Genomic DNA, 111,180 nt, shown 5'->3' on the forward strand with positions numbered 1-111,180 from the left:
GACCACCGCCCGGAGATCGACCGCCTGCTGATCGCTCGCCCCGAGCAGGGTCGAGAGGCGTACCAGCGTGTCGAGCCGGCCCAGAAACGCCGTCTCGAACGCCTCCGGCGTCGCGCTGTGGCGCAAGGACTGGATCGCCAGCGAGCGGACCAGCGCGAAGCTGTTCTTGATGCGGTGCACGAGCTCCCGCATCAGGAGCTCGCGCTCCTCCTCGGCCCGCTTGCGGTCGTCGATGTCGGTGGTAGCGCCGAACCAGGCGACGATGCGCCCTTCGGGCCCGCGGACCGGAACGGCGCGGGTCAGGAACCAGCGATAGACGCCATCGAAGCGCCGGTTGCGCACCTCGACCTCGTAAGGCGTGCCTTCCGCGAGCGCCCGGCTCCACGCCGCGAGGCAGCGCTCACGGTCGTCGGGATGCAGCACCAGCTCGGGCCAGCGCGTGGCGTTCTCCTCGGGCGTGATGCCGACGTAATCGAACCAGCGGCTGTTGGCATAGGTGATGGTGCCGTCGGGGGCGGCGGTCCAGATCATGTCGGGCACCGTGTCGGCGAGGAGGCGGAATTGCTCCTCGCTCGCGCGCAGCGCCGCCTCGCGGTCCTCGAGCTTGGCCGCCATGGCGTCGAAGGCCCGGCCCAAACGGCCGAACTCCGAGCCCTGGTCCCGGAGCCCGACGCGGGCGGCATAGTCGCCCTTGCCCCATGCTGCCGCGACCTTCAGAAGGCGGTCGACCGGTCGGCTGACGAACCAGCGCCCGCCGACATGGGCGGCGAGCAGCGCCAGAGCCAGACCCGCGACGATGAGGGCGAGGTCCTGGCGCAGGGCTTCATCGAGATCGGCCAGCGCCGCCTCCTTCGACAGGCCGACGGTGACGAGGAGATTGTTGCCGCCCGTGGGCGGCACGAAGCCGGCGATCCGCCATACCCCGTCGTGGCCGGCACCCTCGGTGGTGCCGGACTGGGTGGCGGCCAGCATCCAGCGGAATCCGTCCGTGATCGGGCTGCCCACGAGTTCCGGATTCGGCCAGCGGACGAGGATCGTCCCGCCCTGGTCGGCGATCGTCACCGAGCCGCCCGGCGGCCACTGCTTGATCTTGAAATAGTCGGCGAGCCAGTCGACCCCGATCCCGAGCGCCACCGCACCGGCGCGCTTGCCGCCCGCATCGGCAAAAGCCATCGCTACCGGCAACTGCCAGGCACCGCTGCCGCGGGTGGCGACGAGCCGGCCCACCGTGAGCCGGCCCGATGTCAACGTATCCCTGACGTAGGTGCGCTCACCGTCGTCCGTTTCCGGCGGCCGGTCGCCCTGCGTGCAGAACGGGCGGCCGGCGAGATCGACCGCCATCAGGTCGCGAAAGGGGAAGCCCGGCGTCCCGGTGAAGCTCGCGAGGTAAGCCGAACAAGCCGGGCCGTTCAACTCCTGCACCGCCGGCTGATGGGCGAGGGCCAGCAGGAAGATCCGGGCGCCGTCGATGATCCGGTCCATCTCGCCGGCAGTGAGCCGTGCCAGGCGCAGGGCCTCGGCGTGAGCGCGCGCCTCGCCCTGGCGCCGCAGCTCCAGCTCGTGATGGAGCTGGATCCCGAGCGCCGGCAGCATGGCCGCGAGGACCAAGAGATAGAGACGCGCAACGAGGCTCATGCTCGGCGTTTCCCTGCTCCTCCCACTGCGGCTCCGCTGCCGCTGCCGTCCGGACATCGCGCCATCGTGCCGGGACAGCATAGCACGGCCGGGGTGGTCGGGCTCTCACGTACGCTTATTGATATATATCAAATCATGCAGCCAAGAATCATAAGTATATTCCCGATAAAAATTGTGGCTTTCCGCCGCGCCGCGTTCTCGGAGATCCGGCCGGTCCGCTTGACTTGAATCAACGGGCCTCGCGGCGATCTCGTCTAGGTTCCGCTCCGACTTATCGTGGATCCGGGCGCGGAGCTGAACATGAGCCACTTTCTCGACCGCCTGACCTTCTTCAAGAAGAACGTCGACAGCTTCTCGAACGGTCACGGCGTGGTCACCAACGAGGACCGGCGCTGGGAGGACGGCTATCGTCGCCGCTGGCAGCACGACAAGATCGTCCGCTCGACCCACGGCGCCAACTGCACGGGCTCCTGTAGCTGGAAGATCTACGTCAAGGACGGGATCGTCACCTGGGAGACCCAGCAGACCGACTATCCCCGCACCCGGCCCGATCTGCCGAACCACGAGCCGCGCGGCTGCTCCAGGGGCGCTTCCTATAGCTGGTATCTCTACTCGGCGAACCGACTGAAGTACCCGATGATCCGCTCGCGTCTCTTGCGGATCTGGCGCGAGATGCGCGCGAAGCACCCGGACCCCGTCCGCGCCTGGGCCGAGATCGTCGAGAACCCGCACTGGTCGAAGCGCTACAAGGAGGTGAGGGGGCTCGGCGGCTTCGTCCGCGCCGACTGGGACGAGGTGCAGGAGCTCATCGCCGCTGCCAACGTCTATACGGCGAAGACCTACGGGCCGGACCGGATCGTCGGCTTTTCGCCGATCCCGGCCATGTCGATGGTCTCCTACGCCGCCGGCGCCCGCTATCTGTCGCTGATCGGCGGCACCTGCATGAGCTTCTACGACTGGTACTGCGATCTGCCCTGCTCGTCCCCGCAGACCTGGGGCGAGCAGACCGACGTGCCGGAGTCGGCCGACTGGTACAACTCGACCTTCCTCGTGCTCTGGGGCTCCAACGTGCCCCAGACCCGCACCCCCGACGCGCACTTCTACACCGAGGTCCGCTACAAGGGGGCGAAGTCGGTCGTGGTCAGCCCCGACTACTCCGAGGCCGCGAAATTCGCCGATCTCTGGATGAGCCCGAAGCAGGGCACCGACGCGGCGCTCGCCATGGCCATGGGCCACGTCATCCTGCGCGAGTTCCACCTCGAGCGGCAGGTGCCCTACTTCCGGGACTATGTCCGGAAATACACGGACATGCCGATGCTGGTGCGGCTCGTGCCGCAGGACGGCCGCTACGTGCCCGAGCGGTTCCTGCGCGCCGCCGATCTCGAGGGGGCCCTGGGCGAGACCAACAATCCCGAGTGGAAGACGGTCGCCATCGACGAGATCACGGGCGAGCTGGTCTGCCCATCAGGCTCGGCCGGCTATCGCTGGGGCGAGCAGGGCAAGTGGAACCTCGAGGAGAAGGAGGGTAGGGAAGGCCGGGACGTCCGGCTCCAGCTCTCGCTCCTGGGCACGGGCGAAGTCGCGCCGGTGGGCTTTCCCTATTTCGGCAGCGGTCCGCAGAGCCCCTACTTCACCGGCACGAAGCACGATGCGGTTCTCGTCCGCAACGTACCGGTGAAGAAGCTCGATACGGCCGAGGGCCCGGTGCTGGTGGCGACGGTCCACGACCTGATCCTCGCCCATTACGGCCTCGACCGGGGCCTGGGCGGCGGCAACGTCGCCAGGTCCTACGACGAGGACGTGCCCTGCACGCCGGCCTGGCAGGAGAAGATCACGGGCGTGCCGGCCGAGCAGGTGATCGCGACCGCGCGCGAGTTCGCCGCCAACGCCGAGAAGACGAACGGCAAGTCGATGGTGATCCTGGGGGCCGGTGTGAACCACTGGTACCACATGGACATGATCTATCGCGGGATCATCAACCTTCTGGTGTTCTGCGGCTGTGTCGGCCAGTCGGGCGGCGGCTGGTCGCACTACGTGGGGCAGGAAAAGCTGCGGCCGCAGTCGGGCTGGACGCCTCTGGCCTTCGCCCTCGACTGGCACCGCCCGCCGCGGCACATGAACTCGACCAGCTTCTGGTACGCGCACACCGACCAGTGGCGCTACGAGACGCTCGGCGTGAACGAGATCCTCTCGCCGACGGCGGACAGGAAGCTCACCGGCAGCATGATCGACTTCAACATCCGCGCGGAGCGGATGGGCTGGCTGCCGAGCTCGCCGCAGCTCGAGGTGAACCCCCTGGCCTACAGCCGGAACGTCGGCGGCACGGCCGAGGAGATCAAGGCGCGGCTCGTCCAGGACCTGAAGTCGGGTGCGGTCCGCATGGCGTGCGAGGACCCGGACAACCCGAGGAACTTTCCGCGCAACCTCTTCGTCTGGCGCTCGAACCTCCTGGGCTCTTCGGGCAAGGGTCACGAATATTTCCTGAAGCACCTGCTCGGCACGCAGCACGGCGTTCAGGGCAAGGATCTCGGCGAGGAAGGCAGGCAGAAGCCGGAAGAGGCCGTGTGGCGCGACGAAGCGCCCAAGGGCAAGCTCGATCTCCTGGTCACGATCGACTTCAGGATGAGCACGACCTGCATGTACTCGGACATCGTGCTCCCGACCGCCACCTGGTACGAGAAGAACGACCTCAACACCTCCGACATGCACCCCTTCATCCACCCGCTCTCGAAGGCGGTGGACCCGGCTTGGGGCTGCCGGAGCGACTGGGAGATCTTCAAGGGGCTGGCCAAGGCGTTCAGCAAGGTGGCCCATGGTCATCTCGGGACCGAGCGCGACGTGGTGCTGGTACCCTTGCTCCACGACACGCCGAACGAGCTCGGCCAGCCGTTCGAGGTCAAGGACTGGAAGAAGGGCGAGTGCGAGCCCGTGCCCGGCAAGACGATGCCGGGCATCGTCGTGGTCGAGCGCGATTACGTGAATACCTACAAGAAGTTCACGTCCTTGGGTCCGCTCCTCGACAGGCTCGGCAACGGCGGCAAAGGCATGAACTGGGAGACCGGCCACGAGGTCGAGTTCCTGAAGAGGCTCAACGGTGTGGTGACCGAGGAGGGCGTCTCCAAGGGGCGGCCCAGGATCGAGACCGACATCGACGCCTGCGAGGTGCTCCTGACCCTCGCACCCGAGACCAACGGCGAGGTCGCGGTCAAGGCGTGGGAGGCCCTGGGCAAGGCCACGGGCCGGGATCACACGCACCTCGCCCGGCCGCGCGAGGACGACAAGATCCGCTACCGCGACGTCCAGGCCCAGCCCAGGAAGATCATCAGCTCGCCGATCTGGTCCGGCCTCGAGAGCGAGAAGGTCAGCTACAACGCCTGCTACACCAACGTCCACGAGCTGATCCCCTGGCGGACGCTGACCGGACGGCAGCAGCTCTACCAGGATCATCCCTGGATGCGGGCGTTCGGCGAGGGCTTCGCCGGCTACAAGCCGCCGATCGACACCAAGGCGGTGGCACCCCTGCTGGAGAAGCGCAGCAACGGCAACCCCGAGGTGGTGCTGAACTTCATCACGCCGCACCAGAAGTGGGGCATCCACAGCACCTACACCGACAACCTCCTCATGCTGACCCTGAGCCGCGGCGGCCCGATCGTCTGGATGAGCGAGGAGGACGCCCGCCGCGCCGGCATTCGGGACAACGACTGGATCGAGGTCTTCAACGCCAACGGCGCCTTGACCGCGCGCGCGGTGGTCAGCCAGCGGGTCAAACCCGGCATGGTGATGATGTACCACGCGCAGGAGAAGATCGTGAACGTGCCGGGCTCGGAGATCACGGGTGCCCGCGGCGGCATCCACAACTCGGTGACGCGCGCGGTGACGAAGCCGACCCACATGATCGGCGGCTACGTGCAGCAGGCCTACGGCTTCAACTACTACGGCACGGTGGGCTCGAACCGCGACGAGTTCGTGATCGTGCGCAAGATGGCGAAGGTGGATTGGCTCGACAAGCCCGCGGACGACGGCAAGGCCGTCCGGGCGGTAGCGGCGGCCGAGTGAGGAGGCCCGGAAGATGAAGGTTCGTGCCCAGATCGCGATGGTCCTCAACCTCGACAAGTGCATCGGCTGCCACACCTGCTCGGTGACCTGCAAGAACGTCTGGACCAGCCGCGAAGGTGTCGAATACGCCTGGTTCAACAACGTCGAGACCAAGCCCGGCATCGGCTATCCCAAGGAGTGGGAGAACCAGGAGAAGTGGAAGGGCGGCTGGGTTCGCAAGCCCAACGGCCGAATCGAGCCCAGGCAGGGGCCGAAGTGGCGCATCCTCGCCAACATCTTCGCGAACCCCAATCTCCCCGAGATCGACGACTACTACGAGCCCTTCACCTTCGACTACGAGCACCTGCACACCGCACCCGAATCGAAAGCGATGCCGACGGCACGCCCCCGCTCGCTCGTCACGGGCGAGCGGATGGAGAAGGTCGAGTGGGGCCCGAACTGGGAGGAGATTTTGGGCGGCGAGTTCGAGAAGCGCTCGGCGGACGCCAACTTCAAGGACATCGAGAAGAAGGTCTACGGCGACTTCGAGAAGACCTTCATGTTCTATCTGCCGCGCTTGTGCGAGCACTGCCTGAACCCGACCTGCGTGGCAAGCTGCCCCTCGGGGTCGATCTACAAGCGCGAGGAAGACGGCATCGTCCTGATCGATCAGGAGAAGTGCCGCGGCTGGCGCATGTGTGTCTCGGGCTGCCCCTACAAGAAGATCTACTACAACTGGAAGTCGGGCAAGGCCGAGAAGTGCATCTTCTGCTATCCGAGGATCGAATCGGGCGAGCCCACGGTCTGCTCCGAGACCTGCGTGGGGCGCATCCGTTATCTCGGTGTCGTCCTTTACGATGCGGATCGGATCGAGGCCGCGGCTTCGGTTCCGGACGAGAAGGATCTCTACCGGGCGCAGCTCGACGTCTTCCTCGACCCGAACGATCCTCTCGTCCAGGCCGAGGCCAGGGCCGCCGGCATCGCCGAGGCCTGGCTCGAGGCGGCCAAGATCTCGCCGATCTGGAAGATGGCGATGGAGTGGAAGATCGCCTTTCCGCTCCATCCCGAGTACCGCACGCTGCCGATGGTCTGGTACGTGCCGCCGCTCTCGCCGATCCAGCACGCGGCGGAAGCCGGCCATATCGGCTTCGACGGCGCCATCCCCGACGTCTCGTCCCTGCGCATCCCGGTGAAGTATCTCGCGAACCTGCTCACCGCCGGCGACGAGCAGCCGGTCGTGGAGGCGATCCGCAAGATGTTCGCCATGCGCATCTTCATGCGCGGCCGCCACGTCGAGGGCCGGGACGACGCCTCGGTGCTCGAGCAGGTCGGGCTCACCCCGGCCCAAGTCGAGGACATGTACCAGACCATGGCGATCGCCGACTACGAGGACCGGTTCGTCATTCCGACCGTGCATCGCGAGATCACCGAGAGCGCCTACGAGCTCCGCGGCGGCTGCGGCTTCAGCTTCGGCAACGGCTGCGGCGGCTCGAGCGAGGTGGGCCTGTTCGGCTCGCTCAAGCGGCCGAAGGTCAAGGACCCGGCGGAGGTGATGTGACCATGCGCACCTTCAAGGCCTTGGGTGCCATCCTCGACTATCCGACGGCGGAGCTGCAGGCGGCGATCCGCGAGATCGAGGCCTGCCTCGTCGAGGAAGGCGTCCTCTCGAGCCGGCAGCTCCGCGCCCTCGCCCCGCTTCTCGACCGGCTCGGCGACGGCGATCTCCTCGAGCTGCAGGAGGAGTGGATCGCACTCTTCGACCGCTCGCGGCGGCTCGGGCTCCATCTCCACGAGCACACCTACGGCGAGAGCCGCGACCGCGGTATGGCGATGGTGCGGCTGATGCAGCTCTACCGCCTGCACGGGCTCGAGCTCGTCAAGGGCGAGATCCCGGACTACCTGCCGGCGTTCTTGGAGTTCCTGTCGCTGGTGCCGCTAGCGTCCGCGCGGCGGATGCTGGCGGATGCGGTGGCGATCCTCCTGATCCTGGCCGAGCGGCTCGAAGCCAAGGGCTCGCCTTACGCGGCCCTGTTCACGGTGCTCGCGGCCTTGAGCGACCGCAAGGCCGCGAGCGAGGAGCTCGAGGCCTTGCGGAGCGCCGCCCCGCCCGAGGTCGACAGCCTGGAAGCGCTCGATCGCGAGTACGAGGAGGCCCCGGTCGAGTTCACGAGCTCTTCCGTCCTCCAGTCCTGCCCCTACAGCGCCGATGCCGCGAAGGCGTCGCGCGCCACGATCCAGCCCAGCGGAGCCTGAGCCATGAACCCCGTGCTCAACCATGCTCTGTTCAGCGTCTATCCCTACATCGCGGCGGCCTCGCTGTTCCTGGGCTCGCTGCTCCGCTTCGACACCGACCAGTACAGTTGGCGCTCGAAGTCGAGCCAGCTCCTGCGCACGCGCCAGTTCGCGCTGGGCTCGAACCTGTTCCACTGGGGCATTCTCGTGATCTTCGTCGGCCACTTCGTGGGCCTCCTCACCCCGGTCGAGCTGTTCCATGCCTTCGGGATCAGCAACGGCTTCAAGCAGGTGATGGCGGCCGGGGTCGGCGGCGTCGCCGGGCTCATGGCCTGGGTCGGGCTCTCGATCCTGCTGCACCGCCGCTTTTCGGACGTCCGCATCCGCAAGACCTCGAGCTTCAGCGACAATCTCGTGATCGTGCTGCTCTGGGTGCAGCTCACGCTGGGTCTGATCACGGTGCCCTACTCGCTCGCCCATCCCTCGGGCGAAGAGATGGTGAAGTTCATGGCGTGGGCGCAGAGCATCGTCTACCTCAAGCTGGGTGCCGCCGAGCACGTCATGGATGCGCCTTTGATCTTCAAGCTGCACCTCGTGCTGGGCATGACGATCCTGCTGCTCGCTCCTTTCACCCGGCTCGTCCACATCTGGTCGGCGCCGGTCTGGTATCTGATGCGGAGCTGGCAGATCGTCCGCACGAGGAAGCGCTTCCAGTCCAAGCCCGTGGCGAGCCCGGCGAAGGCGTCGACCCCGGTCGCTCCCCGGCCGGTCGCACCCGAAGCCGTCCCGGCGGAGTGAGCGATCATGGCCAAGACCACCATCTTCGCCGCCCGGCACGAGCACCGGCCGCAGCGCAAGGCGGCACCCAAGCCGAAGCCGGCTCCCATGCCGCCCGTCCTGGTCAACGGCACGGCGATCCCCGAGGCCGAGATCGGCCGCGAGCTGCAGTACCATCCGGGCGGCTCGCTCGCGCAAGCCTGGCAGCGGGCGGCCACGGCCCTCGTCGTGCGCGAGCTTTTGCGCCAGCGCTGCGAAGAACTGGGTATTCGGGGCGGAAGCGAGGACGAGCGTATCGACGCCCTGCTGCGCGCCGAGGTGACCACGCCGGAGCCCGACGAGATCACCTGCCGGCGCTGGTACGACCAGAACCGCCACAAATTCGCCGGCAGGGAATTTCCCGAAGCAAAGGCTCTTGTCACCGCGTACTTACGTGACATGTCGTGGAGCACCGCTTGCAGCCAGTATGTCCGGCTGCTGGTGGGGCGCGCCCGGATCGAAGGCCTCGACCTCGAAGGTGCCGAAAGCCCGCTCCTCCAGTAGGCCGGCGAAGAGGGACGAATCATCGCCATGCCGAAGCCGATCACGCGTCTGATCAAGGGTTTCGAGGCCTTCCGGAGCCAGCACTTCGAGCAGGATCCGGAGCTGATGCAGAGCCTCGCCACCGAGGGGCAGCGCCCCGAGGTAATGGTGGTAGCCTGCTCGGACAGCCGGACCGATCCCGCGATCCTGACCTGTGCCAGGCCGGGCGATCTCTTCATCGTGCGCAACGTGGCGGCGATCGTCCCGCCTTACGATCCGAAGCGGAGCCCGCAGGGCACCAGCTCGGCGATCGAGTTCGGGGTGCGCGGGCTCGAGGTCCAGCACATCGTCGTGATCGGCCATGCGCAGTGTGGCGGCATGCGCTTCCTGGCCCAGCAGGCGAGCGCGCCGCAGCGCGACGGCGGCGGCTTCGAGTTCCTGGGCGGCTGGGTGCGCATCGCCGAGCCCGGCCTCAAGAGCGTGCTCGGGAGCGCCATCCCGGAAGCGGCGCGAGGCCCGGCGATCGAGCAGGCCGGCATCCTGAACAGCCTGCACAATCTCATGAGCTTTCCCTGGATCCGCGAGCGGGTCGAGGCCGGGCGGCTGGCGCTGCACGGCTGGTACTACGATCTCGCCTCCGGCCGGATGCTGGCGCTGGATGCCGCCGCCGCCCGCTTCCTGCCGACGCAGGGCGATGCCCGGCCGATCGTCGGCCACACACCGCTGCCCGACTTCGCCCGTTTCGCCAGGTGCTATGGACCCGACACGTCATGCTGCTCGGCCGCCTGATCAAGGAAGCGCTGCAAGGCCAGGCCCGGTTCGTGGCCGAGCTCGCGGCGGAGGATGCGCCGCTCGCCCGCCTTCTCGCCGAAGGTGCCGCGTGCCGGGGCACCTCGCCCGAGGCCTATCTCGCGCAAGCCGTGCAGGACTTCCTGGCCGAGGACGACGACGAGGCCTGGACCACGGTGACGAGCGCGCTCCAGGGCGATCGGGCGCCGGGTGCGGCTTTCCTTGCCGCCGTCGTCCGGCGCCGGCTGCGCCTGGATGGGGTGAGCGAGGCCGCTGACGACTGAGGGAACTGCATGGTACGGTTCTTCCTCGACCACGCGGCGGGCGAGATCCCGGCCCGGTCAGCAAGGGAGCCCATCATGCAGCAGTCCATCGGCAGCCGCGACGCGGCCCCGGACACCTTCAAGGCCTTCACCGACAAGTACGGCGAGATCGCGGGCTTGTGGGAGGGGCTGGCGCAGGCCGTCGACAAGGCCGGCCCGCTCGACACCAAGATGCGCGAGCTCGTCAAGCTCGGCATCGCCGTGGGCCAGTTCCACGAGACGGCGGCCAGGAGCCACATCCGCCGTGCTGTGGCCGCCGGAGCGGATCGTGCCGAGCTCGAGCAGGTGGTCCTCCTTTCCGCCACCATGTGCGGCCTGCCGCGCGCCGTCGCCGGCTGGCAATGGATCGACGAGGAGCTGCGGCGCGCGGCCCAGACAGGTTGATTCGAAACGAGAGAGACATCCGACGATGCGACCCGAGGTCGAGCGCCTCCCGCCCGTGCTGCAGCACGGCTTTCGTCCCTTCTTCCTTTTGGGCGCCGTCTGGGCGGTGCTCGCCTTGGCACTGTGGCTCTCGGCCCTCGCCGGGGTCACGCTGCCGACGGCCATGGAGCCGCTCGCCTGGCACCGGCACGAGATGCTGTTCGGCTACATCTCGGCCGTGATCGCGGCCTTCCTGCTGACGGCCGTGCCGAACTGGACCGGCGGCTTGCCATTGCGCGGCAAGCCGCTCCTGTGGCTCGTGGCGCTCTGGCTCGCGGCCCGGCTCGCGGTGCTTGCCGGCGCCCGGCTCGGCCCCTGGCCCGGCCTCGTGCTCGACGTGGGCTTTCTTGCGGTGCTGGCGGGCGTTGTCGCCCGCGAGATCGTGGCCGGCAAGAACTGGCGCAACCTGCCGGTCGTGACGCTCGTGAGCCTCTTGGCGCTGGCCGATCTGCTCTCGCATCTCGAGCAGGTCCTGACCCTGCCCTGGGACATGCTGGGCGACCGGCTCGCGATCGGCGCCGTCGCCGGTCTCGTGGCGCTGATCGGCGGGCGGATCACGCCGAGCTTCACGACGAACTGGCTGAAGGCGCGCAAGGCCCAGGCTCTGCCGGCGCCGGTGAGCCGGCTCGACAATGGGGTTTTGATCCTGACCGCCCTGGCACTCCTCGCCTGGTTCTTCCTGCCGGAGAGCGCCATTGCCGGGCTGCTCCTGCTCGCGGCCGCCGTGGGTACCGCCGCCCGTCTCGCCCGCTGGCAGGGTGCGGCCACGACGAGCGAGCCGCTTCTTCTCATCCTTCACGTCGGCTACGCTTGGCTGGCCCTGGCCTTCGCCCTCTTCGGCCTCGCCGCCTTCGGCATCGTGCCGCGCTCGGCGGCGCTGCACGCCATGACCGCGGGTGCTTTCGGCACCATGACGCTCGCCGTGATGACCCGCGCCACGCTGGGCCACACCGGCCGCGCGCTCACCGCCGACCGCTGGACGAGCGTGATCTTCGTGCTCGTCAATGTCGGTGCGCTCGCGCGCGTCCTGGCCTCGCTCGTGCCCGCGGCCTACACACCGGCCCTCCACCTCGCCGGCCTCGCCTGGGGTGGCGCCTTCCTGCTCTACATCCTGCACTACGGCCCGATGCTGCTGGGCCCGCGCCACGTGGCCAAGACGGGGGGAGCGCCGGCACCGGCGCGGTGAGGGGCAGGCGCATGGCCGCAACCTGTTCTGGTCGGACGAGGACGCCTGCTGAATCGCGGACGTGCCGGATCTGAAGTTCTGCTCGGCCCATGGGGGCAAGCCGGAAGAAGCGCTGGCCGAGGTCAAGGTCGCCAGGCAGGCATGGCTCGAAAGTGCCCGCGAGCATGGCGACCCGATCCCGGAACCACGCTATCGCCCGGCCATCTACGCTGCCCGGAGAGTCGCATAAAAACGACCACTCCCGCCTGGGGCGGCGCCTTCCTGCCCTACATCCCGCACTGCGGCCCGATGCTGCTGGGGGCGCGCCACGTCGCCAGAACGGGCACGCCGACGGCCGAGCGCATGGCTGCCATCGCAAGACACACGTGACGTTCCGCTAGGGCAGGAACAGGCATCCGGTCTATGGTCTGCCCTTTCCTCGCAGGCAGGCGTGGAGAGGACCGGATGCTCACCCTCAAGATCAACGGCAAGGCCGTCGAGGTCGACGCCGAGCCCGACACACCCTTGCTCTGGGTGCTGCGCGACCATCTCGGGATGACCGGCACCAAGTATGGCTGCGGCATCGCCCAGTGCGGGGCCTGCACCGTCCACGTCGACGGGGTCGCCACCCGCTCGTGCCAGCTTCCCGTCGAAGGGGCCACCGGTGTCGAGATCACCACGATCGAAGGCCTCGGCGGCAAGGTCGGCGAGGCGGTGCGGACCGCCTGGCAGAAGCTCCAGGTCGTGCAGTGCGGCTACTGCCAGTCCGGGCAGATCATGGCGGCGGCGGCACTCCTCGCCGAGAACCGGAAGCCCGGCGACGCCGACATCGATGCGGCCATGACCAATATCTGCCGCTGCGCCACCTACCAGCGCATCCGCGCTGCCGTGCACCACGCGGCCGAGCTTCTGGAGGCCTGAGCCATGCTGCCTCTCGCCAATCTCCTCCCGGAGTCCATGGCGTCGGCGACGAGCCGCCGCCGCTTTCTCGTGGGCGCCGCCGTGGCGGGTGCCGGGCTCACGATCGGCTTCGGCGTGCCCGGTGTGGTGCGCGCGGCCGGGCCGCAGGGCACGCCCGATACGGCGGTCCAGCCGTTCGAGGCCTACCTGCGCATCGCTCCCGACAACACGGTGACGGTGCTCGCAGCGCATCTCGAGATGGGTCAGGGCCCCTATACCGGCATCGCCACCCTCGTCGCCGAGGAACTGGATGCCGACTGGAGCCAGATGCGCGCCGAGGGGGCCTGGGGCAATCCCAAGCTCTACGGCAACCTCGCCTGGGGCGGCAACGTGCAGGGCACGGGCGGCTCGACGGCGATGGCGAGCTCATTCATGCGCTACCGCAAGGCCGGGGCGCTGGCACGCTCGATGCTGGTCGCGGCGGCGGCCAAGGAATGGAGGGTGCCGGCCGAGGAGATCAAGGTCGAGCGCGGCGTGCTCTCGCATCCTTCCGGCAAGCGCGCCACCATGGGCGAACTCGCGGACGCAGCCGCACGGATCGGCGAGGAGATGCTGGCGGCGATGCAGCCCGCGACCGAGGTGCCGCTCAAGGATCCCGGCAGCTTCAGGCTCATCGGCGACCCGAGCCTGCCGCGGCTCGACAACGTCGCGAAGACGACGGGAGCGCCCGTCTTCACGATCGACGTCCGGCTGCCCGGCATGCTCACGGCCGTGGTGGCGCACCCGCCGCGCTTCGGCGGCAAGGTCAAGAGCTTCGACGCCAGCGAGGCGCGGAAGGTCAAGGGCGTCGTCGACGTGGTCGAGATCCCGCGCGGGGTCGCGGTCGTGGCCGAGACCACCTGGGCGGCGATCAAGGGACGGAACGCGCTGAAGGTGGAATGGGACGAGAGCGGGGCCGAGCGGCGCGGCTCGGACCGGCTCCTCGCCGAATACAAGGCGCTGCTCGATCGAGCCGATGGTGTGGCCGTGGCCAGGAACGACGGTGATGTCGAGGCGGCGCTCGGCAGCGGCAAGCGGCTCGAGGCGGTGTTCGAGTTTCCCTACCTCGCCCACGCCGCGCTCGAGCCGATGAACGCGGTCGCCTGGAAGCACGACGGGATCGTCGAGGTCTGGGGCGGGCACCAGATGCCGGACCTCTACCAGGCCGTGGCGGCGAAGATCGCCGAGCTGCCACCGGACAAGGTGCGGCTGCACGTGATGATGGCGGGCGGCAGCTTCGGCCGGCGCGCGACACCCGATGCCGACGTGATCGCGGAAGCCTGCAGCATCGCCAAGGCGATCGGCTGGAAGGCGCCGGTCAAGCTGCAATGGACCCGCGAGGACGACATGACCGCCGGGCGCTACCGCCCGATCTACGTCCACAAGCTCGAGGCGGCGCTCGACGACGAGGGCCGGCTCGCCGCCTGGCGCCAGCGCATCGTCGGCCAGTCGATCATGAAGGGCTCGCCGTTCTCGGCCTTCGTCAAGAACGGGGTCGATCCGACTTCGGTCGAAGGGGCCAGCAACCTGCCCTATGCGATCCCGAACTTCCGGGTCGAGCTGGTGACGACCGACGTCGGCGTGCCGGTACTGTGGTGGCGCTCGGTCGGCAGCACGCATACGGCCTATGCCGCGGAAGTGTTCGTGGACGAGCTGGCGCACGCTGCGGGGCAGGACCCGATCGTGTTCCGCCTCGCGATGCTGGGCGACGACAAACCGCGGCACCGGGCGGTGCTGGAGGCGGTGCGCGACGCCTCGGGCTGGGGCTCGCCGCTGCCGGAGGGCCGGGCGCGCGGCGTAGCACTCGCCGAGAGCTTCGACAGCTACGTGGCGCAGGTGGCCGAGGTCTCGCTCGAGGGCGACAGGCTGCGCGTCCACAAGGTGACGTGCGCGGTCGATTGCGGCATCGCGATCAACCCCGACGTCATCAAGGCACAGATGCAGGGCGGCATCGGCTTCGGGCTGGGGGCGATCCTGAAGGGCGAGATCACGCTCGATGGTGGCAGGGTGGTCCAGACCAACTTCGACGGCTACGACGTGTTGCGGATGAGCGAGATGCCGGAGGTCGAGGTCCACATCGTGCGGTCGGGCGAGCCGCCGACGGGCGTGGGCGAGCCCGGCGTGCCGCCGATCGGTCCTGCGGTCGCGAACGCCGTCATGGCGCTCAGCGGCAAGCGGATGCACGTCCTGCCGTTCAGCCGGAGCGATCTCAGGAGCGCCTGAGCCGCCGCTACCCGGCGTGGCCCAGCGCCAGGAGCCATGCCGAGACGACGAGGCCGCACGCGATGGCGCCATAGATGGCTTGCGCGCGCGGCCCGCGCGGGATGCGGCTTCCGTGGTGGGCGAGCAGCAGGCCCAGCGTCACGCCGGTTCCGAAGCCCGCGACGTGGGCACCGACGGCGGTGCGCTCGCCGCTGGTGCCGAGCTGGACCAGAAGGAGGACACCGGCCGCGAGCGGCGCCCAGCGGCGGACTCCGCCGCGCCACGGCACGACCCCGGCCCGGCGCCAGTAGCCGGCGAGGATGCCCAAGGCCGCGAACAGCGCGGTGGAAGCCCCCACGGCGGTGTGCTCGGGCGTGCTGAGGAACGCATCCAGCGCGTTGCCGAGCGCACCGCCGACGAGGATCGCAAGCCACGCGAGCCCTGCGCCCAGGAGCTGGGTTGCGAGCAGGCCGAAGGCGATGCCGGCGGCGAGGTTACCCAAGAGATGGACGGCATCGGCATGGAGGGTGAGCGCCGTCACGGTCCGCCACCAGGCTCCTGCACGGATCAGGCCGGCCTGCGCGGCGCCGGCCGCGGACCAGTCGATTCCGAGGAGCCGGCGCTCGTCGGCGCCGTGAAAGAACAGGAGGATCATGCAGCAGAAGAGGGCGGCGCCAAGCCCGTGGAAGGCCGCGGATGGCTCTGCCCGTGGCTTCGGTGCGGGCACATTCTCGTGCGCGTAGAGCTCGAGCTCGCGCCGCGCCCGCTCGACGTCCGGTGCCGCCACGAGGAGCGACACGCCCCAGCCGTCGCCGACGAGGCGGTAATCGACCCCCACCGCGGCCAGCACGAGCGCCAACGGCTCGGCATCGGCGCGTCGCCTGAACCGGCCGATCTCGACGAGATCCGTCATGCGGCTGCTGCCCGCTCCTTCGATGCCGCGGCACAATGACAGCGGCTGCGAGCCAGATGTGGTCTCGCAGCCGCGGGCGGCGAACCCCGAGCGGAGATGTCGGCCGGCCGCTCGGCGTCGCAGGGCTGGGCCTCGGGTCTAACCGCGCCGTGGGCGTCGGGTCGGGCCCGGGAACGACACCCGGACCAGCGGCGGCAGGTCGACGATCCGGCCGGTCGCGTCCTGGACCGTGCCGTAGATCAGCAGGCCATCGTCGCGAGGATCCTCCAAGATCCCCGTGAGGGCCCGCGACGCAGCCAGCCGGCGGGCGAGAAGGCGGCCGGCGGCCAGGGCTGCGGTCTTGGTGCCGTAGGTGGTCGTGGTACCCGTGGCATGATCGAGGACCTGGGGCATGGTCGTCCCTCAGGCCGGCTGCAAGATGCCGTGCCCCGGTGCCGGCTGACCGGCGGTGGCTCGCTTGCGCTGCCGCCCGGCCGCGACCTCGAGCGGCTCGGCCGCGATGTCGCACGCCTCCTGCTCCCAGCAATCGATCGCCTCCTGCAGGCTCGTGCACGCCTCCTCGAGCCTACGCCGCCGCACGATCCAGATCACCTTCATCGCACCCTCCAGAGCATGGTTCCGGGCCAGCGCCGAACTCCTTCAGCCTGCCGCAGGAGGCCGCGCCGAGCTGTGCGTCGAGTCACTGGAAGGAGGATGATCACGAGCGAGAAGCACGAACGGTCCGTGATGGCAGCGGGGCAGCCATCACGGGCGAGCGCGCGCCCGAGTGGAGGATCGTCGTGCTGCCAGCCCAGCCGGAACAGGCCGGAAAGCACGGCGTGGCTCCACCGGCGCTCCCTGGCCGGCCAGAGCGCAGACCTCGACCCACCGCCAAGGACGAGGGCGCTGGGCAGGTCGAGACCAAGAAGTTGCGCGAAGAGAATGAATGATGGTGGAGCCGATCGGACTCGAACCGACGATATCCTGCTTGCAAAGCAGGCGCGATGCGGAAGTCCAACTGGTCCATCGCCCCGGTTCGGCCCGGAGTTTCCTTTGAGAGACAAGGGGTTGCCGCTCTGGGCAGGACACGCGCCATGAGCCTCTGACCCCCACTGTCTGGCTCCTCGTTGCTCCACCAGTGCTCCACGGCTGCTCCACGAGGGACGGCCTGGAGCCCACGCAACGGGACCGGACATGCCTCGCAGTGCAACTGCTAAGGTCGCAAAGCGACGTATCACCACCTCGAAGATCGCCAGCCTCCAGCCCGGCGAGGAGTTGCGGGACGATGCTCTCCCTGGGTTCGGCATCAGGGCTCACGCCTCGGGTGCCACATGGTTCCTCTCGTACAGCCTGCCCACGGGGCAACGCCGCAGTGGAACTGCTAAGGTCGCAACGCGACGCAGGCTGAAGCTCGGGACCTACCCGGCGACCACGCTCGCTGAAGCCAGGGGCAGAGCCCTGGAGGCCAAGCGGCAGATCGACCGTGGGGAAGACCCTGGGGCCAAGCCCGAGGTCGTCACCCTTCAGGAAGCCTTCGGCCACTACGCCAAGACGTACCTCGCCAGGATGAAGACGGGGGAGGCCATCGAGGCCGACCTGAAGCGTGACCTGATCGCCAGCCTGGGTTCTCGACCTCTGGCCTCCATCACCAGGGCCGATGTCGCCAAGGTGCTCGACCGAGTGGAGGCCCGTGGGCCGGTGATGGCGAACCGGGTGCTCCAATACGCCAAGGCCATGTTCGGCCGCTTCGTAGAGCGAGGGCTCATCGAGAAGTCGCCCGTGGCCACCCTGCGGAAGCGCGTGAAGGAGACCGCCAGGGATCGGGTGCTGTCCGAGGAGGAGTTGAAGGCGCTTTGGCAGGCTTGCGACATCGAAGGCTCTTGGTTCGGATCGTTCGTGGAGGTGCTGATCCTGACCGGGATGAGGCGGGGTGAGCCTCTGGCGGCGAAGGTCGAGGGATCGCCAGTGCCCCGTGTGCTCGTCTTGGATGACCCGAAGCAAGGCGTGGCCCACAGGGTCACTCTGCCCCGGCAGGCTGTCCCTTCGGCAACCCGGCTGTACCGCTTCTGTGGGCACGCGCGGGAGGCCAAGAGGCTCGGCTGGGGAACGCGGTGGATCAAGCTCCTGAAGCTCGCAGGGCTCCATGGAAGTGGGATCACGATCCACGATTTACGCAGGACGTGGGCGACTACGGCAGCCAGGATCGGGGTGGACCCGCTCATCATCGAGCTGTGCCTCGGGCACGCCCCCAGTGGCGTCCTGGGGAGGATCGGAGCGGTCTACAACCGCCACTCGTACACGGATCGGTGCGCCGAGGCATGGCAGCGGGTGGCCGACCATATCGCGAGCGTGGTGGGTGATGATGACGAGGTGCTACCCAAGGTAGCCGAGTGCCGCGCTAGGCACGGCTGAAGCAGCACGAGGGGGGCTGTCTTGGTGCCATGACAGCCTACCCCGGCCAGCGCCCCGCAGCTTCCACAGCCCGAAGCGCAGCAGTCCTCACATGCGGGGGCGAGGACCCTTCGTGCGCTTCGCTGTGCTGTAGGTGCTCGCTTCGCTGTGCCGAGCTTAGCTCTGCGCGAGCGATTACATCCTGTGGATAAGCAATGAGTTTCCTTTTGATGCCAATTGGTTAGTCACCATTTTTGCGGAAAATTTGCACTTATAGAGAGAGGGCGATCATGGATCAGCGCTTCCTTGAGGATGCGCCCAGATACCCTGTGGCTTACCCTTACCGACGACGGTCTCGGTCAAGGGGTGGGATTTTCCCACCGCTTCCCGAAGCGCCGCTATGTACTCGACCGTGGAAGGCAGGCGCATGAACTCAGGCACCCGCTTCCCGAAGTGCTGCGCCGCCTTGGTCATGTTGAACCAGCCATCAGGGCGCTTATTCCTCCTTAATAGACAAGAGCGGCAAAGCCGCAAGATCGGCGAAGCCGAGACGCTGCTTTCTGAACGAGAGCTTGCTCGCTTCGCTGTGCGGGAGCGACGCTCTCCCCTTTTTTGTCAGACCAGAGATCAACGCACAACGAGACGAAGGAGACGGAAGATGAACGCATACAAGTTGCCAGACCGTGTGACCATCCGATTGACGATGGAGGACCGGGATATACTGGCCAAGCTCGCCAAGGACATGCTCGACCGTGGACGCATCTTCGTGAACGCCACGGATGTCCTGAAGCAGGCCCTTAAGGTCGCCCACGGGCAGCTTGAGGCAGGCACGAAGGGCAATCTCGGATGAGGACATGGCGAGGCTGAAAGCCGCAAAAGCGCCGCTCTGGCAGAGCCAGACACGAGCAGCATAGCTGCGTAAAGACACCGGGGCCTGCTCAAAAACGAGCGATCTTGTCCTAGAGAGAAGAGATCGCGTTTTCTGAAGCCGCCTACCGGCATTCCAATACCATTGCTTACGATGAGGGCCTGGGGCCGTCCCCGGGCCGACTTCGCACGTCCATAGCTCAGACGAGCCTCAACTGAAAGGGATCACCCTGTGTTCGACTTCAATACTATCCGCTCGACCTTCCACACCCTTCGGGTCGCCCAAGTGACGGGCCACAAGGGCAGCCATACCACCTTCGATGCGAAGATCGATGGCCTGATCTGGCGCGTCTCGGAGCTTGCCCTGAAGGACCGCCTTGAAGGCAAACCCCGCATCCGCGTGGGGAGTGCGCCTACCGGCTCGGGCAAGACCATGGCATCGCTGGCCCTCGTGGCTGCGGGGATCATGACCGATCCGACCTTCACGGCGGGTCTGGTCGTGGAGCAGATGCGGCAGGCAGACGACCTCTACCGTCACCTCCTCAAGCTCCTGCCCAAGGAGCTTCACGGGGCGGTGGCCGTGTTCACGTCGGCCCATGACGCAGAGGGCGACTACCTCGACGATGAGGACGCCAAGATCGACCTCGGGTTCATCCCTGCCGCAAGGTTCACCCGTGAAGACCTCAGGAAAGCCCGAATTGCCATCGGGTGCCATCAGAGCTTGCTCGGGTCGAGCCACAAGAACGGCATCGGTGGGCTGACCTTCTGCGGAGACGAACGGCGCTCCATCGTGTTCGTTGACGAGACGCCTACCTTGGTCTCGATCTTGGCGGTTGACCCTACGGCCCTCACAGACGCCTGGAAGCTCGTTGACGACTACGACAAGGCGCATCCTTGGCTACCCCTCTTGGCAGCCGTCAAGGATCGCGCTCAGGCCATCTTCCAGGCCGCAGCGAATGGCCCGGCCTTGGATGCGCCCCAGCTTGTGACGGAGGACGACGACGTGTCCGTGATCGGCAAGCCCGAGATCGGCTCCCTGTTGCGGTTCGTGCCAGCCCACGTGAAGGACCGTCATGCAGCGGCAGAGGGCCTTGCGGTCGTCCTTGAATTCATCAAGACGGCCCAACAGGGCTACACGTTCTTCTACCGGCAGCCGCCCAAGGAGTTCGTCGCCTACCGCCTCAACTTCCGACCCTTCCCCGGTCTCGTGATCCTCGATGCGACAGCAGACCTCGCCAACATCGAGATCATGGCACCTGGGCTGGAGCGAGTGGCGGCACCTAGGGTCGATTACCGGAACCTCAGGGTCTACCACCTGACACCCCCGGAAGGTCTCCGTGGCAACCTGACCACCCTTTTCGAGAAGGAAAGCAACTGTCGGAAGTACGCCGCTTGGGTACGCCAGATGGTCGCCACTCACACCACACCGGGTGAGACCGTCTTGGTCATCGTCAAGAAGAAGCTGGTCGAAGGGAAGCACATCCCGGCTGCCCACAGCCTTGAAGACGCCTGGGAGGTGGATGGCAGGCGTGTCCTGGTGATGACCTGGGGGGCTTACATCGGGGCCAATTGGGCGAAGGAGGCGACCACCGTGTTCCAGTTCGGGGAGTTCTGGCCGAGGAAGTCGGTTGTGGTCGGCACTGTCCTTGGTCTCCGTGGGCAGCGGTTCAAGGACGCCACCGATATCGGGTCTGCCTTGGGCTCGACCATGACCGGAGACTACGCCACCGTTCGAGACAACCATCTCTGCCGATGGGCGGCACAGCTTGCGGCCAGAGGCTCCATGCGAGTGATCGACCAAGATGGGGTGGCGTCCCCTATGCGCCTCTTCGTCACCATGCCTATCGAGAGGGCCGTTAGGCTCGTCACCGAGGTATGGCACGGGGCGAGGCCCCCGGTGATCCTCGGGGGCGAGCAGGAGGGGGTGACCAAGATCGACCGCTTGGCCCGGCTCCTGGCGACCACCGAAGATGGTGTCCTTTGGTACCCGGAGTTGGCGAAGGTGATGGAGGTCGAGGTGAAGCATCTGGTCGGGATGCTCAAGAACCCGAAGGTTGCCACCGTGCTGAAGGCCTATGGTTGGCAGGAGGCCCGGCGGAAGGACTTCGGCTTGGCTGGTAAAGGCAAGGGTCTGTGTCGGCTACCGTCGCTACTCGCGGCTTAAGCCGAAACCTATCACTTACCCAGAAGCTCCCCGTGGGAGAATGATAGGTTTCTCCGACCTTGGTCGTCTCAGCATGAAGAACATTTTTGCTTGAGAAACTAGGCATTTACGCAAGAAGACCCTGGGTTCTTTCTGCGTGACTGCCTACTTTCTTCAGGGATTGCTCGGTCTCGTTTGCTGAGATGTGGGGTTACGCAGGAAGACCCAGTGTGCCTTGCGTAATCCCACAACTCTCGACCCAGAGGTGGCCCGAAATTCCAGGCTGTGGGCCACTGCGAGGAGTACTGCGCAATGACCTCGGTCCTTACCCACTGGCGTTGCACTCACAAGAAGAAACGAGTGGTGTCAACCATCTTCGACATCACAGCTCTCTGCGAAAGCGTTCAGGAACTCAGGTTTGAGGAACTGGAGGAAGTTCTTCGCCACAGACACCTGGGAACGAAGCTCCTCGAAAGAGATGAATTGACACATCTCTGACATGGGTGGTGTTAATCTGGCGAATGTTGGCCTGTTGACTTCTGTCATCACTTTGGCCCGCCTCTCGCCTGGAGCAACAATGTACAGTGGTATGTTCAGATTGGGTTGCATCGTGATCAGGTCGGACATCCGAAGCAAGCCAGAGAAGACTGAGGTGGTACTCTCGATCTCAAAGGCTGCTTGAATGGAATTGCCTTTCAGCCATAGAACATCAATCAGCTCAATCGTCCTGGTGGTCGCCTCATCGAACTGAAGGGGTAGGGTTGGCTTTAACCTAGGCAGAGAAGTGAACAGATTACCTTGAAATGACTTGCCTCGATCATTCTTGGCCACCCAGACATCAAGGCCCATGTCGTTGCCGAGCTTGAGAAGCAGCCATTGTATCTCGGTATGGGCCGTCGCTTCCTTGACTTCAGCCTCGGCAGAGGCAATCGGCAGATGGCCGTTCAGTGGTGGCGGCGGCACCTCCTCGGGTTCATCTTCCGGGATCGTCACGAGCCCACCCTTGGCCGCCTTCAGGATGGGGGGCGTCTTGTAGAGCTTTGTCGCATCAAAGGGACGCTCCACAGGGTTCTTCACTGCCTCAAGAACGGCAGCGACGACAGCAGCTCCATCCTGTGGTTTCCATTTGTATGGCGATCCCCGAAAGTGCCCGGTCCATGCGTGGGGGCTCTTGAGGTTCTGGAAGACGGAGAGCTTGTCCTTCAGCTCGATCACCGGAACGGCCGTAGTTGGCTCCAGCTTCGCAACCAGCTTCACCGGGATGCGGGCGGGGAAGTCGCCTGCCGTCCAGATTGGTTTGGCGTCCTTGAAGGCCGAGCCGACGACCTCCAAGAGGCCGATCCAGCGAGACACCCCTGTCAGGTAGCAGAGAAGGATGTCCCCCTTGTTCATCTTCTGAACGTTGTTCCAGCGTTTCTCGCGGAAGCCCGAAACGTTGGCTCCAGCGGCGAGAAACTCCGTCCACGTCTCATAGGTGAAAAGGTCGAGCCAATAGGTGGGCTGCACGGTGCATCTACCTCCTGGGCGGAAGTAAGCGGAACCGTAGCTCGCCGTCGAGCCGTTCATAGGTTAAGGCGACCAAAAGGCACGCTTCAGCTCCTTCAGTGTCTTATCCGGCACTCTGTTCAGTCGAATGACACCCCGCCTCGGTAACCAGGAGCAAGGGCTGCCGCTCAGACCCAAGGGTTCCAGCCAGGGGAGGTATGGAGCCTCCTGCAGGAAAAGATACTCCCCCCCTTTCTGTGAGGACCGGGGGTGGGGCCTACCGGGCTGCCCTCGTGGCTGCCATGATTTCCGAGAGCGTTCGCTTCAGCCCAGCCTCTAACACCAACACCACCAACGAGCAGCGAAAGCGTCTCTTTTTGAAGACGGGGGTGGGGCCGGGGGCCAGCCCGCAGGGGTGTCACTGGAGCCTCCTTAGATGGGATCGCTCAGGCTGGCACTTGATCCTCACCGATCCGGCTCTGGCGCTTGCCCTCGTGCTCGCCTTCGTGGTGCAGACCATGGTTGTGGCGGTAGAATGTGAGGCCATCCTTGTGACCGATAGAGGACTGGCCACCGACATTGGCTTTGGGCCAACGAGACAAGACGAGACGAGCAGCCCCAGGCCACCCTTGTGTCTCACATGGGCTTGCCCCAGCGGCACACGAGAGTGCCGCCTCGAATGTGTCTCACACGAATGGGTGTTGACCTTGTGATACGTCTCATCCAAGAAGGAAGCCCCAATGAGACGAACGCGGGCGAGAGAGACACCCATGCTGATCGGCTACGCGCGGACCTCCACCACCGACCAAGAGGCCAGCTTCGAGGCCCAACAGGAGGAGCTTCGCAAGGCAGGCTGCGAGAAGGTCTACCGTGAGCAGGTCTCGGCGGTAGCCAAGGAGCGCCCCCAACTGGACAAGGCCCTCGGCCACCTGCGGCCGGGTGACGTGCTGGTCGTGACCAAGCTCGACCGCCTCGCCCGCTCGGTAGAGCACCTGATCGCCTTGGTGCGCCAGATCGAGGCAAGCGGAGCATCCCTTCGTATCCTTGGCCTGGGGCTCGACACGGCGACGCCTACGGGTCGCCTCATGCTGACCATGCTCGGGGCCGTGGCCGAATTCGAGCGCTCCTTGATGCTGGAGCGGCAGAGGGTCGGGATCGAGAAGGCGAAGGGCGAGGGGAAGTACAAGGGCCGGAAGCCCACGGCTCGGGCCAAGAGCGCCCAGGTGATGGACCTGAAGGCGCAGGGGGTCGGTCCTGCGGAGATCGCCAGGAGGCTCGGCATTGGGAGGGCCAGCGTGTACCGCATCCTTGGCCGTCGGCTCGCGAGTGGTGACACTCGGGCTGCCCAGGAGTGAGCACAAGATGTAGTAGGGAAACCCTAGTAAATTACTAGGAATAGTGTAACTCAGTCTCAGGGTGGGACAATGTTGACGAGGGAAAATCCAGACCCTCGGGGCTCCCCACGGGTGCCCCTCTGGCCTGACACGGAGCGCACTCTGCTCCGCTTCGCGGACACACCGCAGCTCTGCTCCACCAGTGCTCCACGACCGTCTGGACCCCGTGTCTCCCCTCGTGCTACCCCTACGGGCGAGGACGCCAGACAGCCAAGGAATCAAAGGCTTAGGTGCAAGGCTTGATGGTGGAGCCGATCGGACTCGAACCGACGACATCCTGCTTGCAAAGCAGGCGCTCTCCCAACTGAGCTACGGCCCCGGTGCGGGCGGTATATGGCGCGAAACGGCGGGCGGTGCAAGGCTGCCCGTGTGCGACGGGTCAGTCCTGCTCGATGGCTGCCACGAAAGCGTCGAGCGCCAGGCGGCGATGGCTGATGGCGTGCTTCTCCTCGGCCGTCATCTCGGCAAAGGTCTTCTCGAAGCCGTCGGGCACGAAGATCGGGTCGTAGCCGAAGCCCCTGGCCCCCCGCGGGGTATCGACCAGGGTGCCCTCGACCCGGCCCTCGAAGAAGCGGTGGCGGCCGTCCGGATGACATAAGCACAAGACCGCGACGAAGGCGGCGCGCTTGTCGGCCGCCGCGAAGCTGCCGAAGCGCCGGCGCAGGCCGTCCAGAACCTTGCGGATCGCAAGCTCGAAATCGCGCGCAGGTCCGGCCCAGCGGGCCGAGTGGATGCCGGGCTCGCCACCCAGGCCGTAGACGACGAGGCCGCTGTCGTCGGCGAGCGCCGGCAGGCCGGTCGCCTCGGCGGCCGCCCGCGCCTTCAAGAGCGCGTTCTCGGCGAAGGTCGCACCGGTCTCCGCGGGCTCGGGCAGGCCCAGGGCGGCCGCACCTTCGACCCCGATCCCGTGCGGTGCCAGCAGGAACTCGAACTCCCTGAGCTTGCCGGGATTGTGGGTCGCGATCAGGAGCCTCTTGCCGTCGATCAGCATTCTCGTGCCTTCCGTTCCTCAGGCGAGCCCCAGAACCTGCCGCTGCAGCGCCACGAGCTCGGCGATGCCCGCCCTCGCCAGCGCGCGCATGGCCTCGAACTGCTCGACCCCGATCGGCGTCTGTTCGGCCGTGACCTGGATCTCGACGATGCCGCCCGAGGCCGCGAGCACGAAGTTGGCATCCGCCTCGGCCGTGCTGTCCTCGGCATAGTCGAGGTCGAGGACGGGCGTGCCCTGGATCAGGCCGCAGGAGACCGCCGCCACCGGCTCGCGCAAGGGCAGCCGCGGCAGCTCGCCCGCGGCCACGAGCTTCTGAAGCGCCCGGTGCAGGGCGACGTAGGCGCCGGTGATCGAGGCCGTGCGCGTGCCGCCGTCGGCCTGGAGCACGTCGCAGTCGACGATCACCTGGCGCTCGCCCATGGCATCCGTCTCGGTGACGGCGCGCAAGCTGCGGCCGATCAGGCGCTGGATCTCGAGGGTGCGGCCGGACTGCTTGCCGCGCGCCGCCTCGCGCGGGGTGCGGGTGTTGGTCGAGCGCGGCAGCATGCCGTACTCGGCCGTGACCCAGCCTTTGCCGGTGTTGCGCAAGAAGGGTGGCACCCGCTCCTCGACCGTGGCCGTGCACAAGACGTGGGTGTCGCCGAAGCGGACGAGGCAGGAGCCTTCGGCGTGGCGGGCGACGTCGAGCTCGAGGCTCACGGGGCGCATCTGGTCGATGGCGCGGCCGGAGGGGCGCATCATGGGCTTCCTTCACCGATCACGAGACGGGCGGGTGTAGCGCAAGCGCGGCGCCCGTTCAAACCGGACCGTGCGCCGGCGGTGAGCAGGCCGGGTCGCGCGCGGCATTTCGGGGATGGCGGAAGGGCCGCTCTCGGGGTCATGCTCCGGCAGCGCGCCGCCCCCCGACGGCGGATGCTCGGGTCGGGGGGCCCGATCCACCGGCGGATCGAGGAGGGCATCGTGGCGAGCACCGCGACGATCGCGGCAAGGGTGGGCAGCGGCCCGCTCCGCCGGGCGACGTGCCCGACGGATGCCGGCCGATGAGCCTGCTCCTGCCGCCGGGTGCTGGGCGGGAAGCGAGGCTCCTGCTGCTGGCACGGGGCCTGCGCGCCGCCGCCGACGGCTGGATCAGCATCGTCCTGCCCTCCTATCTTCTGGCGCTGGGCCTCGGCGCGCTCGAGATCGGCATCCTCGCCACCACGACCATGTTGGGCTCGTCGGTGCTGACGCTGGCCGTGGGCTTCATGGCGGGCCGGCTCGATCCGCGCCGCACACTGCTCGCGGCCTCGCTACTGATGGCGGCGACGGGCCTCGCCTTCGCGCTCGCGGGCGGCTTCTGGCCGCTCCTCGTCGTGGCCTTCGTGGGTACGCTCAACCCGTCCTCGGGCGATGTCAGCCTGTTCTTGCCACTCGAGCAGTCGCTGCTCGCCCACAGCACCGCCGAACGCGACCGCACGGCGCTCTTCGCCCGCTACAGCCTCGTGGGCTCGCTGTGCGGCGCCAGCGGCACGCTCGTGGCCGTCCTGCCCGAGACCGGGGAGCGGCTCGGCATCCCGCTCCTCGCCGGTCTGCGGGCGATGTTCGTCCTCTACGGCTTCGTCGGCGTCGCGGCCTGGCTGGCCTATCGCGGGCTGCCGCGCGGGAGCGACGGCACGGACGGACGGCCAGCGGCGCCGCTCGGGCCTTCGCGGCGGATCGTCCATCGGCTCGCCGCCCTCTTCAGCCTCGACAGCTTCGCCGGCGGGCTCGTGGTGCAGTCGCTGCTCGCCTTGTGGCTGTTCGACGCTTTCGGCCTGTCGCTCGCTGCAGCGGCGAAGCTGTTCTTCTGGACCGGCGTGCTCAGCGCCGCCTCCTATCTCGCCGCCCCGCCGCTGGCACGGCGGATCGGCCTGATCCGGACCATGGTGTTCACCCATCTGCCGGCGAATGTCTGCCTCGCTCTGGTGCCGTTCACGAGCGCCCTCTGGCAGGCGGTGGCCCTCCTTCTCGTCCGCAGCCTGCTCTCGCAGATGGACGTGCCGGCGCGCACCTCCTACGTCATGGCGGTGGTGACCCCGCCCGAACGGCCGGCGGCAGCGAGCCTCACCAACGTGCCGCGCAGCCTGGCCGCGGCCCTGAGCCCGACGCTCGCGGGCTGGCTCCTCGGGCTCTCGGGCTTCGGCTGGCCGCTGCTCCTGGCCGGCCTGCTCAAGATCACCTACGACCTCGCCCTGCTCGCCCGGTTCCGCCACGTGCGTCCGCCCGAGGAGCGGGCCGGGTGAGCCTCAGATCTCGGCCGCCGCAGCGGCGCGAGGCTGCCAGATCTCGGTCATGCCCTCGTTGCGCTCCTCGGCCGCGTCGTGCAGCACCGCGCCGGGGCAGGCGAAGAGGAGCGGGCTCGGCTGCGGCGGCAGGCTGCGGACGGGCACCCCGCTCAGAGCGTCCGGCTCGATGGCGAAGCCCAGCCGGGCATCGAGCGTCACGAGATCGGGCCCGCTCACGTCGAGCCGCGGCTGGCGGAACGCATCCTCGAGGCTCATCTCGAAATCGGCCAGGAACGAGGCGATCTGCAGCACCGCCGGCAGGATGCGCCGCCCGCCCGAAGCACCCAGCGCGAAGCGCCGCTCGCCCGAAAAGCCGAGTACCGGGCACATGTTCGACAAAGGCCTTTTCGCGGGGCCGATCGCGTTGGGTCCGCCCGGCCGCGGATCGAACCACATGATGCCGTTGTTGAGGAGAAGGCCGGTGCCGGGTGCGAGCAGCTTGCTGCCGAACGTCGACAGGAGGGTCTGCGTGAGCGCTACCAGATTGCCGTGACGGTCGACCACCGAAAGATGCGAGGTGCAGGCGGGAGCGCGCCGATCGTCGCCCTGGTCTGTCAGCCGCTCGCGATAGGCACCGAGCAGAGCACGCGCATAAGCCGTGAAGGCGGCGGGGCCGGGGTGACGGTCGCGGCCGGGCTCCAGCTCGCGCAGGAGCTCGAGGCAGCGCACGAAGCTCGTCCCGGCGTAAAGACCCGGCATGGCGAGGAAGCGGTTGCCCCGATGCTCGGCCGCGAGCGGTGCCGTGATCCGGGCGCGGTAGGCCGCGAGGTCCGCCGCATCGATCGGCACGCCGAGCCGCGTGCAGTCGGCCAGGAGCCGCATCGCGAGCCCGCCCTCGTAGAACCCGCGCGGCCCTTCCTCGGCGAGCTCGCGCAGGCTGTCGGCGAGCCCCGGCAGCGCGAGCCGCAGCGGGTCGCCGGTCCAGGGCGGCACCGGCGGCAAGCCTTCGGGCAGCCAGACGGCGGCGGCTTCGGGATGGAGCCGCAGCTCGCGCGCCGCGTTCGCGATCGTCTGGCTCACGTACCAGTCGACCGCGAGCCCCGCCTCGGCAAGCGCGATCGCGGGTGCGGCGAGCTCGGCGAAGGGCAGGCGGCCGAACCGCTCGTGCGCGAGCCGGTAGCCGTCGGCCTGCCCCGGCACCGCGACCGAGAACGGGCCGTGCAGGTTGCGGTCCCCGACGACGGCGGGCCACCCGAACAGGTCGCCGGCCTTGCCGCCGGCGAGCGGATACAGGGCGGGATCGAGCTTACGGGGCGAGACCATACCGAAGTCGATGGCCTCCGCCCGACCTTCCTCGGCCAGCCAGACCAGCATGCAGCCGCCCCCGCCGAGGCCGCTCATCCAGGGCTCGACCACGCCGAGAGCGAGGGAGGCGGCGATCGCCGCGTCGACCGCGTTGCCGCCGGCGCGCAGGATCTCGGCTCCGACCTCGGCCGCGGCGCGGCTCTGTGCCGCGACGACTCCCCGCGCCGAGCGGACGACCTCCTTGTCGACCTGCCAGGTCGTGCCCGCGATCATGGCACCTCTCCTCGTGCTGCCGTCCCGAGGGGTAGAGCGGGCGCCGGAAACCGGCAAGGCTCGGGCCGGCATGGCGCGCGCCTTCCCTTGCGCATGAGCGGAACATGGACCATCTATCATGATCGGCGGCGCATCGGCCGCCTCTGAGGTGCTGCCATGCTGCGCGTTCTCGGCCCGCTCGTGGCCCTGGGGCTTCTCACCGGATGCGTGACCGACGGCAACGGAGGCGGGTACGGCGATGCCAGCTCCGGCATACGCTGGAGCGGTCCCTACGGCGATCCTTACGCCCGGCCGCTTCCCGGCTATCCGTTCTACGGCCCTTACGGCTATGGCCCTTATGGCGGCCCGTTCCGGCGCTACGACGACGATGCCGGCCGTTTCGTGCGGCGGGGCAACGTCGTCTGCGATCGGGCGACCGAGACCTGCTATCGCGGCCGCGAGCTCGACGTGAGCGAAACGCGCGACTTCTTCGGCAGGAAGGCCGCGCGCGAGGCCGACCGGGTGCGCGACGCGTTCGGCACCAACCACGTCTTCCGGGCCGACGACGACGTGGTCTGCAACCGGCGCGAGCGGGTCTGCTACAAGGACGGCCACCCGGACCGCAGCGAGACGCGCGACCTCTTCGGCAAGAAGGCCGCGCGCCGGCTGGGCGACTGACCGCCCGGTTCCGGGCTGCATCTCTTCGCGAACGCTGATCAAGCAAACCGAAATAATCGCCAGCCACCCGGCAGAACGGCGGCAGTCCCATCCCTGCTGTCCGATGCTGCCGGGAACAATCCTTCAGCTCTCCGGTTAGTCCGGCGTCTCTCGACGCACCAAGAACGGCGTCTTCTGCTTCTTCCGCCTCGGAAAGGAGGTCGAGAAGTTTCGGCGGAACGTGGGCAGAGCGCACAACCGGAGATGCTGGACATGCGCCGACTGACGGCATTCATCCTGACGTCCTTCGCTCTCGTCCTGGCGGCCGGCCAGGCCCATGCCGGGCGGGGCCGGGCCGCCTTCGCCCAGGTCGGCGTGGCGTCCTGGTACGGCCCCGGCTTTCACGGCCGGCGCACCGCGAGCGGCGAGCCGTTCGACCAGGACGATCTCACCGCCGCGCATCGCGACCTGCCGCTCGGCAGCGAGGTGACGGTGACCAATCTCGAGAACGGCCGCTCGATCGTCGTCCAGATCAACGACCGCGGGCCCTACGTGAAAGGCCGGGTCATCGACCTCTCCAAAGCCGCCGCCCGCCGCCTCGGCATCATCGAAGAGGGCGTGGCCAAGGTCCGGATCGAGGCCACGCCGCAGCAGCTCGCCCTCGCCGAGCGCTGAGGCGACGCTGTCGGCGGCCGCTCAGGGCTTCTCGGCGAGCCGCCATCCCGGCCGGAAGTAGCGCTTGAGCTGTTCTTGCCGTCGCGCCAGCTCGCCGGTGCGGCTCCAGGCGCGAAGAACCGCCGGCGGCACCGGCCGGGTCGGGATCTTGGGTCCGCGCGGGTCGAACAGGCCATAGGCCGCAGCCGCGGTCACCTGTTTCTCCTTGCCGTAGCCCTTGCCGGCCATTCTGCAGTCGAGCGCCGGCGCCCCGCGCGGCTCGCCCGCGGCGTAGTGCGTCATGAACACGTGCTGCCCGATGACTGCGGTTCGCTTCAGCCCGGCGAACCAGGGGCATTTGGCGGGGTCCATGAGGGTCGGGTTGACGAAGTAGAGCGCACCGCCGGTCGGATCGCGGGGTGCGAGCCAGTCGAGCGCCACGGCGAGCCGCCAGGCCTGAACCAGCACGAGGCGCGCCTCGCGCGAGGTGGCGCCCAGCACCTCCGAGAGATTCTTGCCCTCGGGTGCTGCCAGCGCGCTGCGCAGGGCGGGCCGCTCGCTCACCGGCTGGAACTGGCCGTCCTGCAGCGCCACGGCGCAGATGTCCTTGGGAAAGCTCGGATGGGCGAGACGGTTGCGCACCACCCGCATCACCGCCGCCATTCCGGCCGCACCCTCGCCCGCCGCCTCGGCATAGGCGATCATGGTGAGGCAGCGCCGCTGGCGATCGTCGAGGATCGCCGCCGCGGCGGCACGGGTCGTGGGCAGCGCGCCGTGCAGCACGAGCAGAAGAAGGCCCAGGCGGTGCAGCAGGCGGACGATCGGCAAGAGCGCTCCTCTTCTCGAGATCACGGGTTGCCTTCCCGTAGCGCAAGGTCGATCCCCGAGGCCAGCCGGAACGATCGCGGCCGCGAGCGCCCTTGCATCGCGCCGATCGTCTGCTATCTCCCGCGCACGACCCTCCGCCCCTCGCGGCGGCAACGGACGGAGGTGGTGGCGATGCGGCAGGCGCTGGCCCCGGTGTCCCGGCCACTTCAGGTGGCAGAGATGATCCCGCTGTCGGCGGCCGGCCGGCAGCCCTTGTTCTTCTTCGGCACGCTCACCGATCTCGACGTGCTGGCCTACGTGCTGGCCCGGCCGATCGATCTCGACGATCTGGCGCCCGCCACGATCGCGGGCTTTCGCCGCGTGCAGGCTCGCGGCGCCAGCTACCCGGTCCTGATCCCGGCATCCGGCAGCCGGGTCGAAGGGCTCCTGCTGCGGCACGCCACCCGGCGCGACATCGCCCGCATCAACCACTACGAGAGCGAGGAGTACCGGGCCGAGCTGCACCGGGTCGCGACGGCCGATGGCGCCCGTCACGCGGCCTGGCTCTATCTCGGCCTCGACCATCTCGAGGCCAGCGACGAGCCATGGGAGCTCGAGGCGTGGCAGCGCATCCACAAGGCCGGATTTTTCGCCGCCTGCGACGGCTGGATGGCCGATTTCCGCGAGCTCGAGGGCACATGAACCTACGCACGAGCGAAATCGATCGTTGACAGCCCGCCCGGGATCTGCGCGAACTCCGGGCAGGTGGCAACCAGCAGAAAGGAGGTGATCCGATGTCTAGCGCTATGGTGCGTGGGCTCGAGCTTGCGGCGCGGATGTCGATCACGTCCGCTCGCGGACTTCAGACCAGGCGATAACGTCAACAGACGACCGCCGAAGCACCTACGCTTCGCTGAACGGGGCCGCCTTGCGCAAGGCGGCCCCTCTTCATTTCCAGGCGCGCCCCGGAGCCCGGCGGCCACCCGGGCAAGCGATGCCCCCGACGGACTCGATTCGGCTGGCGCGGGTCGGGGGGCGGCGCTCACCGTGACCGGCGCCGCGCGACAGCTCCCGACCTCGCCCGCCGATGGCCCTTCCCGGCTTCTCGTGCCTCCCTCACACCATGCTCGGCAGCACGCGATCCGGCGGACGGTGACCGTCGGCGAAGGTCTTGATGTTGATGATGACCTTCTCGCCCATGTCGATGCGGCCCTCGATCGTGGCCGAGCCCATGTGGGGCAGGAGCACGACGTTCTCGAGCTGGCGCAGCTTCGGGTTGATGGCAGGCTCGTGCTCGAACACGTCGAGGCCGGCGCCGGCGATCCGCTTCTCGCGCAGGAGACGGGTGAGCGCCGCCTCGTCGATCACCTCGCCGCGGCTCGTGTTGACGATGATGGCGTGCGGCTGGAGAAGGGCGAGCCGCCGGGCGGAGAGGAGATGGAAGGTCCCCGGCGTGTGCGGGCAATTGATGCTGACGATGTCGACCCGGGCGAGCATCTGGTCGAGGCTCTCCCAGTAGGTGGCCTCGAGCTCGGCCTCCAGGCTCTCGTGGACGCGGCGGCGGTTGTGGTAGTGGACGGAGAGGCCGAAGCCCTTGGCACGACGGGCGACGGCGCTGCCGATCCGTCCCATGCCGACGATGCCGAGCCGCTTGCCCCAGATGCGGTGGCCCAGCATCGAGGTCGGGCTCCAACCGGACCACTCGCCTGAGCGGGCGAGGCGCTCGCCCTCGGCGAGGCGGCGCGCGACCGCGAGGATGAGCGCCATGGTCATGTCGGCCGTGTCCTCGGTGAGCACGCCGGGCGTGTTGGTGACGGTGATGCCGCGCTTGTAGGCCGCCTCGACGTCGATGTTGTCGACACCGGTACCGTAGTTGGCGATCAGGCGCAGGCGCTCGCCGGCGTGGGCCAGGACCGAGCTGTCGATCCGGTCGGTGACGGTGGGCACCAGCACGTCGCAGCTCTTCACCGCCTCGATCAGCTCGGCCTTGGAGAGCGGCTGGTCGGTCGTGTTGAGGCGGGTCTGGAACAGCTCCATCATCCGGGTCTCGATCACGTCCGGCAGCTTGCGGGTGACGATGACGACCGGTCGGTTGCGCGGCATCGGGAACCTCCAGTGGAGCGCGGCGGCTTGGAGCTAGGCAGTAGCAGAAACGGCAGCGTCGCTCAAACGCGGTGCTGCGGTGCAGAGGGCTTCAATCCCCCGCCCGCGGGCGGTATGACGAGCGCATCGTTTCCGGCTGGCAAGGGATCACGGTCCGTGACCGCCTTCTCCTCCCGCATCCGACGCCTCGCCCTCGCCTTTGCCGTGCTCGGCGCCGGCATGGGCGGAGCCGCGGCCGAGAACGCGGCACCCCCCGGCTCGCGCGGAATCGGCCCGAGCGGGCTGCCGCTGCCGCGCTTCGCATCGCTCGCCTCCTCCGAGGTCAACGTGCGCACCGGCCCCAGCACCGACCATCCGATCCGCTGGGTCTACACGCGCGTCAACCTGCCCGTGAGAATCGTCGAGGAGTTCGACGTCTGGCGGCGGATCGAAGACCCGGACGGCGAGACCGGCTGGGCGCATGCGAGCCTGCTGCAGCTCCGCCGCACCGTGCTCGTGCGTGGGAAGGAGATCCAGGAGCTCCGCCGCTCACCCGACACGAACGCGCGCGTGGTGGCGCGGGTCGAGCCCGGCGTGATCGGCTCCCTGGTCGAGTGCAGCGACGGCTGGTGCCGGATCGAGGCCGGCGGCGAGCGCGGCTGGCTGCCAAAGACGGTCTTGTGGGGAGTGGGACCCGAAGACTAGGGCGTGCGGGTGGGCCAAAAGGCGATCCGCGCCCGCCACGCGCCGACCTTCAAACGGCTCGGCCCGCCTCGCTGCGGGAGGTCATAGCCAGAGCGAGGCCGCCCGGCTCCGGGAGCGTTTGCCGGCGGGCGCGCGGGTGACCTTGCTCGCCGTGGACGGGGCCGTGACCGGCAGCGGGGCGGGGCCGCTCCACGGTGTTCCTCCGCTAGCGGCCCCGCCCCGGCCCGCCCGCTTCGGTGCCGCGGGGCAGGCCGCGCAGCGGCGCGTTCCAGCGCCAGAAGAACTGCAGGAGTTCGACCACGCCGCGGCTTATGGCGAACACGCCGTAGGCGAGGCCCAGGAGGATCATGAAAGCGAGCTGCCAATAGCGCGCGAAATCGAAGCCGCTGGCGAGCCCCCAATAGCCGAAGAACGCGGCGAGCCCGCCGAAGAGCAGGCCCGAGGCGACGTAGATCAGCCGCAAGCCGACCTCGCCGATCAGCCGGAACGGGGCCAGGGAGAAGATCGTCTCGGTGGCGCCGAGGCTGACCGGAGCGTCGGCGACCGCAGGCGCCGAGGCTGCGGCGGGACCCAGCTGCATGCTTTCGAGCTCGAGCGTGGCCGCGATCGTCGCCGGCAGCTCGATCAGGCCCATGAGCCACTGCCGGTAGCCGTCGAGCCAGGAGCCGATCGGCAGCAGGAGCCGCCAGGCGGGGCAGCGCCAGCGCATGCCGGGCAGCGCCAGCAGCAGCCGGTCGCCGGTGAAGGCGCACATGAAGCCTCTGGCATGGGCATGCTCGTCCAGCGCTTTCAGCCGCTCCAGCATGGTGGTGGTGAGGATGGTCCGGGCCAGCACCTGATCGGTGCCGTAGGCTTCGAACACGCCCTCGAAGGTCGGGTCCTCCAGCGTCACCGGCTCGATGGGGCTGCCGGTCCGGGCGATCAGGTTGCCGAGAAGGCCGCGATCGCGCCGGACGAGGGTGAGCCCCGGCCGGCTCCGGGCCAGGCGGAAGCTGCCGAGAACGCCGCCGAACACCCGATAGCCGTTCTCGTCCTGGAGCAGGTTCGCCTCGAGCAGCGCGAAGGGCACGGTCCCCGACCGGCCGGCCAGCAGGTGGATGACGCGGGCACCCTCGAACGGCTCGACCAGTCCGCTGGTCCGGAACGGGCCGAGGCTGCAGCCGCTCTCGGCGAGCGCTCCGCGCACGTGGGCTCCGTCCTCGCCCCAGACGTAGCGGATCCCGGCCCGGTCCGCGACCAGCGCCTCCAGCACGAGCCGCGCCATGGCGCTCTGCCAGGCCAGAACGATCCAGGGGGCGGCGACGAGGCCGATGATGCCGAGCCAGAAGCAGGCCCCGCCCACCGCCTCCCAGTCCGGTCCCATGCTGCCGATCGCAGCACCGACCGGCCAGCTCAGGGTTCCGGCCGCCAGCGCCGCGAGCGCCCAGCCGAGCGTGATGCGCCGGCGCCGCTCGAGCCGCGCCTCGAGCTCCTGCCCGGTCACGGCTCAGGCTCCGGACGGGCCGCGCCCAGGATCTCCTCGACACTGGGCGCCTTGCGCGCCGCCGTGTCGGCCTCGAAGAACGGCATGGCTTCCACGCCCGCGAGCGCGGCGAGGAGGCTGCCCGGAAAGATCTGGATCAGGCTGTTGAGCCGGTTGACGGCGGCGTTGTAGAAGCGGCGCGCCGCCGTGATCTGCGCTTCCACCTCGGTCCAGGTGCGCTGCGCCTCGATCACCGTCGCGTCCGCCTTGAGCTCGGGATAGGCCTCCATCGCCACGAGGAGCCGGGCGGTCTTGCGCGCGAGCTCGCCTTCGGCCCGGAAGCGCTCGCCCATGGCGGCGGCGCTGTCCTCCAGCGGCCGTTCGAGCCGGGACCGGAGCCGGGTCACCTCCTCGATCAGACCGCGCTCGTGCGCCATGTACCGTGCCGCGAGCTGCACGATGTTGGGGATCAGGTCGTGGCGCTGGGTCAGATGCACGTCGATCGAGCTCAGCGCTTCGCGCACCTTGTTGCGCCGCGCCACGATCGCGGCGTACCAGAGATAGAGCGCTGCCAGCACCGCGACCACGATCGCGATCGAGCCCCAGGACATCGTGCCGACCTCCCTGCCTCGGCTGAGTTCCACTGCGCCGGATCGTGCCATGACCGGGCCGGGAAGGCTGTGCGTTAGCGCACGCGCGCAGGCTCCCGCGGCTCGTCCACGAGCAGCCGCAGCCGGGCCACGATGGCCTCCCGATCCGGCTGGGGGAGAAGATCGGCCAGGGTCGTGCGGTCGAGCACGGCGAAGAAGGCCGCGAGCGCCTCCTCGAGGACGGTCTGGAGCCGGCAGCAGCCGCCGATGGCGCAGCCCACGGGCTGCGCCGCGCCGGCCTCGCCGCCGTGCGGCGACCGACCGGCCGGCGGGAAGCAGTCGACCAGCGCCAGGTCCTCCTCGGTGCGCCGGACCACGTCGCCGATCCGGATCGCCTCGGGCGGCCGCGCCAGCCGCAGGCCACCGCCGCGGCCGCGCAGCGTCTCGACGAACCCGGCCCGGCCCAGCCCGTGCACCACCTTCACGAGATGGTTCTCCGAGATCCCGTAGGCTTCCGCGATCTCTCGGATCGAGGCGAGCCGGTTCGGGCACAGGCCCAGGAAGATCAGGACGCGCAGCGCGAAGTCGGTATGGCGGGTCAGGCGCATCGGGAAGGTTTATCTTTTTTGCATCTTTTCGTCGAGCGGTTCGCGTCTCTCCCCGGCCGAGGTCCGATCGGAAAGCCCGCGCCGCAGCAGACGGAGCAGCGCCACCTCGATCTCCTCGTACGTGTAGGGCTTGAGCAGGCAGGGAGCGCTGCGCAGCATCGTGTCGCTCAGGTCCTCGGCCGCATGTCCGGTCACCACGGCGAAGGGCACGCCCATCTCGCGCAGCCGCATCGCCACCGGAGCGGCCGAGCCGTCGGCGAGTTCGGCATCGATCAGCGCCAGATCCGGCTGCTCCTGCCGGAGCAGGCTCAAGGCATCCGCCACCGACGAGGCAGGACCCAGCACCGTGCAGCCGAGCCTCTCCGAGAGATCGGCGAGATCGAAGGCAATCACCGATACGTCCTCGGCGACCAGAAGCCTCCGGCCCGCCAGCTCCGATCCTTGAGCGTTCATTTCTTCCCCGAAATTATTCCTTATGGGCGAAAACGATAGCCCTGAAAAGCCGAAGCAGCAATCCGCGATCTCGCATGAAATTATGACGTAAAGGTTAAGGCACTGAAAGATCATGGCGGCAACTCCGCGTCCGGTACTGGCCGCCGCAGGTGCAGGTGCTACGATGACGCCGATCGTCACGGCCGCGGAGGTGACTCGGGTGGAAGGGATGGACGAAGCGCTGCGGCGCCGCATCGAGGAGCGGGCCTATACTCTCTGGGAGGCGGCCGGCCGGCCCGAAGGGCGTGAGCAGGAATATTGGCTGCTGGCCGAGCAGGAGATCCTGACCCAGTCGGTCGCGGGCGAGGAGGATCCCTATGTCGCCCTCGATCAGGAGGAACCCGGCTCCTTCGCGGCACCCGAGCCCGGCAAGCCGGCCGACCGCTCGACCGGCTGACCTCCGGGTCGAACGCTCCAGCACGAAAGTGCTGGTCTTTGTCCTGCAAGGCTTTCTGGAAATCGTTCGTGCGCGTGCCGTTGCATCGCGCGTGAGTTCCCGCCCGAGAGGCGGTATCGGGTGATATAGGAATATCATCATTAAATGGGTCCGAGTTCAAGGCGATCGGCCGGGATGTCCGCTCACGACCGGGTGTCGGCCTCGCCCGGCACGGGTGCGGGCTCGCCCAGGGCCTCGCGCGGCCGCAGCTTCTTCGCCGCCACGCAAGCGACGACGAGAAGCGGCGTGCCGGGGATCGGGCCCAAGGGGCCGAGCAACGCCCGAGACGGGCGATCCCGAGCCGTTGCTGCAGCTCCTGCCGGGCCTTCGGGAGACGGACGCGGCCATCCTCGGACGCGACCATGTCATGTGGACGAAGGCTGCGATGGTTTCGAGGGGCAGAAGCGGGCGGCTGCCGAGGCCGAGCACGGCAGCCTTCGCTACCGTGCTCCTGCGGCCGATGTCACCGGTTGGAGAAGGTGACGAGCTGGACTGGCCCCGGCTCGCCCCAGCGGCCGTTGGTCACGAGGAAAGCCGTCCGTCCGGTTCCGTTCCAGTTCGAGACCGCGGTCGCGACATCGCCTTCGCCCACCCGCGCCTGCGGGATCGGCGTGGTGCGGAAGCTCTTGCCGCCGCCATTGCCGAGCAGCATGACGTCGCCGTAGCGCTCGTTCTGGCCCTGGACGAGGTAGATGTCGAGCACCCCGTCGAGATCGACGTCCCCCACCGCCACGTCACGCCCCTGCTGCAGCGGCCAGGTGAAGCTCGCCTTGGGGAACGCGCCGTTCGCATTGAGCCGGATCGTGAACAATGTCTGCGCGACCTGCAGCAGGTCCAGCCTGCCGTCTCCGTCCACGTCCGCGAGCTCGAGCTGGATCGCGCTCGTCTTGCGGTAGGGTGTCGAGGCGCTGGTGTCCTGGAACCTGCCGCGGACGTTCTTGAGCGTGACGACGCCGCTCTTGGAGCAGAACAGGAGATCGGTCCAGCCGTCGCCGTCGATGTCGCCGGGCTCGACGCACACCGAGCCGAGCTCGCGCGTGACCGCCGGGTCCACCACCTCCTGGAACCGGCCGCCCAGATTGCGGTAGAGCCGGTTGGGGGTGGGAAAGATCGAGGGCACCTCGTTCGCCACCACGATATCGGGCAGGCCGTCGCGGTCGAAGTCGAGCACGGCGGCCTCGCGGCCGCGGCCGTGCGGGTCCGCCGCGCCCCAGGCATCGGGGACCTTGACGAAGCGGTGGTCCGGCGTCTGCAGATAGAGCTCGTTCGGGTAGTTGGTCTTGCACGTGCCCTGGCAGGCACCGACGACGCAGTAGAGGTCGATCAGCCCGTCCGGCAGCTTGGAGCTGCCGGTGCTGCCGAAGTCGGCGGCGACGCAGCCGTGGCGGTCCTGCCTCGGGAACGTGCCCGCCAGCACCTGGACGAAGCTGCCGTCGCCACGGTTCTGGAACAGCGGCCACTCCTTCATGCCGTGCGCGGAGAGCAGGATGTCGAGATCGCCGTCCTGGTCGTAGTCGAAGACGACGCTCTCGCCTTCGGTCTGCCCGTCCGGCTGGCCGAAATAGCTCAGCCCGGCGCTGGCGGCGATGTCGCGCGCGACGAGCAGCTGCGCCTGAGCCGAGGTGGCGAGAGCAGCGACGAGCCATGCCATCGCTCCCAGAACGCGCAGTATTTCGGCGTATGGTAATCTTCTAGGAGACATTGTTCGCTCGCAGCGGTGGTTATGATGATCAACGTTAACGGGACAGGGCTGCGTCCTGTCGTTTAATGATTGGACAAACATATGGTAGTATGAAGAAACTGCCGGATGGCAGGCTGGCCCTTGTCTCTTCTGCCCGACCGCAAGCGCCGCAGCACCGGTTCCGCTACAGCCAGCCGCGGCGTTTGAAGAGGAGGTAGGAGACCAGCGCCGAGAGCGCCATGAGGCCCAGGGCCCAGGCATAGCCGTAATGCCAGCCGAGCTCGGGGATGTCGTGGAAGTTCATGCCGTAGACGCTCGCCACCAGCACGGGCGGGGTGAGCAGCACGCTCACGATCGTGAGCATGTAGATCGCCTTGTTCTGCTGGATGTCGATCAGGCCTACCGTGGCGTCCAGGATGAACTCCATGTTGCCGGCGAGAAACGCGTTGTACTCGGCGGCGGCGCGCAGGTCGGTCTCGACCGCCTTCAGGCGCTTGTGCAGCCCCACCTCCTGGGCGTGCTCCCCGGCGAACGCCGCGAGCCGCAGCAGGCTCTGCACGCACTCGCGCAGTTTGGCGGCACGCGCGTGTTCCATGCCGATATCCTCGATCGCTTCCTGCAGCCGGTCCGTATTCCGGCCGAGCGGCAGACGGCGAGTCCCCTGGCGCCGGGCGTTGGCGCCGCCCCGGTGGAACACGGCCCGGCCCAGCCGGTCGAGCCGGTGCCCGACCTCTTCGAGCTGGTCGGCGACCCGGTCGACGATCGCTTCCAGCAGGGCCGCGAGCAGGCCACTGGCATCGTCGGCCTCGATCTCGCCGCTGGCGTAGCGCTCGATGAACGGGTCGAGCGCTTCCGCCCGGCCGTAGCGCACGGTGACGAGGCGCTCGCCGGTGCGCACGAAGGTTATCGGGATCGTGTCAGCCGGGTCCGGGTGCGGCCCCACCGGCACCAGCGCGCTCATCAGGAGCGTGCCGTTGCGCGCGACCAGCCGGTCCGAGGCCTGGATGCCGCCCGCCTCCTCGCGCGTGGGCACGGCGATGCCGAGCGCTCGCTCGAGCGCGCTCTCCTCCTCCGGGGTCGGGGTGACGAGGTCGATCCAGGCCGCCTCGCGCGGCAGGCCCTGCGACAGATCGGCCGCGAGCGGGCGGAGGCCCCCGGCGCCGATGGCGTAGAGGCGCAGCACGCCTCACCACCAGTAACGGCCGTAGTAGGGCGGCGGAAAGCGCACGTCCTGCTCGATCCAGCTCAGGCGCCGCTCGACCGCATCGAGCCGCTCGTTGGTCTGCTGCAGGAGGAGGCACAAGCGGAACTCGGGCGTGCTCTCGCCGATGCCGGCCTGCTGGCAGATCGCCGTGTGGCGAGCCAGGGCCTGCTCCGGCGTTTCCGGCTGCGGCAGGGCGGCGCAACCGGCGAGCGCCATCGCGACGATCAGGAGGAAGAGCGATGCGAGCAGGTAGCGCATGGCGTCAGCCCTCCATGGCGGGCGGCCACGCCTGCACGATGTCCTCGATGCCGCCCCTGGGTGCCGCTCGATGCTCCGCGGCGTAGCTGCCGAGATAGAGAAAGCCGATGATCCGGTCCGCAGGCCCGAGCCCGAGTCCCGCCTTCACGCCTTCGTCGTAAGCCTGTCTGCCGGTCGCCCATTTGGCGGCGAAGCCCAGCGCATGGGCAGCGAGCAGCATGTTCTGGGCCGCCGCCGCTGCCGCGGCGATCTGCTCGATGGCCGGGATCTTCGGATGGTCCTGCTCGACCTTCGCGACCACGATCACGATCACGGGCGCCCGCAGAGGTGCCGTGCGCTGCTTCTCGATCTCCTGCGGCGAGACATCGAGAGCAGCCCGCCGCACGCAGGCCGCGAACAGCTCGCCGAGACGCGCGCGGCCCTCGTCCTGCACGACGAGGAAGCGGAACGGGCGCAGCAGGCCGTGGTCGGGGGCCGCGGCGCCGGCTGCGAGGATCCGCCGCAGCTCCACCGCATCGGGCCCGGGGGGGCCCATCTTCGCCGGCGGGACGGTGCGGCGGGTGAGGATGGCGTCGAGCGCGTCCATGAGCCGATTCCAGGTGATGGCGAGCAGGACGAGGCTGGCCATTCCCGAGAGCGCGGTCAAGCCGCCCTGCCGCATGAGCGTCCGGCGAGGCGCACGCGCTCCCGTGCGTCGCTTGCAGGCTTGATTCATCCGCGGCATAGAGGGATGGTGCGGCGCAGCAAAACGGTGCGCGGCAGGCGCTTGGAGAGCTTCCCTATGGCCCTCGACGGGTACTACATCGACGATCTCGAGGAAGGCATGAGCGCGGTGTTCGGCAAGACGATCACCGACGCCGACATCCTGATGTTCGCCGGCGTGTCCGGCGACACGAACCCGGTGCACCTCAACGAGGAGTTCGCCGCCGGGACCGCGTTCCAGGGCCGGATCGCGCACGGCATGCTGACCGCGAGCCTGATCTCGACCGTGCTCGGCACCAAGCTGCCGGGGCCGGGCTGCATCTATCTCGGCCAGAGCCTGAAGTTCCTCGCCCCGGTGCGCGCCGGCGAGACGGTGCGCGCCGAGGTCACCATCAAGGCGATCGACCGCGAGCGCCGTCGCGTCACGCTCGAGACCGTGTGCAAGGTCGGCGGCAAGAACGTGCTCGAGGGCGAGGCCCTCGTCATGGTGCCGCGCCGCCCGGCCTGAGCCCCGAAGCTCCGCCCCGCGGCTCTGTCCGCGGGGCAGCTTTGGCCCTTTACAGGGTCGGTGCCGCATGGGACATAGCCCGCCATGCGCATCCACCGTGATCACGCCAGCCTCCCGGCAGCGGCGCGCGGTGCCTCGGTTGCGATCGGCAACTTCGACGGGGTCCATCGCGGCCACCGCGAGGTCATCCGTGTGGCCGCCGACCATGCTCGCGCCCTGGGCCGGCCCCTGGGCGTGATCACGTTCGAGCCGCATCCGCGCGAGGTGCTGAACCCCGCCGAAGCGCCCGCCCGGCTGACACCTTTGCGCCGCAAGGCGCGGATTCTGCGCGACCTCGGCGTCGAGCATCTCTACGTGCTCCGCTTCGACGCGCGCCTGATGCGGGTGCCGGCCGCCGCCTTCGTCAACGAAATCCTCGTCGGCGAGCTCGGGGTCGCCGCCGTTACCACCGGCCGCGACTTCCGCTTCGGCCACAAGCGCCAGGGCGATGTCGCGCTGCTCGCCGCCCTTGCCGCCGGGCACGGGATTCCGGTCAGCGCCGTCGATCCCGTCACCTTCGAGGGCGACGTCTGCTCCTCGACCGCGATCCGCGCGGCTCTGGCCGAGGGGCGGATCGCGCACGCCAACGCCATCCTGGGCTATCCTTACGAGCTCGACGGCGTCGTGCGCCCCGGCGACCGGCGCGGCCGCACGCTCGGCTTTCCGACCGCCAACGTCCATCCGCTCGCCCGCCGGCCGATGCTGCCCGCGCACGGTGTGTATGCCGTGAAGGCGGGCCTGCGGCGCGGCGGTGGCACGGTCTGGCACCCGGCCGTGGCCAATCTCGGCCGCCGCCCCACCTTCGATGGCAAAGGAACCCTGCTCGAGGTGCACCTTCTGGAAGGCGGCGGCGATCTCTACGGCGAGCGTCTGCGCGTGGCCTTCCTCGAGCGCCTGCGCGGCGAGGAGAAGTTCTCCTCGATCGAGGCGCTCCGTGCCCAGATCGCACGCGACTGCGAGCGCGCCCGCGCCGTCCACGCTCTCATTCCTGCCTGACGTCCGGCTCCGACGATGAAGAACGATTACCGCAACACGGTCTTTCTGCCGCGCACCGACTTCCCGATGAAGGCCGACCTGCCGAAGCGGGAGCCGGGCATCGTCGAGCGCTGGGAGCGGATCGGCCTCTACGGCAGGCTGCGCGCGGCCGCCGCCGGGCGCGAGAAGTTCGTCCTCCACGACGGCCCGCCTTACGCCAACGGCCACATCCACATGGGGACGGCGCTCAACAAGATCCTCAAGGACATCGTCAACCGCAGCCAGCAGATGCTGGGCAAGGACGCGCCCTACGTTCCGGGCTGGGACTGCCACGGGCTCCCGATCGAGTGGCAGATCGAGCAGGAGTACCGCAAGAAAGGCAAGGACAAGGACGCCGTGCCGGTGGCGGACTTCCGCCGCGAATGCCGCGCCTTCGCCGAGCGCTGGATCGACGTGCAGCGCGCGGAGTTCAAGCGCCTGGGCGTCGTCGGCGACTGGGCCAATCCCTACACGACGATGGCGTTCGAGGCCGAGGCGGGCATCTTCCAGGAGCTCGCGAAGTTCCTGCTCGACGGCTCGCTCTACCGCGGCAAGAAGTCGGTGATGTGGTCGGTGGTCGAGAAGACCGCGCTCGCCGAGGCCGAGGTCGAGTACCACGACCACACCAGCACCACGCTCTGGGTGAAGTTTCCGCTCGTTCGTCCGAGCCGCCCCGAGCTCGAGGGTGGCTCGGTCGTGATCTGGACCACGACCCCCTGGACCATCCCGGCGAACCGGGCGGTGGCCTATGGCGCCGGGATCGTCTATCGCGTGGTCGAGGTGGGCGAGGTCGCAGAGGACAGCCTCGCCAGGCCCGGCGAGCATCTCGTGATCGCGAGCGAGCGCCTGGCCGAGGTCGCCGATGCGGCTGGCATCCTGACGCACAGGACCTTGCGCGAGTTCATGGGCGCGGATCTCGCCGGCAGCATCGCCCGCCACCCTCTGGCCGGGCTGGAAGGTGCCTACGATTTCGAGGTCCCGCTGCTGCCGGGCGACTTCGTCACCACCGAGCAGGGTACGGGCCTCGTCCACGTGGCGCCCAGCCACGGCGAGGACGACTTCCTCCTGGGCCAGGCCTATGGCCTCGACGTGCCGGACACGGTGAGCGAGGACGGCCACTACACCGAGCAGGTGCCGGGCTTCACGGGCATCCACGTGTTCAAGGCCGCCGAGCCCGTGATCGAGGCGCTGAAGGCGCACGGCACCCTCCTTGCCCGCGGCAAGCTCGTCCACAGCTATCCCCATAGCTGGCGCTCGAAGGCGCCGCTGATCTTCCGTGCCACCGCCCAGTGGTTCATCCCGATGGACGGCGAGGGACGCCTGCGCGAGAAGGCACTCGCCGCCATCGACGCCACGCGCTGGGTCCCGGAGCGTGGCCGCAACCGCATTCGCGCCATGATCGAGACCCGCCCCGACTGGTGCGTCTCGCGCCAGCGCACCTGGGGCGTGCCGCTCGCGGTGTTCGTGCATAAGCAGACGGGCGAGGTCCTGCGCGACCCCGAGGTCGTGGCGCGCATCGCCGCCGCCTTCCGGGAGGAAGGAGCGGATGCCTGGTGGACCCGCGACCCGCAGACCTTCCTCGGCGACCGCTACCGGCTCGAGGACTACGAGAAGGTCGACGACATCCTCGACGTCTGGTTCGATTCGGGCTCGACGCACGCCACCGTGCTCGAGCAGCGGCCCGAGCTGAAATGGCCGGCCTCGCTCTATCTCGAGGGCTCGGACCAGCACCGTGGCTGGTTCCATTCGAGCCTCCTCGAGAGCTGCGGCACGCGCGGCCGCGCCCCTTACGAGTGCGTGCTGACCCACGGCTTCGTGGTGGACGCCGAGGGGCGCAAGATGTCGAAGTCCCTGGGCAACGTGGTCTCGCCCATCGACCTCATGAAGACCCACGGTGCCGACATCCTGCGGCTTTGGGTCGTGAGTGGCGACTACGCCGAGGACATCCGCATCGGCAAGTCGATCCTGGAGAGCGTCGCCGACACCTACCGGCGCCTGCGGAACACGCTGCGCTATCTTTTGGGCAACCTCGCCGGCTTCACCGAAGAGGAGCGTCTGCCGCACGCCGAGATGCCGGAGCTCGAGCGCTGGGTGCTGCACCGCCTCGCCGAGCTCGACGAGCTCGTGCGGCAGTGCAACCGCGACTTCGACTTCCAGCGTCTCTACAACGCGATCCACCATTTCTGCGCCACCGACCTCTCGGCGTTCTATTTCGACGTCCGTAAGGACTCGCTCTACTGCGACCGGCCCGACAGCATCCGCCGTCGCGCCGCGCGCACCGTGCTCGACGAGCTGTTCCGCCGGCTCGCCGCCTGGCTCGCCCCGGTTCTCGTCTTCACGACCGAGGAAGCCTGGCTCACCCGCTGGCCGGAAGCGGAGAGCGTGCATCTCGAGCTGTTCCCGGAGACGCCCTCCGCCTGGCGCGATCCGGCGCTCGGCGAGAAGTGGGAGCGCGTGCGCCGTGTGCGCCGGGTCATCACCGGCGCCCTCGAGCTCGAGCGCAAGGAGAAGCGGATCGGTGCCAGCCTGCAGGCGGCTCCGGTCGTCCATGTCGGACCCGAGGACCGGCGAGCGCTCGCCGGGCTCGACCTCGCCGAGCTCGCGATCACGAGCGGCATCGCGCTCGGGGAAGGGGAGCCGCCCGAGCATGCCTTCACCCTCGAGGACGTGCCGGGTGTGGCCGTGGTTCCGGCCCTCGCCCCGGGCGAGAAGTGCGAGCGCTGCTGGCAGATCCTGCCCGAGGTGAGCGAGCACGACGACGGGCTCTGCAACCGCTGCCGCGATGCCGTGGCGGCGCTCGCGGCGGTCCAGGCTTAGGCGATGCGGCACGGCACCGGCCTGCTCCTGGCGCTGGGCGTCCTGGTTCTGGACCAGGCGACCAAGTGGCTCGCCATCGAAGGGCTCGCCGACCGGCCGCCCTTGGCGGTAGCGCCCTTCTTCAACCTGGTCCTGGTCTGGAACCGCGGCGTCAGCTTCGGGATGCTCGCGGGCTCTGGTGCCTGGGCGCTGACGCTCGTGGCGGCGGCGATCGGCGCCTTCCTCGTCGTCTGGCTCTACCGCGAGAGCAGAAGCGTCACCCGCGCCGCCTTGTGGCTGGTGCTCGCCGGTGCGGTCGGCAACGTGATCGACCGGGTCCGCTTCGGTGCGGTCGTGGACTTCCTCGACTTCCACGCTTTCGGCTATCACTGGCCGGCGTTCAACGTCGCCGACAGCGCCATCGTGATCGGCGCCGGCCTGATCCTCCTCGACAGCCTCGTGCTGTCGCAACGCGCAAACCCGCTCGGGCGAGGGGAAAGATGATCCGCTCAGAGAGGCTCGCAGCCGTTCTCACGCTCATGGCCATAGGTCTCGCCGGCTGCGGCGGTGGCACCGTGGCCGAGAGCCTGGGCATGGGCAAGCGCAGCCCGGACGAGTTCCAGGTGGTGCGCCGGGCGCCTCTGGTGCTACCGCCCGACTACAATCTCCGCCCGCCGGAGCCGGGCGCCCCGCCTTCGCAGCAGCAGGACACGGCTGCGCAGGCCGAAGCGCTCCTGATCGGCCGGGCGGCCGAGAGGCGACCGGCAGCGCCCACCGCCCAGAGCCCCGGCGAGCAGGCGCTGGTGGAGCAGAGCCCGGTGCGGGCGGAGCCCAACATCCGCGAGGTGCTCCTGGCCGAGAACCAGGACCTCATGAACCTCGACGAGGGCCGATTCCTCTTTATCTTGAACTGGCAGAAGAAGAGCCGCCAGCCGCAGGAGCCGGTGATCGATCCGGTGGCCGAGGCGAAGCGGCTCGCGGCTGCCGGTGCCACGGGCAGTGTCGTTACCATGCGCACCGGGAGCCGGCCGCTGTCGCAGTGACGGGAGATCTCGGATCATGATCCAGCCGCGTTCCATGGTACCCGTCACCGGCATCGGGCTGCACCCCGAGAGCGCTTCCGCACCCTCGGGCGTGTTCCATCCCGAGACCTTCGGCCTCGACAACGGCATGGAGGTCGTGGTGGTCTCGAACCATCGTGCCCCGGTCGTGGCGCACTGGGTCTGGTACCGGGTCGGCAGCGCCGACAGCCCCTTGGGCAAGTCCGGCCTGCCGCACTTCCTCGAGCATCTGATGTTCAAAGGCACGAGGGAGATCCCGCCCGGCGAGTTCTCGAAGATCGTGGCGCGGCACGGCGGCAACGACAACGCCATGACCAGCTACGATGCCACGGCCTACTATCAGATGATCGCGAAGGACCGGCTCGAGCTCGTCATGGCGATGGAGGCGGACCGGATGGTCAACCTCGATCTTTCCGACGAGCACGTCTATCCCGAGCGCGACGTGATCCTGGAGGAGCGCCGCTCCCGAGTCGACAACGAGCCGAGCTCGCTCCTGGGCGAGCAGCTCATGGCGGCGCAGTACCTGCACCACCCCTATCGCCTGCCGGTGATCGGCTGGTTCCACGAGATCGCGAGCTACACCCGCGAGGATGCGCTCGACTTCTACCGCCGCTGGTACACACCCAACAACGCCATCCTGATCGTCGCCGGCGACATCACGGCCGAGGAGCTCAGGCCGCTCGCCGAGCGCACCTACGGGCGGATCGCCCCGCGCGAGCTGCCGCCGCGCGTGCGCGTCGCCGAGCCGCCGCAGCACGCCGAGCGCCGGGTCGTGCTGCATCACGAGCGCGTCCGCCAGCCCAGCTTCGTCCGCTCCTATCTCGCACCCAGCTTCAACTCGGAAGGCAAGGAGCACGCCTACGCGCTCGAGGTCCTGGCCGAGATCCTGGGCGGCGGCGGCACCAGCCGCCTCTATCGCTCGGTCGTGGTCGAGGAGGGCCTGGCCGCCGGGGCCGGCGCCTTCTACCGCGGCATCAGCCTCGATGCGACCACGTTCCGCCTCTATGCGAGCCCGCGACCGGGTGTCGACATGGCAGCGCTCGAGGCCGCCATGGACCGGCAGGTGGAGCGGGTGCTCGAAGGCGGCGTGGAGGCGGCCGAACTCAAGCGCACGAAGCAGCGCATGTTGGCGGAAGCCGTCTATGCCCGCGACTCCCTGGGGGGGGCTGCCCGGATCTTCGGCTCGGCCCTGACCTCGGGCCTCGGTGTTACCGACGTCGAGGCCTGGCCCGCGCGCATCGCCGCGGTGAGCGAGGAACAGGTGCATGCGGCCGCGCGTTTCGTCCTGCGCCGCGAGCATGCGGTGACGGGCCTGCTCCTGCCGGCCCGCGCTGCCAACCCGAGCACGTGAGCAAAGGTCCCGCCTTGAGCCAGCCCGTCACCCGCCCGTGGGCGACCGTCGCATGCTGACCGATCTGATCGCCGCCGCCGACTTCGGCGTGCCGAGCACCGCCGCCAAGGTCGAACCGGTGGTGAGTGCCACCGGGATCAAGGCCTACCTGATCCACGAGCCCTCGATTCCGTTCCTCTCGCTCGCCCTCTACTTCACGGGCGGCGGCGCCACCGATCCCAGGGGCAGGGAGGGGCTCGCCTTCATGACGGCGGGCCTCCTCGACGAGGGTGCCGGCCCCCACGACAGCCAGGCCTTCCGCAGCGAGCTCGAGGACAACGCGATCCGGCTCTCGTTCGATGCCGACCGCGACGGCTTCTCGGGCGAGCTCAAGACCTTGAGCGAGAAGCGCGAGCACGCCTTCGAGCTTCTCCGGCTCGCCGTCACCGCGCCCCGCTTCGACCCGGAGCCCGTGGAGCGGATCAGGAGCCAGATCCTGGCCGATCTCCGCCGGCGCGAGACCGATCCCGATTACCTCGCGGCGCGCACCTGGTTCGCCGCGGCCTTTCCGGGCCACCCTTACGCCCATCCGACCCGCGGCTATCCCGAGACGGTGCGGGCGATCACCGCCGAGGACTGCCGGCGCTTCGTCGCCTCGCGGCTCGCGCGCGACAATCTCGTGGTCGGTGTGGCGGGCGACATCACGGCCGAGGAGCTGAGGGTCCTGCTCGATGCCACCTTCGGCGATCTGCCGGCCGAGAGCCGCCGACCGGAGGTGCCGAAGGTGCAGCCCAGGGTCGGCAGCACCGAAGTGGTGCGGATGGCGATCCCGCAGAGCGTGGTGACGTTCGGCCACGGCGGGATCGAGCGCAAGGATCCGGACTACTATGCCGCCTACGTCGCCAACTACATCCTGGGCGGCGGCGGGTTCAGCTCGCGGCTGATCGAGGAGGTGCGCGAGAAGCGCGGGCTCGCCTACTCGGTCTACTCCTACCTCTACGATCTCGACGCCGCGCCTCTGTGGATCGGCGGGGTCGCCACCAACAACCAGCAGGTCAGGCAGTCGATCGAGCTCGTGCGCCAGGAGCTCGCCCGCATGGCGAAAGGCGACATCGGCGAGACCGACCTCAGGAACGCGAAGACCTATCTCACGGGCTCGTTTCCCTTGCGTCTCACCAGCAACGACCAGATCGCGAAGACGCTGGTCGGCATGCTGATCGACGATCTCGGCCAGGACTATCTCGAGCGGCGCAACGACTACATCGCCGCGGTGACGCTCGAGGACGTGTGCCGGGTGTCCAGGCGCCTGTTCTCGGGCGAGCTGCTCGTCTCCGTGGTGGGCGACCCCGAGGGGCTCTGAGCGTGGTGTCTCCCGCCTTGCTGGCTATGCCCATGACCCGCCGCCTGCCCGAGATCATGCTAGAGCCGTTTTCAGGCGGGGTTTCTCCGGTGTCCTGGCCGGCCTTGGAGCCGGCCATCCAGGCGGGGGCTGGATGACCGGGCCCTTGCCCGGTCATGACCCAAGAGACAATGCTCCCGACCCGCCCGAAGCCGGCTCTAGACTAGGCACTGGCCCCTACTCCATCCCAGGGCCGGAGAAGCCTATGGCACCATCCCGTGACGAGCGCAGGCTCGCCGTCATCCTCGTGGCGGACATCGCCGGCTATGCCCGGCTGATGGAGGAGGACGAGGCCGGCACGCTGCGGCGCTGGCGCGCCGTGCGCCGGAATCTGGTCGGGCCTCTGCTCGCCCGGCACGAGGGCCGGCTCGTCAAGCTGACGGGCGACGGGTTCCTCGCCGAGTTCGCGAGCGTGGTCGCCGCGCTCGACTTCGCTCTGGCGCTTCAGGAGGGAATTGCGGCGCAGGAGGCGGATCTGCCCGCCGGTTGCCGCCTGGGCCTGCGGATCGGCCTTCATCTCGGCGAGGTGGTGGTCGAAGGCGAGGATGAGGATCTCTATGGCGACGGGGTCAACGTCGCCGCGCGGCTCGAAGGCCTGGCCGAGCCCGGCGGGCTCGTCGTTTCGGGTGCGGTCTTCGACCAGCTCAAAGGTGCGCTCGCCCGGCGGTTCGTGAGCCTGGGCGAGCGGCATCTGAAGCACATCGCCCGTCCGGTCCGCGCGTACCGGCTGACGGAGGAAGCGGCAGCACTCGATGCCGAGGACAGCCGTTGCCACCGGATCCTGGCCGAGATCTGCCTGCACGCGCGCCGCTTCCAGCTCGCCGACCGGCATTCCGAGCGCGCGGTCGCGCTCAACCCGAACGACGCGCAGAATGCCGCCTTCCGCGCCTACGTCCTCATGTTTCTCGGGCGGCCCGAGGAGAGTGTTGCTCTGATCGCCTCGGCCATCCGCCGCGATCCGTTCCATCCCGGCTGGTTCATCGGCACCCTCGGGCGGGCGCTGCATTTCGCGGGCCGCCATGAGGAGGCCTTCGAGGCCTACCAGCGGGTCGGGGCGGCACGCTTCTTCGATTACGCATACCTGGCAGCCTGCTGCCACCGTCTCGGCCGGACGGAGGAAGCAGCGTCGTACGTCGCGCGCACCCTCGAGGCCAAGCCCGACTTCGCGGCCAATGGCTGGCTCGCGACCTTGCCCTTCCGCCACGAAGCGGATCGCAAGCGCTTCCGCCAGGAGATGCTGGCGGCGGGCCTGCCGCCCTGATCATCCTCCGGTATCGGCGAGCACGCCGCTCGGCTCCGCTCTCCCGCCTCTTCCGTTAAGCCGGCATCGTGTCTACCTTCGCGTCAACCATGCCGATGATCCGCCGCCTGCCCGAAGCCGTCGCCAACCGCATCGCCGCGGGCGAGGTGGTCGAGCGCCCGGCTTCGGTCGTGAAGGAGCTGGTCGAGAACGCAATCGATGCCGGCGCTTCCCGCATCGAGGTGGCGCTGGAGGCCGGGGGCAAAGGCCTCGTCCTCGTCATCGACGACGGCTGCGGCATGGCGCCGGACGACCTGCCGCTCGCTGTCGAGCGCCATGCCACCTCGAAACTCGCCGACGACCAGCTCGTCCGCATCACCACCTTGGGCTTTCGCGGCGAGGCGCTGCCTTCGATCGCCTCGGTGAGCCGGCTCCGGCTCGTGAGCCGCACGGCCGCGATGGCCGAAGCCTGGGCGCTCGAGGTCGCGGGCGGCGAGCCCGGCCGGCCCGCGCCGGCCGCAGGGCCGCGCGGTACCCGCGTCGAGGTGCGGGATCTCTTCTTCAAGGTACCGGCGCGGCTCAAGTTCCTCCGCTCCGACCGCAGCGAGGCCGAGGCCGCCGAGGAGGTCGTCCGGCGTCTCGCCCTTGCCCGGCCCGAGCTCGCCTTCGCGCTCCAGGTCGACGGCCGTCCGGTCTGGCGCGCGGAGCCGGGGGGTGGCGGGCCGTTCGCCGATGCGCTCCTGCACCGTCTGGGCACGGTCATGGGCCGCGAGTTCGTGGCGAACGCGGTTGAGATCGACGCCGAGCGCGAGGGCATCCTGCTCCGGGGCTTCGTCGGCCTGCCGACCTTCAGCCGCAAGGACGCGCGCCAGCAGCATCTCTTCGTCAACCGCCGGCCGGTGCAGGACCGGCTGCTGAAGCAGGCCCTGCGTGCCGCCTACAGCGACCTCCTGTTCCACGACCGCCAGCCCGTGGCCGCCCTCTTCCTGGAACTGCCGCCCGAGCTCGTCGACGTCAACGTGCATCCCGCCAAGGCCGAGGTGCGCTTTCGCGATCCCGGCCTCGTGCGCGGCCTCGTGGTGGGCGCCTTGAAGCGGGCGCTGGCCGAGCACGGCCACCGCAGCGCCACCAGCACGGGCACGGCCACGCTCGGCACGTTCCGTCCGGGAACGAGCGCCGTGCCGGCGGGCCGCGCCGGGCGCAGCGGCCTCGCCGAGACCGGGCCGGCCTTCACGCCGGCCGCGGCCCAGGCGGCGCTCGTCGTGGCCGCACCCTCGGCCAGGGCCGCGCCCGAGCCGGAGCCCGCAGCCTCCCGGTTTCCTTTGGGCGCCGCCCGCGCCCAGCTCCACCGCACCTACATCCTGGCCGAGACCGAGGATGCGGTGATCCTGGTCGACCAGCACGCGGCGCACGAGCGGATCGTCTACGAGCGGCTCAAGGCCGAGCTGCGCGCCGGCGCCGTCAGGCGCCAGATCCTCCTCATCCCCGAGGTGGTCGAGCTCGATCCGGCCGAGCAGCGCCGCATCACCGCACGGGCAGGGGAGCTCGCCCGCCTCGGCCTCGTGGTCGAGCCGTTCGGCGCGGGGGCGGTGCTGGTCCGCGAGGTTCCGGCGATTCTGGGCGAGATCGCCGTGGACCGGCTCCTCAAGGACATCGCCGGCGATCTCGTCGAGCTCGACCAGGCGCTCGGACTCGAGGAGGCGCTCGAAGCCGTGCTCGCCAGTGTCGCCTGCCACGGTAGCGTGCGCGCCGGCCGGCGGCTCCACGTCGAGGAGATGAACGCGCTCCTGCGCCAAATGGAAGCGACCCCCTACTCGGGGCAGTGCAATCACGGCAGGCCGACCTATATCGAGCTCAAGCGCGAGGACATCGAGCGCCTGTTCGGGCGACGCGGCTGACGAAAGCGCTGGCGGTGCCCGGATCCTGCCGATATGGTCTCGCCCGAGCGCGCCCCCTTCGCGGGTGCCGGGCGACCTGCCCCGGCCGGAGCTGGCTCCTCCATAGCCGAGCGGACCGGGTCGGGTCCCAGCCGAGCCTCTTGGAGCGGAGAGATCGATGACCTACGTGGTCACCGAAGCTTGCATCAAGTGCAAGTACATGGATTGCGTCGAGGTCTGCCCCGTGGACTGCTTCTACGAGGGGGCCAACATGCTCGTCATCAACCCGGACGAGTGCATCGACTGCGGCGTGTGCGAGCCGGAATGCCCGGCGGAGGCGATCCTGCCGGACACGGAAGCCGAAGCCGAAAAATGGCTGGAACTCAATCGGGAATACAGCAACGTCTGGCCGAATATCACTCGAAAGGGGGTGCCGCCCGAGGATGCCGACGAGCACAAGGGCGAGCCCGGCAAGTTCGAGAAGTATTTCAGCTCCGAACCCGGCAAGGGCACCTGAGCCACTCCGATCCGGCGGCCGCTGCGGGCAGGGGCGGCGGGACCGCGACCATTCGACGCCCTCTGCTGCATCCCGGCTCTGCGTCCCGTGATCGTCAGGACGCTGGAAATTTGCCACAATTTGTGCTAATTATCACACATCAACGGGCGTAGAGGGTTCCACGCTCGGTCCTTGTCGTTCGTAACGTCGACGCTACGTCAGCTCCCTTCCTGCTGCTCCGCCCCGATCGGTCCGTGCCTCTGACCGGTAGGGCGGATAGCGCTGCGGCGTACGGGTATAGTGGTGGGCTCCGGCCGCATGTGGCATGGGCCGGGGCTGCCGGGTTCGGGAGAACAAGCCTGATGGCCACGAAGAAGCTTGCGTTCGCTGCCGGTGACTACATCGTCTATCCTTCGCACGGCGTGGGTCGTATCACGGGGATCGAGCGCCAGTCGATCGCCGGCATGGAACTCGAGATGTACGTCGTCTCGTTCGAGAATGAGCGCCTGATCCTGCGTGTTCCCGTCGATAAGGCGGCCAAGTCCGGCATGCGGAAGCTGAGCTCGCGCGAGAAGATCACGAGCGCGCTCGAGGCCCTCAAGATCCGCACCCGGCCGCGGCGCAACGTCATGTGGAGCCGTCGGGCGCAGGAGTACGAGGCGAAGATCAACTCGGGCGATCCGGTCTCGATCGCCGAGGTGGTGCGCGAGCTGCACAAGGCCGAGGATGCCGAGCAGTCCTACAGCGAGCGCCAGATGTACCGTGCTGCGCTGGAGCGGCTCGCCCGGGAGGTCGCGGCGATCGAGAAGATCGACGAGGCCGAGGCGAGCCGTCGCCTGGAGCAGGTGCTGCTCAAGGCGGCCTGAGCCTCCGAGCGCAAGCGAGCCTTTCCGAAGGGGCGGGTATGGTGCCCGCCCCTTTTGCTTGGGCCGCCTCTCGTTTCAGGATCGGGGCTACCCGCCGGTTCCGCACAGCCAGGCCGGGTCGAACCACCGGTCGGCCGGTCCGTCGTAGGGCAGGCGCGTGATGTCCCAGATCCGGATCAAGGGGGCATAAGCGGCCCAGACCGCCGGCCCACCGCCGACGAAGACGATGCGATCCGGGAAACGGGCGATCACCTCCTCCGGCTGCATCGACGAGCGGATCTCGACGATGGTGCGCTCCTGATGCGCGAAGGCCGGGATCGAGCGGTAGGTGACGGGCCCCACCAGCAGCACGTGTCCCCGCGTCATCTCCCAGAAGCGCCGCACATCGGCAGCATATTCGGGTGCCTGCTCGCCTTCCCAGGGCATCCGCCCCGTGAGCCCGAGCTGGCCCCGCCTGCCGATCGCGCACATCGCGCGCACGTCTGCCATGATCCGTCCTCCTGTCCGGCCGGGAGAGCTCGATGGCCCGGCAGAAGCCGGTGCCGGCTCGACTTCACGCGGCGCCGTCGAGGCACAGCGGCTCGCGGATCAGCTCCGTGATCACGCCGCTCGCCTCACTCCGCCGCTGCCCGCTTCGTAAGCCTCGGCACCACCTCGAGCTCGACGCTGGTCGGTTCCGCCACGCGCTGCGAGGCGTCCAGGATCTCGAGACCGACCAGGAGGCCGTCGGCGTCGTAGTCGAGAATGACGCCGGACCGCTCCTCCTCGCCCGCCTTCACCGGCACGTCGCGCAGCGTGATGGTAAGCGTGTCGGTCTCGACGTCGTAGAGCACCTTCATGGCTTCGCTCCGTAGCGCCGGAACTGCGTGGTAGCATAGATCGAGACGACCGCAGGGGGCGAGTCGTCGTAGTCGACGACGAGCCGCAGGAGCATGGTGGCTGGCGGGTCGCACCGATCGTCAGCACACGCTGGTGGACTCGGCGCTCCGGCCGGTTCGCTGGCAGGATCGTATCGGGAGCTGCGAGCGTCGCCTGTACATCGCTCTCGCGAATGCCGCGTTTCGCCATCTGCCGCCGTGCATGCGGCGTGAGCCGGAAGCTCACGTCGGCAGCGCGTGCTGCTTCTTCCGGTTGACCTTGCTCTCGATCACGTCCCAGATCCGCCCTTCGAGGTTGACCCCGTCGAAGCGGTCGATCTCCTGCAGGCCTGTGGGCGAGGTGACGTTGATCTCGGTGAGATAGTCGCCGATCACGTCGATGCCGACGAAGATCAGGCCGCGCTCCTCCAGGGTGGGACCGATCATCTCGCAGATCTCGTGGTCGCGGCGGGTGAGCTGAGCCTTCTCGGCCCGGCCGCCGACATGGAGGTTGGCCCGGGTCTCCTCCTTGGCCGGCACGCGGTTCACCGCACCCGCGGGCTTGCCGTCGATCAGGATGATGCGCTTGTCGCCCTGGCGGATCTCCGGGATGTAGCGCTGCACCATCAAGGGCTCGTTGAGATAGGTCTGGAACAGCTCGAACAGGCTGCCGAGATTGGTGTCCTCGGGCCGGAGATGGAACACGCCGGCCCCGCCGTTGCCGTAGATGGGCTTGATGATGATGTCGCCGTGCTCGCGCCGGAACGCCTTGATCTCCTCGAGGTCGTAGGTGATCAGCGTCGGCGGCATCAGCTCGGCGAAATGGGTCACGAACAGCTTCTCGGGCGCGTTCCTGACGTGGTGTGGATCGTTCACCACGAGCGTCTCGGGATGGACCCGGTCGAGCAGGTGCGTGGCCGAGATGTAGGCCAGGTTGAAGGGCGGGTCCTGGCGCATCAGCACGACGTCGAGCGTCGCGAGGTCGATGATCTCGGGCGCACCGAAGCTGACATGGTTACCGCGCTCGCGGCGCACCTCGAAGGGCCGGGCCTTCGCGACCACCCGGCCGTTCCGGTAGCTCAACTGCTTGGGCAGGTAGTGATAGAGGCCGTGACCGCGCCCTTGCGCCTCCAGCGCCAGGGCGAAGGTGCTGTCCGTGTCGATGTTGACGGTCTCGAGCGGGTCCATCTGGATCGCGACGGCGAGCGACATCCTTCCCCCGTATCAAGTTGACAGGTGCGTCACGGCGCTGCGGCGAGGCCTGCTGTTTGGCAGCCGGGCCCCGGCTTGACAAGGGGGCCGGCCCGTCGCTTCAAGGGCGCTCTCAACGGCGAGGAGGTGCCCCATGGCCTACGACCGGAACAACGTGTTCGCCCGCATCCTGCGCGGCGAGATCCCGTGCCGCAAGGTCTACGAGGACGAGTGGGCGCTGGCCTTTCACGACATCAACCCCTTGGCCCCGGTGCACGTCCTCGTCATCCCCAAGGGCGAGTACGTCTCGATGGCCGACTTCACCGCCAACGCCCCGGCCGAGGCGGTGGCCGGCCTGTTCAGGGCGGTGGGCAAGGTGGCCGAGATCCTGGGCGTGGTCGAGAGCGGGTATCGCATCCTCGCCAACCACGGCGCCAACGCGCACCAGGAGGTGCCACACCTCCATGTCCATCTGTTCGCGGGAGCACCTCTGGGGCCGATGCTGAAGAAGATCGTCTAGGCCGGCGCGGCTCGGCGGCGCCGCAAGGGGGCGATCACCAGCACGAGCCACAGGAGCGCGGCAGTCGCCCCCACGGCCGCGCCCGCACTGTCGGCGAGGAAGTCGTAGATATCCATGCTGCGTGTCGGGACGAAGTCCTGTGCCACCTCGACGAGTCCGCCCATCAGGATCGCGAACAGCGTCCAGCACAGGATGCCGCGGCGCTCGTGGGCGAAGCTCGCGACAGCGGCGGTCATCACCGCATAGCCCATGAAGTGGAGGAGCTTGTCCGAGAGGCCGAACGGCGTCCCGGTCATGGGCTCCAGCGATTCCACAAGCACGATCGCCCAGCCCAGGCACCAAAGGCTGAACAGCACCATCCGCGTGCGCGCATCGATCAGGATTCGCAAGGCATCACCTTTCCGGCCATGGGCGCAACCGCTAGCGCCTCGCCGACGGGCGGTCAAATCACCCGCCGGTGTACGACGGCCATCCGGCCTCAGTCGATGCGCCGGATTCGCCCCTCCACCTTCGGCGCCACCGTGCCGCCGAGCGCCGTCACGTAGTTCATCACCGTCGAGGCCATCAGCGTTCCCGCCGAAGGGTCGATCAGCACCTTGCCGTGTGCCAGGCTCGCGAAGCCGTCGCCGCCCGCGAGCATGTAGTCGTTGGTCGCGACCTTGTACGTCCTCGCGGGATCGAGCGGCGCGTCGCCGATCGTGACCTCCCCGACCCGCGCCCCCGGTGCCGCCTTCGGGTCGAAGGCGAAGCGAAGACCCGACACTTGCGGGAACCGGCCGGCCCCGTGCTCGACCTGCGACACGCCGTTCTCGAGCGCTGCCAGGAGATCCGCCCCTTTCAGCTCGATCAGCACCGTGACGTTGCCGAACGGCAGCTCGGAGAGGATGTCCTTCCTGGTGAGCACGGTCCCGGCCGGATAGGTCCGGTCACCGCGAATGCCGCCGCCGTTGACGAGGCCGATATCGGCCCCGGTCGCGGCCCGGATCGCGTCGGCGATCAGGTTGCCCATGTTGGTCTCGGCCGTGCGAACCGCGTTGCGGCGGCTGTCGAGTTCGACCGCGGTCCGGCCGACCGGCGCGCCGAGCTCCGCATCGAGCTGCTTCTCCCACCTCGCCACCACCGCCTGCACCTCGGGGTCGGGCGTGACGCCTGCCGTCGGCACGAAGCGCCAGGAGGGCGTCCAGGTCACGACCTCCTTGTCCTTCTGCTTCACCCGATCGACGACGAGATCGACCACGGCGAGGTAGCGCAGATCGGAAGCCGCCTTCACGATCAGCTTGCCGCCCTCGTAGAAGCTCGAGGCGTCGTGGTCGTGGCCGCCCAGCACGACGTCGATCCCTTCGACCGCGGCCGCGAGCGCCCGGTCCTCGGCCAGATCCTGATGGGTCAGCGCCACGACGATGTCGGCTCCCATCGCCTTCAGCCGCTTCACGGCCGCCTCGGCGGTGGCCTTCGGGTCGGCGAAGGCGAGGTCGGGCCCGGGCGCGGAGAGGGCGGGGGTCTCGGTGTCGAGAATGCCGAAGAAGCCGATCCTGTAGCCGCCCGCCTCCCTGATCTCGAGCTCGCGCATGCCGAGCGGCGCCAGCCTGCCGTCCTTGCCCAGGATGTTGGTGCCGAGCCAGGGAAAGCGGGATTCCTGAAAACGCTCCGCTGCGACCTCGGGGCCGAAGTCGAACTCGTGATTGCCGGGCACGGCCACCTGCACGCCGATGGCGTTGGTGAGCTCGATCATCTGCCGGCCCCTGGTCAGGCCCGAGAGCACCGAGGGCGAGATCAGGTCGCCGCCGAAGGTGGTGATGGCGGCGGGGTTCCGCTGCCGCTCGGCCCGGAGCAGGGTCATGAACGGGGCGAACCCGCCAGCACCCTTCTCGGGAGCGATCTCGTAGGCATCGTTGGCGTGCAGGAAGGTGATGGTCACGGGCGCCGCCAGGGCGGCGGACGCTCCAACGAGCAGGAGCGCCGCTGCAGCGAGCGGTGCCGTCACCAGGAGAGCTCGGCGCTTCATTTCGTCGTTCCGCCTCTCGTCGGTCCAAGTGGTGCAGAGGTTGGCTGCAGCCATCGACCGAGGCAAGCGCTGCCGCATCTGCCGGCACGGGGGCCGGCGCTCGTGCGGGCTCAGCGTTCCACCGGCAGCCCACGCGCGATCCAGCCCGGCCCGAGACTGCTGCCCAGCATGCCCTCGCCGACCACGAGCACCTGGCTGAAGCCCTGGCTCGCGAGCAGCTTGGCGGCGAACATGGCGCGCTGCCCGTTGGCGTCGATCAGCGCCACCGGCCGCGCCTTGTCGTTGCCGGCGGCGGCCGTCACTTCGGCGACGAAGCCGTTGCGGAACACCATGTCGTCGCCCTGGAGCGGCACCGCCACCGCCCCTTTCGGCCGGCCGGTCTCGGCCACCTCCCTGGGCGTGCGGATGTCGATCAGCACCCCGCCGACCCCTTGCACGCCCTGTCCGGTCGGCGCGTCGACGATGGGTGCCTGCGCCGATGCCGGCTGCGCTGCTGCGAGCAGCCCGGCCACGGCGAGCGCGCGCCAGAAATCCTTCCTCAAGGGCCCGTCCTCCCCGTTCGTTCGCGTGCGCGAGAGCTAGCACGAGAGCGGCCATGGCGCGCAAGCCCGTGCCGGCGCGGCGGAAGCCCGCTAGAACCAGGGAAAGGCCACCATCCGACGGGCAGCATGACCATCACCCTCTACCACAACCCCGACTGCGGCACCTCGCGCAATGTCCTGGCCGTCCTGCAGCGGACCGGTCAGCCTCTCGCGGTGATCGAGTACCTGAAGGACCCGCCTTCGCGCGGGACGCTTCAGGATCTCCTGCATCGCCTGCAGATGCGGCCGAAGGATCTCGCCCGCCGTCGCGGCACGCCGTTCGCGGCGCTCGGCCTCGCCGATCCGGCCACCGGCGACGATGCCGTCCTTGCCGCGATGCTGGAGCACCCGATCCTGATCAACCGGCCGATCGTCGTCGCCGGTGCGCGGGCGGTCCTGTGCCGGCCGTCCGATCTCGTCTTCGACCTCGTGCCGCCCCCGCCCGGCGAGGACCTGCATAAACAGGATGGCAGCCTTTGGCTGATCGACGGCCCGCTGCCGCCGGACGACCCCGATCTCGGCACGGCACTCGCCGCAGCCGGGCTGCTGGTGGCCGATCTCGCGGAAGCCGGGAACCGTGCCTTCTTCGCCTACCGCACCACGGGCGGCCGTCTCGTCGGCTATGCCGGGCTCGAGCTTCTGGGCGAGGACGCGCTGCTACGCTCGCTTCTGATCCTGCCGGCATGGCGCGGCCAGGGGCTCGGCCGTGCGGCCACGGCGCTGGCCCTGCGCCGCGCCTTCGACTTCGGCGCCCGCCGTGCCTGGCTGCTCACGACCGATGCCGTGGATTTCTTCGCGAGAGCCGGATTCCAGCGAGCGGACCGGGCCGCCGCGCCCGCTGCGGTGCGGGCCACCCGGCAGCTCGCGGGCCTGTGCCCCGCCTCGGCCGTCCTGATGCAGCGCGCCATCGAGCCCTGAGCCCCGGTGGGGCGCCGCAGGCTCACATCATGCCGAGCGCCGCCATGTAGACCTCGAGCAGTTCCTCCTCCTCCTTGCGCTCGTGCGGCTTCTTCCGGCGGAGCTGCAGGATCTTCCTCAGGATCTTGACGTCGAAGCCCTCGCCCTTCGCCTCGGCCAGGACTTCCTTGATCTGCTCCTGCACCGCGCGCTTCTCGTCCTCCAGATTCTCGATCCGCTCGACGAAGCTGCGCAGGCGATCCGGCGTGATGCCGGCGACGTCGTCGGCCATGGGCCCTTTCCCCTCCAGTCGGCGCTCGCGACGGGCGAGCGCCGCCTTCTACGCGGGATCGCGTCGGATGTGCAGTCTTGACAGCCGCATCACATCGGATCGCCCGTGATCTGCCGCGAGGGACCGCGCGACGGGCGGGACTCGCGGCAGCCGGCCGAACGCGGCCGCGCTCAGGTGCCGCCCCCCGGCAGCCAGGTCTCCGGCTCGGCGGCTCGGTCCCGTGCCCGCGCGGCCGTCGTCGAAGACGAACCTCGGCCAGGAATGCAGGCACATTGGGCTTATTGGCAATCCGAAGTCGAAGCCGTCGCCGGCGGATGTCGCGGAAGGCCGGAAGCCTCGCGACGACCGGACCATCGTCACGGGCAGCTTCCCTTCGACGGCCTCCCCGACATGCTCAGGGCCGCATCCTTCCGGATGCGGCCCCGGCCTCCCCCCAATCTACTCGACCGTCGAAGCCGCCCGCTAGCCTTCCAGCAGCCGGCGCGCGATCACCTGTGCCTGGATTTCCGCTGCACCCTCGAAGATGTTCAGAATGCGTGCGTCACACAGTACACGGCTGATCGGATATTCCATGGCATACCCGTTTCCGCCATGAATCTGCAAGGCATTATCGGCGGCCGCCCATGCCACCGCAGCGCCGAGCAGCTTGGCGAGCCCCGCCTCGAGGTCGCAGCGCCGGTCGGCGTCCTTCTCGCGTGCCGCGAAGAGGGTGAGCTGACGCGCCACCATGATCTCGACCGCCATGAGTGCCAGCTTGCCGGCGACGCGCGGGAACGCGAAGAGCGGCTTGCCGAACTGGCTGCGCTCCTTGGCATACTGCAGGCCGAGCTCGAGCGCGTTCACGGCGACACCGATTGCCCGTGCCGCGGTCTGGATGCGGGCGCTCTCGAAGGTTGCCATGAGCTGCTTGAAGCCTTGGCCCTGGACACCACCCAGGAGGTTCTTCTCGGGCACCTTGAAGCCGTCGAAGGAGAGCGTGTACTCCTTCATGCCCCGGTAACCGAGCACGCGGATCTCGCCGCCGGTGAGGCCCTCGACCGGGAAGGGATTCTCGTCCGTGCCGCGCGGCTTCTCGCCGAGCAGCATGGAAAGGCCCTTGTAGCCCTTCTCGTTCGGGTCGGTGCGGACCAGCATGGTCATGAGATCGGCGCGCGCCGCGTGGGTGATCCAGGTCTTGGCTCCCGTGACTTCCCAATAGCCGTCCTTGAGCACGGCGCGCGTCGTGAGCGAGGCGAGATCCGAGCCGGTGTTGGGCTCGGTGAACACGGCCGTGGGCAGCACCTCGCCCGAGGCGAGCTTCGGCAGCCAGTAGGCCTTCTGCCCGTCGGTGCCGCCGAGCCGGATCAGTTCGCCCGCGATCTCGGTGCGCGTGCCCAGGGAGCCGATGCCGATATAGCCGCGGCTCAGCTCCTCGGTGACCACGCACATGGCCTCCTTGGAGAGCCCGAGGCCGCCATACGCCTCCGGGATGGTGAGCCCGAACACGCCGAGCCCGGCCAAGTGCTCGATGACTTCCATCGGGATCAGCTCGTCGCGTTCGTGCCAGCCGTGCGCGAACGGGCGGACCTCCTCTTCCGCGAACTTCCGGAACTGCTCGCGGATCATGTCGAGGCTGTCGTCGGAGAGCCCGAGATCGCCGAACTCGCCGTCGTGGATCAGCTCGGCGAGCCGGGCGCGCCGTTCGGGCGTGCCGCCCGCGATCAGCCGGCGCACGGGCTCGGTCAGGAACGCGCGGACCGCCTGCTCGTCGAGGCCGAGATCGTGCGGGCGCACGTACTCGAGCTGGTTCATCGGGATGCCGCCCGCGATCCGGGCGAGGTACTCGGCGAAGGCGAGCTGCAGGATCAGCCGCTCGCGCTCGCCGAACCGGCCGTGTCCCGCGAGCCGCTCCGCCCAGCCCTGCATGGCGCGGAGAGCTTCGACATAGACCTTGAGCCAGGCGAGGCCGTGTGCGGCCGTCTGCTCCCGCTCGAGCAAGGTGCCGTCGACCTTGCCGCCGCAGCCGACACGGGCGAGCACCGCCTCGCGCGCTGCGGCCATCAAGCCGAGGGCGGCAGCGCAGGCCGCCCGTGTGTCCTCGAAGAGATCCGGCTCGGCGTCGGCCCGGATGTCGGCCAGCTTCGTCGCCATCGATCGTCCCTGTTCGCCTGACAAGCCCGAGATGGAAGGAAGAGCGCCGCGCTCGGCCGGAGCGCGGCGAGCGTTCATGGTACCCGGTGCCATGAACCGATCCCGAGCACGCTCGCGGCCCGCCCGAGGCGGCCTCCGGAAGGGAAGGGGCGCCCTTGGCCGGCGCCCCTTCGCCTCAATCCTCCATCGCCTCCTCGATCGTGCGCAGGCCGGGGCGCTTGGCCTGGACCAGCACCGCCATGTTCCCGGGCTTGTGCTGGTTCTTCCACATCTTCATGTGCGCGCGCGGGATGTCGGCCCAGGCGAACACCTCGCTCATGCAGGGATCGACCTGCCGGTTGATCACGAACCGGTTCGCGGCCGAGGCCTGCTTCAGGTTGGCGAAGTGGCTGCCCTGGAGCCGCTTCTGCCGCATCCACAGATAGCGCGCGTCCACCGTGAGCTTGTAGCCCGTGGTGCCGGCGCAGATCACCACCATGCCGCCGCGCTTGCAGACCAGCGCCGAGACCGGAAAGGTCGCGGCACCGGGGTGCTCGAACACGATGTCGACGTCGTTGCCCTTGCCGGTGATGTCCCAGATCGCCTTGCCGAACTTGCGCGCCTCGCCGAGCCACTTCTGGTAGTTCGCGGTGTCCATGGGGTCGGGCATCTCGCCCCAGCAGTTGAACTGCTTGCGGTTGATCGCCCCCTTCGCACCCAGGGACAGCACGAAGTCGCGCTTGTCCTCCTCGGAGATCACGGCGATCGCATTTCCGCCCGAGGCGGCGATGAGCTGGATCGCCATCGAGCCGAGGCCGCCGGCACCGCCCCAGACCAGCACGTTGTCGCCGGGCTTCAGCGCGTGTGGCGGGTGGCCGAACAGCATCCGATAGGCGGTGGCGAGCGTCAGCGTGTAGCAGCCCGCCTCCTCCCAGGTCAGGTGCTTGGGCCGCGGCAGGAGCTGGCGCGACTGCACCTTGCAGAACTGGGCGAACGAGCCGTCGCTGGTCTCGTAGCCCCAGATCCGCTGCGAGGGTGAGTTCATCGGATCGCCGCCGTTGCACTCCTCGTCGTCGCCGTCGTCCTGGTTGCAGTGGATCACGACCTCGTCGCCGACTTTCCACCGCTTCACCTTCGAGCCCACCGCCCAGACGATGCCCGACGCGTCCGAGCCCGCGATGTGGTAGGGCTGCTTGTGGACGTCGAGCGGCGAGATCGGGATGCCCAAGGCCGCCCACACGCCGTTGTAGTTGACGCCGCCCGCCATCACCATGACGAGGACCTCGTCGTCGCCGATCTGCGCGGTGGGCACGATCTCCTGCTGCATGGCGGTGATCGGCTCGCCGTGGCGTTCCTTCCGGATCACCCAGGCGTACATGTTGGCCGGGACGTGGCCGAGCGGCGGGATCTCGCCGATCTCGTAGAGGTCCTTCGTGGCGATCCGGTTCACGTTCGGCTTCTTGAGCTCGATGACTTCGGCGGTCGTGGCGGTCATGGCGCTGCGCGATCCTTGCTCGCTGACGGGACGGGTCTCGGGGAAGGGACGGGATTCCTGGCTCTGGCCCACGGCGACGGCGAGGGCCTGCTGCGCCCCTCGTACGCCGGCACCTTGCGCTCCCTCGGCCGCCTGCTCCTCCTCGGCCATGCCGAAGAAGTCGGCCGGGGTCAGGTCGATGCCCTCGCGCCGGGCGAGCGCCAGGAGCTCCTCCTGCCGCTTGGCAGGGATGGCGCCCCGACGGACCCACCCGCTGACGGCGGTCTGCCAGATGCCCAGAAGCTCGGCCAGGCGCTGCTGCGAGCCGAACTTGCGGATGATGTGCTCGACGTTGTTCCTGCTCATCGGGGATGGGTGTCCTCGCTGACGGCGGCCCAACACCTGACACGTTCGGTGTTAGTCGTCAACACAAAAAGAGCTTTGACGCGCATGCAGCAAAAGTGTTAGCGTTCGTGCGGCATAGACCGGGATGCCGTTCCGTTCAGGAAATGTGCAGTTTCCGGTGTTGGGAACGAGCGCTGGCGTCAGGTGTTGGCGTCAAGTGTTGGTGCAGCGCAAGAGAGGTGTTGGCGATGTCGGCGAGCCCCGCTACCACGAAGCGTGACCAGCCCTGGCTGTTCCGCACCTATGCCGGTCACAGCTCGGCCAGGGCCTCCAACGAGCTCTTCCGCACCAATCTCGCCCGCGGCCAGACCGGGCTCTCGGTCGCCTTCGACCTGCCCACCCAGACCGGCTACGACAGCGACCACCCGCTGGCCGCGGGCGAGGTCGGCAAGGTCGGCGTGCCGATCACCTCGATCCGGGACATGGAGATTCTGTTCGACGGCATCCCGCTCGAGCAGATGAACACCTCCATGACCATCAACGCCACGGCGGCCTGGCTGCTCTCGCTCTACATCGCCGTGGCGCAGCAGCAGGGTGCGGACGTCAAGAAGCTGCAGGGCACGGTCCAGAACGACATCATCAAGGAATACCTTTCCCGCGGTACCTACATCTACCCGCCCAAGCCCTCGATGCGGCTGACCACCGACGTGATCGCCTACACCTACCGCGAGCTGCCGAAGTGGAACCCCACCAACGTCTGCAGCTACCACCTGCAGGAGGCAGGGGCGACGCCGGTGCAGGAGCTGGCCTATGCGCTCGCGACCGCGATCGCCGTGCTCGATGCGATCCGTGAGAGCGGCCAGGTGCCGGAGGCCGACTTCCCGAAGGCCGTGGGCCGGATCAGCTTCTTCGTCAACGCCGGCATCCGCTTCGTCACCGAGCTCTGCAAGATGCGCGCCTTCGTCGAGCTCTGGGACGAGATCTGCCGCGAGCGCTACGGCATTGCCGACGAGAAGGCGCGGCTCTTCCGCTACGGCGTGCAGGTGAACAGCCTGGGCCTCACCGAGCAGCAGCCCGAGAACAACGTCTACCGCATCCTGCTCGAGATGCTGGCCGTCACGCTCTCGAAGAAGGCGCGGGCCCGCGCCGTCCAGCTTCCGGCCTGGAACGAGGCCCTGGGCCTGCCGCGCCCCTGGGACCAGCAATGGTCGCTGCGGATGCAGCAGATCCTGGCCTACGAGACCGACCTTCTCGAATATCCCGACCTGTTCGACGGCTCGAGGGCGGTCGCGGCCAAGGTCGAGGAGCTCAAGGCCGAGGCGCGCGAGGAACTCGCCCGGATCGACGCCATGGGCGGTGCCTTGGTCGCCGTCGAGACCGGCTACATGAAGAGCCGCCTCGTCGAGAGCAGCGCCGTCCGCGTGGCCGCGATCGCGACCGGTGCCCAGAAGGTCGTAGGCGTCAACTGCTACACCGAGACCGCCCCCTCGCCGCTCACCACGGGCGAGGACGGCGGCTTCCTCGCCGTCGATCCGAAGGCCGAGCAGGAACAGATCGAGCGCCTCGCCGCCCATCGCGCCGCACGCGATGCGAAGGCCGTCGCTGCAGCGCTCGCGGGCTTGCGCGCCGCTGCCCAGGAAGGCCGCAACATCATGCCAGCCTCGATCGCCTGCGCCCATGCCGGGGTCACCACCGGCGAATGGGCGCAGGCCTTGCGCGAAGTGTTCGGCGAGTACCGTGCGCCGACCGGTGTTTCCAGCGCCGCCGCCGTGGTGCCCGAGGACGTGTTCGCCCCTGTGCGCGCCAAGGTCGAGGCCGCGAGTGCCATGCTCGGCCGCCGCCTCAAGATGCTGGTCGGCAAGCCCGGCCTCGACGGCCACAGCAACGGTGCGGAGCAGATCGCCATCGCCGCCCGCGATTCCGGCATCGAGGTGGTCTACGAGGGCATCCGCCTGACGCCGGCCCGCATCGCCAACGCGGCGCTGGAAGAGGGTGTGCACATCGTCGGCCTCTCCATCCTCTCGGGCTCGCACATGCCGCTCGTGAAGGAGGTGCTGAAGCGGATGCGCGATCTCGGCATCGGCGACGTGCCGGTGGTCGTGGGCGGCATCATCCCGCCCGAGGACGCGAAGGAGCTCCTCGCCGCCGGGGTGGCGCGCGTCTACACGCCCAAGGACTTCGAGATCCAGGACATCATGGCCGATCTCGTCGACATCGCCGCCGGCACCGTGCAGCGCGCGGCCTGAGGATCGTTCCCGCCGCCGGGTGGCTTGCCCGGCGGCTAGACGATCCCGAAATCGGCCGCGGTCACCCCGAACAGCACCACGACCTCCTGGCCGGCGCCGCCGAGCCCCGCGACCCGGTCGTCGCCGGCGGTGCCGATGATCGGCTCGCCGGCATCCGTCCCGTACCTGACCGCCATGATCCGCCCCTTCCAGGCCGCCTCGTCGTGCCGCCCGATGGCACGGGCGGTGCCGGCCGCGCTCGATGCAGGTCGAGGCGGCGGCAGCGGCGCAGTCTGGAAGACGCCCGGAGTGCGCGCTCCTGCTCCCCGGTCGTGTGGGGTCCGGCCGTTCTTGTTGTATCCTGGCTAATATAGCGCCGGCATGTCCCTATCGAGGGCATGTCGGTGCACGGGATACCGGGCGTGGCGGCGATGCCCCTTCCATAGCTCGATCCAGCCGGCCAGTGTGCCGCGGGAACCGACCCGGGCATTCCGTTCCGGAACGGGCCCGCGGGGCGGATCGCCGGCGTGCCGGGTGCGAAGGGAGGAGGCGAGCATGTTGGCAGCGATGGCCCGACGGCTGGCGCGGCCCTTGGGCCTGCTTCTGGTCCTTCTGGTCGCGCGGACGGCACTGCCGGGATTTTCCTCGGGCCTGGACCGTACCCTGGGCGAGGGTGCCGCCGCCCTCCTCGATCGCACTCTCTGGGCGGCCACCTGGCTCGCCACCGCCTTCCTCCTCGTCCGCGCCCTCGACGTCTGCGTCTGGCAGCGTCGCACGCCGCACCTGCCGCGCCTGCTGACCGACCTCGTCGCGGCGCTCGTCTGGATCGCGGCCGGCCTCGTCGTCGTCGGCCGCCTCACCGAGATGCCGCTCGCCGGCATCCTCACCACCTCGGGTGTCGCGGTCGCCGTGCTCGGCTTCGCGCTCCGCGACATGCTGGCGAGCCTGTTCGCCGGCTTGGCGCTCAACCTCGAGCGTCCCTACCGCATCGGCGACTGGCTCGAGATCACCCCCGGCACGGTCGGACAGGTGGTCGAGGTCGGCTGGCTCACCACCCGCCTTCTGACCCAGGACGGGGTCGGCCTCGTCGTGCCCAACGCCCAGCTCGCGACACGCGGCTTCAGCAACTTCGACCACGAAGGCGGCGTCTGGCGCGACCAGGTGACCGTGACCCTGGCCTACGACGTCTCGCCCGCGCGCGCCGAGCGCATTCTGCTCGCGGCCGCCGCCACGGTGCCCGCCGCCCATCGTACGGGCAGGCAGCCCGACGCCAGGATCGTGGCCCTCGGTGAGAGCGGCGTCACCTGGACGCTGCGCTACTGGCTCCAGAGCTATGCCGAGCGCACCGAGGCGAGGCACGAGGTGCAGGCCGCCATCCTGCGCCACCTCTACCGCGCCGGGCTCGAGCCGGCGCACCGCCGGCTCGACCTCTTCCACACGCGCCTGCGCCCGCCCGCCTTCGAGCATCGCGGCCGGCTCGACGTCCTGCTCGCGCGCAGCGACCTGTTCGGTCTCCTGGACGAGACGGATCTCCGCCTGCTGGCCGCCGCCGCCCGCCGCCGCCATGTCCCGGCCGGTGAGGCCGTGGTGCGGCAGGGCGAGCCCGGCAGCTCGCTGTTCGTCGTGGTCGAGGGCGTGCTGGATGTGACGATCGACCGGGGGCAGGGACCGTCCCGCTGGGTTCGTCTGCTCGCCGCGGGCGACATGTTCGGCGAGTACTCGCTGCTCACGGGCGAGCCGCGTAGTGCCACCGTCTGCGCGCGGACGGAGAGCCTGCTGTTCGAGATCACCAAGGCCGACCTCCTGCCGGTCCTCGAGCGCTCGCCCGAGCTCGCGCGCGCCATGAGCCGGATCCTGACCGCCCGCCAGGCCGACCGCTCGTCCGAGGTCCCGAGCACGCCGCCGCCGTCGCCTGGCGGCGAGCACGGTCTCCTCCAACGCATCCGCGCCTTCTTCGGCCTGCCGGGAGAGCGGGCGTAGCTGGTTCCAGGGGACCGGCCATGGCCGCCACGAGGGGAAGCAGAGACAGGCCTCGACCGGCTCGGCGCTCGGCCTGCAAGGGCGTGGCTGCCTCGAGGGAGCGATGCCCGTTGCTGCGGCTCGTCGGATGCCCGTCGTTCCCCCCCTCTGCCGGCCATTCCGAGCATCCGGGTCAGAACAGCCCGAGCAGCAGTGCACCCCGAGATGCATCTCCGAAGCTGATCCTTGAGCGCTGGAGTGTTCTAAGATACTATTCCTGATCGGCCGAGCGGGACCGCCAGGTGGGGAATCGGTGGTGCGAAAATGAAAATTGCACGAACGAATTCCAGAAACTTAGCTGATGCAATCACTGAGCCAAAAAGTGTTGAGCTGCCTCGTCACAACGGGTGCTACGGTTGTCGACCGGCCGGTTGCCTTCCGGCTCCACCTGCGCTTGCCTGAGGCTGCCGGCCGGTCCGCCACGGGAGGCTCTCTTGCGCCTGCGCCTCGCCACCTTCAACCTCGAGAACCTGGACGATGCCCCGGATCTCGATCCGCCGCTGGAGGCGAGGATCGCCGTGCTGCGGCCCCAGCTCCTGCGCCTGGATGCCGACGTGCTCTGCCTGCAGGAGATCCACGGCCAGCGCGGCCCGGACAAGGGCCCGCGCCGCCTCCTCGCCCTCGACCGCCTGCTCGAGGGCACGGCCTATGCCGGCTATCATCGCGTCAGCACCACGAGCACGGGCGACCATGGTGACGAGCCCTGGGTCGCCGACCTGCACAACCTGGTCGTGCTGAGCCGCTTTCCGGTGGCCGAGAGCCACGAGGTCAAGGCCGAGCTCGTGGCGGTCCCGACCTACCGCCTGACCACGGCCGAGCCGCCGGCCGCGGAGGCCGAGGCCTGCGCCTGGGACCGGCCGCTCCTCCACGTCACTCTGACCCTCCCGAACGGGCACCCGCTCCACGTCATCAACCTGCACCTGCGCGCCCCCACCGCCGCCCACGTGCCCGGCCAGAAAGCCGGCGCCTTCGCCTGGCGCAGCACCGCCGCCTGGGCCGAGGGCTATTTCCTCGCCGGCATCAAGCGCACGGCGCAGGCGCTGGAGGCGAGACTCCTGGTGGATCGCCTGCTCGACGCCGAGCCCGAGGCGCTGATCGCGGTCATGGGGGACTGCAACGCCGAAGAGCGCGAGACGCCCTTGCGCATCCTGATGTGCGAGACCGCCGATACCGGCAACGGGGCGCTCGCCGCCCGCTCGCTGGTCCCGCTCGAGCGCTCGCTGCCGCGCGACCGCCGCTTCAGCGTGATCCACAAGGGCCGGCCGGTGATGCTCGACCACATCCTGGTCTCGCGCCAGCTCCTGGGCCATTTCCGCCGGTTCGAGATCCACAACGAGACGCTGAGCGACGAGACCGATCCTGCGACGCACGTGGAGTACGCGACCGAGAGCTACCACGCGCCGCTCGTGGCCGAGTTCGCGCTGCCGTGAGCCGGGCTCACGTGTGACGCCGCAGGCTCCGGGCGATGGCCTCGAGCAGGCGGACGAGCCGTAGGAGATCGGGATCGACGATGGGCTCGGCCACGTGCAGCGTGCGGCAGCGCCCGTCCTCCTCGACGGTGACGGCATACTGCCGGCAGTCGGCGGCACCTCGGGCCGCCGCTGCCGGGGCCCGCTCCGGACGCTCGAAGAAGCGGGTCGCCGCGATCAGCTCGCAGAGTTCGCTCGCTTGGTCCGGCGGGAGGCGGTCCGCCTCGATCACCACCGGCCGCGCCAGCCCCGGAAAGAAGCCGATGCCCGTGGCCGGCATCTCGAACACGATGCGCATCGCCCCGGTCCGCTCTAGCTGACGGCCACCACCCCCACTTGCGCCCAGGCGTCGCCCACCGCCTGCTGCTCGGCGCTCCCGGCCCCGTAGAGGCGGCCGGCCACGTCGGTCGTCAGGCGGGCGAAGTCCGCGAACTTGGGCTCGGTGGTGAGCCGGCTGTCGCGCAGGGTCTCGTACCAGATCCGCCCGGCCTTCTCCCAGGCATGGCCGCCGATCGCGGTCGCGGCGAGATAGAAGGCGCGGTTCGGGATGCCGGAGTTGATGTGCACCCCGCCATTGTCCTGCCAGGTGTCGACGAAGCCGCTCATGTCCGCGGGCTGCGGGTCCTTGCCCAGCACCGGGTCGTCATAGGCCGTGCCCGGCGCTTTCATCGAGCGCAGGGCCACGCCCTGCACCTTGGATGACAGGAGGCCGGCGCCGATCAGCCAGTCGGCCGCGGCGGCGGTCTGGCCGAGCACGCGCTGCCGGACCAGGGAGCCGAACACGTCGGACAGGTGCTCGTTGAGCGCGCCCGGCTGGAACATGTAGACGAGCTGCGCCTCGTCCTCGGTCACACCGTGGGCGAGCTCGTGGCCGATCACGTCGAGCGCTATCGTGAAGCGGTTGAACAGCTCGCCGTCGCCGTCGCCGAACACCATCTGCCGGCCGTTCCAGAACGCATTGTCGTAGTTCTGGCCGTAATGGACCGTGGCATTCAGCGGCATGCCTTCGTCGTCGATCGAGTTGCGACCGAAGACTTCCTGGTAGAAGTCCCAGGTATGGCCGAGCCCGTCATAGGCCTCGTCGGTCGCGGGGTCGCCCGTGGCAGGAGCGCCCTCGGCGCGCACGACGGTACCGGGCAGGATCTCCTGATGGTCGGCCGTGTAGACGGTCCGCTGCTTCACCGGTGCGAGGCCCAGCGCACGCCGGCGGCGCTGTGCCGGCGGCATCTGCGTGGCCAGGGTCGCGCGCAGCTGGCGGAAGGTGGCATCGGAAGCGAGCGTCATGCTGGCGGCGGCGCGCTGTGTCGGCGAGCCGTTCTGCACGATCGCGCGCAAGAGATAGGGCGGCAGGATGCAGAAGAGGGTGTGGCGGTGGCGGGCCGTGCACATGGCGCTTTCTCCCTGCTGCCCGCACCCCGGCCGTTCCGGCCGGGCGGGCGGCTTTCGGCGACGAGAGCGCCACTCTAGCAAAGGACCGTGCCGCGGCCGCGCATTTTTCTGCGGGGAAAGCGCCCGAGGAACGATGCCGCCCGGAATCAGGGCTCGACCACGGGGATCTCGTGGATGTGGATGTCGTGCGCCGAGTGCTTGGTCAGCACGTCGATCGCCTTGCGCTCGTCCTCGGCCGTGGGCGTGCTCACCCAGAGCAGGATGCCGCCACGGTCGAGCTGCTCCTGCAGCCACTCGGCGTGGCGCCGGTCCATCCAGTGGGCGAAGATGGTGCCGATCAGGGCCCCGCCCACGGCCGTGCCGACGATGGCGGCGGCGACGGCACCCGCGGATGCCACCACCGTGCCGGCGGCGATCAGGGTCGGAAGATAGGTGAGCGAGCCTAAAACCCAGCTCTCGCGCTCGCCCAGGTTCTTCTCCGAGACGAACGCCGTGCGCGGCGCTCTCGGGTCGTCCTCGAGCTCCTCGACCCGCGTGTACATGCGGCCGAGCTTCTTCTCGACCGCATCGTGCCCGGCGAGCAGGCTGATGGCGTCCTCGGCGAAGCCGGCGGCGCGCAGCTCGTCCACGGCAGCCTCGAGCGACGAGACGTCCTCGAACACCGCCACCGCCTCCCGCACGACCTTTCTGCTGTTTTGGGCCATCATGTGGAAAGCGTCCTCCGGCACCCCGAGCGGGTCACGATTTCCCTGCTGCATCGCAGCCTTGCCGGCGGAGATCAAGCCCCTTGCCGGCCGGCGGGCCGGCCGCCACGACCCGCTGCGGGGTATGCAGGGTTGAACGGACCACATGGACGCTACCGAAAAGTTAATTATAACAGTGTCTAACGACTAAGCCACGTTTCAGGAAACGCCTCCCGTGAGCACGCATCCCCCCCGACCGCACCGTCACGTCCTACTGGCATCCACGGCGCTGATCCTGCTCGCCATGACCGATGTGGCGCACGCGGCTGCCGACGGCGTGCTCCCGCCGGCTCTGGCCGGAACGGCGGCCCTGCCGGACGAGGCCGCCGGCCTCAGGGTCAACGCGACCGGAGGGGCTGCGGGCGGGACGGCGACGCCCGTGCCGGTCTCCCCCACCTACGGCCTTGCCGTCGATCCCAAGCTTTCGATCCCGCGCATCACGAGCTTCGGCGACAGCTACTCCAAGCTGCGCCGCTACGTTCAGGACCCGGCCACCGGCAAATGGGTGCTCGTCCGCAACTTCCTCGACCAGTCCCTGGACGAGGGCAAGGCGGGCGCTCTCGCCGGCTACGCCGTGAGCGGGGCCACCGCCGCCAACGTCGCCGTCAACGGCAAGAAGAACAGCTTCGCGCAGCAGGTCGACCGCTGGATCGCGGCCGGCGGGACCTTGGGTAGCAAGGAGGCCACGACGGTCTTCTTCGGCTACAACGATATCGACAAGTTCAGCGATCTCACCCGCTCGCAGACCGATTACGTGAACGGGGTCAAGAGGCTGATCGGGCGCGGCGCCAATACCGGCGACCGCAAGCTCTTCCTGTTTCTGGTCCACGACTGGGGCAAGAATCCGGCGCAGAAGGGCGATCCCGACGGGGTCTACCGGGCGCGCACCCGGGCCTGGAACAGCGCGGTCGCGGCTTTCGCCAGCAACTGGAAGCGCAAGAACGTGGTCGCGGTGGACCTGTTCACCACGTTCGAGAACGTGTTCGCGTCGCCCTCAACCTACGGCCTCGCCAACGTCACCACGGTCGATCTCGCCAACTCCAAGACCACGGCGCTCTACGCCGATCCCGACCATTTCGGCGAGAAGGGCCAGGACATCATCCAGCAGGTGTTCCTGAGCTACGCCTCGCGCGCCTGGGGCTACGACGCCGTGGCCACGACGGGCAGCCAGACCACGACGCAGCTCGGACAGGACATCGACCAGGGGCTCGCCCTCGGCATCGACGCCTTGCCCGAGGCGCAGCGGCTCGGCTTCAACGCCTTCACCGTCGGCGAGCTCGGGAGCGACGATGCCGGGAACGGCGCCGTCGCCGATCGCGACCCGAGCCGTGCCGGCTTCGCCGAAGCCTTCTTCCCCGACCAGCAGCCGGACGGCGGTCTCGGCGTCAACTACGCCTTCTCGCCCGATACGTCCTTGGGCGTGGTGATCGGCCGCTACGGCGAGCGGACCAGCGCCGACCTCGAGCGGGCCTCCGTGGCGGCTTCGGTCGTGTCGGACTCGGTGTCGATGTATCTCGACCACAAGACGCACGGCTTCAGCCTGCGCACCCGGCTCACGGTCAGCGACGACCATCACGTCAAGAGCGAGCACGACGATCTCACCGATACCACGAGCCAGGCGCGCTTCAGCGGCCGCACGACCGAGGTGGCGCAGCGCGCCGGCTACACGCTGTCGTTCGGCGGCGTCACCTGGACCCCGTGGATGGAGCTGAGCCGCCGCGTGCAGGCGCTGGACTCGTTCACGATCGACAACCCCTACATCTCCGACGTGACCTACTCCGCCACCGAGGCCGGCGAGACTCTCGCCCGGATCGGTCTCGACGCCGTCTCGGATGCGCTGAGCTTCGGCGACGGCGCCAGCCTCAAGCTGTTCGGCGGCATCGCCTACACCCAGAGCCTGTCCCGCGACGACTACCGGGTGACCATCAGCGAGGCCGCGGGCCTCGTCCCCGACAGCGAGGAGAGGATCGAGCGCGGACAGCTCCGCCAGATCGGCTTCAACCTGGGCGGTCAGGTAGCGCTCGGCGAGCGGCTGTCGCTCGGCGCCGGCCTCGGCCTCGGCCACGATCTCGACCAGGGCAGCGAGCAGGAGCTCATGTTCCGGCTCAACTACCGTTTCTTCTAGACGATATCGTCTGCTGGAGGACGGCAACCTCGCCCGGCGGCAGCATCGCCGGGCGAGGACTTGCCGGCTCGAAATGCCTTTATGGTAAGCTGACCATCGGCTCGACCGCCTCGACTTCGAAGGGTGACGTTGACCTGGAGCGAAAGCAGCGTCTATACTAGCTGATTCGCCGGGGTGGTGCGGTTCTTCCAGGCTTCATGAAGTCTCTTCGCGACATACTCCCGTGCTCTACCCGGCTCAGATCGGAGACGGAGGCATGCGCACGCCGCAGGATCGTCGCGGATTCCTGGGCACGCTTGCGGCGAGTGCCGCGGGTCTTGCCGCTGCGAGACGGACCGCAGCCGAGGAAGCGCCGCCGGAAACGACCACGATCCGCCTAAGCAAGATCCCCGGCATCTGCATTGCGCCGCAATACGTCGCCGAAGAGCTGCTGCGGGCCGAGGGCTTCACCGACGTGCAGTACGTGCCGATGGAGGCGGGGGTCGCCGCGGCACGGAAGATCGCTCGCGGCGAGATCGACTTCGCCACCAACTTCGTGGCGGCTCTGGTCCCGGTCATGGACGAGGACGAGCCGCTCACCGTGCTGGCCGGCGTCCATTCCGGCTGCTTCGAGCTGTTCGCCAACGACCGGGTCCACAGCATCACCGACCTCAAGCGCAAGACCGTCGGCGTGCAGGGTCTGGGCTCGAGCCCGCACCTCTTCCTCACCGCCATGGCGGCCTATGTCGGCCTCGATCCGGCCAGGGACATCGACTGGGTGACGAGTCCGACCATCAAGCCGATGCAGCTCTTCGCCGAAGGCAAGATCGACGCCTTTTTGGGCTTCCCGCCCGAGCCGCAGGAGCTGCGGGCGCGGCAGATCGGGCAGGTGATCGTCAACAGCGGGCTCGACCGGCCCTGGTCGCAATATTTCTGCTGCATGCTCGCCGGCCACAGCGACTTCGTAGCCCGCTACCCCATCGCCACCAAACGCGTGGTGCGCGCCGTCCTCAAGGCCGCGGACCTTTGCGTCGCCGAGCCCGAGCGCGTGGCGCGCCGGCTGGTCGACGGCGGCTTCACCCCCCGATACGACCTGGCGCTGCAGGCGCTGGGCGAGGTGCCCTACGCCCGGTGGCGCGAGTACGACCCCGAGGACACGCTCCGCTTCTACGCCCTCCGCCTGCACGAGGCCGGCGTGGTCAAGTCGAGCCCGCAGACGATCATCGCGCAAGGGACGGACTGGCGCTTCCTGAACGAGCTGAAGCGCGAGCTGAAGGCATGAGTGTCGCGGCTGAAGGAGACTGGCGATGTCGGCCCTGCACACGCGTCGCGACCTGATGGCCTCCCTGATGGCCGCCGGCATGCTCGGGGGCACGCCGGCGCACGCCGACGACGAGCCACCCGAGATCACCAGGCTCCGCCTGCGCCGCGCCCCCACGATCTGCGTCGCTCCCGAGCAGATCGCGGAGAGCGCCTTGCGCGCGGAAGGATTCACCGACGTCAGCTACATCGAGCACGCTTCCATCGACGGCCTCGCTCGCGGCCAGATCGATTTCGACCTGCAGACCGCCGCGTGGGCGGTGGCGAACCTGGACGCCGGCGAGCCGATCGTGGCGCTCGCAGGGGTCCACGTCGGATGCTACGAGCTGTTCGCGCATGAGCCCGTGCGGGCGATCTCCGACCTGAAGGGCAGGCGGGTCGGGATCCCCCAACAGCCGGGCTCGAGCGGGCATCTGCTCCTCGCGGTCATCGCCGCGCATGTCGGCCTCGATCCCCGGGCCGACATCGACTGGATCAACAGACCCGACGGCGACTTCCTGGAGGCGTTCGCGCGGGGCGAGGTCGATGCCTTCCTGGGATTCCCGCCAGAGCCGCAGCAGCTCCGCGCCCGCAAGATCGGGCACGTGATCCTCAACACGGGTATGGACAAGCCCTGGGCGCAGTATTTCTGCTGCACCGCCTTGGGCAACCGCGAGTTCGTCCGCGCGCATCCGATCGCCGCCAAGCGCTATCTGCGGGCCGTGCTCAAGTCCGCCGACATTTGCGCCGCCGAGCCGGAGCGGGCGGCGCGGGCATTGGTCGATGCCGGCTTCCGCGGCCGCTACGAGCACGCGCTGCAGGCGCTGAGGGAGGTTCGCTACGACCGCTGGCGCGACTACGACCCCGAGGACACGCTGCGATTCTATGCCCTGCGGCTGCACGACGTCGGCATGATCAGGTCGAGCCCGAAGGAGCTGATCGCCGCCGGCACCGACTGGCATTTCTTCGCCGAGCTCAAGCGCGAGCTCAAGACGTGAGCCGGCTGGCCACCCTCGGGCTCATCCTGGCGGCGCTCGCCTGTCCGCCCTCGGCGGTCTCGGCGCACGGGCCCGACGGCGGCGACACGGCTGGGCCCGGGCAGCGGCTGCCGACGATCGGCTCGGCGCCGGGCTTCTCGCTGACCGCGCAGGACGGCAGCCGGCTCGCGCTGCCCGATCTCCGCGGCAAGGTCGTCGCGGTGGCGTTCATCTACGCTTCCTGCGCCGACGTCTGCCCGCTGCTGACCGAGAAGATGGCGCAGGTGGGCGACGAGCTCGGGCCAGACTTCGGCAGCAGCATCACGTTCGTCTCGATCACCGTCGATCCGGAGCGCGACACGCCGGAGGTGCTCGAGGCCTATGCCAAGGCGTTCGGTGCCGACCGCGGCGGCTGGCACTTCCTGACCGGCGAGCCCGCCGCCGTGCGCGACGTCGCCCGCCGCTACGGCGTGGCCGTGTCGGGGCGTCCCGGCGAGGGCGTCGACCACACGCTGCTCACCTCGCTGGTCGACCGGCGCGGCATGCTGCGCGTGCAGTATCTGGGTGCTCGCTTCGACCCCGAGGAGCTCCGCCGCGACCTCCTCGAGCTCGTGGGCGAGCCCTGATGCGCCTGCGCGACCTCCCCATCGCGCTGGTCGCGCGCACCCCGGCGCGGGTGCAGACCAAGCTGCTCGCGGCCTTCCTCGCCATGGTCGTGCTGCTGGTCGCGCTGGGGGCAGTGGGCCTGCGCCTCCTGAGCGGCGTCAACCAGCAGACCGAGGGCCTGATCAAGCTGCAGCGCAAGATCGCTGCCTACCGTCAGGTGCAGCACGACACCACGGGCCAGCTCTATGCTGTGGCCTCGGCACTGCTCTCGCCCAACGAGCGCACGCTCGAAGGTGTTCTGCGCCAGCTCGCCCAGTTCGGCTACGATCTCGACCGGCTGCAGTTCGTGGCCAAGGACGAGATCGAGCTCCTGGTCGAGGTCCGCAAGGAGTACGACCGCTTCATCGAGATTGTGCGCCGCGTCGTCGAGCTCGCCCGCAGCGGCCACGCCGCCGAGGCCCGGCAGGTGCAGCAGGCCGAGGCCGGCCCGCTCGCCGACCGGCTGGAGCGGCTGACCAACGAGCTCGTCAACCTCGCCGAGGCCGACATGGTGGCCGGCATCGAGGCGAGCGAGCAGGCCTATGCCCGCTCGACCTGGATCGTGATCGGCTTCGCGCTCGGCAGCATCGTGCTGGCGCTGGGCCTGGGCTATGTCATCTCCTGGTCGGTGATCGAGCCCGTGGCCGAGATCGAGGGCCGCCTGCGCCGGATCGCCGGCGGCGACTTCACCCAGCGCGCACGGGTCGTCAACCGCGACGAGCTGGGCTCCCTTGCAGCCGGTGTGAACCGGATGTGCGAGGAGCTCGGCCGGCTCTACGAGCAGCTCGAGGCGGCGAGCCGGCACAAGTCCGAGTTCCTCGCCAACACCAGCCACGAGCTGAGGACACCCTTGAACGCCATCCTGGGCTATACCGAGCTGATCCAGGACGGGATCTACGGCGAGGTGCCGGAGCGCATCCGTGCGGTGCTCGACCGGGTGCAGGGCAGCGGGCGCCACCTGCTCGGCCTGATCAACGACGTGCTCGACCTCTCCAAGATCGAGGCCGGCCGGCTGGTGCTGTCCACGAATGACTACGCGGTGCCGGCGGTGGTCCACACCGTCGTGACTGCGACCGAGGCGTTGGCCGCCGAGAAAGGGTTGGATCTCCGCATCGAGATCGCCGAGCCGCTGCCGCTGGCCCACGGCGACGAGCGGCGGATCACGCAGGTGCTCCTGAACCTGGTCGGCAACGCGATCAAGTTCACCGAGGAGGGCGAGATCGTGATCCGGGTCGAGACGACGGACGACGGCTTCCACATCGCGGTCGAGGATACCGGCCCCGGCATCGCTTTGCCCGACCAGAAGCGGATCTTCGAGGAGTTCCGGCAGGTCGACAGCTCGAGCACGCGCAGGAAGGGTGGCACCGGCCTGGGGCTCGCGATCGCCAAGCGCATCGTCGAGCTGCACGGCGGGCGCATCTGGGTGGAATCGGCGCTCGGACGCGGCGCGACCTTCCACCTCGTCCTGCCACGGCAAGCGGTGGCGCAGAGGCTCGCGGCATGAAGCGGCGCATCCTCGTCGTCGAGGACCAGGAGGACAACCGCGCCATCCTGCGCGACCTCCTGACCCATGCCGGCTTCGAGGTGCTGGAGGCGCTCACCGGCGAGGAGGGAGTGCGGATGGCCGAGGTGCTGCGCCCCGACCTCGTGCTCATGGACATCCAGCTCCCGGCCGTCGACGGCTACGAGGCGACGCGGCGAATCAAGGCACAGCCGAGCTTGCGCGCGATCCCGATCATCGCCGTCACCTCCTACGCGCTCAGCGGCGACGAGCTGAAGGCCGAGGCGGCGGGCTGCGACGGCTACGTGACCAAGCCGTTCAGCCCGCGCCGGCTGCTGGCGATCGTCCGGGGCTACCTCGAAGGGGCCGGGTGAGGGAGCCTTGCGCGAGCCGCCGCTGATCCTGATCGTCGACGACAATCCCGACAACCGGGAGATCCTGGAGGCGCGCCTCGAGAGCCAGGGTTATGCCACCCTCACCGCCGGCGACGGCGAGGCGGCGCTCGCGGCGGCGCGCGAGCATCGGCCCGATCTGATCCTCTTGGATGTGATGATGCCGGGGCTCGACGGCTTCGAGGTCTGCCGGCGGATCAGAGCCGATCCGGCGCTGCCGTTCATGCCGATCATCCTGGTCACGGCCAAGACCGCGCTTCGGGACGTGGTGGCGGGGCTCGAGGCCGGTGCGGACGAGTACCTGACCAAGCCGGTCGAGCATGCGGCGCTGGTGGCTCGTGTGCGCTCGATCCTGCGCACGAAGGCGCTGCACGACACGGTGCAGGCGCAGGCCGCGGAGCTCGCCGCCTGGAACCGAACCCTCGAGCAGCGGGTGGCGGAGCAGGTGGCGGAGATCGAGCGGGTGAACCGGCTGCGGCGCTTCCTGCCACCGCAGATCGCCGAGCTCATCGTCTCGGCCGGCGGCGAGGAGGACTTGGTCGAGAGCCACCGCCGCGAGGTCACCGTGGTGTTCTGCGACCTCAGGGGCTTCACGGGCTTCGCCGAGCACGCGGCACCGGAGGCGGTGATGGGCGTCTTGCGGGAATACCACGCCGCCCTGGGGCCGCTGATCCATCGTTTCGAGGGCACGCTCGAGCGGTTCCTGGGCGACGGGCTCGTGGTGCTGTTCAACGATCCGGTGCCATGCCCCGATGCCTCCGAGCGCGCAGTGCGCATGGCGGTGGCGATGCGGGACGCGGTGCAGGACCTGTCCGCCGGCTGGCTCCTGCACGGTTTCGAGCTCGGGTTCGGCATCGGCATCGCCTGCGGGCTCGCGACCTTGGGCCGGATCGGCTTCGCCGACCGCTACGACTACGCTGCGATCGGCAGCGTCGCCAATCTCGGCGCCCGCTTGTGCGCGCAGGCCAGAGACGGCGAGATCCTGGTCAGCCGGCCGGTGAGCGAGGCCGTCGGCACGATCGCCGAGCTCGAGCCCTTGGGGCCCGTCGTCATGAAGGGCTTCCGCGATCCGGTTCCGGTCTTCGCCGTCAAGGCGCTCAGGCCGTAAGCCGGCTTTCGCCCGGCTACTCCTTGGGCAGAAGAAAGATCGCCGTGCCCATGGCGAGGCTGCCGAAGGTGGTGCCGAAACCGGTGCCCATCAGGATCAGCGCCACGAGCCATTGCTCCGAGGCGAACAGAAGACGGCCGAGATGCGCCACGTCGAGATAGAGCAGGATGGCCAGGAACATCCAGCCGGTGGCGACGCCGATCAGGCAGTTCCGGGCGAGGAAGGACAGTAGGTCGAGATCGCGTCGCGCTCGCATGCCACGAACGCCTCCCAGTGGCAGGGCCGGTCGGGGGCGGCACCCGCATCACCCGTGCCTTCAAGAACAGCGCAGGCCGAGGACAGGTTGCGCTGCGAAGCGCAGACCGATGCCGCCCGGCCGGGGGGAGACGCGGGTGAGCACGGCACCGCGCGGGGCGGCGGGCGTGGCCCGGGCGCACTAGTCAGGCCGGCTCCTCTCGACTACCGAGAGGCGACGACCGACGGCGGTTGGTGGCTTCGACATGCGGTCATGGGCGCTGCGGGCCGGGCTGATCCTGGCACTGGCGATGCCGGCCACGGCACGGGCACGCCTCATGGGTGCCTACGACTACCCGTTCGTGAGCGCCCTCGTCGCCACGGTCGCGGCCACCCCGCCCGCGAACCAGGCGTCGCTGCCCACCAATGCCCAGATCGATGCCGTCGGCGAGACCCGCTATCTCCGGGTCTTCCCGGATCGCAAGATCCCGGACGTGTTCTGGTACTACGATCGCGGGCTGCCTTACGGCGTCTACAAGCAGCCCAACCGGCGAGCGCCGCTGTTCTTCGTCATCGGCGGCACGGGTGCCGGCTACGACGCCAGCAAGTCGCGCATCCTGATCCGCGCCCTCTATCAGGCCGGTTACCATGTGGTGAGCATCGCCAACCCGACCCACCCGAGCTTCATCGTCACGGCCGCGGCCGAGGGCGTGCCGGGGCGGCTCGGGGCGGATGCAGCCGATCTCTACCGGGTCATGAGGCTGATCGACCGGGACCTGCGCCGCGAGCTCGACATCACCGGCTACTCGGTCGCCGGCTACAGCCTGGGTGGAGCGCATGCGGCTTACGTGAGCCTGCTCGACGAGAAGGAAAAGGCGTTCGGCTTCCGGAAGGCGCTGGTCATCAACCCGCCCGTGAGCCTCTACAACTCGGTGCGGCGCCTCGATGCCATGTTCGACCGCCATCTCAGGCGGGACCCGGCTTCGGTCAACGCGTTCGTCGATCGGATCTTCGAGCAGGTGATCGCCCTCTACGACGTGCGCGCCCGGATCGACTTCACCGACGACACCTTCCTTTACCGCTCCTACACCGTGCTCGAGCCGCCGGAGCGGGATCTGGAGCTTCTGATCGGCCTCGCCTTCCGCTTCACGTCGAACGACATGGCGTTCGCGAGCGACGTGATGACCAATGCCGGCTACATCGTGCCCAAGAACGCGCATCTCACCGCGACGACGTCGCTGACCGACATCTTCCTGCAGGGCATGGGGCTCAACTTCGTCGACTATTTCGACGACGTCTATCTACCGTTCATGCGCGAGCGCCACCCCGAGCTCACCCGTGACGACTTGATCCAGGCGGCGGGACTTCACGCGATCGAGGGCTATCTGCGCACGAGCCCGCGGGTCGTGATGCTGGGAACGCAGGACGACATCATTCTCGCACCGGGCGAGGCCGCATGGCTCGAGAGCGTGTTCGGCGAGCGGGCGCGGATCTTTCCGACCGGCGGCCATTGCGGTGCCATGGACCAGCGCGACTTCGTCGCCGCGATGTACGAGCTCCTGGCCCGGTGAAGCACTGCATGCGCATGGCCAGAGCGCTCGCCGCGCTCCTGTTCGCCGCCAGTCTGGGTGCCTGCGCCGCCACGCCGGCCTACGAGCTCGGTACCGCACCGCCGCGTCATCGGCTCTCGCCGGTCCAGCAGCGGGCGCAGTACCCGATCGAGATCTACGATCCCCTCGAGGGGGCCAACCGGGCGCTCTACAAGTTCAACGCCCAGTTCGACCGTTACGTGTTCCTGCCGCTCGTGCACGCCTACGAGTTCGTCACACCCGATTTCATCGAGCGCCGGGTGACCGCCTTCTTCTCGAACCTCACCGAGTTCAGGAACGCCACCAACGGTCTGCTCCAGGGCCGGCCGGAGATCGCCGGTCGCGCCGCGACGCGCTTTCTGCTCAATTCCACCGCGGGTGTGCTCGGCCTGTTCGACGTGGCGACGCGGCTGGGCGTGGCCCAGCAGCCCGAGGACTTCGGTCAGACGCTGGGCCGCTGGGGCGTCGGCAACGGACCCTATCTGATCGTGCCGGTGCTGGGGCCGTCGAACACACGCGATTTCGGCGGCTTCGTCACCGACTCCCTGATCGCCACCTACCTGCCGCCCCAGTCGTTCATCACGGACTGGGTCTACTTCAACCCGATGATGTACGTCCTCTACGCCGTCGATCTGCGGCGCAACATCAGCTTCCGCTATTACGGCTCGGGCTCGCCCTTCGAGTACGATCTGGTGCGGTTCCTCTACACGAAGAAGCGCGAGCTCGAGATCCGGCAATAGCGCCTGCGCACCCTGCCGGAGGCATCGCGGCCGGACGCTCAGTGCGTGCGGATGACGACCAGGCGATCCGTGCCCGATTCGGCGCCCCAAACCTCGCCCGGCCGGCCGAGGAGCTGGCGCACCGCGGCGTTCGGGCGATCGCTCGGGAAGCTCGTGAAGGTTTCGCTCACGGGATCGAACGACAAGATCGCGTTGGCGCCGAAGTCGCTGAGCCAGATCACGTCGCGATCGTCGACGTAGACGGCATAGGCACGGGGGTGGCTCCCCGGCAGTCGCCAGCTCCGCCAGCTCTCGTCGGCGGGATCGTAGACGGCGACCTGGCCCGCGTTCCACTCGCTGACCCAGATCCGGCCCCTGCTGTCCGACCAGACGCGGCGTGCTCCCTGGCTCGGCGTCGGCGGGTCGATCCGGGTCTTCCTGCCGGTCGCGAGGTCGATCCTCGCGATGTGCGAGCCCGCGAGCGAAGCGTAGTAGATCTCGCCCGAAGGTGTCGCCGTGATGCCGTAGGGACCCGGGCCGTCCGGGTCCTGGAACACCTGCACGGCGCCCGATCTCGGATCGAGGCGGCCGTAGACGCCGTTCTGACCGGTGAACCACAAATATCCATTCTGGTCGAAGGCGGCGGTGTTGAGGTTGGCGGGGCCGTAGCGGTCGGGGAGCGGCCAGGCCTGGACGGCACGGCTCGCAGGATCGACGCGCAGGATCGCGTTCCGGCCGCCGTCGGTGATCCAGGGCGCACCGTCCGGTCCGACGATGACGCCGTGGGGGGCGGAATCCTCGCCGAGCGGGATCTGCTCGGTACGGCCGGTGCGGGGATCGAGCCGGCCGAGGGCACCCTGGGCTTGCGCGGTGTACCAGACCGTGCCGTCCGGGGCCGGGGCGACGTCGTGGGGATGCGAATCCTCGGGCACGGGATACCAGGCGGTTTCTGCGGCGGCAGCGCCGGCGAGCGGGAGGAGCACGAGAGCAGCGCTCACGAGCAGGCGGAAGATCATGGGCCGTCTCCACGAGATGCCGTCACTCGTGTCATGTCGTCTTCGGCCGGTTCTGGGGCAATGGTGCGAGCGCCGCGAGGCGGAAGGCGACGAGGAGGGCCGTGGCGAGGAGCGCGGCCAACAGGGCGGCGAGGCCGGGCCAGCCGAAGGCGGTCCAGAACAGGCCGCCCGCGGAGCCGACGAGGCTCGAGCCCAGATAGTAGAAGAAGAGATAGAGCGAGGAGGCTTGCGCCTTGCCTTCGAGCGCCCTGAGGCCCACCCAGCTGCTCACGATCGAGTGCGCACCGAAGAAGCCGAAGGTGAAGACGGCGATCCCGGCGATCACGAGCGGCAGCGGGGTCGCGAGCGTGAGTCCGAGGCCGGCGAGCTGCAGGAGGATGACGGCCCACAAGACCCGGCGGCGGCCCAGCCGGCTCGCGAGGTTGCCGACCCAGGCCGAGCTGAAGATGCCGATGAGGTAGACCGCGAAGATGGACCCGACGGCGGTCTGGCCGAGTTCGTAGGGTGGGGCGAGCAGGCGGTAGCCGACATAATTGTAGAGCGTCACGAAGCTGCCCATGAGGAGGAACCCTTCGAGGAACAGCCAGGGCAGGCCCTCGTCGCGGCAATGCTCGACGAAGCGGGCGAGGAGGTTGCCCAAGGCCAGGGGCCGCGGGCGGAAGTTCCTGGATGGGGGCAGGCTCTTCCAGAAGGCGAGAGCGGCCAGAAGGCACACGAGGCCGAGCGCACCGATCGCGACCCGCCAGGAGAAGAAATCGGCGAGGATGCCCGAGATCAGCCGGCCGCCCATGCCGCCGACGGCGCTGCCGCCGATATAGAGGCCCATGGCGAGGCCGATGGAACCCTTCTCCATCTCCTCGCCGACATAGGCCATCGCCACGGCGGGGAGGCCGCTGAGCGCCACACCCTCCAGCGTCCGGACGAGCAGGAGCCCGTGCCAGCCCGGAACGAAGGCGGCAGCGATCGTGAGCGCCGCCGAGGCCAGGAGCGAGGCCACCATGACGGGCTTCCTGCCCAGCGCCTCGGAGAGCGAGCTCGCGACCAGCATGGCGACGGCAAGGAGCCCGGTCGTGACCGAGAGCGAGAGGCTGCTCGCGGCGGCACCCAGCCCGAACTCGGCCGAGAACAGCGGCATGAGCGGCTGCACGCAGTAGAGGAGCGCGAAAGTCGAGAACCCGGCCGCGAACAGGGCGAGGTTCGTGCGCCGGAACGCCGGCGTGCCGCGCGTGATCAGGCTGGCTTCGGTGTGCATCGGAAGTGGACGTTCGAGGGGAGCATCGGCGCCCGGCCGTTGGTCGGTACCTGCCGGAATGGTAGAACGGAAGCTCGGACGAGCGGGAGGGGAGACAGGCCATGGCGGTCAGGTCGGGCACGAGCGGCGACGACGGACTCGTCGGGACGGTGGGCGCCGACCGGCTCTACGGCCTCGGCGGCGACGACCTTCTCGACGGCCGCACCGGCGACGATCTGCTCGATGGCGGCAGCGGGACCGACACGGCGAGCTGGGCCCACAACCCGGGCCATCGCGGCACGTTGGGCGGCCCTTACGGGATGAGCATCGACCTTGTGGCCGGCACGGCGGTCGCGCGCGTGGATTTCGGCCTGTTCGATGTGAACCCCGGCATCGAAAGGGACACGCTCCGCGGCATCGAGAACGCGATCGGCTCGGCCTTTGCCGACCGGATCGACGGTTCGGGGCTCGCCAACCTGCTCTGGGGCGGCGGAGGCGAGGACGAGATCAGCGGCAAGGGCGGCGACGACACGATCCACGGCGGGGCGGCGCACGATCTGATCAACGGCGACGACGGCCGCGATCGGATCGAGGGTGAGGGCGGCGACGATGTCGTCTATGCCGGCAACGGCGACGATCTGGTTCTGGGCGGGGCGGGCGACGACGTGCTCGCGGGCGAGGCCGGCCGCGACCGCCTCTACGGTGGCGCCGGCGATGACGAGCTGCGCGACGGCTACGGCAGCGACCGTGCGAACGACCTCGTGGACGGCGGTGCCGGCTTCGACATCGTCAGCTACGACGGCGACACGCACGGCCTTCGGGTCGACCTCGCCACGCAGCGGGCAGTGCAGGGGAGCGAGGTCGACCGGCTGGTCGGCATCGAGGGCGTGATCGGCAGCTCCGGCCCGGGCGATCTCATCCTGGGCGATGCGGGGGCCAACAGCCTCGCCACGGGGCTCGGCGGCGCCGACCGCGTCTTCGGCCGCGGCGGCGACGATGTGCTGACGGGCGGAGCGGCGAGGGCGCTGCTCGACGGTGGCGCCGGCGGCGACGTCGTCACGGGCGGCGCCGGGGACGATACCGTCCGGGGCGGCGCAGGAGCGGACCGTCTCAGCGGCGGGACGGTCGAGCACGATTATTTCGAGCCGGAGCCGCATGTCGACCACGACCGCATCGACCTCGGCCGGGATCGGGCCGCCGACACGGTGACGTTCGAGCTGCACGACTTCGTCGGCCGCGTGCAGGACTATATCGGGGTCGACCGGGTGGCGCGCTTCGATGCGAGTCGCGACAAGCTCGCGTTCTACGTCGCGGTCAACGATAGCCCCGTCGGCGGGCCGGACGAGGATCGGGTCGTGGACGTGCGGGCAGCGCTCGACAGCAACCACGACGGTCGGATCGACGGCAGCGACCGGGACGTGACGCTCGATGCCGGCGGCATGGTGATCGACCTCGGCAGCCTGTGGCAGCGGGAGGTCGGTGGGCCGTTCCTGAGCGGCCAGGACCAGAAGGTGATCCTCGAAGGCCAGAGGACCGGCTTTAGCGCCGACGTGATCGTGAGCCTGGACGAGCGGCCCGAGGAGCTCCTAGCGGCGCACCCCGAGGACACGCTGCTCTGACGGCTGTCGCCCGCAGCCTCGCTCGGCGCGAGGTGCATCGCGCGTGCCGGAACGGCGCCGACAAGGCGGGCTTCCGCTCGTCTCGGATCGGTCGGAGGTGCCGTTGCACGCGAACGGCTCGGAGCGCGACCCACGCCTGCAGGTGATCAGGCGAGGGATTCGGTAGCTGCAGCCACCGGTCTTTCGGCTGAACCGCCGTGGTATGCACCATGGTCTTATCGACTTATAGGTGATAAACAGAGGTTGTTGCGAACGTGCCGCTTGAGGATCATGCGATGAGAGCGTCCTTTGGAGGCGCAGTTGCGTTTGCTGCAACGTTTGCCATCACGCTCAGCAGCTGCAATGCAGAGGCGAATGAGGTGGATCCTTTGGTTCTGGCTGCCTGCATGCAAAACAATACGACGCCAGAAGATGAGTCTATATTCCGGAATATGCTCATCTATGCTCTGCAGGACGATACAGAAAGACTCAAAAATGAACTGGGGAAGATCATCGTATCATTTGCTAGATTGGCAACGGTTGACTGCAAAGTACCGCCAGACAGGCTCGGCGATAAAGCTATACAAAGAGCATTTAACATGTACGGAGGAAACATGGGAAGGTTGGTCATGGAAAGAGCTTTTGCCAAGATACGTGACAGATGATATTCTCTGATGCATCTGTGAATCAAATGTAACAATAGAGGTGCTTTGACGCGTCGGTTCCAGCGACTCGAAAGAGCGACCGGCTCGGTATAGGGCGAGCATCGGCCTTCTCCGGTGAGCCTTACGTCCTCGGCTCGGGGCGGGCGGGGCTTGTCTCGATGCGCCGGATCGGGGACAAGCTGGAGGCCGGGAAGAACGGTGCCGCGTCGGCGGTTGGGAGGCGGTGATGCGGATCGCGGTGTTCCAGGGGCCGCTGGAGGGCGGCGACGTCGGCCGCAACCTCGAGCGGCTCGCGGCCGTGGCCGACGCGGCGGCGGGACGGGGAGCGCGGCTCCTGGTCTGCCCGGAGATGTTCCTCACCGGCTACAATATCGGCGCCGAGGCGGTGAAGCGGCTGGCCGAGCCCGTGGACGGACCCTCGGCCGCGGCCGCGGCCGGGATCGCGCGCAAGTGCGGCATCGCCCTGCTTTACGGCTATCCCGAGGCGGGACCGGACGGGCGGGTCTACAACGCGGCGCTGCTGCTCGGGCCCGACGGCGCGCGGCTCGCCAATCACCGGAAGACCCATCTCTTCGGTCCGGACGAGCGCGACGCCTTCGCGCCGGGCGAGGGGCCACCCACGGTGGCCGGGCTCGGGGGGATGCGGCTCGGCATCCTGATCTGCTACGACGTCGAGTTCCCGGAGAACGTGCGGCTGCTGGCACTCGAAGGGGTGGAGCTCGTCGCCGTGCCGACGGCGCTCATGGAGCCTTATCAATTCGTGGCGCGGTCGATGGTGCCGACCCGCGCCTACGAGAACCAGATCTTCCTGGCTTATGCCAACCGCTGCGGGCGGGAGGGCGGCCTCGTCTATCACGGCCTGAGCTGCATCGTCGGGCCGGACGGACGCGACCTCGCGCGCGCGCCCGCAACGGGCGAGGCGCTGATCGTGGCCGAGCTCGACCGCGGGCTGCTCCAGGCCTCGCGGCGGCTCAATCCCTATCTCGCCGACCGGCGGCCGGCGCTCTACCGCGCTCTTGCCGCGGAGCGACCGGCATGACGGCGCCGCACGCGCCCGCGACCGGCGTCTCGGCCGACCGGCGGCCGGTGACCTATTTCGGCCCGGACTTCCCGTTTCCTTACGACGACTGGCTGCGCCATCCGGCCGGGCTCGGCGGGCTGCCGGCCGAGCGGCACGGGCAGGAGGTCGCGATCGTGGGGGCCGGGATCGCCGGGCTCGTGGCGGCGTTCGAGCTCATGAAGCTCGGCCTGAAGCCCGTCGTCTACGAGGCGGGGCGGCTCGGTGGGCGCCTGCGCTCGCAGCCGTTCGAGGCGGCGGAGGGGGTGATCGCCGAGCTGGGCGGGATGCGCTTTCCCGTCTCCTCGACCGCGTTCTGGCACTATCTCGACCTCGCCGGGCTCGAGACCCGGCCGTTCCCGAACCCCTTGGCCCCGGACACGCCGAGCACCGTGATCGATCTCGACGGGGTGCCGGTCTATGCCGAGCGGCCCGAGGACCTGCCGCCTTTGCTCCAGGAGGTGGCGGATGCCTGGCGCGAGGCGGTGGAGGAGGGGGCGCATCTCTCGGCAATGCAGGACGCGATCCGGGCGCGCGACGTGGGCCGGATCAAGGCGATCTGGAACGAGCTGGTGCCGATCTGGGACGATCGCAGCTTCTACGACTTCGTCGCCACCAGCCGGGCGTTCGCGAGCCGCTCGTTCCGGCACCGCGAGGTGTTCGGGCAGGTAGGGTTCGGGACGGGGGGATGGGATTCCGATTTCCCGAACTCGATGCTGGAGATCTTACGCGTCATCGTCACCGATCAGGACGAGAACCAGCGCCTGGTCGTGGGCGGGGTCGAGCAGTTGCCGCGGCGCTTGTGGCGGATGGCGCCCGAGAAGCTCGCGCACTGGCCGCGCGGTACCTCGCTCGAGCGGCTGCACGGCGGGGCGCCACGGGCCGGGGTGGCGCGGATAGCGCCGGCGGGAGAAGGGCGGCTCGCCGTGACCGACCGCTGGGGCGAGACGCGCGAGTACCCGGCCGTGCTCGTGACCTGCCAGTCCTGGCTGCTCACGACCCACATCGCCTGCGCCGAGCCGCTCCTGTCGCACCGGATGTGGATGGCACTCGATCGTACGCGTTACATGCAATCGGCCAAGACCTTCGTGATGGTGGACCGGCCGTTCTGGAAAGAGCGCGACCCTGCCACGGGCCGTTACCGGATGAGCATGACGCTCTCCGACCGGCTCACGCGCGGCACCTATCTCTTCGACAACGGCGACGACCGACCGGGCGTGATCTGCCTGTCCTATAGCTGGATGGGCGACGCGCTCAAGCTGCTGCCGCTGCCGGTCGACCAGCGGGTGAAGCTGATGCTGGGAGCATTGCAGCAGATCTACCTGGACCTCGACATCAAGCGGCACATCGTGGGCGATCCGATCACGGTCTCCTGGGAGAGCGATCCCAATTTCCTGGGCGCCTTCAAAGGCGCCTTGCCCGGCCATTACCGCTACAACCGGCGCATGTACTGCCATTTCATGCAGGACGGGCTGCCGCCCGTCGAGCGCGGCCTGTTCCTCGCCGGCGACGACATCTCCTGGACGCCGGGCTGGGTGGAAGGCGCCGTGACCACGGGCCTCAATGCGGTCTGGGGGATCGTGCGGCATCTGGGCGGTGCCACCCACCCCGAGAACCCCGGGCCGGGCGACCGCTTCGCCGAGCTCGCCCCGCTCGTGCTGCCGGACTGAGCGCCGCCTCAGGCCCGGGCGATCTGGTCGAGCGGTTGCCCCTTGGTCTCCATCTCGATCCCGCCGACCGCGAAGGCGGCGAGGACGAGAAGGACGGCAAGCAACGCTATCACGGTGCCGAAGCCCAGGCCGATGATGAGTGCTACGGCCGAAGGCGCGAGGAGACCGCCCAGGCGCGCCATCGCCCCGGCGACACCCATGCCGGTCGCCCGGAGCTCGGTCGGGTAGAGCTCGGGCGTGTAGGCGTAGAGCGCACCCCACGTGCCCAGGAGCGCGAAGCTCATGGCAAGCAGCGCCGCGCCGATCAGGAGCGGCTCTCTCGCGACGACGAAGAGGAAGCAGCCGGCGGCGCTAGCGCAAAGGAACGCGATCAGCGTGCGGCGCCGGCCGATCGTCTCCACACCGATGGCCGCGAGCAGGTAACCCGGCACCTGCGCCACCGCGAGGAGCACGAGGAAGCCGTAGCCGCGCACGAAGCCGTAGCCCTCGGTGACGAGCCGGCCCGGCAGCCAGATGAAGACGCCGTAATAAGCGGTCGAGACCAGGAGCCACGCCGCGAGGATGAGAAGGCTGCGCCGGCGCAGCCCGCCCGCGAGCAGCTCCTGCATCCGGCCGCGCCGGGCCACAGGGGCGGCGAGGGGCTCGTGCACCGGCGGTTTGCCGTTGCCACGGGCGATCCGGTCCAGGACGTCCCGCACCTCCTCCACCCGACCCCGACGCACGAGATAGTGGGGCGATTCCGGCAGCCAGAGCCGGAGCCAGAAGCCCGCCATGGCCGGCAGGGCGGTCAGCACGAACAGCCAGCGCCAGGCGTCCTGTCCCGCCCACTGGCTCGCCGCCCAGGCCGCGAGCGCCACCACGATCGTGCCGACCGCCCAGAAGCCTTCGAGCGCCACGAGCCAGCGGCCGCGGCGCGCGGGCGGGAGGAACTCGGCCATCATGGCGTAATCGACCGGCAGCGTGCCGCCGACACCGACCCCGGTCAGGAACCTGAGCGCGAGGAGCAGCGGAAAGCTGGTCGAGAAGGCGGAGGCGAGGCCCAAGATGGCGTCGATCAGCACCGTGGCGATCAGAACCCGGCGCCGGCCGATCCGGTCCGCGAGCCGGCCGAACCCCCACGCACCCAGCAGCATGCCGAGGAAGAAGGTGGTGCCGGCCTGGATCGCCTCCGGGATCGTGAGGCCGAAGCTCGCCGCGAGCGATGGCGCGGCGAAGCCGATCGCGAGCACCTGCATCGCATCCGCCGCCCAGACCAGGCCGAAGATGGCGAGGAGACGATAATGGAACGGGCCGATGCCGATCCGGCCGAGCGCATCGTCGATGGTCACAGCGGGCATGGCTCTTCTCCCTCACCGTCCCGTCGGTTCCCCTCTTTAGGGGCGGGATTGTGTGCGGTGCAATACCGAAGCCTTCGGCCGACTGGTTCGGATAGGACGGGCTGCGCCGGCTGAGCTTTCGGGGTCGCAGCGCCGCCACCTCCGTCCGTTGCCGCCCCGATCCCAGCCTCTCGGACGTTGCATCGCGGGCCGCGAACCGGTAGGCACACAGGTGCCGGACAGGTTGCAACCTCCAGATGAGCATCCCGATCCATGGGTCTGCTGAAGCGCGGGTGACCGGAGTGCGAGCGGTGAACCAGCTCATCAAGTTCGGCGAGCGGCCTCGGCTGAGGCATGGTCGGGTCGTCGCCGTCGGCAATCTCAAGGGCGGGACCGGCAAGAGCACGGTCTCGGTCAATCTCGCCTGTGCGCTGGCGGCGGCAGGCAAGACGACGGCCATCCTCGACACCGACCCGCAGTCGACGGCGACGCGCTGGGCCGAGCTCGAGAAGCTGCCGGTCGCGTGCTACCCGGCCCCACTCGCCTCGCTCGATGCGGTCGGGAGCTGGATCGCCGATTCCGAGGAGCTGCGCTTCAAGACCGACATCCTAGTGATCGACCTCCCCTCGGTGGTGGTGCCCGCCATGGGGGCGGCGTTCATGATCGCCGACGTGATCGTGGTGCCGGTCGGGACCTCGCTGCCCGACCTCGACGGCACGCAGCGTGTGCTGCAATACGTGGAGCTCGCGCACCGCGAGCGCCGCAAGCACCCGCCGCAGATCGTGCTGGTGCCCACGCGCGTGACCGACGAGGTGCCGGACCCGGTGGGCACGGTCTCGCGCCATCTGGGCCTGTCGAAGGAGCTGATCGCCCCGCCTCTGCCACATCACCTCGCGTTCCAGGAATCTTATGCCTGGGGCGAGTGGGTGGGCAGCCTCGCTCCGGAATCGCCGGCGCACGAGCGGGTGCAGGAGCTGGCCCGGTTCGTGCTCGACCGGCTGGAGAAGGTGGAGCCGGCCCCGCTGTGGCTCGGCGGCAAGGCGCGGCGGCTGCGGCTCGATTTGGCATCCGACGCTTTGGACGACCCTTTCGGCGAAGAGGCGTCGGAAGGAAGCGGGGAGGGTGCCCGCCGGTCGTGGTGGCGGCGCCTGTTCTTTCGCCGCTGAGCCGGCTGCGGATGCTGGTGCGGGCGGAAGGATTCGAACCTCCGACACCGGCGGTGTAAGCGCCGCGCTCTACCCCTGAGCTACGCCCGCATGGAGGCGGCACCATACGCAGCAGCAGCCGCGGCTGCAAGGAGCGTGGCGATGCGTCCCGGTTGGTCGGCGCGTGGCGAGCGATTACCATTGCGGCTCGCGGCGGCGCCGCTAAACAGGCGACCTCTATGGAGCAACCGGTCAGGGACGAGATGAGCGACCCCAGCAGCACCATCGAGCGCATCCGCGCCGAAGCCATTCGGACCGTGGATTTCCGCTTCACCGACCTGACCGGCCGCTGGCGGCACGTGGCGCGCGAGGCCGGCGGGGTCACGGCCGATATCCTGCGCGACGGCGTGTTCATCGACGGCTCGGCGGTGCCGGGCTGGCGCGACGTGACCGAAGCGGACCTTCTCCTCAAGCCCGACCTCGAGAGCGCGTTCGTCGATCCGTTCAGCGCCCAGCCGAGCCTGGTCGTGATCTGCGACGTCGCCGAGCCCGGCACCGGCCTCGGCTACGAGCGCTGCCCGCGTGCGACGGCGCAGCGGGCCGAGGCCCATCTCAAGGGCTGCCGCTACGCCGACGAGGTCCGCGTCGCCGCGGCGCTGGCCTTCTTCCTGTTCGACGAGGTCAAGGTCGAGGTCGGGCCGCTGCACGGCTCCTACCAGCTCGTGGCGAGCGAGCGCCGCACCAGCGCCGCCGCAGGAGGTCGGAACGACGGCCATCGGCCGAACCCGGACGCCGCCTATCTGGCGCTCTCGCCCTCGGACCACATGGCCGACATCCGGGCCGAGATCGCGACGGTGCTGGCCGGGCTCGGCGTCGACGGGCTCAAGCACGCGCACGGCCGCGCCACCGGCCAGAACGAGCTCTCGTTCGGCACCACGGGCCTCGTGCGCGGCGCCGACCGGGTCCAGCTCGCGAAGTACGTGATCCACCAGGTAGCGGCATCCTACGGCAAGACCGCCACCTTCATGCCGAGGCCCGTCGCCGACGAGCCGGGCTCGGGCATGGACGTGCATGCGTCGCTGTGGTGCGCGGGCAAGCCGGCCTTCGCCGGTCAGGGCTATGCCGACCTCAGCACGCTGTGCCTGCAGTTCGTGGCCGGCGTGATGCAGCACGCGCGCGCCATCAACGCCTTCACCAACCCGACCACGAACAGCTACAAGCGCCTGCGCACGGGCGAGGATGCGCCCGCGCTCCTGGCCTACGCCGCCTACAACCGCTCGGCGGCGGTGCGCATTCCTTACGCCTCGCGGCCCGAGCTCAAGCGGATCGAGGTCCGCTTCCCCGATCCGAGCGCCAACCCCTACCTTGCCTTCACCGCCATCCTGATGGCGGGTCTGGACGGCATCGAGCGCAAGCTCGAGCCCGGCGACGCCATGGACCGGAATCTCTACGATCTGCGTCCCGAGGAGGCCGAGGACCTGACGTCGGTCAGCCGTTCCTTGCGCGAGGCGTTGGATGCGCTCGAGGCCGACCACGATTTCCTGACCCGCGGCGACGTGATGCCGCCCGACCTGATCCAGGCCTATCTCGAGGTGAAGCGCCGCGAGTGCGACGTCGTCGCCGGCACGCCGCACCCGGTCGAGTTCCAGCTCTATCTCGGACTGTAGAAGGCGCCTGCGTCCACCCCGATGAGCAGCGCAAAGGCAGGTCTCCAGCACCTCGGGAGAGGGTGTCATGGCCGGTCTTCGAGCCGGCCGTCCAGGCAGCGGAGCAGAAGCCGGATGACCGGGTCAGGGCCCGGTCGTGACGCATGAAGGGCACTTCCGCCCCGTCCGAAGCGAGCCCTAGCTGGCCCCCACACAGGTGCCGGATGCCCGGATCAGGCCCCAGCCGAAGACCGGATCGCGCCCCGGCGGGCCGAGATCCTGCGCCACCGCGGCGAGACGGCGCTCGGCCTCGGCCGGAGGCAGGGGGGCACGGGCAGCGAGCGCCGCAAGAGCGGCGGTGACGAACGCCGCGGCATAGGAGGTGCCCGAGCGAAGCGCCGAGCCGGTCTCGTCCCGGGTCGGCACGTCCACGCCGGGGGCGGCGAAGGCGATGTAGCTGCCCCGGTTGGCGCGCCGGTAGGGCCGGAGCCCCCGGTCGACGGCGGTGACGGCGATGACGCCGGGGTAGGCTGCAGGATAGGCCGGCGGCGCCTCGGCGCCACCATTGCCAGCGGCGGCCACGATCGGAATGCCGCGCCGGAGGATGCGTGCCACGGCGGCAGCGAGGACCGGGTTGTCGGGGCCGGCGAACGAGGCGTTGACAACCGAGGTGCCGCGCCCGGCGAGCCAGTCGAGAGCGGCCGCGATCTCGAGCGCGCCGGCACGCATCCCACCCGAAGCCTCGGCCGCGAACACATCGGCCACGACGAGCCGGGCCGCGGGCACCAGGGCAGGTACGGTGCCGTCGGTGCCGCCTACGAGGATCGAGGCCACGGCGGTGCCGTGTCCGGGCGGCGCCAGGGGAGCGCCCAGGGGTACGAAGCTGCGATCCTGGAATGCGCCGGCCACGATCGCGGCCGGCAGCTCGACCCTGGTATCGACGAGCCCGATCACCACACCTTTGCCGCAGGCCGAAGGCTCCCGCGGCCAGCCGATCAGGCTCGCAGCCCAGCACCGCCCGCTGCAGCCGTCGTCCGCCTGCGGCCGGTACGAGTCGTCGGGGGCGAGCGTGCGGTTCGGGAGCAGCGCTCGCAGCCGGTCGAGCGCAGGACCGCTGCCCAAGCCCGGCGGCGGGGCCAGCCGGATGACGGTGAGCCCAAGATTGCCGAGCGTGCGCCGCTCGCGCACGCGAAAGCCCTGCGCTTCCGCCCGGCGCAGCTCGGTCGGGCCGAGATCGACCGCGAGCAGGTCGTCGGAGCCGTCGCGGTCGTTGCCGCCGTTCCGTGGCCATGCGCCGGAGCGCCCGGCCGTGGCGCCGCGCCGCTCGTCGCTCGCTGCCGGGGTTCCACTCGCGCTGTCGTCAGCGCTGCCACCGCCTCCGTGGCCGCTGCCGTCGTCGCTGCCACGGCCGCCGTCGTCGTCGCTGCGGTTGTCGGCATCACGGCCGCTGCTGCCACGGCCGCCGTCACCCCCGCCCCTGCCGCTGCTGCCGCCGTCGTCGCTGCTGCTGTCGCTGCCACCACGATCGTCGCTGCCGCTATTGCCGTCGTCGCTTCCACTTCTGCCGCCTCTGCCGTCGTCCTTGGCGAGGGCGCAGGAGACGATGGCAAGGCCGCCCGGCGCGACGAGCGCCGGGAGCGCGCGCTCGACCGGGACGGCGGCGAGCAGGCCGAGCGCGGCGAGCAGGAAGGCCCGGGACGGGAGGATGACGGCCATTCTCTCCTCGGGCCTTTCTCGGGCGGTCAGTAGGACACGGGACGCTTCAGGGCGTCGTCCCGGCCGTCGTGGCGGCGGCCATGATCGTCGCCGGCATCGTGCCCGGCACCATCATCGTGGCTGCGGTCGTCGCTGCCCCGCTCGTCGTGGCTCCTGCCGTGATCGTCGCTGCTCCGGCCGTCATCGTGGCCACCCCCGTGGTCGTCGCCTCGATCATGGTCGCGGTCCCTGCCGTGGTCGTCGCCGCCCCGGCCATGATCGCCGCCGCGATCGGAGGAGCGGGCGAAGGCCGTAGCGTAGAGCGGTGCCGAGATGCCGGACAAGGCCAGATGCACGGTACGCTCGAGCGGGAGGCACACGGCACCGGCGGCGACGGTGGCGAGGAGAAGGGCACGGCAGGAACGCATGTTCGGGTCTCTTCTGTTGGGCTCGTCGGTGTGCCGCATCGTCGGCGGCACACGACGACAACGAGGCCGTGAGCGCCGCTAGTCCCGCGCGTCCGGGCTCGGGCGCGGCGGGGCGGCCATGCGTGGGCAGCATGGAATAGAAGGCGTTACGAATTCGTTGTCGCGACGGTCCGCGGTGCGAGGCTGCCGCTCGGGGAGCGGGGATGGACGAAGAAGAGCTCGTGGCGCTCTTGCCCAATCTGCGCCGGTTCGCGCGCGTGCTCTGCCGCGACGACGCGGAGGCGGACGATCTCGTGCAGAGCACCTGCGAGCGGGCGCTGCGTCGGGCCGACGGCTTCGCCCCCGGCACCAGACTCGATCGCTGGCTGTTCAAGATGATGCAGAATCTCTGGCTCGACCGGGCGCGCAGCGCGGCCACAAGACACCGCCACGTCGATCTCGATGCGGCGCGGGATCTCGTGGGCGCCGACGGGAGTCGCGACGGCGAGGCGCGGGTGATGCTCGCCCGGGTGCGCGCCCGGATCGCGGCTCTGCCGGAGCAGCAGCGGTTGGTGCTGGCTCTCGTCGTGGCCGAAGGGCTCGGCTACCGCGAGGCCGCGGAACGCCTGGGCGTGCCGATCGGCACGGTGATGAGCCGGCTCGCCCGCGCCCGCAGGAGCCTGTTCGACCTCGTGGGCGAGGGTGGGTCGGCAAGAGGGGAGAGCGCGCCCTCATGCCAAGCGCGGTGGTGATCGGGATGCCCATGAAGCTCGACGACGAGACCCTGATGGCCTACGCGGACGGCACGCTCGAGCCGGAACGGCTGCACGCAGTCGAAGAGGCGCTTGCCGGCGATGCGGCGGCGCGGGCCACGGTCGAGCGCTTCCGCGCGACGGGAGCCCTTCTGGCTCTGGCCTATCCCGAGGAGCCCGTGCCGGAGCTGCTCGAACGCCGGGTGCGGGCCATGGTGCGGCCGCACATCGGACGCCGGCAGCGCTGGACGCTGCCGCTGGCGGCGGGCGTGGCACTGACGCTGGGGCTGGTGGCGGGGTGGAGCGTGGCACGACACGGCGTCGATCCGCTGACCGCGGCCCTCGGGCGCACGCCCTCGGGCGAGAGCCGGGAGATCGCCGACGGACGGGCGATCACGCCGACGGCGACCTTCCGTGACACTGCCGGCCGCTGGTGCCGGGCGTTCGAGGAGGTCAGGGCCAGGGGCAAGGCGCTAGGGGCGGCATGCCGGGAGGCGGACGGCGCCTGGCGGCTCGTACTCCTCGTGCCCGAGGGAGTAGCCATGTCCGGTGACGGCTACGCTCCGGCCGGCGAGGAGCCGTCGCCGGGCGATGCGCTGCTCGCGACCCTGCGGGCGGGCGAACCGGTCGATGCGGCCACCGAGCGGGCGCTGATCCGGGGCGGCTGGCGCTGAGCGGGGATGACCGCGGCCGGGCATTCGGGCAAGAAGCCTTTCCCGATCCGCTCGCGAAAGGCCGAACATGCTGCCGCTCTCGACTCTCCGCCGTGCGCGCCGCGCCGTGGCTGCCGTCTTTCTCGTCAACGGCATCGTGTTCGGGAGCTGGGCGCCGCACATCCCGCTCGTGCAGGAGCGGCTGGCCTTGAGTCCGGCTGTGCTCGGCACGGCGCTGCTCGCGATCGCGGGCGGGGCGCTCGTCGCCATGCTGGCGAGCGGAGCCGTCATCGCCCGCTTCGGCAGCGCTCCCGTCACCGCGGCGAGCACGCTCGCCCTGTGCCTCGCCCTGCCCTTGCCGGTGCTGGCCCCGAATCTGCCGCTGCTGGTCGCGGCGCTGGCGTGCCTGGGGGCGGCGAACGGCCTCATGGACGTCGCCATGAATGCCCATGGTGTCGCGGTCGAGACGCGGCTGATGCGGCCGATCATGTCGTCCTTGCACGGCATGTACAGCCTGGGCGGCCTGATCGGCGCCGGTGTCGGCGCTCTTCTTCTGGAGATGCTGCCGCCCGCAGCGCACGTGCTCGCAACGGCGGGCGGGCTGCTTGCGGTGGCGCTCGTCGCCCTGCCGCGGCTCCTGCCGGGTCGGGTGGACGTGGGTGGCGAGGCCGGACCGCATTTCGTGCTGCCGAGCCGGACCACGCTGGGCCTGGGGGCGCTCTGCTTCCTCGTGATGATGAGCGAGGGATCGGCCCTCGACTGGAGCGCCGCTTATCTGCGTCACGATCTCGGAACGGGCACCAGCTTCGCCGCCGCCGGCTTCGCGGCGTTCTCGGCCGCGATGGCCGTGGGCCGCTTCGGCGGCGACCGGCTGCGCCAGCACGTGGGTGCGGTGGCGCTCGTGCGCGGGAGCGCGTTCCTGGCCGCGGCCGGGCTGGGGCTGGCGCTGCTCGTGGGCGTGCCAGTCGCGGCGGTCCTCGGCTTCACCTGCATGGGCCTCGGCCTTTCCAACCTCGTGCCGGTGCTCTTCGGCACGGCGGGCAGGCTGCCGGGACAGGAGCCGGGTGCGGCGATCGCGGCCACCGCGAGCGTGGGCTATCTGGGCTTCCTCGCCGGGCCGCCCTTGATCGGGCTGGCCGCGCAAGGAAGCTCGCTCGGCGTGGCGCTGGGGCTCGTCGTCCTCGCCTGCGGCCTCGTCGGCGCCTGCGCTGGAACCGTGCGGATCGCCGATGCGCCGCGGGCGCTCCCGGCCGGCGAGCGGCGCTAGCGGGGATGCTCAATCCTCGGCCGGGACGGGCCGTGGCTTGCGGTTGTCGTCGATGGCGACGCAGGTGAACCGGCCCTCGGTGACCTTGATCTCCTCGCTGGTGCGGCCGCGCCGGGCCCAGGTCTGGACGAGGAGCGTCATCGAGGTGCGCCCGACCCGGATCACCTGCGCGTAGCAGCTCACCACGTCGCCCACGAAGACGGGCTGATGGAAGGTCATCGCCTCGACCGCAACGGTCGCGACCCGGCCCTTCGCGCGCGCGAACGCTACCGTGCCGGCGGCGATGTCCATCTGCGCCAGGATCCAGCCGCCGAAGATGTCGCCCGAGGGATTGGTGTCGGCCGGCATGGCGAGCGTGCGCACCGCCGGCTCGGAGCCGCGAAGATCGGTCATCGCACCTTCCTTCGTTCCGATGGGGCGGCGCACCCGTTCAACCCGCCCGGTCGGGAGCCTGCAAGGAAATGACCAGCGAGAATTCGGTTCCCACGTCAAGCGGCCGTATCCGCAGCTCCGCCTTGAGCTGCTGCGCGAAGGCGGTGACGATGCGCATGCCGAGGCCCGTGCTGGCGTGGGGCGCGAAGCCCGGCGGCAGGCCCACGCCAGCATCCCGCACCGCGAGCACGACCCGGCTTTCCTCGGGCGCCTGGTCGAGGCAGACCTCGACCAGGCCGTCCTGCCGGCCGGGATAGGCGTATTTGGTGGCGTTCGTGACGAGCTCGTTGACGACGAGTGCTAGCGGGATCGCCCGGTCGGTGGCGATCGGCACGGGCTCGTCCGGCGTTCTCGCCACGACCTCGCCTTCGGGCCAGGCTGCGTTCAGGTCGGCACACAGGTCGACCAGATAGGCCGCGAGATCGATCACCCGGACGTCGTTGCTGCGGTAGAGACGCTGGTGCGCCCGGCCGATGGCGTTGATGCGGGTCGCAGCCTCGCGCAGCTCGTGGCGCACGTCGGGCTTGTCGGTGGCATTGGCCTGCAGGCTCAGCATGCTCGCCACGAGCTGCAGGCTGTTCTTGACCCGGTGGTTGACCTCGCGCAGCAGCACCTCGCGCTCCTCCACCATGGCGCGCAGGTCGCGCTCGATGCGCTGGCGCTCGATCGCCATGCCGAGCAGGTTCGCGACCCCTTGCAGGAAGGCGATGTCCTGCTCGCCGAACTCGCCGGGGGAGCGGCTGTCCACCTCGAGCACGCCGTAAGGGCGGCCTTCTCCTTGCAGGATGACGTTCATGGCGCGGCGGATGCCGTGCTCGACCAGGAGCTCGGGCGTGCGGAACCGCTCCTCGTTCTCGAGATGGTTCGAGATGACGGGCTTGCCGGTCCGGAGCGCGAAGCCCGCTGGCGAGGCCAGGTCGGCGCCGACGCTGGCCGTGCCGACGAGATGCGGCTCCCAGCCGACGCCGGCGCGCAGCAGGAGGCGGTTCTCGGCCGGGACATACTCCATGACCTTGCAGAACTCGGCTTCGAGGCCCTCGGCCGTGCACTGCACCGCATATTCCAAAAGCTCGGGGTAGGGTGTCCCTCGGAGCGCCCGCACGCCGAGCTCGGCCAGGATCTCCTGCTGCCGGACACGCAAGCGCAGCGCGCGCTCGGTGACCGTCTCGCCGGTGTTCCCGCAGGGCTTCGCTTCGACGACCGGTGTCGGGGAACCGGCCGCCGAGCCAGGGTTTGCTTTCATGACTGGTCCGGTCGGATCCGGTTTCGGGCTCGCTCACGGATGGATAAGCGCATCGGCTCGGGTGAGGAAGAGTGCTCGTGCCGCTCGCTCGTGCAAGCGAAGCCTAACATGTCCCGCCGTGGGACGGCGTGCCAGGATGACAGGGTGCGGCGGAAGCGCACGCCTTCCGGCCATATGCCCGCAACGGAGGAGTCGGATGAGCGAGGACCTCTACCCCAAGGCGACGCGCGAGCTCGCCGAGCTGCGACACCGGCTGGCGCCCGAAGCGGCCGATGCGTTCCGCACCTTCGGCGAGGTCGTGTTCAAGGACGGAGCGCTGCCGGCCAAGATCAAGCAGATCGTCGCCGTGGCCGTGGCCCACGTGACCCAGTGTCCCTACTGCATCCAGGGCCATACCAAGGCGGCCCTGAAGGCGGGTGCCACGCCCGAGGAGCTGATGGAGGCGGTCTGGGTCGCAGCCGAGATGCGCGCCGGTGGTGCCTTCGCCCATGCGACCCTGATGCTCGATACCGTCCAACGACGGAGTGCCGGGCAGGGTTGAGTGCAGGATCGCCGGCTCCGGGCCGGTGCGACCCGGTTTCCTGCCGGCGAGCCCGTTGACGATCGTCGACGAGGCCCGATCCAGCGGGTGGGCGCATCGGCCGCCATGCGGCGCGAGTCACACTCCGCCATAGCTTTTGCGGTGCGCCGATAAACGTTCTATATATGTTCTCGGTCGCGCCGCTTCCCGGCTTGACGGGGCACGACGGCTCCGACCATCAATTCGATGGCGCGTGCCGCAACCGCCGGTGCCGTTCCTTCCGGCCTTTGCAACGGCGCGCCGATCCTTGCCCGCAACGAACGGAACGGAGCGCATGACGGACCTGCTCGATCTCGCCGGCGACACGAGAGGCGGCGAGACCTACACCGCCCACGACATCGAGGTGCTGGAGGGCCTGGAGCCGGTCCGGCGGCGCCCTGGCATGTATATCGGCGGCACCGACGAGCGGGCCTTGCATCATCTCGTCGCCGAGGTGCTCGACAACGCCATGGACGAGGCGGTGGCGGGCCACGCCACCCGGATCGAGATCGAGCTTTCCGCCGCGAACCGGATCACGATCCGCGACAACGGCCGCGGCATCCCGGTCGATCCGCACCCGAAATTCCCGGACAAGAGTGCGCTCGAGGTGATCCTCACCACGCTGCACTCGGGCGGCAAGTTCGGCAGCAAGGCCTACGAGACCTCGGGCGGCCTGCACGGTGTCGGCGTTTCGGTCGTGAACGCGCTCTCGGCCGAGCTCGTGGTCGAGGTGGCGCGCCATCGCACGCTCTACACCCAGCGCTTCGCACGCGGCCTGCCTCTCGGGCCGCTCACCACCATCGGTGCGGCACCCAACCGGCGCGGCACCACGGTGAGCTTCATTCCCGACCCCGAGATCTTCGGGCAGGCCGCGCGCTTCCGGCCCGAGATCCTGCACCGCATGGCGCGGAGCAAGGCCTATCTCTTCCGTGGGGTCGAGATCCGCTGGAAATGCGATCCCTCGCTGCTCGAGGCGGGCGGGCCGGTGCCGGCCGAGGAGACCTTCCACTTTCCCCAAGGTCTCGCCGACTTCCTGAAAGCGCTCCTGAACGGGCGCGACCTCGTGGCCGACGAGCCGTTCACGGGCGAGGCGGCGCTGGATGGCGGGGCCAAGGTCGAGTGGGCGGTGGCCTGGCCGATCGACGAGGAGACCTATGCCGGCTGGTACTGCAACACCGTGCCGACACCTCTGGGCGGCACGCACGAGGCGGGCCTGCGCTCGGCGCTGCTCAAGGGCCTCAAGGCCCACGCCGAGCGGATCGGCTTCAAGCGGGCGAGCGCGGTCACGGCCGAGGACGTGATGGGCGGGGTGTGCATCCTGCTCTCGCTGTTCATACGCCAGCCGCAGTTCCAGGGCCAGACCAAGGAGCGGCTGGTCTCGCCCGAGGCCGCGCGCCTCGTCGAGGGTGCGGTGCGCGACCGGTTCGAGCTCTGGCTCGGCAGCCATCCGGCGACGGCCACGGCCGTGCTCGAGCACGTGGCACGCCGGGCCGAGGAGCGGCTCGCTCGCAGGAAGGCCAAGGAGGAGGTCGGGCGCAAATCGGCGACGCGCAAATTGCGCCTGCCGGGCAAGCTCGCCGACTGCGCGCGGGAGGCGCGGGACGGGACCGAGATCTTCATCGTCGAGGGCGATTCGGCCGGCGGCTCGGCCAAGCAGGCCCGCAATCGCGAGACGCAGGCGATTCTGCCTCTGCGCGGCAAGATCCTGAACGTGGCCTCGGCCACGGCCGACAAGCTCGCCGCCAACAAGGAGCTGGCCGATCTGGTGACGGCCCTGGGCTGCGGGGCGGGCAAGCATTTCCGCTACGACGAGCTGCGCTACGAGAAGGTCATCGTCATGACCGACGCGGACGTCGACGGCGCCCACATCGCGGCCCTGCTCATGACGTTCTTCTTCCGCGAGCTGCCGAAGCTGATCGAGCGCGGCCATCTCTACCTGGCGCAGCCGCCGCTCTATCGCCTCAGCCACGGCGGCACGGTGGCCTATGCCAGGGACGAGAAGGACCGGGAACGGCTCCTTGCCACCGTGTTCAAGGGCAGGAAGAACGTCGAGATCGGGCGCTTCAAGGGGCTCGGCGAGATGAACCCGCAGCAGCTCAAGGAGACCACGATGGACCCCTCGAGGCGCCAGCTCCTGCAGGTGCGGATCGAGGACGTCGCGGGCAAGCCCACGGCCCAGCTCGTCGAGGAGCTGATGGGCCGGAGGCCCGAGCTGCGCCTCGCCTTCATCCAGGAGAACGCGCAGCTCGTGAAGGAGCTGGATGTCTGACGCTGCGCCGTCATGGGGAGCAGAGCGGGGCCAGTCGTTCGGTCAGGCCTCGTGGCTCCAATCCTGCCACGCGAGCCCGGGCACGTGCGCGAACTCGGCGACGTTCGCCGTGACCAGCGTGGCTCCGGTCCTGAGCGCCTGGGCCGCGATGAGCAGATCGTAGGCTTCGATCGGGCTTCCTGCCACCTGCAGCTCGGCACGCAGCTCGCCGGCGATCGCGGCATCCTCCGCCTCGAAGGGGACGATGCCTATGTCGCCGGAGAGAAAGATGCGTAGCCGCTCCGTGTTCTCGCGCCGGTATTGGCTGCGGGCCACGCCGTACCACAGCTCGTAGAGCACGACCGTAGGCACCGCGACCGACGCCCCTTCGGCCATGACGTCCCGCAGCCGCTCACGCACCATGGCTGGCCGGTTCCGGAGCACGGCGACGACGAGATTGGTGTCGAGCAGGTAGCTCAACCGAACAGATCCTCCGTCTCGGGCATGGGCGGCTGATCGCGGCCATCCTCCATGAACGGGACCGCGGCGAACCGGTCGAGCGCTGCGAACCAAGCGTCGAGATCGGTTTGGATGGGCTCGAGAAGGATGCCGCCCTCGACCCGACGCACGCGCACGCGGTCGCCGGGCAGCCGGAAGGCTGACGGCAGGCGCACGGCTTGGCTGCGGCCATGCTTGAAGATGCGTGCGATACCGGTGTCGGCCATGATGGCTCCATCGTGATAGATATCAATGATATATACCGATACGAGCCGTGCACAAAGCCGGGCGAGGCTATCGGGAGGGGTGCTCCGGAACCGGCTCGGCCGCTCCGCGTTGGCCTGTCGGACACAGGCCCAACCGGAGCATCGTCCCATGTCGCGCATCGAGCTCGCCGTTCCGGCGCTGGCTCTCGCCCTGGCGGCAGCCGCCATCCAGCCCTCCGCTCACGCTCAGCAGGCCGCGACCACGGGCGGCCCGGCGGCGTTCGCGCCGGCCGATCTCGAGTTCGTGCTGAAGGCTGCGGACGGCGGCCTCGCGGAGGTGGCGCTCGGCAATCTGGCGCAGGAGAAGACGGGCTCCGACGAGGTGAAGAAGTTCGCCCGGCGCATGGTCGAGGACCACACCAAGGCGAACGACGCGCTCGTGAAGCTCGCGATGGAGCGCGGCACCAAGCCGCCGCAGCGGTCTTCCGAGATCGCACAGGAGGTCGAGAAGACGATGCGCGCCTATGCCGGCAAGGAGTTCGACGAGGTCTACGTGGCGGAGCAGGTGGGCGCGCACGTGACGACCGTGGCCCTGTTCCAGCACGCAGCCGAGCACGCCAGGACGCCGGAGCTGCGCGACTTCGCGAAGCGGACCCTGCCGACCCTGCAGGAGCATCTGAAAGAAGCCCAGGCCCTGATGCAGAGGAGCTCGGGTGGCTGAAGCCATGGCTTGCGGCCGCATCACGGCGGCCGCAGCAGCCCGCACAGCCGGTCCCGATCGAGCCCCGTCCACGGAGATTTTCGGTTGACCGGACGGGGACTGGCACGCACGTTCAAGCCGGTCGTGCCGGTCGTGATACCAGTTGGCGGCAGGACCGGCGCGCCGAGCGCGTGATCGAGAAGATCGAAGCAGGATCAGGGACGCAAGATGCAAAGACGGCACATCCTCTCGCTGTTCGCGGCCATCCTCGCCGGCACGGTCGCGGCCGGCGCCGTGTCGGCGCAGGAGAAGAAGACCTTGGCGCTGGTGACCAACGCCTCGGCCGATTTCTGGACCATCGCCCGGCGCGGCGTCGAGAAGGCGCAGAGCGAGCTTCCGAACTACAAGACCGAGATGTACGTGGTCTCGGAGGCGACCGCGGCCGAGCAGCGCCGCATCCTCGACGACCTCCTCACCCGCGGTGTCGCCGGTGTCTCGATCAGCGCCATCGACCCCGCCAACTCGACCGAGATCCTGAACAAGGTGGCCGAGCAGGCCGTCCTGTTCACGACCGACAGCGACGCGCCGCAGAGCAAGCGCGTGCTCTACATCGGCACCGACAACCGCCAGGCGGGCGAGCAGGCGGGCGAGCTGATCAAGAAGGCGCTGCCCGACGGCGGCAGGATCATGCTGTTCGTGGGCACGATGGGTGCCGCCAACGCCCGCGAGCGCGTGGAGGGGATCAAGAAGGCGCTCGAGGGCTCGAAAGTCGAGATCATCGACATCCGCACCGACGAGGTCGACTTCGCCCGCGCCAAGCGCAACGTCGAGGACACGCTGACCAAGTACCCCGACATCAGCGCGCTCGTCGGCCTCTACTCCTACAACACGCCGCAGATCGTCGAGGCCGTGCGCGCCGCCGGCAAGCAGGGCCAGGTCAAGGTGATCGGCTTCGACGAGGACCCGGTGACGCTGCGCGGCATCGCCGACGGCATCGTCGAGGCCACCGTCGTCCAGCAGCCGTTCGAGTTCGGCTATCAGTCGATGAAGCTGCTCGCCCGCTACATCGAGGGCGACCGGTCGTTCATCCCCGAGAACCACCTGATGATCATCCCGACCAAGGTGATCGACAGCTCGAACGTCGCCGAGTTCCAGAAGACGATGAAGGAGCTGCTCCGCAAGTGAGCGGCTGAGGCCCCTACTCCGACCCTCCCCCGCCGCAGGTGGGAGAGGGTCGATCGCGCAGCGATCGAGCGGGTGGGGGCTCTTCCATCCATGTCCAGGGCGACGCGTCGGATGCAGGCGGCACCTTTCCTCGAGCTGCGGAACATCGGCAAGACCTATCCGGGTGTGACGGCGCTCGCCGGCGTCGGCCTTGCGGTCGCGCGCGGCGAGGTCGTGGGCCTCATCGGCGAGAACGGAGCCGGCAAGAGCACGCTCATGAAGGTCCTGGGCGGGGTCGTGGCCCCGAACACCGGGACCATCGTCATCGACGGGGTCGAGCACCAGGCGCTCAGCGTGACGCAGTCGATGGCGGCCGGCATCGCCTTCGTCCACCAGGAGCTCAACCTCTTCGACAATCTCGACGTCGCGGCCAACATCTTCATCGGCCGCGAGCCGCTTCAGGGTGGACCCTTGCGGCTCGTCGACCGGGCGCGGCTCCATGGGATGGTGGAACCCTTGCTGCGGCGGCTCAACGTCGACTTCGGGCCGGAAACGCCCGTAGCCGAGCTCTCGATCGCCCAGCGGCAGATGGTCGAGATCGCGAAGGCACTCTCGCTCGACGCGCGGCTCATCATCATGGACGAGCCGACCTCGAGCCTCACCCTGTCCGAGACCGAGCGGCTGCTCTCGGTCGTGGCCGAGCTGAAGGCCCAAGATGTCAGCGTCATCTACATCACGCATCGCCTGGGCGAGATCAAGGCCTGCGCCGACCGGGTCGTGTGCTTGCGCGACGGGCGGATGGTGGGCACGCTCGCGAAGGACGAGATCACGCACGGTGCGATGATCCGGCTCATGATCGGCCGCGACCTCAAATCGCTCTACATCCCGCCCAAGGTGCGGCCGAGCGAGGGCTGCGTGATCCGGGACCTCCGGACGGCGGCCTTCCCGGACCGGACCGTGAGCCTCGACATCCGGCGCGGCGAGATCCTGGGGCTCGCGGGCCTGATCGGCTCGGGCCGGACCTCGCTCGCCCGTACCCTCTTCGGGATCGACCCGGCCTTGGGCGGCGAGATCCGCCTCGACGGCGAGAATGTACGCATCCGCTCGCCGCGCGATGCGATCCGGCGCGGGATCTATCTTGCACCCGAGGACCGCAAGCGCTCGGGCCTCGTGCTCGACATGCCGATCCGCGAGAACGTGACGCTGGCGGGGCTCGGTGCTTACGCGCGCTGGTGGCTCGTGCGACGCGGGGCCGAGGCCGAGGCGGCCGAGCGGGAGCGGCGGCGGCTCGGGATCAAGGCGCCCTCGATCGACGTGCCGGTCATCACACTCTCGGGCGGCAACCAGCAGAAGGTGGTGCTCGCGAAGTGGCTCTCGATGCGGCCGAAGCTCATCGTCTTCGACGAGCCCACACGCGGCATCGACGTGGGCGCCAAAAGCGAGATCTACGAGCTCTTACGCGATCTCGCCGACAATCGCGTCGCCATCCTCATGATCAGCAGCGACATGGAGGAGGTGATCGGGGTGAGCGACCGCATCGCCGTGATGCACGAAGGCACCATCAGCGGCTTTCTCGAGCGGCACCAGTTCAGCGAGCGCAACGTGCTCGAGCTCGCGGTCGGCCACCGGCTCGCGGCCTGAAGAGACATCAGGGAAGAACGCCTCGCCATGCACAAGAAGGATCTCGGGCTTCTCGTTCTCATCCTCGTCGTGGGCGCCATCACGGCGATCTTGAATCCGCGCTTCCTCTCGCCCGTGAACCTCGTCAACATGGCGAACCTGATCGGGCTCTTCGGCCTGTTCAGCCTGGGCGAAGGTCTCGTCATCATCACCGGGGGCATCGAGCTTTCGGTGGGCTCGATGTTCGCGCTGATCGGCGTGATCTTCATCGATCTCGGCATCAACCGGGGCGTGCCCTGGCAGCTCGTGCTGCCGATCGCGATCGGGCTCGGCGTGACCTTGGGCGCCATCCACGGCTTCCTCGTGACCAAGCTCAAGATCCAGCCCTTCGTCGTCACGCTGTGCGGGCTCCTGATCTATCGCGGCATCGCACGCTGGTACATGAACGACGCCACGATCGGCTTCGGCTACGGCGACGAGTTCGAGACCCTCTCCTGGCTCGCGGCGGGGCGCACCTTCGGCATCCCGCACACCTTCTTGGCACTCCTCATCGTGGCGGCGATCATGGGGATCGTCCTGCACCGCTCGGTCTACGGCCGCTATCTCTTCGCCGTCGGCAAGAACGAGGAGGCGGCACGCTTCTCGGGCATCAACACCGAGCTCGTCACCGCCACCGCCTACATCATCAGCGGGGCCCTGGCCGGGCTCTCGGCCGTGTTCATCGCCTTCTACACGAGCTCGGTCAGCCCCTCGGCGCACGGCAACTTCTACGAGCTCTACGCCATCGCCGCGGCGGTGCTCGGCGGCTGCAGCTTGCGGGGCGGGGAGGGGTCGATCCTGGGCATCCTCCTCGGCACCGTGCTCCTTCAGATCCTCCAGAACCTCGTCAACCTCCTCGGCATCCCGAGCTCCCTCAACTTCGCGGTCATGGGGACGGTGATCCTGATCGGCGTGCTCGCCGATCAGGAGCTGCAGCGCCGCCGGGCGCGCCGGGTGGCGCTCGCTGCCCAGGCGTCCAAGGTGGCGGTGCCGGCGCGCGCCTGAGCTTGCCCCCTGTTCCAGAGTTGCTGTCCCGTCATTGCGACGCCTCCAACGAGGTCCTGATCCATGCGGCCGAGAGGCGCACCTTGCGTTCCGTACATGCCGGGATTCAGAGCACGCCGGACCGTTTCCGCCCGACGCGCTGTGGGCCGAGATCGGGCGGTTGTGGTGTTGGCCTGCAAGGAGCCGAACGGCCCGGCCTCGATCGCCTCACCCCACCGTGACCTTGCCGTCGTCTCGCCTGACCGGTCCCGGCGCTGGTGAATCTTGGGTCCGTCCAGCCGGCGGGCGGAGCGACGATGCGGGGCGGATCGGCAGCAATGGCGGCGCCGACGACGCCGGACGCGGTGCCGGCCTGGGCCGCGGCGGTCGGGCATTCCTCGCTGGGCGAGACCCTGCGAAGCTCGCTCTCGTTCTATCCGACCGTCGAGACCCTCCATATCGTGGGCCTCGCCCTTTTGGTCGGCGCCATCGCCGCCTTCGACGTGCGGATGGTGGTCCGGGCCGCTTTCATGTTGATGCTGTGTACGGCCGGTGCGAGCGAGCCGCCGCCGTGCGCGGGTGGTGCGCCGGACGCTCAGCCATGCGCGCCGGTGAAGGGTCACGCCGCCCCGCGGCCATTGCCAAGCCGCGCGAAGCCCGCCACATTGCCGCGCATCCGATCGCTCTTCGGCAGCAAGATGCCTGACAGGGAGGCAAGGAATGAGCGTGGGTGATCAGGTCTCGCCCGAGACCCGCCGATCCTTCGTGCGTAAGGTGACGGGCTCGGCCGCAGCGGCAGGAGCGCTCTTGGGCGGCTTCGGCTTCGATCCCATGATCGCGGCCGCCATGGCCCAGGAGATGGGCCGCTCGGAGAAGCCCCTGAAGGCCGCGTTCTCGAATGCCGGGCTCCAGGCCACCTGGTGCGCGCAGGGCAAGCAGGCGGCCGAGTTCTGGGGCAAGCTGTTCAACGTCGAGGTGACCTGGTTCGACGGCGAGCTCGCGGCCCCGAAGCAGCGCGCCGCCATCGACAACATGGCCTCCCAGAAGTGGGACTTCGTGGCGATCCAGGCCTTCGGCATCGGCACGCTCACCGACCCCGTCAAGCGCATGATCGACGCCGGCACGCCCGTCATCGACATGGACACGCTGATCGCCCCCTTGGACCAGATCAACGTCCACAGCTTTCTCGCCCCCGACAACGAGTTCATGGGGGCTTCGGTCACCCAGGCCCTGGTCGATGCCATGAACGGCGAGGGCACCATCGTCATGACCCAGGGTGCCTTGGGCCACACCGGGGCGCAGGGCCGCGCCAAGGGTTTCCACTCGGTGATCTCGAAGTACCCGAAGATCCAGGTGCTCGACGAGCAGCCGGCCGACTGGGACGTGACCAAGGTGGCCAGGATCTGGGACAGCATCCTCACCAAGCACAAGGACATCACCGCCGCCTTCTTCCACAACGACGACATGGCGCTCGCCGCCTACAACGTGATGAAGGCGCGCGGCCGGACCAACATTCTCCTGGGTGGTGTGGACGCCATGCCGCCCGCGATCGAGGCCGTGATCGACGGGCGGATGCACGCCACGGTGCGCAACCCCTCCTGCCGCATCCATGGCGGGGCGATCATCGCCGGCGTCGCGGCCGTCCTGGGCGAGAAGAGCGGCGAGGGCGGGATCCCGAAGCACGTCGTCACCGACGGACCGGTGGTCACGAAGTCGAACGCGCCCGGCATGCTCTGGATGCAGAAGCACTTCCTGATCTGAGCAGAGGACATGGTCGAGAAGCCCGCAGGCGGGAACGGCCGGCCGATCCTGGAGATGAGCGGGATCGGCAAGAGCTTCGGCGGCGTGACGGCGCTCTCGGGCGTCGACTTCACGCTGCGCGAAGGCGAGGTGCACGGGCTGATCGGCGAGAACGGCGCCGGCAAGTCGACGCTCATGAAGATCGTCGCCGGCGTGCACGGCACGTACGACGGCGAGATGCGCATCGACGGCCGGCCCGTCCGTTTCCGCTCGGCGCGCGACGCGCTCGCGGCCGGGATCGGCATGGTCCATCAGGAGCTCTCGATCGTCCCGAGCCTCTCGGTGGCCGAGAACGTGTTCCTCGGCCACCAGCTCACCAACGGCGCCGGCATCGTCCGCTGGCGCGCCATGGCGAAGGAGGCGAAGGTGCACCTCGCCCGGCTCGGCATCGACATCGACCCCGGTGCCGAGGCCGGCCGGCTGCCCTTGGGCCTGCAGCAGCTCGTCGAACTCGGCCGGGTGCTGTTCAGCGGTGCTAGGATTATCATCCTGGACGAGCCGACCTCGGCCCTCTCGCCGCCCGAGATCGAGCGGCTGTTCACGGTGCTGCGGCGGCTCAAGGCCGAGGGTACGAGCTTCATCTTCATCTCGCACTTCCTCGAGGACGTGCTCGCGGTCTCGGACCGAGTGACGGTGTTCCGCAACAGCCGGCGCATCGCCACGGCGAACGCCGCCGAGGTCGACAAGCACTGGCTGATCGAGCGCATGATCGGCCGCGGCCACCAGGAGCTCGAGGAGGCGCTGGAAGGCGAGGTCAGGCTCGCAACCCCCGAGGCTGCTCCGGTCGTGCTGGAGGCCGAAGGGCTCGTCCGCAAGGGGGCGTTCGCCGACGTCTCCTTGCAGGTCCGGGCGGGCGAGGTCCTGGGCCTTTACGGCTTCATGGGCTCGGGCCAGCTCGAGGTCGCGAAGACGCTCA

108 protein-coding genes, 2 tRNA genes and 1 pseudogene (1 of these 111 only partly in view) are annotated in these 111,180 nt (G+C 69.1%); 65 read left to right on the plus strand and 46 right to left on the minus strand.

Annotation, left to right across the window (positions count from 1 at the left end; genetic code table 11):
- The coding region (locus tag U1T56_RS13610; RefSeq protein ID WP_418160031.1) for a PAS domain S-box protein at positions 1–1,635 on the minus strand (1,635 nt) is incomplete at its 3' end.
- A gap of 300 nt (positions 1,636–1,935) precedes the next feature.
- Between U1T56_RS13610 and U1T56_RS13615 the strand changes: the two genes are divergently transcribed.
- The 12 genes from U1T56_RS13615 to U1T56_RS13670 all read left to right on the plus strand — a co-directional run bounded on the left by U1T56_RS13615 (position 1,936) and on the right by U1T56_RS13670 (position 15,063).
- Positions 1,936–5,691 (plus strand): nitrate reductase subunit alpha, encoded by a 3,756-nt coding sequence (locus U1T56_RS13615; protein WP_418160032.1) that lies wholly within the window; start codon positions 1,936–1,938, stop codon positions 5,689–5,691.
- A gap of 13 nt (positions 5,692–5,704) precedes the next feature.
- A complete protein-coding gene (gene narH / locus U1T56_RS13620; protein ID WP_418160033.1) occupies positions 5,705–7,228 on the plus strand; it encodes a nitrate reductase subunit beta in 1,524 nt (507 codons plus the stop codon).
- A 2-nt stretch (positions 7,229–7,230) separates the two neighbouring features.
- On the plus strand, positions 7,231–7,923 hold the full coding sequence (narJ, locus tag U1T56_RS13625; protein WP_418160034.1) for a nitrate reductase molybdenum cofactor assembly chaperone: 693 nt from the start codon (positions 7,231–7,233) through the stop codon (positions 7,921–7,923).
- A 3-nt stretch (positions 7,924–7,926) separates the two neighbouring features.
- Positions 7,927–8,700, plus strand: coding sequence for a respiratory nitrate reductase subunit gamma (gene narI / locus U1T56_RS13630; protein ID WP_418160035.1), 774 nt, complete (start codon positions 7,927–7,929; stop codon positions 8,698–8,700).
- Between the two features lie 6 nt (positions 8,701–8,706).
- Complete coding sequence (locus U1T56_RS13635) at positions 8,707–9,222, plus strand: hypothetical protein (RefSeq protein WP_418160036.1); 516 nt, start codon at positions 8,707–8,709, stop codon at positions 9,220–9,222.
- Positions 9,223–9,249: 27 nt separating this feature from the next.
- Complete coding sequence (locus U1T56_RS13640) at positions 9,250–9,990, plus strand: carbonic anhydrase (protein ID WP_418160037.1); 741 nt, start codon at positions 9,250–9,252, stop codon at positions 9,988–9,990.
- Entirely contained in the window at positions 9,972–10,274 is a 303-nt protein-coding gene (locus tag U1T56_RS13645; RefSeq protein ID WP_418160038.1) for a hypothetical protein, read from the plus strand. Before U1T56_RS13640 ends, U1T56_RS13645 begins: the two co-directional genes overlap by 19 nt.
- A gap of 9 nt (positions 10,275–10,283) precedes the next feature.
- Positions 10,284–10,697, plus strand: a complete 414-nt coding sequence (locus U1T56_RS13650) for a carboxymuconolactone decarboxylase family protein (RefSeq protein WP_418160039.1) — start codon at positions 10,284–10,286, stop codon at positions 10,695–10,697.
- Positions 10,698–10,722: 25 nt separating this feature from the next.
- Positions 10,723–11,922: an NnrS family protein gene (locus U1T56_RS13655; protein ID WP_418160040.1), complete on the plus strand. Its 1,200-nt coding sequence runs from the start codon at positions 10,723–10,725 to the stop codon at positions 11,920–11,922.
- A gap of 52 nt (positions 11,923–11,974) precedes the next feature.
- Positions 11,975–12,151, plus strand: a complete 177-nt coding sequence (locus U1T56_RS13660; RefSeq protein ID WP_418160166.1) for a type II toxin-antitoxin system HicB family antitoxin — start codon at positions 11,975–11,977, stop codon at positions 12,149–12,151.
- Between the two features lie 215 nt (positions 12,152–12,366).
- Positions 12,367–12,822, plus strand: coding sequence for a (2Fe-2S)-binding protein (locus U1T56_RS13665; protein ID WP_418160041.1), 456 nt, complete (start codon positions 12,367–12,369; stop codon positions 12,820–12,822).
- Positions 12,823–12,825: 3 nt separating this feature from the next.
- Positions 12,826–15,063, plus strand: a complete 2,238-nt coding sequence (locus U1T56_RS13670) for a xanthine dehydrogenase family protein molybdopterin-binding subunit (protein WP_418160042.1) — start codon at positions 12,826–12,828, stop codon at positions 15,061–15,063.
- A gap of 7 nt (positions 15,064–15,070) precedes the next feature.
- On the opposite strand, the gene U1T56_RS13675 is transcribed toward U1T56_RS13670, so the two are convergent.
- From U1T56_RS13675 to U1T56_RS13685, 3 genes are all read right to left on the minus strand, one after another.
- A complete protein-coding gene (locus U1T56_RS13675; RefSeq protein WP_418160043.1) occupies positions 15,071–15,955 on the minus strand; it encodes a rhomboid family intramembrane serine protease in 885 nt (294 codons plus the stop codon).
- Positions 15,956–16,093: 138 nt separating this feature from the next.
- The gene (locus U1T56_RS13680) at positions 16,094–16,348 is read right to left on the minus strand and encodes a hypothetical protein (protein WP_418160044.1); all 255 of its coding nucleotides are present in this window, start codon (positions 16,346–16,348) and stop codon (positions 16,094–16,096) included.
- 9 nt (positions 16,349–16,357) lie between these two features.
- Positions 16,358–16,552, minus strand: a complete 195-nt coding sequence (locus U1T56_RS13685) for a hypothetical protein (RefSeq protein WP_418160045.1) — start codon at positions 16,550–16,552, stop codon at positions 16,358–16,360.
- Between the two features lie 576 nt (positions 16,553–17,128).
- Here U1T56_RS13685 and U1T56_RS13690 point away from each other — a divergent pair.
- Entirely contained in the window at positions 17,129–18,346 is a 1,218-nt protein-coding gene (locus U1T56_RS13690) for a tyrosine-type recombinase/integrase (RefSeq protein ID WP_418160046.1), read from the plus strand.
- Positions 18,347–18,613: 267 nt separating this feature from the next.
- Here U1T56_RS13690 and U1T56_RS13695 read toward each other — a convergent pair whose 3' ends face one another.
- Positions 18,614–18,859, minus strand: a complete 246-nt coding sequence (locus U1T56_RS13695) for a KilA-N domain-containing protein (RefSeq protein WP_418160047.1) — start codon at positions 18,857–18,859, stop codon at positions 18,614–18,616.
- 124 nt (positions 18,860–18,983) lie between these two features.
- Here U1T56_RS13695 and U1T56_RS13700 point away from each other — a divergent pair, with 124 nt between their 5' ends.
- A complete protein-coding gene (locus U1T56_RS13700; RefSeq protein WP_418160048.1) occupies positions 18,984–19,175 on the plus strand; it encodes a hypothetical protein in 192 nt (63 codons plus the stop codon).
- 249 nt (positions 19,176–19,424) lie between these two features.
- Positions 19,425–21,356, plus strand: a complete 1,932-nt coding sequence (locus U1T56_RS13705; RefSeq protein WP_418160049.1) for a DEAD/DEAH box helicase family protein — start codon at positions 19,425–19,427, stop codon at positions 21,354–21,356.
- Between the two features lie 345 nt (positions 21,357–21,701).
- On the opposite strand, the gene U1T56_RS13710 is transcribed toward U1T56_RS13705, so the two are convergent.
- A complete protein-coding gene (locus U1T56_RS13710) occupies positions 21,702–22,841 on the minus strand; it encodes a hypothetical protein (RefSeq protein ID WP_418160050.1) in 1,140 nt (379 codons plus the stop codon).
- Positions 22,842–23,590: 749 nt separating this feature from the next.
- Here U1T56_RS13710 and U1T56_RS13715 point away from each other — a divergent pair.
- Positions 23,591–24,175 carry a recombinase family protein gene (locus U1T56_RS13715; RefSeq protein ID WP_418160051.1) on the plus strand — a complete coding sequence of 195 codons (585 nt, stop codon included), beginning with the start codon at positions 23,591–23,593 and terminating at the stop codon, positions 24,173–24,175.
- Positions 24,176–24,457: 282 nt separating this feature from the next.
- On the opposite strand, the gene U1T56_RS13720 is transcribed toward U1T56_RS13715, so the two are convergent.
- The 3 genes from U1T56_RS13720 to rph all read right to left on the minus strand — a co-directional run bounded on the left by U1T56_RS13720 (position 24,458) and on the right by rph (position 25,943).
- Positions 24,458–24,533, minus strand: a tRNA-Ala gene (locus U1T56_RS13720).
- 60 nt (positions 24,534–24,593) lie between these two features.
- A complete protein-coding gene (gene rdgB / locus U1T56_RS13725; RefSeq protein ID WP_418160052.1) occupies positions 24,594–25,205 on the minus strand; it encodes an RdgB/HAM1 family non-canonical purine NTP pyrophosphatase in 612 nt (203 codons plus the stop codon).
- An 18-nt stretch (positions 25,206–25,223) separates the two neighbouring features.
- A complete protein-coding gene (rph, locus tag U1T56_RS13730) occupies positions 25,224–25,943 on the minus strand; it encodes a ribonuclease PH (RefSeq protein ID WP_418160167.1) in 720 nt (239 codons plus the stop codon).
- Positions 25,944–26,245: 302 nt separating this feature from the next.
- Here rph and U1T56_RS13735 point away from each other — a divergent pair, with 302 nt between their 5' ends.
- Positions 26,246–27,466, plus strand: coding sequence for an MFS transporter (locus U1T56_RS13735; RefSeq protein WP_418160053.1), 1,221 nt, complete (start codon positions 26,246–26,248; stop codon positions 27,464–27,466).
- Positions 27,467–27,469: 3 nt separating this feature from the next.
- Here U1T56_RS13735 and U1T56_RS13740 read toward each other — a convergent pair whose 3' ends face one another.
- Entirely contained in the window at positions 27,470–29,026 is a 1,557-nt protein-coding gene (locus U1T56_RS13740) for a gamma-glutamyltransferase (RefSeq protein ID WP_418160054.1), read from the minus strand.
- Positions 29,027–29,182: 156 nt separating this feature from the next.
- On the opposite strand from U1T56_RS13740, the gene U1T56_RS13745 reads away from it, so the two are divergent.
- Together U1T56_RS13745 and U1T56_RS13750 are read left to right on the plus strand one after the other, a co-directional pair.
- A complete protein-coding gene (locus U1T56_RS13745; protein WP_418160055.1) occupies positions 29,183–29,683 on the plus strand; it encodes a YcgJ family protein in 501 nt (166 codons plus the stop codon).
- A 252-nt stretch (positions 29,684–29,935) separates the two neighbouring features.
- A complete protein-coding gene (locus U1T56_RS13750; protein WP_418160056.1) occupies positions 29,936–30,337 on the plus strand; it encodes a septal ring lytic transglycosylase RlpA family protein in 402 nt (133 codons plus the stop codon).
- A 21-nt stretch (positions 30,338–30,358) separates the two neighbouring features.
- Here U1T56_RS13750 and U1T56_RS13755 read toward each other — a convergent pair whose 3' ends face one another.
- Complete coding sequence (locus tag U1T56_RS13755; protein WP_418160057.1) at positions 30,359–31,168, minus strand: cell wall hydrolase; 810 nt, start codon at positions 31,166–31,168, stop codon at positions 30,359–30,361.
- A gap of 195 nt (positions 31,169–31,363) precedes the next feature.
- Here U1T56_RS13755 and U1T56_RS13760 point away from each other — a divergent pair, with 195 nt between their 5' ends.
- Positions 31,364–31,825, plus strand: coding sequence for a gamma-glutamylcyclotransferase family protein (locus tag U1T56_RS13760; protein WP_418160058.1), 462 nt, complete (start codon positions 31,364–31,366; stop codon positions 31,823–31,825).
- Positions 31,826–32,239: 414 nt separating this feature from the next.
- Here the strand turns inward: U1T56_RS13760 and U1T56_RS13765 are convergent, their stop codons facing one another.
- Positions 32,240–33,226 (minus strand): 2-hydroxyacid dehydrogenase, encoded by a 987-nt coding sequence (locus tag U1T56_RS13765; RefSeq protein WP_418160059.1) that lies wholly within the window; start codon positions 33,224–33,226, stop codon positions 32,240–32,242.
- Positions 33,227–33,382: 156 nt separating this feature from the next.
- Here U1T56_RS13765 and U1T56_RS13770 point away from each other — a divergent pair, with 156 nt between their 5' ends.
- The gene (locus U1T56_RS13770; protein WP_418160060.1) at positions 33,383–33,910 is read left to right on the plus strand and encodes an SH3 domain-containing protein; all 528 of its coding nucleotides are present in this window, start codon (positions 33,383–33,385) and stop codon (positions 33,908–33,910) included.
- 205 nt (positions 33,911–34,115) lie between these two features.
- Here U1T56_RS13770 and U1T56_RS13775 read toward each other — a convergent pair whose 3' ends face one another.
- From U1T56_RS13775 to U1T56_RS13790, 4 genes are all read right to left on the minus strand, one after another.
- A complete protein-coding gene (locus tag U1T56_RS13775; protein ID WP_418160061.1) occupies positions 34,116–35,393 on the minus strand; it encodes a DUF3137 domain-containing protein in 1,278 nt (425 codons plus the stop codon).
- Complete coding sequence (locus U1T56_RS13780; protein WP_418160062.1) at positions 35,390–35,983, minus strand: LemA family protein; 594 nt, start codon at positions 35,981–35,983, stop codon at positions 35,390–35,392. The genes U1T56_RS13775 and U1T56_RS13780 overlap by 4 nt, the downstream gene beginning before the upstream one ends.
- Before the next feature lie 74 nt (positions 35,984–36,057).
- Positions 36,058–36,570, minus strand: a complete 513-nt coding sequence (locus U1T56_RS13785; RefSeq protein WP_418160063.1) for an Rrf2 family transcriptional regulator — start codon at positions 36,568–36,570, stop codon at positions 36,058–36,060.
- A 9-nt stretch (positions 36,571–36,579) separates the two neighbouring features.
- Positions 36,580–37,137 (minus strand): response regulator, encoded by a 558-nt coding sequence (locus U1T56_RS13790; RefSeq protein ID WP_418160064.1) that lies wholly within the window; start codon positions 37,135–37,137, stop codon positions 36,580–36,582.
- A gap of 49 nt (positions 37,138–37,186) precedes the next feature.
- Here U1T56_RS13790 and U1T56_RS13795 point away from each other — a divergent pair, with 49 nt between their 5' ends.
- Positions 37,187–37,459, plus strand: coding sequence for a DUF2934 domain-containing protein (locus tag U1T56_RS13795; RefSeq protein WP_418160065.1), 273 nt, complete (start codon positions 37,187–37,189; stop codon positions 37,457–37,459).
- Positions 37,460–37,641: 182 nt separating this feature from the next.
- Here U1T56_RS13795 and U1T56_RS13800 read toward each other — a convergent pair whose 3' ends face one another.
- The 5 genes from U1T56_RS13800 to U1T56_RS13820 all read right to left on the minus strand — a co-directional run bounded on the left by U1T56_RS13800 (position 37,642) and on the right by U1T56_RS13820 (position 41,287).
- A complete protein-coding gene (locus tag U1T56_RS13800) occupies positions 37,642–37,776 on the minus strand; it encodes a hypothetical protein (RefSeq protein WP_418160066.1) in 135 nt (44 codons plus the stop codon).
- Positions 37,777–37,961: 185 nt separating this feature from the next.
- A complete protein-coding gene (locus U1T56_RS13805; RefSeq protein ID WP_418160067.1) occupies positions 37,962–39,149 on the minus strand; it encodes an FG-GAP repeat domain-containing protein in 1,188 nt (395 codons plus the stop codon).
- A gap of 214 nt (positions 39,150–39,363) precedes the next feature.
- Entirely contained in the window at positions 39,364–40,362 is a 999-nt protein-coding gene (locus U1T56_RS13810) for a CorA family divalent cation transporter (RefSeq protein WP_418160068.1), read from the minus strand.
- Between the two features lie 3 nt (positions 40,363–40,365).
- Entirely contained in the window at positions 40,366–40,641 is a 276-nt protein-coding gene (locus U1T56_RS13815) for a hypothetical protein (protein WP_418160069.1), read from the minus strand.
- Between the two features lie 4 nt (positions 40,642–40,645).
- Positions 40,646–41,287: a nitroreductase family protein gene (locus U1T56_RS13820; RefSeq protein ID WP_418160070.1), complete on the minus strand. Its 642-nt coding sequence runs from the start codon at positions 41,285–41,287 to the stop codon at positions 40,646–40,648.
- A gap of 135 nt (positions 41,288–41,422) precedes the next feature.
- Between U1T56_RS13820 and U1T56_RS13825 the strand changes: the two genes are divergently transcribed.
- The 11 genes from U1T56_RS13825 to U1T56_RS13875 all read left to right on the plus strand — a co-directional run bounded on the left by U1T56_RS13825 (position 41,423) and on the right by U1T56_RS13875 (position 53,969).
- Positions 41,423–41,851, plus strand: coding sequence for a MaoC family dehydratase (locus tag U1T56_RS13825; RefSeq protein ID WP_418160071.1), 429 nt, complete (start codon positions 41,423–41,425; stop codon positions 41,849–41,851).
- 84 nt (positions 41,852–41,935) lie between these two features.
- Positions 41,936–42,886: a bifunctional riboflavin kinase/FAD synthetase gene (locus tag U1T56_RS13830; protein ID WP_418160072.1), complete on the plus strand. Its 951-nt coding sequence runs from the start codon at positions 41,936–41,938 to the stop codon at positions 42,884–42,886.
- A gap of 15 nt (positions 42,887–42,901) precedes the next feature.
- Positions 42,902–45,721: an isoleucine--tRNA ligase gene (ileS, locus tag U1T56_RS13835; protein ID WP_418160073.1), complete on the plus strand. Its 2,820-nt coding sequence runs from the start codon at positions 42,902–42,904 to the stop codon at positions 45,719–45,721.
- Between the two features lie 3 nt (positions 45,722–45,724).
- Complete coding sequence (gene lspA / locus U1T56_RS13840) at positions 45,725–46,204, plus strand: signal peptidase II (protein WP_418160074.1); 480 nt, start codon at positions 45,725–45,727, stop codon at positions 46,202–46,204.
- Positions 46,201–46,743, plus strand: coding sequence for a DUF3035 domain-containing protein (locus U1T56_RS13845; RefSeq protein ID WP_418160075.1), 543 nt, complete (start codon positions 46,201–46,203; stop codon positions 46,741–46,743). The genes lspA and U1T56_RS13845 overlap by 4 nt, the downstream gene beginning before the upstream one ends.
- A gap of 16 nt (positions 46,744–46,759) precedes the next feature.
- Positions 46,760–48,112, plus strand: a complete 1,353-nt coding sequence (locus U1T56_RS13850; RefSeq protein ID WP_418160076.1) for a M16 family metallopeptidase — start codon at positions 46,760–46,762, stop codon at positions 48,110–48,112.
- Between the two features lie 52 nt (positions 48,113–48,164).
- Complete coding sequence (locus U1T56_RS13855) at positions 48,165–49,451, plus strand: M16 family metallopeptidase (RefSeq protein ID WP_418160077.1); 1,287 nt, start codon at positions 48,165–48,167, stop codon at positions 49,449–49,451.
- Positions 49,452–49,695: 244 nt separating this feature from the next.
- A complete protein-coding gene (locus tag U1T56_RS13860; protein ID WP_418160078.1) occupies positions 49,696–50,751 on the plus strand; it encodes an adenylate/guanylate cyclase domain-containing protein in 1,056 nt (351 codons plus the stop codon).
- An 89-nt stretch (positions 50,752–50,840) separates the two neighbouring features.
- Positions 50,841–52,628 (plus strand): DNA mismatch repair endonuclease MutL, encoded by a 1,788-nt coding sequence (mutL, locus tag U1T56_RS13865; protein ID WP_418160079.1) that lies wholly within the window; start codon positions 50,841–50,843, stop codon positions 52,626–52,628.
- Positions 52,629–52,785: 157 nt separating this feature from the next.
- Entirely contained in the window at positions 52,786–53,124 is a 339-nt protein-coding gene (fdxA, locus tag U1T56_RS13870; RefSeq protein ID WP_418160080.1) for a ferredoxin FdxA, read from the plus strand.
- 341 nt (positions 53,125–53,465) lie between these two features.
- Positions 53,466–53,969 (plus strand): CarD family transcriptional regulator, encoded by a 504-nt coding sequence (locus tag U1T56_RS13875; RefSeq protein ID WP_418160081.1) that lies wholly within the window; start codon positions 53,466–53,468, stop codon positions 53,967–53,969.
- Positions 53,970–54,056: 87 nt separating this feature from the next.
- Here the strand turns inward: U1T56_RS13875 and U1T56_RS13880 are convergent, their stop codons facing one another.
- The 3 genes from U1T56_RS13880 to gshB form a co-directional block, all read right to left on the minus strand.
- Positions 54,057–54,458, minus strand: coding sequence for a dihydrofolate reductase (locus tag U1T56_RS13880; protein ID WP_418160082.1), 402 nt, complete (start codon positions 54,456–54,458; stop codon positions 54,057–54,059).
- 125 nt (positions 54,459–54,583) lie between these two features.
- Positions 54,584–54,808 (minus strand): DUF2283 domain-containing protein, encoded by a 225-nt coding sequence (locus U1T56_RS13885; protein ID WP_418160083.1) that lies wholly within the window; start codon positions 54,806–54,808, stop codon positions 54,584–54,586.
- 261 nt (positions 54,809–55,069) lie between these two features.
- On the minus strand, positions 55,070–56,038 hold the full coding sequence (gene gshB / locus U1T56_RS13890) for a glutathione synthase (RefSeq protein ID WP_418160084.1): 969 nt from the start codon (positions 56,036–56,038) through the stop codon (positions 55,070–55,072).
- 133 nt (positions 56,039–56,171) lie between these two features.
- Between gshB and U1T56_RS13895 the strand changes: the two genes are divergently transcribed.
- On the plus strand, positions 56,172–56,537 hold the full coding sequence (locus U1T56_RS13895; RefSeq protein ID WP_418160085.1) for a histidine triad nucleotide-binding protein: 366 nt from the start codon (positions 56,172–56,174) through the stop codon (positions 56,535–56,537).
- Here the strand turns inward: U1T56_RS13895 and U1T56_RS13900 are convergent.
- The 3 genes from U1T56_RS13900 to U1T56_RS13910 form a co-directional block, all read right to left on the minus strand.
- Positions 56,534–56,926, minus strand: coding sequence for a VanZ family protein (locus U1T56_RS13900; protein WP_418160086.1), 393 nt, complete (start codon positions 56,924–56,926; stop codon positions 56,534–56,536). The two genes, U1T56_RS13895 and U1T56_RS13900, sit on opposite strands and share 4 nt — an antisense overlap.
- A gap of 89 nt (positions 56,927–57,015) precedes the next feature.
- The gene (locus U1T56_RS13905; RefSeq protein ID WP_418160087.1) at positions 57,016–58,542 is read right to left on the minus strand and encodes a bifunctional metallophosphatase/5'-nucleotidase; all 1,527 of its coding nucleotides are present in this window, start codon (positions 58,540–58,542) and stop codon (positions 57,016–57,018) included.
- Positions 58,543–58,652: 110 nt separating this feature from the next.
- The gene (locus tag U1T56_RS13910) at positions 58,653–59,084 is read right to left on the minus strand and encodes a rhodanese-like domain-containing protein (protein ID WP_418160088.1); all 432 of its coding nucleotides are present in this window, start codon (positions 59,082–59,084) and stop codon (positions 58,653–58,655) included.
- A 126-nt stretch (positions 59,085–59,210) separates the two neighbouring features.
- Here U1T56_RS13910 and arsN2 point away from each other — a divergent pair, with 126 nt between their 5' ends.
- A complete protein-coding gene (arsN2, locus tag U1T56_RS13915) occupies positions 59,211–60,041 on the plus strand; it encodes an arsenic resistance N-acetyltransferase ArsN2 (protein ID WP_418160089.1) in 831 nt (276 codons plus the stop codon).
- Between the two features lie 22 nt (positions 60,042–60,063).
- Here the strand turns inward: arsN2 and U1T56_RS13920 are convergent, their stop codons facing one another.
- From U1T56_RS13920 to U1T56_RS13935, 4 genes and pseudogenes are all read right to left on the minus strand, one after another.
- A complete protein-coding gene (locus U1T56_RS13920; RefSeq protein ID WP_418160090.1) occupies positions 60,064–60,312 on the minus strand; it encodes a DUF2312 domain-containing protein in 249 nt (82 codons plus the stop codon).
- A 462-nt stretch (positions 60,313–60,774) separates the two neighbouring features.
- The gene (locus tag U1T56_RS13925; protein WP_418160091.1) at positions 60,775–62,442 is read right to left on the minus strand and encodes an acyl-CoA dehydrogenase family protein; all 1,668 of its coding nucleotides are present in this window, start codon (positions 62,440–62,442) and stop codon (positions 60,775–60,777) included.
- A gap of 175 nt (positions 62,443–62,617) precedes the next feature.
- Positions 62,618–63,916 carry a crotonyl-CoA carboxylase/reductase gene (ccrA, locus tag U1T56_RS13930; protein ID WP_418160168.1) on the minus strand — a complete coding sequence of 433 codons (1,299 nt, stop codon included), beginning with the start codon at positions 63,914–63,916 and terminating at the stop codon, positions 62,618–62,620.
- A gap of 180 nt (positions 63,917–64,096) precedes the next feature.
- Positions 64,097–64,261: pseudogene (locus U1T56_RS13935) on the minus strand (Cro/CI family transcriptional regulator); the annotation flags it as partial.
- Between the two features lie 227 nt (positions 64,262–64,488).
- Between U1T56_RS13935 and U1T56_RS13940 the strand changes: the two are divergent.
- A complete protein-coding gene (locus U1T56_RS13940; protein ID WP_418160092.1) occupies positions 64,489–66,486 on the plus strand; it encodes a methylmalonyl-CoA mutase family protein in 1,998 nt (665 codons plus the stop codon).
- Positions 66,487–66,521: 35 nt separating this feature from the next.
- Here the strand turns inward: U1T56_RS13940 and U1T56_RS13945 are convergent, their stop codons facing one another.
- Positions 66,522–66,662, minus strand: a complete 141-nt coding sequence (locus U1T56_RS13945; protein WP_418160093.1) for a hypothetical protein — start codon at positions 66,660–66,662, stop codon at positions 66,522–66,524.
- Between the two features lie 358 nt (positions 66,663–67,020).
- On the opposite strand from U1T56_RS13945, the gene U1T56_RS13950 reads away from it, so the two are divergent.
- Entirely contained in the window at positions 67,021–68,445 is a 1,425-nt protein-coding gene (locus U1T56_RS13950) for a mechanosensitive ion channel family protein (RefSeq protein ID WP_418160094.1), read from the plus strand.
- A gap of 473 nt (positions 68,446–68,918) precedes the next feature.
- Positions 68,919–69,914, plus strand: coding sequence for an endonuclease/exonuclease/phosphatase family protein (locus tag U1T56_RS13955; RefSeq protein ID WP_418160095.1), 996 nt, complete (start codon positions 68,919–68,921; stop codon positions 69,912–69,914).
- A 7-nt stretch (positions 69,915–69,921) separates the two neighbouring features.
- Here U1T56_RS13955 and U1T56_RS13960 read toward each other — a convergent pair whose 3' ends face one another.
- The 3 genes from U1T56_RS13960 to U1T56_RS13970 all read right to left on the minus strand — a co-directional run bounded on the left by U1T56_RS13960 (position 69,922) and on the right by U1T56_RS13970 (position 72,049).
- Positions 69,922–70,251, minus strand: coding sequence for a protealysin inhibitor emfourin (locus tag U1T56_RS13960; RefSeq protein WP_418160096.1), 330 nt, complete (start codon positions 70,249–70,251; stop codon positions 69,922–69,924).
- Positions 70,252–70,265: 14 nt separating this feature from the next.
- Positions 70,266–71,342, minus strand: a complete 1,077-nt coding sequence (locus tag U1T56_RS13965) for a M4 family metallopeptidase (RefSeq protein WP_418160097.1) — start codon at positions 71,340–71,342, stop codon at positions 70,266–70,268.
- Positions 71,343–71,488: 146 nt separating this feature from the next.
- Positions 71,489–72,049 carry a hypothetical protein gene (locus tag U1T56_RS13970; RefSeq protein WP_418160098.1) on the minus strand — a complete coding sequence of 187 codons (561 nt, stop codon included), beginning with the start codon at positions 72,047–72,049 and terminating at the stop codon, positions 71,489–71,491.
- 211 nt (positions 72,050–72,260) lie between these two features.
- On the opposite strand from U1T56_RS13970, the gene U1T56_RS13975 reads away from it, so the two are divergent.
- The 7 genes from U1T56_RS13975 to U1T56_RS14005 all read left to right on the plus strand — a co-directional run bounded on the left by U1T56_RS13975 (position 72,261) and on the right by U1T56_RS14005 (position 80,111).
- Positions 72,261–74,210 (plus strand): SGNH/GDSL hydrolase family protein, encoded by a 1,950-nt coding sequence (locus U1T56_RS13975; protein ID WP_418160099.1) that lies wholly within the window; start codon positions 72,261–72,263, stop codon positions 74,208–74,210.
- A 256-nt stretch (positions 74,211–74,466) separates the two neighbouring features.
- Positions 74,467–75,471: an ABC transporter substrate-binding protein gene (locus tag U1T56_RS13980; RefSeq protein WP_418160100.1), complete on the plus strand. Its 1,005-nt coding sequence runs from the start codon at positions 74,467–74,469 to the stop codon at positions 75,469–75,471.
- Positions 75,472–75,496: 25 nt separating this feature from the next.
- Positions 75,497–76,486, plus strand: a complete 990-nt coding sequence (locus U1T56_RS13985; RefSeq protein WP_418160101.1) for an ABC transporter substrate-binding protein — start codon at positions 75,497–75,499, stop codon at positions 76,484–76,486.
- Positions 76,483–77,091 (plus strand): SCO family protein, encoded by a 609-nt coding sequence (locus tag U1T56_RS13990; RefSeq protein WP_418160102.1) that lies wholly within the window; start codon positions 76,483–76,485, stop codon positions 77,089–77,091. The genes U1T56_RS13985 and U1T56_RS13990 overlap by 4 nt, the downstream gene beginning before the upstream one ends.
- A complete protein-coding gene (locus tag U1T56_RS13995) occupies positions 77,091–78,614 on the plus strand; it encodes a sensor histidine kinase (protein ID WP_418160103.1) in 1,524 nt (507 codons plus the stop codon). The genes U1T56_RS13990 and U1T56_RS13995 overlap by 1 nt, the downstream gene beginning before the upstream one ends.
- Positions 78,611–78,985, plus strand: a complete 375-nt coding sequence (locus U1T56_RS14000) for a response regulator (RefSeq protein WP_418160104.1) — start codon at positions 78,611–78,613, stop codon at positions 78,983–78,985. The genes U1T56_RS13995 and U1T56_RS14000 overlap by 4 nt, the downstream gene beginning before the upstream one ends.
- Before the next feature lie 7 nt (positions 78,986–78,992).
- Positions 78,993–80,111, plus strand: a complete 1,119-nt coding sequence (locus tag U1T56_RS14005; RefSeq protein WP_418160105.1) for an adenylate/guanylate cyclase domain-containing protein — start codon at positions 78,993–78,995, stop codon at positions 80,109–80,111.
- A gap of 16 nt (positions 80,112–80,127) precedes the next feature.
- Here U1T56_RS14005 and U1T56_RS14010 read toward each other — a convergent pair whose 3' ends face one another.
- Positions 80,128–80,367, minus strand: a complete 240-nt coding sequence (locus tag U1T56_RS14010; protein ID WP_418160106.1) for a hypothetical protein — start codon at positions 80,365–80,367, stop codon at positions 80,128–80,130.
- A gap of 244 nt (positions 80,368–80,611) precedes the next feature.
- Between U1T56_RS14010 and U1T56_RS14015 the strand changes: the two genes are divergently transcribed.
- On the plus strand, positions 80,612–81,916 hold the full coding sequence (locus U1T56_RS14015) for an alpha/beta hydrolase (protein WP_418160107.1): 1,305 nt from the start codon (positions 80,612–80,614) through the stop codon (positions 81,914–81,916).
- 8 nt (positions 81,917–81,924) lie between these two features.
- Positions 81,925–82,674 (plus strand): MlaA family lipoprotein, encoded by a 750-nt coding sequence (locus U1T56_RS14020; protein WP_418160108.1) that lies wholly within the window; start codon positions 81,925–81,927, stop codon positions 82,672–82,674.
- Positions 82,675–82,712: 38 nt separating this feature from the next.
- On the opposite strand, the gene U1T56_RS14025 is transcribed toward U1T56_RS14020, so the two are convergent.
- Together U1T56_RS14025 and U1T56_RS14030 are read right to left on the minus strand one after the other, a co-directional pair.
- The gene (locus tag U1T56_RS14025; RefSeq protein WP_418160109.1) at positions 82,713–83,669 is read right to left on the minus strand and encodes a Vgb family protein; all 957 of its coding nucleotides are present in this window, start codon (positions 83,667–83,669) and stop codon (positions 82,713–82,715) included.
- A gap of 31 nt (positions 83,670–83,700) precedes the next feature.
- Entirely contained in the window at positions 83,701–84,921 is a 1,221-nt protein-coding gene (locus tag U1T56_RS14030) for an MFS transporter (RefSeq protein ID WP_418160110.1), read from the minus strand.
- A gap of 101 nt (positions 84,922–85,022) precedes the next feature.
- Between U1T56_RS14030 and U1T56_RS14035 the strand changes: the two genes are divergently transcribed.
- The 4 genes from U1T56_RS14035 (at position 85,023) to U1T56_RS14050 (ending at position 89,890) form a co-directional block, all read left to right on the plus strand.
- Positions 85,023–86,519: a calcium-binding protein gene (locus U1T56_RS14035; protein ID WP_418160111.1), complete on the plus strand. Its 1,497-nt coding sequence runs from the start codon at positions 85,023–85,025 to the stop codon at positions 86,517–86,519.
- 275 nt (positions 86,520–86,794) lie between these two features.
- Positions 86,795–87,163: a hypothetical protein gene (locus U1T56_RS14040; protein ID WP_418160112.1), complete on the plus strand. Its 369-nt coding sequence runs from the start codon at positions 86,795–86,797 to the stop codon at positions 87,161–87,163.
- A gap of 226 nt (positions 87,164–87,389) precedes the next feature.
- A complete protein-coding gene (locus U1T56_RS14045; protein ID WP_418160113.1) occupies positions 87,390–88,202 on the plus strand; it encodes a carbon-nitrogen hydrolase family protein in 813 nt (270 codons plus the stop codon).
- The gene (locus U1T56_RS14050) at positions 88,199–89,890 is read left to right on the plus strand and encodes a flavin monoamine oxidase family protein (RefSeq protein ID WP_418160114.1); all 1,692 of its coding nucleotides are present in this window, start codon (positions 88,199–88,201) and stop codon (positions 89,888–89,890) included. Before U1T56_RS14045 ends, U1T56_RS14050 begins: the two co-directional genes overlap by 4 nt.
- 8 nt (positions 89,891–89,898) lie before the next feature.
- Here the strand turns inward: U1T56_RS14050 and U1T56_RS14055 are convergent, their stop codons facing one another.
- Positions 89,899–91,227: an MFS transporter gene (locus tag U1T56_RS14055; RefSeq protein ID WP_418160115.1), complete on the minus strand. Its 1,329-nt coding sequence runs from the start codon at positions 91,225–91,227 to the stop codon at positions 89,899–89,901.
- 290 nt (positions 91,228–91,517) lie between these two features.
- Here U1T56_RS14055 and U1T56_RS14060 point away from each other — a divergent pair, with 290 nt between their 5' ends.
- Positions 91,518–92,372 (plus strand): ParA family protein, encoded by an 855-nt coding sequence (locus U1T56_RS14060; RefSeq protein WP_418160116.1) that lies wholly within the window; start codon positions 91,518–91,520, stop codon positions 92,370–92,372.
- A gap of 15 nt (positions 92,373–92,387) precedes the next feature.
- Here U1T56_RS14060 and U1T56_RS14065 read toward each other — a convergent pair.
- Positions 92,388–92,462: transfer RNA gene (locus tag U1T56_RS14065), tRNA-Val, on the minus strand.
- Between the two features lie 152 nt (positions 92,463–92,614).
- Between U1T56_RS14065 and glnA the strand changes: the two genes are divergently transcribed.
- The gene (glnA, locus tag U1T56_RS14070) at positions 92,615–94,018 is read left to right on the plus strand and encodes a type I glutamate--ammonia ligase (RefSeq protein WP_418160117.1); all 1,404 of its coding nucleotides are present in this window, start codon (positions 92,615–92,617) and stop codon (positions 94,016–94,018) included.
- 177 nt (positions 94,019–94,195) lie between these two features.
- Here glnA and U1T56_RS14075 read toward each other — a convergent pair whose 3' ends face one another.
- The gene (locus tag U1T56_RS14075; protein WP_418160118.1) at positions 94,196–95,713 is read right to left on the minus strand and encodes a S8 family serine peptidase; all 1,518 of its coding nucleotides are present in this window, start codon (positions 95,711–95,713) and stop codon (positions 94,196–94,198) included.
- 26 nt (positions 95,714–95,739) lie between these two features.
- Positions 95,740–96,120 carry a hypothetical protein gene (locus U1T56_RS14080; protein WP_418160119.1) on the minus strand — a complete coding sequence of 127 codons (381 nt, stop codon included), beginning with the start codon at positions 96,118–96,120 and terminating at the stop codon, positions 95,740–95,742.
- A 203-nt stretch (positions 96,121–96,323) separates the two neighbouring features.
- Between U1T56_RS14080 and U1T56_RS14085 the strand changes: the two genes are divergently transcribed.
- From U1T56_RS14085 to U1T56_RS14095, 3 genes are all read left to right on the plus strand, one after another.
- The gene (locus U1T56_RS14085) at positions 96,324–96,851 is read left to right on the plus strand and encodes an RNA polymerase sigma factor (protein WP_418160120.1); all 528 of its coding nucleotides are present in this window, start codon (positions 96,324–96,326) and stop codon (positions 96,849–96,851) included.
- Complete coding sequence (locus U1T56_RS14090) at positions 96,833–97,525, plus strand: hypothetical protein (RefSeq protein ID WP_418160121.1); 693 nt, start codon at positions 96,833–96,835, stop codon at positions 97,523–97,525. The genes U1T56_RS14085 and U1T56_RS14090 overlap by 19 nt, the downstream gene beginning before the upstream one ends.
- A 67-nt stretch (positions 97,526–97,592) precedes the next feature.
- A complete protein-coding gene (locus U1T56_RS14095) occupies positions 97,593–98,771 on the plus strand; it encodes an MFS transporter (RefSeq protein ID WP_418160122.1) in 1,179 nt (392 codons plus the stop codon).
- A gap of 9 nt (positions 98,772–98,780) precedes the next feature.
- Here U1T56_RS14095 and U1T56_RS14100 read toward each other — a convergent pair whose 3' ends face one another.
- Together U1T56_RS14100 and U1T56_RS14105 are read right to left on the minus strand one after the other, a co-directional pair.
- Positions 98,781–99,164 carry an acyl-CoA thioesterase gene (locus U1T56_RS14100; protein WP_418160123.1) on the minus strand — a complete coding sequence of 128 codons (384 nt, stop codon included), beginning with the start codon at positions 99,162–99,164 and terminating at the stop codon, positions 98,781–98,783.
- 37 nt (positions 99,165–99,201) lie between these two features.
- Positions 99,202–100,446, minus strand: coding sequence for a sensor histidine kinase (locus U1T56_RS14105; RefSeq protein WP_418160124.1), 1,245 nt, complete (start codon positions 100,444–100,446; stop codon positions 99,202–99,204).
- Between the two features lie 196 nt (positions 100,447–100,642).
- On the opposite strand from U1T56_RS14105, the gene U1T56_RS14110 reads away from it, so the two are divergent.
- Positions 100,643–100,987 carry a carboxymuconolactone decarboxylase family protein gene (locus U1T56_RS14110; protein ID WP_418160125.1) on the plus strand — a complete coding sequence of 115 codons (345 nt, stop codon included), beginning with the start codon at positions 100,643–100,645 and terminating at the stop codon, positions 100,985–100,987.
- 313 nt (positions 100,988–101,300) lie between these two features.
- The gene (parE, locus tag U1T56_RS14115) at positions 101,301–103,274 is read left to right on the plus strand and encodes a DNA topoisomerase IV subunit B (protein WP_418160126.1); all 1,974 of its coding nucleotides are present in this window, start codon (positions 101,301–101,303) and stop codon (positions 103,272–103,274) included.
- Between the two features lie 42 nt (positions 103,275–103,316).
- Here the strand turns inward: parE and U1T56_RS14120 are convergent, their stop codons facing one another.
- Positions 103,317–103,733 (minus strand): type II toxin-antitoxin system VapC family toxin, encoded by a 417-nt coding sequence (locus tag U1T56_RS14120; protein WP_418160127.1) that lies wholly within the window; start codon positions 103,731–103,733, stop codon positions 103,317–103,319.
- On the minus strand, positions 103,730–103,978 hold the full coding sequence (locus U1T56_RS14125; protein ID WP_418160128.1) for an antitoxin: 249 nt from the start codon (positions 103,976–103,978) through the stop codon (positions 103,730–103,732). The genes U1T56_RS14120 and U1T56_RS14125 overlap by 4 nt, the downstream gene beginning before the upstream one ends.
- Before the next feature lie 148 nt (positions 103,979–104,126).
- On the opposite strand from U1T56_RS14125, the gene U1T56_RS14130 reads away from it, so the two are divergent.
- The 7 genes from U1T56_RS14130 to U1T56_RS14160 form a co-directional block, all read left to right on the plus strand.
- Entirely contained in the window at positions 104,127–104,678 is a 552-nt protein-coding gene (locus U1T56_RS14130; protein WP_418160129.1) for a DUF4142 domain-containing protein, read from the plus strand.
- A gap of 207 nt (positions 104,679–104,885) precedes the next feature.
- Entirely contained in the window at positions 104,886–105,842 is a 957-nt protein-coding gene (locus U1T56_RS14135) for a sugar-binding protein (protein WP_418160130.1), read from the plus strand.
- A gap of 111 nt (positions 105,843–105,953) precedes the next feature.
- Positions 105,954–107,462: a sugar ABC transporter ATP-binding protein gene (locus U1T56_RS14140; RefSeq protein ID WP_418160131.1), complete on the plus strand. Its 1,509-nt coding sequence runs from the start codon at positions 105,954–105,956 to the stop codon at positions 107,460–107,462.
- Between the two features lie 27 nt (positions 107,463–107,489).
- Positions 107,490–108,485, plus strand: a complete 996-nt coding sequence (locus tag U1T56_RS14145; RefSeq protein WP_418160132.1) for an ABC transporter permease — start codon at positions 107,490–107,492, stop codon at positions 108,483–108,485.
- 317 nt (positions 108,486–108,802) lie between these two features.
- Positions 108,803–109,198 carry a hypothetical protein gene (locus tag U1T56_RS14150; protein ID WP_418160133.1) on the plus strand — a complete coding sequence of 132 codons (396 nt, stop codon included), beginning with the start codon at positions 108,803–108,805 and terminating at the stop codon, positions 109,196–109,198.
- Positions 109,185–110,225 carry a sugar ABC transporter substrate-binding protein gene (locus tag U1T56_RS14155; RefSeq protein WP_418160134.1) on the plus strand — a complete coding sequence of 347 codons (1,041 nt, stop codon included), beginning with the start codon at positions 109,185–109,187 and terminating at the stop codon, positions 110,223–110,225. The genes U1T56_RS14150 and U1T56_RS14155 overlap by 14 nt, the downstream gene beginning before the upstream one ends.
- Before the next feature lie 9 nt (positions 110,226–110,234).
- A protein-coding gene (locus tag U1T56_RS14160; RefSeq protein WP_418160135.1) for a sugar ABC transporter ATP-binding protein crosses the window boundary here: on the plus strand, positions 110,235–111,180 show its 5' portion. It continues 572 nt past the right edge of the window; 946 of the gene's 1,518 nt are visible here — the first part of the coding sequence; the start codon lies at positions 110,235–110,237; its stop codon lies beyond the right edge, outside the window.

The sequence above is a fragment of the Benzoatithermus flavus genome, assembly GCF_037908215.1.
Classification (GTDB): Bacteria; Pseudomonadota; Alphaproteobacteria; order Geminicoccales; family Geminicoccaceae; genus Benzoatithermus; species Benzoatithermus flavus.

Bases quoted from the DNA above. Each gene is read 5' to 3' on its own strand.
- U1T56_RS13860 (WP_418160078.1), top strand. From the start codon at position 49,696: ATGGCACCATCCCGTGACGAGCGCAGGCTCGCCGTCATCCTCGTGGCG.
- U1T56_RS14110 (WP_418160125.1), top strand. From the start codon at position 100,643: ATGAGCGAGGACCTCTACCCCAAGGCGACGCGCGAGCTCGCCGAGCTG.
- U1T56_RS13940 (WP_418160092.1), top strand. From the start codon at position 64,489: ATGTCGGCGAGCCCCGCTACCACGAAGCGTGACCAGCCCTGGCTGTTC.
- U1T56_RS13855 (WP_418160077.1), top strand. From the start codon at position 48,165: ATGCTGACCGATCTGATCGCCGCCGCCGACTTCGGCGTGCCGAGCACC.
- mutL (WP_418160079.1), top strand. From the start codon at position 50,841: ATGCCGATGATCCGCCGCCTGCCCGAAGCCGTCGCCAACCGCATCGCC.
- U1T56_RS13960 (WP_418160096.1), bottom strand. From the start codon at position 70,251: ATGCGCATCGTGTTCGAGATGCCGGCCACGGGCATCGGCTTCTTTCCG.
- U1T56_RS13745 (WP_418160055.1), top strand. From the start codon at position 29,183: ATGCTGCGCGTTCTCGGCCCGCTCGTGGCCCTGGGGCTTCTCACCGGA.
- U1T56_RS13995 (WP_418160103.1), top strand. From the start codon at position 77,091: ATGCGCCTGCGCGACCTCCCCATCGCGCTGGTCGCGCGCACCCCGGCG.
- U1T56_RS14045 (WP_418160113.1), top strand. From the start codon at position 87,390: ATGCGGATCGCGGTGTTCCAGGGGCCGCTGGAGGGCGGCGACGTCGGC.
- U1T56_RS14090 (WP_418160121.1), top strand. From the start codon at position 96,833: ATGCCAAGCGCGGTGGTGATCGGGATGCCCATGAAGCTCGACGACGAG.
- U1T56_RS13685 (WP_418160045.1), bottom strand. From the start codon at position 16,552: ATGAAGGTGATCTGGATCGTGCGGCGGCGTAGGCTCGAGGAGGCGTGC.
- ccrA (WP_418160168.1), bottom strand. From the start codon at position 63,916: ATGACCGCCACGACCGCCGAAGTCATCGAGCTCAAGAAGCCGAACGTG.
- U1T56_RS13665 (WP_418160041.1), top strand. From the start codon at position 12,367: ATGCTCACCCTCAAGATCAACGGCAAGGCCGTCGAGGTCGACGCCGAG.
- U1T56_RS13650 (WP_418160039.1), top strand. From the start codon at position 10,284: ATGGTACGGTTCTTCCTCGACCACGCGGCGGGCGAGATCCCGGCCCGG.
- U1T56_RS13925 (WP_418160091.1), bottom strand. From the start codon at position 62,442: ATGGCGACGAAGCTGGCCGACATCCGGGCCGACGCCGAGCCGGATCTC.
- U1T56_RS13655 (WP_418160040.1), top strand. From the start codon at position 10,723: ATGCGACCCGAGGTCGAGCGCCTCCCGCCCGTGCTGCAGCACGGCTTT.
- lspA (WP_418160074.1), top strand. From the start codon at position 45,725: ATGCGGCACGGCACCGGCCTGCTCCTGGCGCTGGGCGTCCTGGTTCTG.
- U1T56_RS14020 (WP_418160108.1), top strand. From the start codon at position 81,925: ATGCGCATGGCCAGAGCGCTCGCCGCGCTCCTGTTCGCCGCCAGTCTG.
- rdgB (WP_418160052.1), bottom strand. From the start codon at position 25,205: ATGCTGATCGACGGCAAGAGGCTCCTGATCGCGACCCACAATCCCGGC.
- U1T56_RS14030 (WP_418160110.1), bottom strand. From the start codon at position 84,921: ATGCACACCGAAGCCAGCCTGATCACGCGCGGCACGCCGGCGTTCCGG.
- U1T56_RS13950 (WP_418160094.1), top strand. From the start codon at position 67,021: ATGTTGGCAGCGATGGCCCGACGGCTGGCGCGGCCCTTGGGCCTGCTT.
- U1T56_RS14000 (WP_418160104.1), top strand. From the start codon at position 78,611: ATGAAGCGGCGCATCCTCGTCGTCGAGGACCAGGAGGACAACCGCGCC.
- fdxA (WP_418160080.1), top strand. From the start codon at position 52,786: ATGACCTACGTGGTCACCGAAGCTTGCATCAAGTGCAAGTACATGGAT.
- U1T56_RS14125 (WP_418160128.1), bottom strand. From the start codon at position 103,978: ATGGCCGACACCGGTATCGCACGCATCTTCAAGCATGGCCGCAGCCAA.
- U1T56_RS13785 (WP_418160063.1), bottom strand. From the start codon at position 36,570: ATGCGCCTGACCCGCCATACCGACTTCGCGCTGCGCGTCCTGATCTTC.
- U1T56_RS13845 (WP_418160075.1), top strand. From the start codon at position 46,201: ATGATCCGCTCAGAGAGGCTCGCAGCCGTTCTCACGCTCATGGCCATA.
- U1T56_RS13645 (WP_418160038.1), top strand. From the start codon at position 9,972: ATGCTGCTCGGCCGCCTGATCAAGGAAGCGCTGCAAGGCCAGGCCCGG.
- ileS (WP_418160073.1), top strand. From the start codon at position 42,902: ATGAAGAACGATTACCGCAACACGGTCTTTCTGCCGCGCACCGACTTC.
- U1T56_RS13615 (WP_418160032.1), top strand. From the start codon at position 1,936: ATGAGCCACTTTCTCGACCGCCTGACCTTCTTCAAGAAGAACGTCGAC.
- U1T56_RS14145 (WP_418160132.1), top strand. From the start codon at position 107,490: ATGCACAAGAAGGATCTCGGGCTTCTCGTTCTCATCCTCGTCGTGGGC.
- U1T56_RS13675 (WP_418160043.1), bottom strand. From the start codon at position 15,955: ATGACGGATCTCGTCGAGATCGGCCGGTTCAGGCGACGCGCCGATGCC.
- U1T56_RS13790 (WP_418160064.1), bottom strand. From the start codon at position 37,137: ATGATCTTTCAGTGCCTTAACCTTTACGTCATAATTTCATGCGAGATC.
- arsN2 (WP_418160089.1), top strand. From the start codon at position 59,211: ATGACCATCACCCTCTACCACAACCCCGACTGCGGCACCTCGCGCAAT.
- U1T56_RS13985 (WP_418160101.1), top strand. From the start codon at position 75,497: ATGTCGGCCCTGCACACGCGTCGCGACCTGATGGCCTCCCTGATGGCC.
- U1T56_RS14040 (WP_418160112.1), top strand. From the start codon at position 86,795: ATGAGAGCGTCCTTTGGAGGCGCAGTTGCGTTTGCTGCAACGTTTGCC.
- U1T56_RS13945 (WP_418160093.1), bottom strand. From the start codon at position 66,662: ATGGCGGTCAGGTACGGGACGGATGCCGGCGAGCCGATCATCGGCACC.
- U1T56_RS13715 (WP_418160051.1), top strand. From the start codon at position 23,591: ATGCTGATCGGCTACGCGCGGACCTCCACCACCGACCAAGAGGCCAGC.
- U1T56_RS13830 (WP_418160072.1), top strand. From the start codon at position 41,936: ATGCGCATCCACCGTGATCACGCCAGCCTCCCGGCAGCGGCGCGCGGT.
- U1T56_RS13980 (WP_418160100.1), top strand. From the start codon at position 74,467: ATGCGCACGCCGCAGGATCGTCGCGGATTCCTGGGCACGCTTGCGGCG.
- U1T56_RS14155 (WP_418160134.1), top strand. From the start codon at position 109,185: ATGAGCGTGGGTGATCAGGTCTCGCCCGAGACCCGCCGATCCTTCGTG.
- U1T56_RS13740 (WP_418160054.1), bottom strand. From the start codon at position 29,026: ATGATCGCGGGCACGACCTGGCAGGTCGACAAGGAGGTCGTCCGCTCG.
- U1T56_RS13965 (WP_418160097.1), bottom strand. From the start codon at position 71,342: ATGTGCACGGCCCGCCACCGCCACACCCTCTTCTGCATCCTGCCGCCC.
- U1T56_RS13680 (WP_418160044.1), bottom strand. From the start codon at position 16,348: ATGCCCCAGGTCCTCGATCATGCCACGGGTACCACGACCACCTACGGC.
- U1T56_RS13815 (WP_418160069.1), bottom strand. From the start codon at position 40,641: ATGCGCTACCTGCTCGCATCGCTCTTCCTCCTGATCGTCGCGATGGCG.
- U1T56_RS14015 (WP_418160107.1), top strand. From the start codon at position 80,612: ATGCGGTCATGGGCGCTGCGGGCCGGGCTGATCCTGGCACTGGCGATG.
- U1T56_RS13635 (WP_418160036.1), top strand. From the start codon at position 8,707: ATGGCCAAGACCACCATCTTCGCCGCCCGGCACGAGCACCGGCCGCAG.
- U1T56_RS14010 (WP_418160106.1), bottom strand. From the start codon at position 80,367: ATGCGAGCGCGACGCGATCTCGACCTACTGTCCTTCCTCGCCCGGAAC.
- U1T56_RS13780 (WP_418160062.1), bottom strand. From the start codon at position 35,983: ATGTCCTGGGGCTCGATCGCGATCGTGGTCGCGGTGCTGGCAGCGCTC.
- U1T56_RS13875 (WP_418160081.1), top strand. From the start codon at position 53,466: ATGGCCACGAAGAAGCTTGCGTTCGCTGCCGGTGACTACATCGTCTAT.
- U1T56_RS13700 (WP_418160048.1), top strand. From the start codon at position 18,984: ATGAACGCATACAAGTTGCCAGACCGTGTGACCATCCGATTGACGATG.
- U1T56_RS13765 (WP_418160059.1), bottom strand. From the start codon at position 33,226: ATGCCGCGCAACCGACCGGTCGTCATCGTCACCCGCAAGCTGCCGGAC.
- parE (WP_418160126.1), top strand. From the start codon at position 101,301: ATGACGGACCTGCTCGATCTCGCCGGCGACACGAGAGGCGGCGAGACC.
- U1T56_RS14140 (WP_418160131.1), top strand. From the start codon at position 105,954: ATGCAGGCGGCACCTTTCCTCGAGCTGCGGAACATCGGCAAGACCTAT.
- U1T56_RS14050 (WP_418160114.1), top strand. From the start codon at position 88,199: ATGACGGCGCCGCACGCGCCCGCGACCGGCGTCTCGGCCGACCGGCGG.
- narH (WP_418160033.1), top strand. From the start codon at position 5,705: ATGAAGGTTCGTGCCCAGATCGCGATGGTCCTCAACCTCGACAAGTGC.
- U1T56_RS14035 (WP_418160111.1), top strand. From the start codon at position 85,023: ATGGCGGTCAGGTCGGGCACGAGCGGCGACGACGGACTCGTCGGGACG.
- U1T56_RS13905 (WP_418160087.1), bottom strand. From the start codon at position 58,542: ATGAAGCGCCGAGCTCTCCTGGTGACGGCACCGCTCGCTGCAGCGGCG.
- U1T56_RS14135 (WP_418160130.1), top strand. From the start codon at position 104,886: ATGCAAAGACGGCACATCCTCTCGCTGTTCGCGGCCATCCTCGCCGGC.
- gshB (WP_418160084.1), bottom strand. From the start codon at position 56,038: ATGTCGCTCGCCGTCGCGATCCAGATGGACCCGCTCGAGACCGTCAAC.
- narJ (WP_418160034.1), top strand. From the start codon at position 7,231: ATGCGCACCTTCAAGGCCTTGGGTGCCATCCTCGACTATCCGACGGCG.
- U1T56_RS14100 (WP_418160123.1), bottom strand. From the start codon at position 99,164: ATGACCGATCTTCGCGGCTCCGAGCCGGCGGTGCGCACGCTCGCCATG.
- U1T56_RS13825 (WP_418160071.1), top strand. From the start codon at position 41,423: ATGGCCCTCGACGGGTACTACATCGACGATCTCGAGGAAGGCATGAGC.
- U1T56_RS14075 (WP_418160118.1), bottom strand. From the start codon at position 95,713: ATGGCCGTCATCCTCCCGTCCCGGGCCTTCCTGCTCGCCGCGCTCGGC.
- U1T56_RS13895 (WP_418160085.1), top strand. From the start codon at position 56,172: ATGGCCTACGACCGGAACAACGTGTTCGCCCGCATCCTGCGCGGCGAG.
- U1T56_RS13750 (WP_418160056.1), top strand. From the start codon at position 29,936: ATGCGCCGACTGACGGCATTCATCCTGACGTCCTTCGCTCTCGTCCTG.
- U1T56_RS14130 (WP_418160129.1), top strand. From the start codon at position 104,127: ATGTCGCGCATCGAGCTCGCCGTTCCGGCGCTGGCTCTCGCCCTGGCG.
- rph (WP_418160167.1), bottom strand. From the start codon at position 25,943: ATGCGCCCCTCCGGCCGCGCCATCGACCAGATGCGCCCCGTGAGCCTC.
- U1T56_RS13760 (WP_418160058.1), top strand. From the start codon at position 31,364: ATGATCCCGCTGTCGGCGGCCGGCCGGCAGCCCTTGTTCTTCTTCGGC.
- U1T56_RS13640 (WP_418160037.1), top strand. From the start codon at position 9,250: ATGCCGAAGCCGATCACGCGTCTGATCAAGGGTTTCGAGGCCTTCCGG.
- U1T56_RS13735 (WP_418160053.1), top strand. From the start codon at position 26,246: ATGAGCCTGCTCCTGCCGCCGGGTGCTGGGCGGGAAGCGAGGCTCCTG.
- U1T56_RS14105 (WP_418160124.1), bottom strand. From the start codon at position 100,446: ATGAAAGCAAACCCTGGCTCGGCGGCCGGTTCCCCGACACCGGTCGTC.
- U1T56_RS13805 (WP_418160067.1), bottom strand. From the start codon at position 39,149: ATGGCATGGCTCGTCGCTGCTCTCGCCACCTCGGCTCAGGCGCAGCTG.
- U1T56_RS14085 (WP_418160120.1), top strand. From the start codon at position 96,324: ATGGACGAAGAAGAGCTCGTGGCGCTCTTGCCCAATCTGCGCCGGTTC.
- U1T56_RS13970 (WP_418160098.1), bottom strand. From the start codon at position 72,049: ATGATGGCCCAAAACAGCAGAAAGGTCGTGCGGGAGGCGGTGGCGGTG.
- U1T56_RS13795 (WP_418160065.1), top strand. From the start codon at position 37,187: ATGACGCCGATCGTCACGGCCGCGGAGGTGACTCGGGTGGAAGGGATG.
- U1T56_RS14055 (WP_418160115.1), bottom strand. From the start codon at position 91,227: ATGCCCGCTGTGACCATCGACGATGCGCTCGGCCGGATCGGCATCGGC.
- U1T56_RS14025 (WP_418160109.1), bottom strand. From the start codon at position 83,669: ATGATCTTCCGCCTGCTCGTGAGCGCTGCTCTCGTGCTCCTCCCGCTC.
- glnA (WP_418160117.1), top strand. From the start codon at position 92,615: ATGAGCGACCCCAGCAGCACCATCGAGCGCATCCGCGCCGAAGCCATT.
- U1T56_RS13920 (WP_418160090.1), bottom strand. From the start codon at position 60,312: ATGGCCGACGACGTCGCCGGCATCACGCCGGATCGCCTGCGCAGCTTC.
- narI (WP_418160035.1), top strand. From the start codon at position 7,927: ATGAACCCCGTGCTCAACCATGCTCTGTTCAGCGTCTATCCCTACATC.
- U1T56_RS13670 (WP_418160042.1), top strand. From the start codon at position 12,826: ATGCTGCCTCTCGCCAATCTCCTCCCGGAGTCCATGGCGTCGGCGACG.
- U1T56_RS13850 (WP_418160076.1), top strand. From the start codon at position 46,760: ATGATCCAGCCGCGTTCCATGGTACCCGTCACCGGCATCGGGCTGCAC.
- U1T56_RS14080 (WP_418160119.1), bottom strand. From the start codon at position 96,120: ATGCGTTCCTGCCGTGCCCTTCTCCTCGCCACCGTCGCCGCCGGTGCC.
- U1T56_RS14095 (WP_418160122.1), top strand. From the start codon at position 97,593: ATGCTGCCGCTCTCGACTCTCCGCCGTGCGCGCCGCGCCGTGGCTGCC.
- U1T56_RS13885 (WP_418160083.1), bottom strand. From the start codon at position 54,808: ATGAAGGTGCTCTACGACGTCGAGACCGACACGCTTACCATCACGCTG.
- U1T56_RS13690 (WP_418160046.1), top strand. From the start codon at position 17,129: ATGCCTCGCAGTGCAACTGCTAAGGTCGCAAAGCGACGTATCACCACC.
- U1T56_RS14150 (WP_418160133.1), top strand. From the start codon at position 108,803: ATGGCGGCGCCGACGACGCCGGACGCGGTGCCGGCCTGGGCCGCGGCG.
- U1T56_RS13880 (WP_418160082.1), bottom strand. From the start codon at position 54,458: ATGGCAGACGTGCGCGCGATGTGCGCGATCGGCAGGCGGGGCCAGCTC.